Genomic DNA, 84,881 nt, shown 5'->3' on the forward strand with positions numbered 1-84,881 from the left:
ACCAACGCCCCAAACGGGACGCCGACCGACCACGACCACACACCCCCTTGACTCGACCTACAGCCAGCTAACCGCCGGGGTTGTGGATTATGACCAGAAAAGTGGCGTAGCTTTTAGGCATGGTTGACAACCCGGCGGGTCCCGTCCTGCCGCGCTCGACGTTGGACCTGCTCAGCGCCGTCCCGGACACCCTGCTGCGCCGGCTCAAGCACTACTCGGGCCGGCTGGCCACCGAAGCGGTGTCGATGATGGGCGACCGGCTGCCGTTCTTCGCCGACCTGGAGGCCTCCCAGCGCGCCAGTGTGGCACTGGTGGTGCAGACGGCGGTGGTCAACTTCGCCGAGTGGATGCACGACCCGCACGGCAACGTCAGCCACACCGCGCAGGCGTTCGAGTTGGTGCCCCAGGAGCTGACCCGCCACATCGCGCTGCGGCACACCGTGGACATGGTGCGGGTCACCATGGAGTTCTTCGAGGAGGTCGTGCCGCTGCTGGCCCGCTCCGAAGAGCAGGTGACCGCGCTGACGGTCGGCATCCTGAAATACAGCCGGGATCTGGCCTTCACCGCCGCCTCCGCCTACGCCGACGCCGCCGAGGCTCGTGGCACGTGGGACTCGCGGATGGAGGCCAGCGTGGTCGACGCCGTGGTCCGCGGCGACACCGGCCCGGAGCTGTTGAGCCGCGCAGCCGCGCTGAACTGGGACACCACCGCCCCGGCCACCGTGGTGGTGGGCACCGCACCACCGGGCCCGGACGCCTTCGCCGGACAGAAGGCCAGCCAGGACGTCCGGGACGTCGCCGAGCGCCACGGCCGGGCGGCCCTGACCGACGTGCACGGCACCTGGCTGGTGGCGATCGTCTCCGGTCCGCTGACGCCCACGCAGAAGTTCTTGGCCGAACTGCTCGGGGCGTTCTCCGACGGGCCGGTGGTGATCGGGCCGACGGCTCCCAGCCTTACCGCCGCCTATCACAGTGCCAGCGAGGCGATCTCGGGAATGAACGCCGTCGTGGGCTGGAGCGGGGCGCCGCGACCGGTGCTGGCACGCGAGCTGCTTCCCGAGCGAGCGCTGATCGGCGATGCGTCGGCGATCGCGGCCCTGCACACCGATGTGATGCGGCCGCTGGCCGAGGCCGGCCCCACGCTCACCGAGACCCTCGACGCCTATTTGGACTGTGGCGGAGCCGTCGAGGCCTGCGCCCGCAAGTTGTTCGTTCATCCAAACACCGTCCGATACCGGCTCAAGCGGATCGCCGACTTCACCGGGCGCGATCCGGCCGTGCCGCGCGACGCCTATGTGCTGCGGGTGGCCACCACCGTCGGGCGCCTGGCGAACCAAGCGCAGCATGCCAGTTTCAGCAGTGCCAACGCGCCCTATGCCGCCGCACCACTGCCCGCCGGGGATCCCGATGAACCTCAGGTCAGCCCGCAGCAATGAACACCTGGCCACACGCCGGGCATAGGCACCCGCCGATGCGCGCCGACGGCGGACACTTGTCGCGGTTCGGTATCGAACGCGTCGCATCAAACGGCAGGTTTGTAGGGTCTCCACAAAAACATAAGACAATGTTCATAATCTAGGACATCCTGCAAATCGCTCTTCACAATGTTCTCTTAAAGACGTGATTGCGTTGCTCGCTCCCGGACAGGGATCTCAGACCCCCGGCATGCTGTCGCCGTGGCTGGAGTCGCCCGGCGCCGATGCCGCGCGCGCGCAGTTGGCCGCCTGGTCGGACATCGCCGGCCTGGACCTGATCGCGCTGGGCACCACCGCGACCGCCGAGGAGATCACCGACACGGCGGTCACCCAGCCGCTGGTGGTGGCGGCGACCCTGCTGGCCTACGCCGAGCTGGTCAAGCGCCGCAACGGCCCGGTGAGCGGCGGCGATGTCATCGTGGCCGGCCACTCGGTCGGCGAGATCGCGGCCTATGCGATCGCCGGTGTCATCTCACCCGACGACGCCGTCATGCTGGCCGCCACCCGCGGCCGCGAGATGGCGAAGGCCTGCGCACTCGAGCCCACCGGCATGGCCGCGGTGCTCGGCGGTGACGAGGCCGAGGTGCTGGCCCGCCTCGAACAACTCGATCTGACCCCGGCCAACCGCAACGCCGTCGGCCAGATCGTGGCGGCCGGTCCGCTGCCCGCCCTGGACAAGCTCGCCGAAGACCCGCCGGCCAAGGCCCGGGTCCGCAAGCTGGCCACCGCCGGCGCGTTCCACACCCACTACATGGCACCGGCGCTGGAGGCCTACGCCGCCGCCGTCGAACAGGTCAAGGCTGCCGGAATCTCAGAGCCCACCGCCACCCTGCTGTCCAATCGCGACGGGCAGCCGGTGACCTCGGCGGCGCAGGCGCTGGAGCACCTGGTCGCGCAGCTGACCCGGCCGGTGCGCTGGGATCTGTGCACCGAGACGCTCCGCGCCCGCGAAGTCACGGCGATCGTGGAATTTCCGCCCGCCGGTACCCTGGCCGGAATCGCCAAACGCGAACTTCGGGGGACTCCGACGCACGCCGTCAAATCTCCCGCAGATCTGGACGGGCTTCCCGAGCTCTAACGCCCGCTTCCAAACCTGCACAACCAGAAACGCAGTAATCACCCCCGCACACCCCGTGCGGATCCAACCGAAGGGAAACACAGTGGCTGCCAGCCAGGAGGAAATCATCGCCGGTCTCGCCGAGATCATCGAAGAGGTGACCGGTATCGAGCCGAGCGAGGTCACCGTCGAGAAGTCCTTCGTCGACGACCTGGACATCGACTCGCTGTCGATGGTGGAGATTGCCGTTCAGACCGAAGACAAGTACGGCGTGAAGATCCCGGACGAGGACCTCGCCGGTCTGCGTACCGTCGGTGACGTGGTTGCTTACATCCAGAAGCTCGAGGCCGAGAACCCCGAGGCCGCCGCCGCGCTGCGCGAGAAGTTCGGTTCCGAGAGCTAATCGTGTCTTCGCAGCCTTCTACGGCCAACGGCGGTTACCCGAATGTCGTGGTAACCGCCGTTGAGGCCACCACTTCAATCAGCGGGGACATCGAGAGCACGTGGAAGGGCCTGCTCGCCGGTGAGAGCGGCATTCACGTGTTGGAGGACGACTTCGTCTCCAAGTGGGATCTGCCGGTCAAGATCGGCGGACACCTCAAGGACCCGGTCGACGACCACATGGGCCGGCTTGACCTGCGACGGATGTCCTACGTCCAGCGCATGGCCAAGCTGCTCGCCGGTCGGTTGTGGGAGAACGCCGGCTCCCCCGAGGTCGACCCTGACCGTTTCGCGGTCGTCGTCGGAACCGGACTGGGTGGCGGCGAGAAGATCGTCGAGACCTATGACCTGATGAACGAGGGCGGCCCCCGCAAGGTGTCGCCGCTGGCCGTTCAGATGATCATGCCGAACGGGGCCGCCGCGGTGGTGGGCCTGCAGCTCGGCGCCCGCGCCGGGGTCATCACCCCGGTGTCGGCCTGCTCCTCGGGATCCGAGGCCATCGCGCACGCGTGGCGGCAGATCGTGATGGGCGACGCGGACTTCGCGGTCTGCGGCGGTGTCGAAGGCGGCATCGAGGCCCTGCCGATCGCCACGTTCTCGATGATGCGGGCCATGTCGACTCGCAACGACGACCCCGAGGGTGCGTCGCGGCCGTTCGACAAGGACCGGGACGGCTTCGTGTTCGGTGAGGCCGGCGCGCTGATGATCATCGAGACCGAAGAGCACGCCCTGGCACGCGGCGCCAAGCCGCTGGCCCGGTTGATGGGCGCCGGAATAACCTCCGACGCCTTCCACATGGTGGCTCCCGGACCCGATGGCAAGCGGGCCGGACGTGCGATGACCCGGGCGCTGGAGTTGGCGGGCCTGTCCCCCAAGGACGTGGACCACGTCAACGCGCACGGAACGGCCACTCCGATCGGTGACACGGCCGAGGCGAACGCGATCCGGGAAGCCGGTTGCCAGCACGCCGCGGTCTACGCACCCAAGTCAGCGCTGGGCCACTCCATTGGAGCGGTCGGTGCGCTGGAGTCGGTGTTGACGGTGCTCACACTGCGTGACGGGGTCATCCCGCCGACGCTGAACTACGAGACGCCCGACCCCGAGATCGATCTCGACGTTGTGGCGGGCGAGCCCCGTTACGGCGACTACAAGTACGCCATCAACAATTCGTTCGGGTTTGGTGGGCACAACGTCGCGCTCGCCTTTGGACGGTACTGACACCGGATCAGAGAGGGAAGTTCGCAACAGCCATGTCATCGCTGGCAACGGGAAAGGGTCTCCCCAACGTCGTCGTCACCGGCTACGCCATGACGACGGCATTGGCCGCGGACGGGGAAGACACCTGGAAGAAGCTGCTGGACGGCCAGAGCGGCATTCGCAAGCTGACCGACTCGTTCGTCGACGAGTTCGACCTGCCGGTTCGCATCGGTGGGCACCTCGTCGAGACCCCGGAGTGCTTTGACGAGGGGCTGAGTCGGACTGAGCTGCGTCGGCTTTCCTATCTGCAGAAGATGGCTTTGGTGCTGGGCCGGCGTGCGTGGGAGCACGCCGGCTCACCCGAAGTCGACACTCGGCGCCTCATGGTGTCGATCGGTACCGGGATGGGCTCCAGCGAGGAGCTCGTCTGGGCCTATGACGGCATGCGGGAACGCGGCCTGAAAGCGGTCTCCCCGCTGGTCGTGCAGAAGTACATGCCCAACGGTGCGGCCGCAGCGGTCGGCCTGGACCGTAAGGCCAAGGCCGGGGTGATCACCCCGATCTCGGCCTGCGCCTCCGGCTCGGAGGGCATCGCCCACGCCTGGCAGCAGATCGTGCTCGGCGAAGCCGACATGGCGATCTGCGGTGGCGTGGAGACCCGGATCGAAGCGGTGCCGATCGCCGGGTTCGCCCAGATGCGGATCGTGTTGTCCACCACCAACGACGACCCCGAGGGGGCGTGTCGCCCGTTCGACCGTGACCGCAACGGGTTCGTGTTCGGTGAGGCCGCCGCGCTGATGGTGATCGAGACCGAGGAGCACGCCAAAGCGCGCGGGGCCAACATCATGGCGCGGATCATGGGTGCCTCGATCACCTCGGACGGCTACCACATCGTCGCGCCGGACCCCGACGGGCAGAGCGCGGGCCGGGCGATGACCCGGGCGATCCAGATCGCCGGCCTGACACCCGCCGACATCTCCCACGTCAACGCGCACGCCACCGGAACGTCGGTCGGCGACGTGGCCGAGGGCCACGCGATCAACCTCGCGCTGGGGCCGCACGGCGGCAACGCCGCGGTGTACGCACCCAAGGCGGCAATCGGCCACTCGGTCGGTGCGGTCGGCGCGGTGGAGTCCATCCTGACCGTGCTGGCACTGCGCGACCAGATCATCCCGCCGACGCGGAACCTGGAGAACCTCGACCCCGAGATCGACCTGGACGTGGTGGCAGGCGAAGCGCGCCCGGGCAACTACGAGTACGCGATCAACAATTCATTCGGGTTCGGCGGGCACAACGTCGCGCTCGTCTTCGGCCGGTACTGATAGCCGCCGCAGCGGGACCCGCGATCTAAAGATCAGACCTAGGAGAGGCGCGATGACGACAATGGCTCCCGAGACGGTGGGCGAATCGCTCGACCCGCGTGATCCCCTGCTGCGTCTGTCGACGTTCTTCGACGACGGCACCGTGGAACTGCTGCACGAGCGCGACCGCTCCGGCGTGCTGGCCGCGAGCGGCACCGTCAACGGAGTACGCACCATCGCGTTCTGCACCGACGGCACCGTGATGGGCGGTGCGATGGGCATCGAGGGCTGCGACCACATCGTCAACGCCTACGACACCGCGATCGCCGAGCAGAGCCCGATCGTGGGCCTGTGGCACTCGGGTGGTGCCCGGTTGGCCGAGGGTGTGCGGGCCCTGCACGCGGTCGGACGGGTCTTCGAGGCCATGATCCGGGCATCCGGATTCGTCCCGCAGATCTCGGTGGTGGTCGGTTTCGCGGCCGGTGGCGCCGCCTACGGGCCGGCTCTGACCGACGTCATCGTGATGGCACCGGAGGGCCGGGTGTTCGTCACCGGCCCCGACGTGGTGCGCAGCGTCACCGGTGAGGACGTCGACATGGCCGCGCTGGGCGGCCCCGACACCCACCACAAGAAGTCCGGCGTCTGCCACATCGTCGCCAACGACGAGCTCGACGCCTACGAGCGGGGCCGCCGTCTGGTCGGGTTGTTCTGCCAGCAGGGTCATTTCGACCGCACCAAGGCCGAAGCGGGCGAGATCGACCTGCATGCGCTGCTGCCGGAGTCGTCACGACGCGCCTACGACGTGCACCCGCTGGTGCACGGGCTGCTCGACACCACTGATGAGGGCGCCCCCTCCTTCGAGGAATTCCAGGCCAAGTGGGCGCCGTCGATGGTGGTCGGGCTGGGCCGGTTGTCGGGCCGCACCGTCGGCGTGCTGGCCAACAACCCGCTGCGGCTGGGTGGGTGCCTGAACTCCGAAAGCGCCGAGAAGGCAGCACGTTTCGTACGGCTGTGCGACGCGTTCGGGATTCCACTGATCGTGATCGTCGACGTGCCGGGCTACCTGCCGGGCGTCGGCCAGGAATGGGGCGGCGTGGTGCGTCGCGGCGCCAAGCTGCTGCACGCGTTCGGCGAGGCCACCGTCCCCCGGGTCACGCTGGTGACGCGCAAGACCTACGGCGGGGCCTACATCGCGATGAACTCGCGGTCGTTGGGCGCCACCAAGGTGTTTGCCTGGCCGGACGCCGAAGTCGCGGTGATGGGCGCCAAGGCCGCGGTCGGCATCCTGCACAAGAAGAAGCTGGCTGCCGCCGCCGAGCACGAGCGGGAGGCGCTGCACGAGGAGCTGGCCGCCGAGCACGAGCGGATCGCCGGCGGGGTGGACAGCGCCATCGACATCGGCGTTGTCGACGAGAAGATCGACCCGTCGCACACCCGCGGCAAGATCACCCAGGCGTTGGCCGAGGCGCCCGCCCGTCGCGGTCGCCACAAGAACATCCCGCTGTAAGCGTCGCGTCCGCGTCAGTCCTGCGCGCGATCACTCGTGCGTTGCGAACTCCCGAGCGACGTCGAGGACCCGGTCGCGGTCTTGGGCCACCAGTCCGATCCGGGTCCGGCGATCCACGATGTCGTCAGCGGTCAGTGCACCCTCGTGGCTGACGGCGTACTCGAACTCGGCACGGATCACGTCGATGCCCTGGGCCACCGGCTCCGCGGGCCGCTCGCAGGTGGCGGCTGCCAACACGTTGGCCGCCTCCTGTCCGTAGCGCAGCACCAGCGACGCGGGTAGGTCTGCCGTCAGCGCAACGTCCGATCCCGGGTTCTCGGGTGCACCGATCAAGGGCATGTTCCGGGTGCGGCACGGCGTGGCCGGCAGCGCCCGCAGTCGCACGGCCCGGTCCAGCACGTCTTCGGCCATATGCCGGTATTCGGTCAGTTTGCCCCCGATCACGCTGAGCACACCGGTCTCCGATTCCACGACGGCGTGATTGCGTGAGACGTCTGCGGTGCGGCCTTCTCCGGTGTCGATCAGCGGTCGCAGCCCGGCGTAGGCGCCGCGGACGTCGGCCGTGCTCAGCGCGGTGCCCAATGCGGTGTTGACGGTGTCCAACAGGAAGGAGATCTCCGCGGAGGTGGGTTGCGGCACATCGGGAATGGGACCGGGCGCCTCTTCGTCGGTGAGGCCCAGATACACCCGGCCCAGCTGTTCGGGCATGGCGAACACGAACCGGTTCAGCTCACCGGGGATCGGCACGGTCAGCGCGGCAGTCGGATTGCCGAAGGCGGCGGCGTCGAACACCAGATGCGTGCCGCGGCTCGGACGCAGTCGCAGTGCCGCGTCGATGTCCGCGGCCCAGACGCCGGTCGCGTTGATCACCGCGCGCGCGGTGACGTCGAACGACTCACCGGAGAACTGGTCGGTCAGCCGTACCGTGTCGCCGGTGGCCTGCGATGCCGCCACGTAGGTCAGGATCGTCGCGCCGTGCTGGGCCGCGGTTCGGGCGACCGCCGTGACCAGGCGGGCGTCGTCGATCAACTGCCCGTCGTAGGCCAACAGGCCGCCGTCGAGGCCGTCCCGGCGCACCGTCGGCGTCAGCTCCGCGGCGTGCGCGGCCGAGACCCGTCGCGAGCGCGGCAATACCGTCGGCGGTGTGCCGGCCAACCGGCGCAGCGCGTCACCGGCGAGAAACCCGGTGCGCACCAGAGCCCGTTCGCGCCGCCGCATCGACCCCAGCAGCGGGACCAGTTGCGGCATCGCCCGTACCAGGTGAGGTGCGTTGCGGGTCATCAGAATCCCGCGTTCGACGGCGCTGCGCCGCGCAATGCCCACATTGCCGGTCGCCAGGTAGCGCAGTCCGCCGTGGACCAGTTTGGAGCTCCACCGGCTGGTGCCGAAGGCCAGATCCTGCTTGTCCACGCACACCACCCGCAGGCCGCGAGTCGCCGCGTCCAGGGCGATGCCGGCACCGGTGATTCCGCCACCGATCACCAGGACGTCCACGGTCGCCCCGTCGGCAAGTGCTTCGAGGTCGGCGGTGCGGAGCGCGGCGTTGAGCGCAGCGTTGTCGGGCATCACGAGAGGTACCTGTTCAGGGTGTAGGCCAGTTCGGTGGAGAGCGCGTCCTCGTCGAGGATCGGCGCGACGACTTGGGCGGACTGGATCGCCGATTGGGTGATCAACAGACACATCGCGGCCAGTTCGCGAGGGTCGCCGGCCCGCACGGTGCCGGCGGCCTGAGCGGCGCCGAGTTCACCGGCCACCAGGTCGATCAGCCGCCGTTGGCTCGCCCCCATCCGCTGGGCGATGTAGACCATCGCCAGATCGGGCGCGTGGTGCAGCACCTGCATCACCACCTCGTCGTGGCGCAGCTGCGCCGCCACCGCGACGATCCGCATGACCAGTGCCTCACGTCCGGTTCCCGGTTGCTCGAGTTCGGCCCAGGTCGCGGTGATCCGCGAGGTCAGCAGTGCGGCGATCACCGAGCGGCTGTCCGGCCACCGCCGGTAGACCGTGGGGCGACTCACTCCGGCGCGCCGCGCGATGGCCGCCAGCGTGACCCGCTCCATGCCCAAGGCGAGCAGGCAGCTTGCCGCGGCGTCGAGGATGCGCTCCCCGACATCCAGCTGCTCGTCATTACTGGTTGACAGCATGTGTAATACTGTAACGCATGACGCAGGCCGACGCCGACGACGCCCTGACCCCTCCGATGAAGTGGAATGCCTGGGGAGATCCGGCAGCCGCCAAGCCTTTGAGCGACGGCATCCGCCAACTGCTCAAAGCCGCGCTGGGAGTGGACGTCGCCAGCACCCAGGAACGCGACCCCAGCCAGGTGTCGCTCACTCCGTCGGCCTTGACCGAGGAAGACCACGCCGCGTTGGCGGCGATCGTGGGCGACCGGCACTGCCGCACCGATCACGCCGCACGGCTACTGCACGCCGGGGGCAAGTCCACCCTGGATCTGTTGCGGCGCAATGATTCCGGAACCCAGGATGCCCCGGACGCGGTGCTGCTGCCCGGCGGCCCCGACGGCGAGGACCAGTTACAGGCGATCCTGCGCCACTGCAGCCAGCATGCGATCGCGGTGGTGCCCTTCGGCGGCGGCACCAGCGTCGTCGGTGGACTCGACCCGATCCGCGGTGACTTCTCCGCCGTGGTGTGCGTGGATCTGCGCCGGTTCGATCAACTGCTCAACCTCGACGAGGTCTCCGGCGAAGCGGAGTTCGGCGCCGGGGTGACCGGGCCGGACGCCGAGCGACTGCTCGGCGAGCACGGCTTTTCGCTGGGCCACTTTCCGCAGAGCTTCCAGTTCGCCACCCTCGGCGGCTTCGCCGCCACCCGATCCTCCGGTCAGGACTCGGCCGGCTACGGCCGCTTCGACGACATGGTCCGCGGCCTGCGGATGATCACCCCGGCCGGGGTACTGGACCTGGGCCGCGCCCCAGCCTCGGCGGCCGGGCCGGACCTGCGCCAACTGCTGCTGGGGTCGGAGGGCGTGTTCGGCATCATCACCCGGGTGCGGGTGCGGGTGCACCCGGTGCCGGCGACGACGCGCTACGAAGCCTGGTCGTTCCCGGATTTCGCCACCGGAGCAGCCGCGCTGCGCGCGGTCACGCAGACCGGCACCGGCCCCACCGTCATCCGGCTGTCCGACGAAGCGGAGACCGGGGTGAACCTGGCCACCGCCGAGCAGATCGGCGAGCAGCAGGTCACCGGTGGCTGCCTGGCGATCACGCTGTTCGAGGGGACTGCCGAGCACGCCGAAAGCCGGCACGCCGAGACCCGGGCGGTGCTGTCCGCGCACGGGGGTACCTCGCTGGGTGAAGAACCGGCGCGCGCCTGGGAGCACGGCCGATTCTCCGCGCCCTACCTGCGCGATTCACTGCTGGCCGCCGGGGCGCTGTGCGAAACGCTGGAGACCGCCACCGACTGGGCGCGCGTTCCCACACTCAAGACGGCGGTCACCGAGGCGCTGACCACCGCGCTGGCCGACAGCGGGACGCCCGCGCTGGTGATGTGCCACATCTCGCACGTCTACCCCACCGGCGCATCGCTCTACTTCACCGTGGTGGCAGGACAACGCGGCAATCCCATCGAACAGTGGCGGGCTGCGAAAGTCGCTGCGGGCGATGCGATCATGCGAGCCGGCGGAACCATCACCCACCACCACGCCGTCGGCGCCGATCACCGGCCGTGGATGAGCGAAGAGGTGGGCGAGCTGGGGGTGCAGGTGCTGCGCGCGGTCAAGGCCACACTGGACCCGGCCGGAATCCTCAACCCCGGCAAACTGATTCCATGACGTCGCGCCAGATCAGCCGGATCACGCTGCTGACCAACCCGGCGGCCGGGCACGGCAACGCTCGGCATGCCGCCGAGCGGGCGCTGGCACGGTTCCAGCAGCGCGGGGTCAACGTCAACCACATCGTCGGATCCACTGCTCAGCATGCGCGCCAGCTGCTCGAGGAGGCGCTGGCGGCCGGAACGGACGCGGTGGTGGTGGCCGGCGGCGACGGCGTCATCTCACTGGCGCTGCAGTCGCTGGCGCTCGGTGACGTGCCTCTGGGGATCATCCCGGCCGGTACCGGCAACGATCACGCCCGTGAATACGGGTTGCCCACCGGCGATCCCGAGGCGGCCGCCGACGTCGTCTCCGAAGGCCACACCGAGACGATCGACCTGGGCCGCATCGTCGAGGACGACGGCGCGGTGTCCTGGTTCGGCACCGTGATGGCGGCCGGCTTCGATTCCCTGGTGAGCGACCGGGTCAACCGGATGCGCTGGCCACACGGCCGGATGCGGTACAACGTCGCCATGGTGGCGGAGATTTCCCGGCTGCGCCTGCTGCCGTTCCGGCTGACCTTCGATGATGACGATCCGCTGGACATCGACCTGACGCTGGCGGCGTTCGGCAACACCCGCAGCTACGGCGGAGGCATGTTGATCTGCCCGGGCGCCGATCACGCCGACGGCCTGCTGGACGTCACCATGGTGCACTCGGACTCGCGGACCAAGCTGATTCGCCTGTTCCCCACCGTGTTCAAGGGCACTCATGTGCTTCTGGATGAGGTGAGCACCCGGCGGGCGAAGTCCATTCGGGTGGAGTGCCCCGGGATCAATGCCTACGCCGACGGCGACTACGTGGCCCCGCTGCCGGTGACGGTGTCAGCGGTGCCGGGCGCGCTCCAGATCCTGCGCCGCCGCTGACCCGCTGGCAGGCATCAGCCCACGCCGCGGCTGAGCCAGGACACCTCCGCGCCTTCGCCACCGTCGCGGTAGGGTTCCAACGCCTCGTCCCAGGCGGTGCCCAGCACCGTCTCCAGGTCTGCGGCCAGCGCGTCGGCACCCGCCGCCATCAGCGTGCGCAGGCGGTTCTCCCCGACCATCACGTCACCGTTGGCGCTCATCGTTCCGCTCCACAGGCCGAGCTGCGGGGTGTGGCTGAACCGCTGGCCGTCGACTCCGGCGCTGGGGTCTTCGGTGACTTCGAAGCGCAACACGGACCAGGAGCGCAGTGCGCTGGCCAGCTGAGCGCCGGTGCCCACCGGACCAACCCAGTTGACCACCGCTCGCAACTGTCCCGGCATGGCGGGCTGCGGCGTCCAGTTGAGCTTCAACTGGCCGTTTCGGGCACCCAAAGCCGAGGTCAGTGCCCACTCGACGTGCGGGCACACCGCCGCCGGCGAGGCATGGATGTACACCACGCCGCTGGTCACGTCGGCGAATTGATTCGTCGCGCGCATCAGTTGCTCCTTCGGATCCACGAGGGACGTCTTCCCCAACGACCTGGTGGGACCGAAATGAACGGTGATACGGCTGAGTATTCAGTGTTGTATGTGTCTATTGTGCCTTGTGTGACGCCTGTTGGCTAGTCCCGGCCGTACTCGGCTACCACAGCGTCGGACAGCGTGGGCCATCGGTCGGTCACCCAGTCGCCGAAGTCGCGATCGGTGAGCACCACCAGTGCGCGCTGAATCGACGGATCAGCCCAGATCAGGGTGCCTGACTGGCCGAAATGACCGAAGGTCCGCGCCGAATTGTCCGCACCGGTCCAGTGCGGTGTCTTCCCATCCCGAATCTCGAATCCCAGCCCCCAGTCATTCGGGCGCTGCGGCCCGTAGCCCGGCAACACACCGTCCAGGCCGGGAAACTGCACGCGAGTGGCCTCCGCGTGCAGCTGCGGCGACACCGTCACCGGCACCAGCAGGTCGCCGGCGAAGGCGGCCAGGTCAGCGACGGTCGAGGTGCCCCCGAAACCGGCCGCCGACGCTCCCCCGTCCAGCCGGCTGGCGGTCATGCCCAGCGGCTCGAACACCGCCTCGGTCAGGTAGCGGCCGAATTCGATGCCGGAGGCCTGCTGCACGGCCTGCGCCAGCACCGCGAAACCGTGGTTGGAGTACACCCGCCGCGTGCCGGGCTTGGCCAGCACCCGATCGGAGTCCGGCGAAAGCCCGGAGGCGTGCGCAAGCAGATGCCGGATCGTGGCACCGGGCGGCCCAGCCGGGGTGTCCAGGTCGACGGCGCCCTCTTCGACCGCGACCTGCACCGCCCGCGCCACCAGAGGCTTGGTCACCGACGCGAGATAGAACGGCCGCGCGATATCGCCGTGGGTGGCCAACACACCCGTGGGACCGATCACGGCAGCGGCGGCGTGATCGACTGGCCAGTCGTCGAGAGCGGCGAGAGTGGGCATCGCAGGCCAGCCTAGAGCGGCGACTGCGAGCGCGGCGAAGCCGGGCGACGCAGGTCGCCGCCATCAGCCCAGCGGCGACTGCGAGCGCGGCGAAGCCGGGCGACGCAGGTCGCCGCCATCAGCCCGGGGCCGGGAGATGTCCGCAAATGTCAAAGAAATGTCCGCCGATGTCGAGACGCCACCCGCCGTGCGCGACATGCTGGAACGGCAATCGGCGGAAAGGAACACCCGTGAGCTTTGACACCGTGATTCGTGGCGGCCGGTGGTTCGACGGCACCGGCGCACCGTCGGCGATCCGCAACATCGGTATCCGCGACGGACACGTGGCCGCGATCTCCGCCGAACCGCTCGACGAGTCGGGCTGCGGCCGGGTGATCGACGCGGCCGGCAAGTGGGTGCTGCCCGGGCTGCTCGACATCCACACGCACTACGACGTCGAGATACTCGTGGCGCCCGCACTGTCGGAGTCGGTGCGCCATGGCGTGACGACCGTGCTGGTGGGCTCGTGCTCGCTGTCCACCATCCATGTCGACGGCCCGGATGCCGGCGACCTGTTCGGCAGAGTGGAGGCCATCCCGCGGCAGTACGTGGTCGACACCATCGATGCGCACAAGACCTGGTCGAGTTGTGAGGACTACATCGCCAGCCTGGAAAAGCTGCCCCTCGGCCCCAACGTGACGGCGCTGATCGGGCACTCCGACATGCGTGCCGCGACCATGGGCTTGGACCGCGCCACCCGCTCCGGTGAAAGACCCACGGCGGCCGAGCAGGCCCGGATGGAACAGATGCTGGACGAAGCATTGCAGGCGGGATTCGTCGGGATGTCTTCCCAGCAGCTGCTTTTCGACAAGATGGACGGCGAAGTCTGCCGCTCCCGGACGCTTCCCTCGACGTACGCCAAGCCCAGAGAACTGCGCCGCCTCAAGGCGAAGCTGCGGCGCAGCGGACGGATTCTGCAGGCCGGGCCGGACCTCAAGAATCCGCTCGACGTGATGTCGCAGCTGGCCCAAGCCCTGGGAATATTCCGCCGGCCACTCAAGACCACACTGCTGGCTGCCGCCGACGTCAAGAGCAACCGGCTGGCGGTTCCGACCATCATCAAGACATCGCGCATGCTCAACAAGCTGGGCGCCGACTTCCGCTGGCAGCATCTGCCGGTGCCGTTCGAGGTCTATGCCGACGGCATCGATCTGGTGATCTTCGAAGAGTTCGGCTCGGGAGCCGAGGCGCTGCACCTGCGCGAGACCGTTGAGCGTGACGAATTGATGCGGGACGCGTCCTACCGGCGACGCTTCCGCAAGGACTACGAAAGCAAGTTCGGACCACGCGTCTGGCACCGCGATTTCTTCGACGCCGAGATCGTCGGCTGTCCGGACGCCTCGGTGGTCGGAAAGTCCTTCGGGCAGGTCGGGATCGAGCGCGGCGGAGTGCATCCCGTCGACGCCTTCCTCGATCTCGTCCTCGAACACGGGACCGCCCTGCGTTGGCGCACCACCATCTCCAACGACCGGCCCGAGGTGCTCAAGACACTCGCTGCCGAACCCGGCATCCAGATGGGATTCTCGGACGCTGGTGCTCACCTGCGCAATATGGCGTTCTACAACATGGGACTGCGGTTGCTGCGCCATGTCCGCGACGCCCAGCAGTCCGGGCAGGAGTTCATCTCGGTCGAGCAGGCGGTGCACCGACTGACCGGTGAACTGGCCGACTGGTACCGGGTCGACGCCGGCCACCTGCGCATCGGTGACCGAGCCGACGTGGTGGTCATCGACCCGGCCCATCTCGACGACGCTCTGGAGGCCTACGCCGAGGAGTCCTTCGAGCCCTACGGCGGGATGTCACGAATGGTCAACCGCAACGACCAAGCCGTCGCCGCGGTGTTCATCTCCGGCCAAGCGGTGGTCCTCGAGGGTCAGCCCACCAGCATCCTCGGGACGCAGCGCACCGGAAGTTTCCTGCGCGCCGACACCCGTACTCCGGCCCCGAGCGTGCCTGCCGCGCAAGCCAGCGCATCGCACACCACAGCGGCAACATAAGGTTGGCCCCATGAGTCAGACAGTGCGCGGTGTGATCTCCCGCGAGAAGGGCAAGCCGGTCGAGGTGACCGAGATCGTCATTCCCGAGCCCGGTGCCAATGACGTCGTCGTGGCCATCACCGCCTGCGGGGTGTGCCACACCGACTTGACCTACCGCGACGGCGGTATCAACGACAGCTACCCGTTCCTGCTGGGTCACGAGGCCTCCGGCACCGTCGAGTCGGTGGGCTCGGCGGTCACCGCGGTCGAGCCCGGCGACTTCGTGATCCTGAACTGGCGCGCGGTGTGCGGACAGTGCCGCGCCTGCAAGCGCTGCCGCCCGCACCTGTGCTTCGACACCTTCAACGCCTCGGTTCCGATGACCCTGACCGACGGCACCGAGCTCACCCCGGCGCTGGGCATCGGAGCGTTCGCGGACAAGACGCTGGTGCACGAAGGCCAGTGCACCAAGGTCGATCCGAGCGCTGACCCGGCGGTAGCCGGGCTGCTGGGATGCGGCGTGATGGCCGGTCTGGGTGCCGCGATCAACACCGGTGGCGTCACCCGCGATGACACCGTCGCGGTGATCGGGTGCGGCGGTGTGGGCGATGCCGCCATCGCCGGCGCGGCCCTGGTGGGCGCCCGGCGGATCATCGCCGTCGACACCGACGACACCAAACTCACCTGGGCCCGGGAGTTCGGTGCCACCGACACCATCAACGCCCGCACCCAGGACCCGGTCGAGGCCATCCAGGAGCTCACCGACGGTTTCGGTGCCGATGTGGTGATCGACGCCGTCGGCCGTCCAGAGACCTGGAAGCAGGCGTTCTACGCACGCGACCTGGCTGGAACCGTTGTGCTGGTAGGTGTTCCGACCCCGGACATGCAGCTGGAGATGCCGCTGATCGACTTCTTCTCCCGCGGCGGTTCGCTGAAGTCCTCCTGGTACGGCGACTGCCTGCCCGAGCGCGACTTCCCCACCCTGATCAGCCTGTATCTGCAGGGCCGGCTGCCGTTGGACAAATTCGTCTCCGAACGCATCGGACTGAACGATGTCGAGAAGGCATTCCATCGCATGCACGGCGGCGAAGTGCTGCGGTCGGTCGTGGTGCTATGACCTCCGCCGGTCCGATTCAGCGGGTCATCACCCACGGAACCTTCGAACTCGACGGCGGTAGTTGGGAAGTCGACAACAACATCTGGATCGTCGGTGACGATTCCGATGTGGTGGTCTTCGACGCCGCCCACGACGCCGCCCCGATCGTCGAGGCAGTCGGCGGGCGCAACGTGGTGGCGGTGGTCTGCACACACGGCCACAACGACCACATCACGGTGGCACCGGAACTGCGCCAGGCGCTCGACGCTCCGGTGCTGCTGCATCCCGGCGACGACATGCTGTGGCAGATGACGCACCCGGACAGCGACTTTCGGGCGGTGGCCGATGGCGACACCCTCACCGTCGGTGGTTTGGAACTGCGGGCGCTGCACACCCCTGGTCACTCGCCGGGCTCGGTGTGCTGGCATGTACCGGACCTGGGCGCGGTGTTCAGCGGCGACACGCTGTTCTGTGGCGGTCCGGGGGCGACCGGGCGCTCGTTCTCGGACTTCCCGACCATTCTGGCGTCGATCTCGGAGCGGCTCGGCAAACTGCCGGCCGACACGGTGGTCTACACCGGGCACGGCGACAGCACCCGTATCGGTGACGAGCTGGTGCATTACGACGAGTGGGTGGCGCGCGGCCACTGACGATGCGCCGAGAGCTCAGTGCCCCCGCAGGATCCGCCGCTTCTCTTCGGCGAACTCCTTCTCGGTCAGTGCTCCCGAATCACGCAGCGCCGTTATGGTTTTGAGCTGCTCGATCCGAATTTTCTCCCCCTCGGGAGCGAAGCGCTCCGGGCTGACGTCCGTTCGGATTTCCACTGGGCCCACCGACGGGCGGCGACGGCCGGCCGTCAGCAGCCGGCTGACGATCAGGTCCAGCAACCCGAGCGCGAAGATCACCGGAAACACCCACAGCAGGGTCGACTGGCCGGCGGGCTTGCCGAAAGCCAGCCGCGGAGCGATAAAGCCCCCGACCTGCCCATCGGTGACGATGCGGTAGTCGCCGGCCTCGGCCACGTACACCCGCCACAGCCGTCGCCTCGAGTCGTTGTTGACCGTGGTGGTCACCCCGACGCTCTCCTCGAACTCCGGTTCTGCCACGCCCTCCGGTGGCGTCACCGTGACGCTGATCGGTGGGACCGGCAGTCCGCCTCCACTGGGGCTGGAGATGACCCGCGCGTGCAGATTCACCGTCACCTCACCCGCCGGCAGATGCACGGTGCCCGTGCCCGGAATCGGCACCTCGCCGTATGCGTCGTAGCGGTCCAGCACAAAGACGTTGAGAATCAGCGCAACCACGAAGCCGATCGCACCAATGGTCATCAGGCCGACTGCAACCACGACCGGAATGCGCCCGACCGCCCGCTGTGCGCCCACTTACAGAAGTGTGCCACGGATCGCCGATACCGCTACCGTCAGTGGTGATATCGATGACGTGTCGCCCCGGTGGGAGGTGCCTATGCCAGAGTCGAGCATCGTGGTCCGTCCCGAGCCCGGCGGAGTTCCCTCGAGCCGATTGCAGGCGGCCGGACTGGCGCACGCCACCGGCGTGTTCGAAGAGCTCGCGGCGACGGTTCCGCTGCCCGCCGCGCCGCGGCCGATCGTGATAGCCGACTATGGCGCCGCCATCGGCTACAACTCACTGCTTCCGATCGGCGCCGCCATTGCGGCATTTCGCCGGCGAACCCGCACCGATCATGCCGTTTGGGTTGTCCATACCGACCTGCCGGACAACGACTTCACTGGGCTGTTCACCACGCTGGCAGAAGATCCCGACAGCTACGTCCGCAAGGACACCGCCAGCTTCCCCTCCGCGGTCGGCCGCTCGTTCTACAGCCAGATCCTGCCCTCACAGAGCGTCAACCTGGGCTGGACCTCCTGGGCGACCATGTGGCTGCGCCGGCCCGTCACTGAGCTTCCCGAGTTCGCCGACCACGTCCATGTGGAGCACAGCGACGACGACGCAGCGCGGCGCGCCTACGCCCGCCAGGCCGCGCAGGATTGGCATGACTTCGTGGCGTACCGCGGCCGTGAATTGTGCCCCGGCGGAAAGCTGCTGGTGTTGACTGCAGCCGTCGACGCCGCGGGCCGTTCGGGCTACCAGCCGCTGCTCGATGCGATCGTGGCGGTTCTCGCCGAGCAGGTGCGCGAGGGCGACCTGTCTCGGGAGGAGGTCGCCCGCATGTCGATCCCGGTGTTCGGCCGCAGCGAGAAGGAACTCCGCGCGCCGTTCGCCCCCGCGGGGCGGTTCGAGTCGCTGACGATCGAGCACCTGGAGGTCTTCGATGCCGAGGACCGATTCTGGGGTCGATACCTGCGCGACGGCGATGCTGCCGCGCTCGGCGCCCATTGGGCATCCTTCGTCAGCGCGGCGATCTTCCCGACGCTGGCCTCCGCGCTGGCCGGTGGTGCCGAGGATCCGCGCGCTACCGACTTCGTGCGTCGTCTGGAAGCCGGCGTGGCCGCCCGGCTTGCGAGCAACCCTCAGCAGGTGCAGATTCCGCTGGCGCTGATCGTTCTGACCAAGCAGCGCTAGGGGTTGTCCGGGCTCTCGGTGAATTCCGGAGCGGGGCTCTCGGTGAACTCCGGAGCCGGGCTCTCGGTGAACCCGGGCGGCTCCTGCGGAATCGGTTCGGGGCTGGGCGCGAATGCCGGAGGCGGTTCGAACGTCGGAGACGGTGCAGTCACGGTGGTCGTCGTCGATGAGACCGGGGTCAGCTCATCAAAGTCCGTGTCGTCGTCGGCGGCATTGCGCAGCACCAGCACGGCAACCGTACCCAGCAACATCGCGACCAGCCCGGCCAAGACCACCACCAGGATCGGTCGGCGATACCACTCGACCACGATGCCCTGACCGCCGATCAGCTCGGGTTCCGGTATGGGTGGGCGCGGCGCGGTGGGAGGGGGGTACAGCGGCGGGGGCGTCACCAACGGTTGTAGGTCCGCATCCGGGACACTTTCGACAGCCGGTGGCGGAGCGTGCTCCGGTGGCGAAACCGACTCCGGAAATGGCGGTGGCGCCACCGGAGGCCGTGCCTTGGGGACGGCGACCACATCGCCGGCGACACTCAGTGCGGCGCCGATGGCTGCCGTCAACTGGGGTCGCGGCGAGCTGATCACGGCGACCCCGAAACGTTGCGCCAGACCAGTGGTGACCGTCGGCATTTTCGCCCCACCGCCGACCGAGACGATCGCCGACAGCGCATCGGCGGCAATCCCGTTGTCATCCAAGGTGTTCTGTAAGACGGTAAAGAAGCCCTCCAGCGGCTGGCGCAGAGCCTCCTCAAGTTCGACGCGAGTCAGCCACACACCGCCGTGGAATCCCCCGATTTCGGCCACGGTCTCATACGACAGCTGTTCCTTGGCGTCACGGCATTGGCTGCGCAACCGGGTCAGCGATCCCACCGTCGGCGGGCCGTCGCCGTTGCCGTCGCCGTTGCCACCCAGATCTGCGACCACGTGATCCAGCAGTGCCTGGTCGATCCCGTCACCGGAAAAGACGGTGGTGCGGCGCGTTTCGCTGATCGGTTCGAATCCGCGCTCCGCGTCGACGAGGGTGATATTGGTTCCGCTGCCCCCGAAGTCGCACACGGCGATGATCCCGTGGTCTGGCAGGCCCGGGTTCGCCTTCAGCGCCGTCAACACGGCCGTTGTGTCCGAGATCAGCGTGACCGGATGCTGCGCCCATTCCGACACCCGACCCAGCGCGGTGCGAAGCGCGCCAACTGCGTCGCTGGACCAGTGCGCGGGATGGGTCACCGCCACTGCCGGGGGTAGCGGGCGGCCCTCGGTCACCGCATACGCCAAGGCATGCAACCCATCTGCCAGCAGTTGCTCAGCACGGTGGGTAGACCCATCGCTGGCCACCACCGGCTTGTCGCCGCCGACGCGATCCACGAAATCGGTCACGACAAGTCCACGGTCGTGCAACTCGGAACTCACTGCGGAATTCTCTGAGGGCATGCCGATTTGGGACGGCCGATCCCGGAACAGTGTCAGGACGGGCCGGCGGGTGATCGCGCGATCGGCGGTAACCGCCGCCAATGTGGTCGCCCCGACGGACATCCCCAACGCGGGGCCAGTCTCTTGCGCCATGCTGTCCCATCCACGGTGTTATCCGGCGGTCAGAGAGCACCGGTCGGCGCAATTTTATCGATGAATGTTCGTTATACCCGGTATTGCAGCGTTATTGGTGCGCCGAACAATTGCCGCGGCAGGTCCCCGGCATCTGCTGGTATGCCGGCGCCCACCGTGGGGCATTCCGCCGGGGATTGCACGCTCGGCGGTTTCAGCACGGTGTTTGGGCACCTCAGCCTTCCGGCCGATTCATCGATGAACATGCCCGCGTTCGTCACCGGCGTCTCAGGACGTTCGCCGCAGGTCTGGGCGTAGCGAGCCGGCGAAGTGGGGTCCGGTGCGCTTGTCAGCACGTCAACCGGCACGCTCATCGCATCGACCCCGGGAATTCAGCCGTCCACTCCCCGGATGCGGACGCCGTAAGAGTTTGCTGGACATGCAAGCGCCGATGGTCGACAAGAAGACACCCGATGGTCGCCTGCCCGTAACCGGGGGCCACTTTCGAAGCAATCTCAGTTGCCGCTCAGACCCCCGACATGAATTACTCAGCATATCTAACGACAGGCGGCCCGCCATGGCCGAATATGTTCACTGCCTGGGGTGTCGGCGCGCGAGAAAGCCGTTCGTATGCCAACATGTACCCGTGAACCCACGACGGATCCTTCGCTCCCTCGGTGTTGTTCTGGCACTGACCTGGCTGCTGCACAGCACCGTCGCCGCCCCGCCCTCCGCCTTCGCGGAGCCCTGTCCCGATGTCCAAGTATTGTTTGCTAGAGGCACCGGCGAGGAAGTCGGCCTCGGGCAGACTGGGCAAGCATTCGTCAACGCGCTACGGACCCGGCTACCCGATCGGTCGATAGACGTCTACGCCGTCGACTACCCGGCCACCAACGACTGGCCCACCGGCATTCAGGGCATCCGTGACGCCGCCTCCCACATCGAGGCCACTGCGGCGAACTGCCCGGACACCAAGATGGTCTTGAGCGGCTTCTCGCAGGGCGCCGCGGTGATGGGCTTCTCCACTGCCAACGCCATCCCAGACGGGGTGGACGCGATCGACGTACCACAGCCGATGCCCGCGGAGGTGGCAGACCACGTCGCTGCCGTGGTGCTGTTCGGAACTCCGAACGACCGGGCGATGAATTTCCTGGGCCAACCGCCGCTGTCCATCGGTCCGGCGTACGCGGCCAAGACCATCCAACTGTGCATGCCCGAAGACCCGGTCTGCTCCGAGGGGCTCAACTTCTCGGCGCACGCGCCCGGCGCCTACAACGACATCGCCGACGAAGGCGCTGCCTACGCGGCAAACCGGCTCTAACCTCCGTTTTCGCTCCGTGCGGTCGACTTTGCGGTTTGCTGATTCGCGACCCGCAGGCCGGCGGCACCAGCGGGACATGTCAGCATTCAAGGATGAATTTGCGTTCCACTGTTCGCACCTTCGCCGCCGCGGCGATGCTCACCGGGACCCTGGTGGCCGCGCCGACGGGTCTGCCCGCCGCAGTAGCCGAACCCTGCCCGGACGCCGAAGTGGTGTTCGCCCGCGGCTCCGGTCAGCCGGTCGGACTCGGGGACGTCGGTGAGGCTTTCGTCGGCTCCCTGCATGAGCAGCTGGCGGGTCTTAACGTCAACGTCTACCCGGTCGAGTACCCGGCGAGCACCGACTACCGCAACAGCGCGACACTCGGTGAGGGCGACGCCACCGCGCATATTCAGAACACCGTCGCCAACTGTCCCAACACCAAGCTCGTGCTCGGCGGCTACTCGCAGGGCGCCAGCGTCATCGCGATGTCCAGCAATGCGCTGCCGGCATCGGTTGCCAACCACGTGGTCGCGGTGGCACTGTTCGGCCCCCCGTCCAGCCCGTACTCCACTTCGCTGTGGGGCGGCCCGCTACCGGTGCTCGCGGCCTCCTACCGCCCGAAGACCATCGACTTCTGCCTGGCCGGCGACATCTACTGCGAAGACAGCGGAAGCGTGGTCCCGCACCTGATGTACGTGCAGGACGGCAAGGCCGTGGAGGCCGCGACGTTCGTGGCCGGCCGGGTCACGGCCGGCCCCAGCGTCAACTGACGCGGCCTGTCTCCAGCCCGCCGTCCAGGCGACCGCGCGGTCCGCGCCGCGCGTCCGGTCAGAACAGGGTCGGGATCCGCGCATCGATCAGATGCGGCCCCGGCTCCGCGACGGCGCGCCGGAACTGGTCGGCCAGTTCCTCGCAGGTGGTGGCCACCGTGGCCGGCACCCCGAATCCCTCGGCGATCTTCGCGAAATCCATGTTCGGCCGCGACAGGTCCAACAGGTCGTTCGCCTTCGGCCCGCCCCCTTCGGCGCCCACCCGGGCCAGTTCGAGGCGCAGGATCGCATACGCACTGTTGTTGATCAGCACCGTGGTGACGTTCAGGTTCTCGCGCGCCATGGTCCATAACGCGGAGATGGTGTAGGCCGCACTGCCATCGGCCTGCAGCGCGATCACCGGCCGGTCCGGTGCGGCCACGGCCGCACCCAGCGCGACCGGCAGACCCTGGCCGATCGCCCCGCCGGTGAGTGTCAGTACGTCATGGCGTGGGGCGCCGGCGGTGGCCGCGGGCAGCATCAGGCCCGAGGTGTTGGACTCATCGGAGATGATCGCGTTGTCGGGCAGCAGCGCTCCGATCACCTGCACCCAGTTCTGCGGGGTGAGCTGACCGGCCGGAAGCTCGGGGACGGCGGCGGGCGCGGGCCGCGGCTGCACACCGGCAGCCACCGCGTCGGCCAGCTGCTCCAAAGCGGCCACCACGTCCGTCTCGAGGCCGCCCAGGTTGTGCACGGTGCAGCCCTCGGGGACCAGGTCACTCGGCTTGCCGGGGTAGGCGAAGAACGACACCGGAGCCCGCGTGCCGGCCACCACCAAGTGCTTGATGCCGTCGAGCTGGAAGGCGGCCTGCTCGGCGAGGTAGCCGAGCCGATCAATCGCCGGGACCCCGGCACCGCGAACGAGCCGGGTCGGGAAGGTCTCGACCAGCGCACGGACCCCGGTTGCGGCGACAACCCGGTCGGTTGCCTCCAACGCGCGCACATCGGCGACAGCCGGCCCGCCGATCAGGATTGCCACCGGCTCGCCGCTGCCCAGCACGGCGGCCACGTCGGCAACCGTCTGTGCGTCGGGAGCGGCCGGGGGGACCGGGTCGACCGGTCCGGCCGCCTGGGCGCCGTCTCCCCAGGAGATGTCGGCGGGCAGGATCAGGTTGGCCACCTGCGCCGGACTGGCCATCGACTCCGCGACCGCTTCGGCGGCGTCGCGTCCGACGTCCGCACCGGAGGTGGTGCGGCGCACCCAGCCGTGAGTCCAGTCGGTCAGGGGTTCGATGTCGGACTCCAGCGGTGCGTCGTACTTCTTGTGGTAGGTGGCGTGATCCCCGATGACATTGACCACCGGCACATGCGCACGGCGGGCGTTGTGCAGGTTGGCCAGGCCATTGCCCAGGCCGGGCCCCAAGTGCAGCAGGGTGGCGGCCGGCTTTCCCGCCACCCGGGCATACCCGTCAGCGGCCCCGGTCACCACGCCTTCGAACAGGCACAGCACCCCGCGCATCTGCGGCACCGAGTCCAACGCAGCCACGAAATGCATCTCGGAAGTACCGGGGTTGGCGAAACAGACCTGCACCCCGCTGTCGACCAGGGTGGCGATCAGGGCCTGTGCTCCGTTGGTCATGTGGCTGCCTTTCTTGACGGGCACCGAAGTACGGGGAAGCGCACACTCCTGCTTATAGAAGCACGCCCGGATTGAGGATCCCGGCGGGGTCGAAGGCATCCTTGATCCGCCGCATCAGGGCGATTTTGACCGGATCCTCCAGTTCCAGGAAATGTTGGGTCTTGACCCGCCCCAATCCATGCTCACCGGAGATGGCGCCGCCCAGGGCCATCGCTGCCGCGAAGATGTCGTGCAGCAACCGGTGGCGGACCTCGTCGTCGGCGCAGAACACCGCCAGGTGGACGTTACCGTCGCCGGCATGTCCGCAGCCGACCACACCCCCACCGGCTGATTGGGCGAATCCTTGTGCCTTGGTGAGAAACTGGTGCATCTCGGCTCGCGGAACCACTACGTCGATGACGTCATGGGCCCCGGCGGCCTTGGCCGTCCAGAATGCCTTCTCCCGCGCCTCGATCAAGGCATGCGCTGAATTGCCTTCCAGCACATAGACATCGTTGGCGCCGAGCGAGGCGAGCAGTTCGCCCAACATGGCCACGTCGTCGTCAAGGCGCTCATGCTCACGGTTCTCCACCCCCACCACCAGGTAGGCCTCCGCGGTCTCACGCACCGCGTCCGGGATACCCAGGTTCAGGTTCTGCGAGTAGCTGATTGCAGCCAGAGTGAGCTTGTCGACGTATTCGAGGATTACCGGATCCACCCCGCTGCGCACCACCGCCGGCACCGCGCGCATCACGGCGGGCAGATCACCGAACGGGGCCAGCAACGTGGCGGAGTGCCCGAGCCGGGGGTAGAGCCGCACGGTGACCTCGGTGGCCAGCGCGCAGGTGCCCTCCGAACCGATGATCAGCTGAGTCAGGTCATAACCGGTGGACAGCTTGGTGATTCGGCCTCCGGTGCGGATCAGCTCGCCGGTCGGCAGGGCAGCCTGCAACCCGAGCACGTTGTTGCGAGTCACCCCGTACTTGACGGCGCGCATACCACCGGCGTTGGTGCCGACGTTGCCTCCGACGCTGGCGGACAGTTCGCCGGGGAAGACGGTGTACATCAGACCCGACTCGGCCGTGGCGCTGTCGAGGTCGGTCAACGTGACACCGGGCTGTACCACCGCAACCTGATTGTCGGTGTCGATCTCCAGGATCGCGTTCATCCGCTCGAACGAGATCAGCAGCCCGTCGGGGCACGGCCGCGCCCCCGCCGACAAGCCGGTCCCCGATCCGCGGGCGGTCACCGGAACCTTCGCCTCGGTCGCCGCGGCCAGCAGCGCCGCAACCTGCTCGGCGGTCTGCGGGCGGGCGACGTAGCTCGGTGTGACCGGCGCTCCGACCAGGGCCTCATCATGGCCGTAGTCGGGACCGATCTGCTCTCCGGTGAGCAGCCCACCCGCTCCGACGATGTCGGCGAACCTGCGCTCCACCTCAGGGGATGAGCTGTCTACCGTGGTCATCGGTCCCTACTTTCCGAATCCGGCGTCACGCAACGCCTGGGCCATCGACCCGCCGGCCGGTGCCGCGTCCCCTCGCCCGCCACCGTGGCCCGGACGCCGCCCCCGATTCTGCTTGGTGTTGTCTGCGCGCGCAGCCGGTTTGGCGCCTGGACCCCGGGTGGATCTGCCGGCCTTGTCCGCCGGCTTGTCGCCGAGCCGCAGTGTCAGGCCAATGCGCTGCCGTTCGACGTCGACGTCGATGACCTTCACCTTGACCACCTGGCCGGAACGCACCACTTCATGCGGGTCGGAGACAAAGCGATCCGCCATGGCCGAGACGTGCACCAGACCGTCCTGATGCACCCCGACATCGACGAAAGCGCCGAAGGCCGCGACGTTGGTCACGACGCCCTCCAGGACCATGCCCACCTTCAGGTCGGCCACCTTCTCCACACCCGCGGCGAACGTCGCCGTGGAGAACGCCGGCCGCGGGTCCCGTCCCGGCTTCTCCAGCTCGGCCAGGATGTCGGTCACGGTCGGGACACCGAACCGGTCATCGGCGAAGTCGCCGGGATTCAGCGACCGCAGCACTCGCTCATCACCGATGATCTCGGCCAGGGAAACTCCCGAGCGGTCCAAGATGCGCCGGACCACCGGGTAGGCCTCGGGATGCACCCCCGAGGAATCCAGTGGGTCATCACCGTCGCGGATGCGCAGGAACCCGGCGCACTGCTCGAATGCCTTGGGCCCCAACCGCGGCACGCCGAGCAGGGCGGCCCGACTGCGGAAGGGTCCGGTCTGGTCACGGTGCGCCACGATCGCTTCGGCCAGGGACTCCGACACCCCCGACACTTTGGCCAGCAGCGGGGCCGAGGCGGTGTTGAGGTCGACACCCACGGCGTTCACCGCGTCTTCGACCACCGCATCAAGGCTGCGGGCCAGGATTCCCGGGGTCACGTCGTGCTGGTACTGACCAACACCGATGGACTTCGGCTCGATCTTGACCAGTTCTGCCAACGGATCCTGCAGCCGCCGCGCGATCGAGACTGCCCCGCGCAGCGTGACATCCAGTTCGGGTAGCTCATGAGCGGCGTAGGCCGAGGCCGAGTACACCGACGCGCCGGCCTCGCTGACCATCGCCTTGACCGGTGCGGGGGCACCGGCGCTGGTGAGGTCGGCGATCAACTCGCCGGCCAGAGCGTCGGTCTCGCGCGAGGCGGTGCCGTTGCCGACCGCGATGAGCTCCACGCCGTGGCGAGCCACCAGGGCGGCCAGCACCGCCTTGGCCTGATCCCACTGCTTCTGCGGCTGGTGCGGGAAGATCGCGCAGGTCTCAAGGACCTTGCCGGTGCCGTCGACCACGGCGACCTTCACCCCGGTGCGAAAGCCCGGGTCGAGACCGAGCGTGGTGCGGTTTCCGGCCGGGGCCGCCAACAGCAGATCTTTGAGGTTCTTGGCGAACACCGCCACCGCGTCCTGCTCGGCGCGTTGCCGCAGCCGCATCCGGGCATCGACTGCCGCGGAGAACGCCAGCCGGGTGTCCCATGCCCACCGCACGGTGTCAGCCAGCCAGGGGGTGGCCGGTCCGGGAGCAGTCATGTCCACGCCCAGCGACTTGGCGACCATCGCGTGATAGGGCTCGTTGCCGCCGCCGTCGAAAGCCAGCGCCAGGGCATCTTCCTTCTCGCCGCGCAACACGGCCAGCACCCGGTGCGACGGCATGGTCTCCAGGGCCTCGCTGAACTCGAAGTAGTCCCGGAATTTCTGTGCTGCAGCGCTTTTCGCGGCATCTTCGGAGCGCGGCATGGTCCGCAGCGAGCCGGCCGACCAGAACTTCTCCCGCACGGCGCCCACCAGCTCGGCGTCCTCGGCGGCACGTTCGACCAGGATCGCGCGCGCGCCCTCCAACGCGGCGGCGGCGTCGGCGACCGCCTCGCCGATGTATTCCGAAGCCAGCTGCTGGGGGTCCAGGCCGGGATCGGCGAGCAGCCGGTCGGCCAGCGGCTCCAGCCCCGCCTCCCGCGCGATCTGCGCCTTGGTGCGGCGCTTGGGCTTGTAGGGCAGGTAGATGTCTTCGACACGGGCTTTGGTGTCCGCGGAGAGCAGCGCGGCCCTGAGCTCGTCGGTGAGCTTGCCCTGTTCCTCGATCGAGGACAGCACCGCGGCCCGGCGGTCGTCGAGCTCTCGCAGGTAGCGCAGCCGCTCTTCCAGGGTGCGCAGCTGCCCATCGTCGAGGCTGCCGGTGACCTCTTTGCGGTAGCGGGCGATGAAGGGAACCGTCGCCCCCTCGTCGAGCAGCGCGACGGCGGCCGCGACCTGTCGTTCGGCTACTTCCAGTTCGTCGGCAAGGCGGGCATTCACCGGTTTGAGGGTCACGTTCGCGGTCACGCCGACGGACCCTACCGAACGTCCCTGACAGCTCCTTGGTGCGGCACGGCGCGGCTTTTGACAACGCGCAGGATGTCTACGATGCCGTCCATGTCGGCCTCGCCGAACATCCCTTCCGGACCGCGCGGCGCGTGGTCGGTGTAGGGCGACTCATAGAGGCGGGCCGGCTCCATCACGCCGTTGTCGGTCAGCTCATCAACGACCAGGTTTACGAATCGGATCTGCTCGACGCTGAACTTCGTGCCATCCAGGTAGATACCAAAGGCCTCGGCCGCCGCCTGACGATCCAGCCCCACCAGCGACCGGACGAACAACCCCAACCCATGCGCTTGTTCGCCGGCGTGCGCGATGTCCTCGGCTCCGCCTGCCCCACTTTCCACGAGCATCTGCTCCAGCGCTTCCAGGTCGGAGGCGGTGAGCTGTTTGTTCCGCCGCAGGCGCTGGAGTGCGACGTGGTCCTGATGCGCTTTGAGGTAGGCCGCTGCCTTGGCGCGGAAGCGGTCCCAGTTTGTTCCAGGGGTGATACCGGGCAGCTCGATCACCGTCGACGCGGTCAGCGCATCCTCGAAGTCGGTGTAGACCCGCACCTTCGTTGTCTTCTCCAGGAACTTGAGCAAGCCGCGGAGCCGGCGTCGGGCAAGTTCGAGCATCGGCAACGTGACGTCAACCCACCACTGGTCGTCGGCGACCTCGGCGAGCAGCTCTTGCTGTGCTGCCACCGACGGGATCGCGGTCTGATTGAGCAGCCCTGATGCGATGCTCTGCACTTGTTCCCGTAGCCGTTCGGCAGCCAGGGTGTCGCTCTCCAGTTGCGCAAGCTGGCGGCGCAGGATGAGCAAGTCGAAACGCTTTGCGTCCTCGTCGGTCTCGGTGGCGCTCGACGGTAGCCCGGCCAGATGTTCGGCGACCTCTCCCGCGGTCTCTTGCGTCAGTGCAGTCCACGCCGCCCAGTCGCCGTAGCGCTCAACCCATTTGCGGTGCGGACGGACCAGGAAGTTCTCCAGGTTCATCCCGACGACGATCCGATGCAGCGACCAGGCGGCGTCGACCCGCAGGCCCCGTTCGGATTGAGTGCCAGCTCCCTCGGCAGGCTCGGTCCCGTCCGGCGGTACTGCCGCATCCAATGCGGTGATCAGGCCCAGCCGAGTCTCGAAGAGCCGCTGGTTCAATGACTTCTGAATTGACCCTTGCGATCCGGGCAGATCCTGGCTGAAGTATTCGAGGTTGCCACAGAAGTCGAAGACGTAGAAGTTTTGCTTGTCTTGTCCCGGACCGAACAAGTCGGGGCGCAGCCGGGTGCCGCGGCCGATCATCTGCCAGAACTTCGTTTTCGACCGCACCAGCTTGAAGAACACCAGGTTGATGACGTCGGGCACGTCGATGCCGGTGTCGAGCATGTCCACCGAGATCGCGATGTGCGGCGCCTTCTCTGGAACCGAGAAGTCATCGATCAGGGTTTGCGCATAGACCGTGCTGTGCGTGATGACGCGCGCGAAGTGACCGGCGTATTCCGGGTATTGGATATTGAACCGCTTCTCGATGAATTCAGCGTGATCCTGGTTCTTGGCGAAGATGATGGTCTTGCCCAACCGGTCTCCGCCGGCAACCTTGCCGCCCTTGTCCATCAGTTCGGCGAGCACCTTGTCGACGGTGTCCTCGTTGAACAAGAACTTGTTGAGCTCCTCCGACGTCACCGCGTCCGGGACAACGCCATCATCACCCCAGTCAAGGGCGTCCCACTCGTCCTTCTCTTCTTCACTCAGGTCGGCGTAGCGGATGCCCTGCTGCAGGAATCGGGTGCCTACCGACACCCCCACCGGCGGAACCAGGAAGCCTTCGGAAACAGCATCTTCGAGGCTGTAGGCGTCGGTAGGAACGCCGTCTTCGAGGTGAAAGAGCCGGTAGGTGTTGTGGTCAACCTCGTCCTTGGGTGTCGCGGTCAGACCTACCAGCAGGGAGTCGAACCAATCGAAGATCGCCCGGTACTTCTGATACACCGAACGGTGCGCCTCGTCGATGACCACCAGGTCAAAATATCCAGGACCGAAGGTTCGCAGCTCCCCCTCGGTATCGTTGATCAGGTTCATCATCGTCGGGTACGTCGAGACGTAAACCCTTCCATCGGTGATTTTTTCCGTGACCAGGTTGACAGTGGTCACCGCTGGAAGGTGCCTCTTGAATGCGTTGGCGGCCTGGGTGACCAGCGCCGTGCGGTCGGCCAAGAACAGCACTCGCTTGACCCAACCGGCCTTCATCAGCTGGTCGACCAAGGCGATGGCCGTGCGGGTCTTTCCCGAACCGGTCGCCATCACTAAGAGGGCCTCACGGCGCTTGTCAGCGAAGTCCTTATCCACCGCCCGGATTGCGCGATGCTGGTAATGGCGTTCGACGATCTCGGTGTCGATCGTCACGTCAGCCAGGGGCTGCCGGGCATGGCGGCGATGAATCGCCAGTTCCAGTTCGTCACGCGTGTAGAAGCCCTGGACTTGCCGGGGCGGGTAGCCGGCCGCGTCATCCCAGATCCAGTGTTCATAGCCGTTGGTGTAGAAGATGATTGGGCGACGTCCGGTCGCCTTCTCCAGACAGTCGGCGTATAGCTTCGCCTGTTGCTGCCCGATCTCGGGACTTTTGCTGGTGCGCTTGGCCTCGACCACGGCCAGCGGTAGCCCATCAGCGCCCCACAACACGTAGTCGGCGTAGCCGATGCCATGGTTGTTGGGCATACCGGTGACTTCGTACTCACGGTCTCGTGCGTCGGTCAGCGGCCAGCCGGCCTCCCACAGCAGCACATCGATGAACCGGTCGCGGGTTTCATCCTCGGCGTAATCGCGGTCATCGACTTGAGCGTTCGTGGCCTGGACTTGCTCGATCTGTGCACGCAGAGCGGCGATCTCGGCGTCCTTGGCTGCGGCCAACTCGTCTCTTTCGGCCAGCGCTCTGGCGTATGCGTCGTCCTGAGCTTTGAACTTGGCGGCGAGCCGGGCGACATCCTCACGGGTCAGCGGAGCTGATCTGGCCGCCAGCGCCGGGTCAAAGACCGCCTTGAGCGGCACCGCCTTCGGGTTGGTGGAGTAATGGAATGCCGCCCACACCATCACGTGATGCAGTTCCTTGAGCGCGTCCAGAGCGGCGCGCGGCGGAATCGGGCGCGGGTCGTGCACCGCGGTGTTGCCGAGCCTGCGAATCAAGTTGAGTTTCTGCGTGATCCCCTGGCCGGCCTTCGCGCGAAATGCGCTGTCATTGATCCGGGCCGAGAGGTCGTCCTTGTAGGGGACGGAAAGGTTCATGATGTCGTAAAGAAATTCGACCAGTTGTTCGGCGGTGCGTCGGGCGTAGAAGCACGCCGAACGCGGGTCGCTGGTCGCGTAGCTCTCCGCTTTGGTGCAGTCGGCATAGACCTCAGGCCAATCAACGACTTTCAGAAAGGCGAAGTTAGTCAACGGGCAGCCCTTCCGGTCAAAACGCCGAGGACGCGCGGCGCAAAGAACCGCCGCTTGTAGGCGTCTGCATCGAGAACGTTGAGAATACCGAGTTCCATCAGCTGACCGATGAGTTTGTTCGCCCGACCGTAGGAGATGCCCAGCACTGACTCGACGTTGCGGACGGTGAACGACGGATTCGCCACCGCGAAATCAACGAGGGACTGGGCGCTGTCGGCCCGCAACGGCGAGTTACGCACGACCTCTTTGAGTTCGTTTTGCACTGCAACCAGTTCGAGCATTTGGCGGCGAGTCGCATCTGCGGAGTCACGCAAGCCGATGCTGAAGAACCGGACAAACTCGTCCCACTTTCCGGCGGTGCTGACAGCCAGCAGGTAGTCGTAGTACTGGCTGCGGCGTCCTTCGAACCACGGCGACACCGTCAATGTCGGTTCGGTCAATACCCCCAAAGCATTCAGGTGCAGGACGATCAGCAGCCGGCCAAGTCGACCGTTGCCATCCCGGAACGGGTGCAACGTCTCCAGCTGATAGTGGGACATCGCAGCCGCGACAACGGGGTCGATCGTGCTGCTGTGGTCACGGCGCATCCAGTCGACCAGATCCTGCAACCCAGTACTCAGTTGGTCGCCAGGCGGCGGCGGAATGAACCGAGCAGCGTGCACGGGCAGCGTGCCGGGATCGGCGCCGTCGCGCACGCCGATGACGACTTGAGTGTCGCGGAGATGCCCCGAATCTGATTCGAGCGGTGTCCCGCGCATCAGGAGCCCCTGCAGGTCCTGCAGCAGGGTCGCCGATATCGGCCGCCCTTCGGCGACCCAGGCAAACCCCTGGTTTGCCATGTGGACGTAGTTGAGGATTTCCACGAGTTCGGCCGAGGTCGGTTCTTCCTCGTCAGCGGTCAGCACTTGATCCAGCGGGGCGTAGGTACCTTCCAGCGCAGCGGTGCTCTGGGCCTCCCGCCGCAACACTGGCAGCCGTAACAGCGTGGGGTCTGGAAGCTGGGCGGCGGTGCTGTCCAATGCCGCCAAAGCGGCGCGAGCAGCGGAAACAGCGAGGAATGTCGGCGGAGTGAACTCCGGCATCTGATCGGCGAGCGGGGCTGGGACGAACGCCTTGTGCCGCCACTCTCGCCCGGATGAGTCGACGCCCCCGATGTCGACGAGCGAGCCGGCATGTTCGTTTACGAACATTGTCAGGTCCACAATGTCACTCTAGTGGTACTTGTGTGACATTGTTGGTGAATCCATGTCACTTTTGAACATCGTGTCCCGGCCTACGTGTTCACGTAGGCGTATCGGCTCTGTACTGCGCAAACATCCGCTCAAACGCTTCCTCGCCGACCACCGGAATCCCGTAGGCGCGGGCCTTTGCCGCCTTGCTGCTCAGCGAGTCGGGGTCAGCGGCGACTACCAGACGAGTGGATTTGGTGACCCCGCCTGAGGTCAGGCCGGCAGCGACGATTGCCGCGATCCACTCGTCGCGGCTACGTGCCATATCGCCGGTGAACACCACCCGATCACCTGTCCGGAGAGCGAATCGGGACTCCTTCGCCTCGGCGGAATTGGCCACCGCCCATTCGAGAGCTTCGGCGACGTCATCGGCAGTGAGGCCGACAGCAGCCGCAACAGACGTGAGGTCGTCGCGCTCCGCCTCGGTGACGACCCCGTCGGCCAACGCCTCCCGCGCGACGCTGCGCAGGTAATCGCGGTGCAGCCGTTTCAGGGTGCCTCGACTGAGGCCCGCCGCTGCGGCGGTGTCGACGAGCTGTCGGGCCTCGGTGCGCGAGATCTCCCGGTCTAACAGGGCGCTTTCCAGGACCAGCAGGTAGGCGGCTTCGTCTTCCGGCAGACCGGGAATCCAGGAGGCTTCCAGAACCGTGCGCAACCATTCGTGCGGATCCGTATAGACCTGACCCCGCAGCACGGCGGCAACGTGCCGTGCCGGCGCCGACGGCGCCGGCCATGCGTAAGCGGCGCAGCGTTTGATGTCGTCGAGCCAGTCGAGGGTGTCGCAGCAGGAGGCCATCAGCCGAGCCATCAACTGCGCGGTCGCGCGCGCATCGCAGAGCGCCGAATGCGCATCGGGCAGCGCGATTCCGAATGCCTCGCAGCAGTGGGCGAGTTTGGCGGCGCCGAGGATGCGACCGGCCCACTTCATCGAGCACAGTGCTGCCGGGCGGTCGACGATGGCGTAGTTGGCCCGTTGCAGTTCGCACAGCAGAAAACGCATGTCGAAGGTGGCGTTGTGCGCAACGACCGTGCGACCGCTGAGCATGTCGAGGACGTGGCCGCTGATGTCACCGAACTCGGGCGCGTCCAGCAGATCGCCGGCGGTGATCCCGTGAATGTGCGAGGCGCCTACGTCGCGTCGCGGGTTGATCAGGGTTGTCCACTCGTCTTCGATCACTCCGCGGTCGTCGGTGAGCACAATCCCGACCTCAACGACGCGATCGGCCCGCTCCGGAACGAACCCTGTTGTCTCGAAATCGATTACCGCGAAGGCCATCAGAGTTCCCCTCGGAAAGCGCGGGATTGGAGGGAGGCGAAGAGTGCGTCGTGCGCAGAGAGAAGTGCGAGCTGCCGATCGCGTTCAGCGTCGATTCTCGACAGGACTAAGGCGAATCGGTCCTGCAGTGCGGTTGGTGGCAGCGCGATCGGTATCGACTGCATCTCGCTGGCATTGATATTGGCTTGGTTGACTGCCGCCTTCGCCATGCTCTTGCGCAGAGCCCTGCCGTACGAACTTGTCATGAATGCATTGACGAATTCGACTCGATGTTCACGGCTAAGCCGCACGCGGACAAGATAGCCAGCGAACGCAAGCGGTTCATCTGTGTGCACCACGCAGGTTTTGCCGACCTTCTCCTTGCTATTGGTGCGATTAAATAGCAGATCACCGCGTTGAAGAGTGAATTTCGGTACATCCTTGTCCGCCAAATCAATCCACTTGAGGTCACTGCGATCCAGGCGTCCCTCATCTGTCACGTTGCCCATGCGCACGATCGGCCATTCTCCGGTATCGCCGGCCTTTGCGGCAGTTCCGTATTGAACGTCCTCAGCCATGTCCCCGATCGTTCCCATGGGCCAACGCCTAGGCCAGTCCCCTGGAGGACCAAACATGTCAAGGAAAGCCGCCTGCTCGAGAAGCGCCAACCGGCCAACCACCTGGTGACGCTTGGCGCGTAGCGCGTCTGCGTGATCGAGTATCGTCGCGATCCGGCGCTGCTCGTCGGGTGGCGGATTCGGCACTCTTAAGTCCTTTAGAAACTTGAAGTGACGTGAATAGCCCGCGTTTGGTAGCCGCACCGACCGGAGGTAATGATATGCAAATTTTGGATCCCATCCCGCACGGACACTGAGCACCTTGACGCCGTCAGCACCCATAGCGAACGGGAAGTCAACATACTTCACTGCTCGAGTGTGATCGCCGAATATGATTACAGGCTGGCTTCCTTTGAAGCGGCGACTCACATCGTCAGTAAACCCGGCGACCAGCTCCTTCCCCTGGTCTACAACAGCAAACTGGCCAACCTCCGCATACTCGGACTGAGGAACCTTCGCATTGCCAGCCGACACATCCTCAAACGCGTCCAGGAAGGGCACCATCCTCACGACAGCATCGCCTTCAACTCCGCCAACCCCGCAGCGATCTCGCCCTCCAACTTCTCGATCTCCGCGATGATCTCCAGCGGCGGCCGGTGCTCGACTTCGTCGTGCACGATCTCCTTGTACCTGTTCAGCGACAGGTCATAGCCCTGGGCAACGATGTCGTCCTTGGGCACGCAGAAGGATTGCTCGGTGCGCGCTCGCTCGAGTTCGGAGCCATCACGCAAAGCCCAGCGCGAGACCACGTCCGGCAGGTCGTTTGCCTCAACCGGGTTGCGCTTGTCATCGAGCGAGAATCCGTCGGCCAGCACGTCGTAGAACCAAACGTTCTCGGTACCACCGGAGTCAGTCTTGGTGAACAGCAGGATCGCCGTCGAAACCCCCGCGTACGGCTTGAACACTCCCGACGGCAGCTTCACTACCCCGTCGAGCTTCTGCTCCTCCACGAGCGTCCTACGAAGTTCCTTGTGCGCCTTCGATGATCCGAACAGCACCCCGTCAGGCACGATCACCGCTGCGCGACCGCCCGGCTTCAGCAGCTTCAGAAACAGCGCCAAGAACAGCAGCTCGGTCTTCTTGGTCTTGACCATTCGCTGCAGATCTTTCGAGGTCGACTCGTAGTCCAGCGAGCCGGCAAACGGCGGGTTGGCGAGGATCAGCGTGTATTTCTCGGAATCCTCGCTGGCGCCCTCAGACAGTGAGTCGCGGTAACGGATATCCGGTGATTCCACTCCGTGCAGCAACATGTTCATGCTGCCGATGCGCAACATGGTGGCGTCGAAGTCGTAACCGTGGAACATGCTGGCGTGGAAGTGCTGCCGCTGCTCGGCGTTCGTCAGTACCCCAGGATGCTGGTCGCGGACGTACTCCGAGGCAGCTACCAGAAATCCGGCTGTGCCACAGGCCGGGTCGCAGATCTCGTCGCCCGGCCGCGGCGCCGTCATCGCGACCATCGCCTTGATGATGTGTCGCGGCGTACGGAACTGCCCATTGACGCCGGCAGCGGCGATCTTGGAAAGCAGATACTCATACAGATCACCGTTGGTGTCGCGGTCATCCATCGGGATGTCGTCGAGCAGGTCCACTACTCGCGACAGCAACTGCGGGGTGGGAATGGTGAACCGAGCGTCACGCATGTGCTCCGAGTATGTCGACCCGTCGCCACCGAGGCCGCGTAGGAACGGGAAGACCTCGTCGGCGACGATCTTGTGCATCAGCGTCGGGTCCTCGTGCTTGAGCTTGGACCAACGCAAATGCTGTTGGCTCGCTCCGAACAGGACGCCGTCGCTGGCGCCGGTGAGGCGCGCCTTCTTTTCGGCAAGCGTGTTCAAGTCGTCCAACCGGCGGATGAACAGCAGATAGGTGATCTGCTCGATGACCTCCAGTGGGTTGGAGATGCCACCGGACCAGAACGCATCCCAGACCCGGTCGATCTTGCCCTTGAGCTCGCCGGTTATCACTGCTGCACCTACCTGTCTGCGGCCGTCGAAGGTTGAACAGAACTGTATATAGGGCGATACCGACAGGAACGGAACCCGTGCCACGCACGCCGGCGGGCGTGCCGCAACCCCGGACGCCCTCATCCACAGTTGCCCGGTCCATCCACAGCTCGCCGTTCGACCCCTAATATTCGAACGATTGTTCGATACTCTGAGAATGTGTCCGATCCCGATCAGGTCCTTCCTCCCGCCGCGGCGGCCCGTGCGGCCATCCGCGCGGACCTGGCGCTGATCGACGACGCCCAAGCCCGGCTCCGCTGCGCTGACACCGACATCGTCGGCAACGCGTTTCGCGTCGAAGTCGCCGAACACCTCGAACTCCAGCACCGGGTCAACCGTGGCTTGTCCTACCGCATCTTCGGCGAGATCGCCGACCCCGCCGACGGTCCCGAGGACCCCCGACTGCCCGCCGACACCAAGATCACGGACCTGCTGTGGTCGCGCTTGCGTATCACCCGCGCGGAAGTCCGGCGCCGGTTCCGCATCGCAGCCCGCATCCGGCCGCGCCGCAACTTGACCGGGCCGCCGGCCCCGCCCGAGCTTCCCGAAGTCGCCGCCGCTGTCGAGGACGGCCGTATCGGTGACGACCACATCAAGGCGGTCACCAAGGCTCTCGACGAACTGCCCGCGAAGGTCGCACCGGCGGATCGCGCAGCCGCCGAACGCACCCTGGTGAGCCACGCGGCCGAACAGGACGCCGTCTTCGTAACCGCACTCGGTCACGCCATCGCCGATCACCTCAATCCCGACGGGAATTTCACCGATGAGGACCGGGCACGCCGCCGCAACCTGGTCCTGGGCCGCCAAGGCCCCGATGGGATGAGCCGACTGTCGGGATGCATCGACCCGGAAGCCCGCGCCTACCTCGAAGCAGTCATCGCTGCGGTTCGCCCTGGCCACCGCCAGCCCGAGGGCGCTCAAGAACGCGATTCCAGATCATCGGGGCAACGAGACCACGATGCACTCAAGCTGGCCCTGCGCCATGGCATCGAGTCCGGCGCCATGGGCACTCACCGCGGCATTCCGGTGACCGTCATCGTCACCACCAAACTCGACGACCTCGTCCAGGCGGCCCAAACCATGGCCGACCCGGAAGTCCCGATGCCGGCTGCGGCCCGCACCGGCGGGGGTAGCCGCCTACCGATGCGTGACCTGATCCGCATGGCAGCCAACTCGATTCACTACCTCACTGTCTTCGATAACCACTCCGATCGGCCGTTGTATCTGGGCCGCAGTAAACGGATCGCTACCTTGGATCACCGGATCATCTGCCATGCCCGCGATCGCGGGTGCACCCGACCCAACTGTCCAGAGCCGGGCTACCACTGCGAAGTTCACCATTCGACCGATTGGGCTCAGGACGGCCGCACCAACGCCGACGAGCTCTACTTCGCCTGCGGCGGAGATCACGGCGGCGCCACCCGTGGCGACCTCGAGACTCACGTAACCGACCAAGGCCGCCTAGCCTGGACTGACGGCACCGGCCCGCCGCGAATCAACCATCTCCACCATCCGGACGAACTCCTCGATTACGACGCAGATCCATAATCGCGGGCTCAGGTATCGCGGCGCGAACCGCGAGAGGATGCCACTGTGACGACCTACGCGCAGATCCGTAACAACGCGCCGCTGTGGCCGGGCGTGATGGACCGCGCGCTGCTCGGTAACCGGCAGGCACAGGCGGCGTTGTATCTGGCGGACATGGCCAAGCGCGGCAAGTGGAGCACGGTGATCCGGGAACTCGACCGCGGCGATCACGTGGTCGACATCAAGTCCTGGCGGCCCGGAGGCAAGACCTGGCTGACGGTCCTGCACCAGGCAGGTTGGCACGGCGCGTCCCCCGACGTCGCGTCCTGGTTGATAGAGCACGGCGCGCTGCGCTCCCATCGCGACGCCGCCGGTCGCACCGCCTATGACCTCGCCGTCGACCACCGGCGGTCCGATGCGCTGCTGGAAGTGCTCCGACCGCCCCCGGCCGCCCTGGACCGCGACCGGATAGCTGCGCTCAACACCCAGCTCACCGCCGTGATCGACGGCCTGATCCACCACCTGTTCCGTGATGGCGACCTGCGTCAGATGCTGCGCTATCCGCCGGTGGAGGTGCTGCACGAGCTGACCGGCAAACAGTTGTGGTTCCCGGTGCCCTACCTCTGGGGAGGATTTCGGGTAGGTCTGCACGACAACGACATCGAGCTGTTCGGCGGCTATCGAGAGCTCGACCCGATCGGCGATGTCCACATCGCGACGGTCGGTTATCTGATCACCCCCGAAGGACCATCACAGGTCTATGAGGGCTACGAATAGCCACCCATCTCACGCAACACCCCTTTGGCGATCTTGCCCCCGGATGAGCGTGGCAACTGGTCGGTGACCACAAGGCGTTCCGGCAACAGCTCTTTGGACACCCCGAGCGCCAGCAGGTGCTCGACGAGTTCGGCCAACTCAAGAGTGCCGGTGGCCGTCGGTGCGAGTTCGACGTAGACACAGACCTTCTCACCGAACACCTCGTCGCGCATCGGCACCGCCGCGGCCACCGCGATCGCGGGATGAGTCATCACCGCGTCTTCGACCTGGGCGGCGCTGATGTTCTTGCCGCCGCGCAGAATGAAATCCGAGGTCCGGCCGGTGACGCTCAGATATCCGTCGGCGTCGATCTCGCAGATATCCCCCATCCGCATCCACCCGTCGGCAGTGAACAGTTTGTCGTGGTCGATCCCGTCGAGGTAGCCGAGGCTGGTGGCCGGGCCGCGGCAGGCGGGCTGACCGCGGCCGGTGTCGGTCACGTCGGTGTCGCCGTCCTCCCCGCCGAAGAGCCGGACCGCCATCTCCGGCACGATTCGCCCACCGGTGCGCAGCCGCCGCTCCAAGGAGTCCGCCAGGGTGGTGGCGCTGAGCACTCCGGTCTCGTTGGAGCCGTAGAACTGCAGGATCTTCGCGCCGGTGAGCTCCTCGAACTGCGCGGCCGGCCGGTAGGGCAATGCCTCACCGCCGGTGAACACGACGCGCAGCGAGCTCAGATCGAACTCGCGGCTGGCCGGATCCGCCATCAGCATGGTCAATTGAGTACTGACACAGCACAACACGGTGACCCTGTGCCGGGCTATCGCGGCACAGGTCGCGGCTGCGCTGAAGCGCTCCAACAGGATCGCCGTGGTCCCGAGATGGATCGGGGTGGTGTGGCTGGTCCAGAGCCCGAAACCGAACGGCGTGGGAATGATCGGCAGGAAGACGTCGTCGGCGCTCAACTGCCCGTTGGCGGTGGCCAATCGGTGAAAGTAATGCCAGCGATTCTGGGTGTGCACCACACACTTGGGCAGGCCGGTGGTACCGGAGGTGGAGTTGATCAGGAAGACGTCATCCGCACCGAGTTGCGGCCCCGGCACCCCGGTTACGTTGGCCGCCTGCAGTGCATCGACGCTCAGCGTCGGGATGTCGAGTCCGGCCGCGACGGCGTGCCGCTGCTCATCGGTGATCAACAACTGGGCCTGCGAAGCGGCCAGAATCGCTGCCACCTCCCGGGTTCCGGCCCGTGCGCCGATACCGACCACAATCGCCCCGCAGCGCTCAATCGCCACGAACAGAACATGGATAGCCACGGCGTCGCGATGCCACACCGCGATCCGGCTTCCCGGACGCACTCCCGCACCTGCCAACCGCGCCGCCAATACGTCTGCGGCGATGTCGAATTCTCGCCAGGTCAAGGCTGCGCCGAGATAGTCCACATAGGCGTCCCGGTCGGCGAATCGCTGGGCGTTGTGGCGCACCGCATCTGACAGCGTGGTCAGGGACCACCAGCCGACGGCGTGATAACGCTCGGCCTCGTCGGGGGTGTACGCCGGCGATGACCAGGTGTCGGAAGACATCCCGCTCACCGCCTCTGATCGGTCGCCTTCACGTGGGCCTCAGTAGATGTAGTCTTCGCCGCTCGCTCGCACGGTGATGTCGCTGATACTGATGCCCCAGGGCTGGTCGATGACGTGGACCACCGCCTCGGCGAGGTCTTCGGGGGTGATCAGCCAGTACTTCACCGAGTCGATGTCGGTCTGCTCGGGTTCCAGGGTGCCCTGCGCATAAGCCCGGACCGACTGCCTGTAGCTCTCTCCGCGGGCTCCGACGATGCCCATGATCGCGGAGCCGTTGACCACGCCGTTGCCCAGGTTGGTGCCCATGACACCGGTCGGCTTGACGGTGGTCACCTTGATCTTTCCCTTCGCCTCGCTACGCAGCGAGTCCGACAAGACGGCGACCGCGGCCTTGGTCGCGCTGTAGACCCCAGCGCCGGCGATGCCGGCGTTGCCGTAGATCGACGAGATATTGACGACGTGACCACGGCCTTGGGCGATCATCTGGTCGTAGACGGCCGAGATGCCGTTCACCACGCCCTTGATGTTGATGTCGATCGCCCGGTGCCAGCGCTGCCACGCCTTCTCGTGATCGGCGAAGTAGGCCAGCGGCATCACACCGGCGTTGTTGACGATGACGTCCACCGCGCCGAACGTCTGCACCGCGTGCTGCACGGCGGCCTTCATCTGCTCGATGTCGGTCACGTCGGCGACCTGGTAGCTGCCGGACAGTCCCGCCTCACGGATCCCATCGAAGACCGCCGCCAGACTTTCGGCGCCGATGTCGATGCCGACCACGCGAGCTCCGGCGGCGGCGCACCGCTCGGCGATCAGTTTGCCGAAGCCGCCGCCGGCACCGGTGATGAGGACGACCTTGTCCTGCAGGTGCTGCGACATAGTCGGCCTCCCGGCAACACGAATGGGACTGACGGTTTCGGTGCAGTGTAAGTGGCCGCTGTCGGACGGGTTTCGGCTGGCCGATTTGCTCGGCGACAGACCGCGCGTCAGGACGCTGCGCAGCAGGTCTGAGCGCTATGGTCACTTCGTGAAGCGTCGAACGGCACTGGGGCTGCCCCTACTGCTGGCGGCGGGTCCCACCTTGGGCCGGCTCCCACGCGCCGGCGCGGACCCCGGCCGGTGGTCGATCGACCGGGCGAATCGCTGGTACCAGGCGCAGGGTTGGCCGGTCGGCTCCAACTACATCACCTCCACCGCCGTCAATCAGCTCGAGATGTTTCAGCCGGGCACCTTCGATCTGCGGCGCATCGACGCCGAGTTGGGCTGGGCTCGGTCTGCGGGCTTCAACACCGTGCGGGTGTTCCTGCACGACCAACTGTGGGCCGCCGATCGGCGCGGCTTCCAACAGCGGCTGGGCCAGTTCGTCGCAGTCGCCGCCCGCAATCGGATCAAGCCGATGTTCGTCCTGTTCGACTCGTGCTGGGACCCGCATCCCAAGGCCGGACCACAACCGGCCCCCCGAGTCGGCATCCACAATTCACGATGGGTGCAGAGCCCCGGCGCCGAGCGACTCGGGGACCGTAACTACTACCGCACCCTGTATGACTACGTCACCGGCGTGATGACCCAGTTCCGGTACGACGAACGGATCCTGGCCTGGGATCTGTGGAACGAGCCGGACAATATGGCCCGCGAGTACAGCGCTGTCGAACGATCGGACAAGCTGGATTACATCAGCGACCTGCTTCCCCAGGTCTTCAATTGGGCCCGATCGGTCGATGCCCGTCAGCCGCTGACCAGTGGGATATGGGAAGGCTCGCGGCAGGGCAGCACGATCGTCAACACCCAACTCAACAGCTCCGACATCATCACGTTCCACTCCTACGACAGGCCGGAGACATTCAGCCAGCGCATTGCCGAACTGGCGCCTCTGGGTCGGCCGATCCTGTGCACCGAATATCTGGCGCGTACCCGCGGCAACACCATCGACGGGATACTGCCGATCATGAAGCGGCACAATGTGGGTGCCTACAACTGGGGATTCGTCGCAGGTCGAACCCAGACCTACCTGCCGTGGGACTCCTGGGACCATCCCTACACCGGGGAGCCGCAGCTGTGGTTCCACGATCTGGTGCAACCCACCGGCCGCGCGTACCGGAACCTGGAGATCCTGACGATCAGCAACCTCACTGCCCGTTGACCTGCCGGGCCGGCCGCATGAACCGGACGAGGTAGCCGCGACCGGCTGATGGCGGCGCGGTCCAATGGTGGAATCATTGGCGGCAATGTCGTCGGGCACGAAGTTCGGTGACCGCGGTTCATGGCTTTCCGTGAGGAGTCGGTGATGAGTGAGACCGCGTCGAGTTCGCGGGCTGGGTCACGGGTGGGGCGTTACCTCCTCAGACGACTGCTGGGTCGCGGTACCACCGGCGAGGTCTACGAGGCGCTCGACACGCACAGAAACCGCGCCGCCGCGCTCAAGCTGCTGTCGCCGGCGTTCGGCGGGAATCCGGCATTTCGGGAGTGGCTGCAGCATGAGGCGCCGCTCATCGGGCGGGTGCAGGAGCCGCACGTGGTCCCGTTACGCGACTACGGCGAGGTCGACGGCCAGGTGTTCATCGACATGCCGCTGGTTCCCGGTGCCGACTTGGCCGCACTGTTGAAGCGCACGGGCGTACTGTCTCCGCCGCGCGCGGTGAACGTGGTGTGGCAGGCGGCATCGGCGCTGGACGCCGCACACAGCGTCGGGGTGATCCACCGCGGCGTCAAACCGCGCAACATCCTGGTGACCAGTGATGACTTCGTCTATCTGGTGGATTTCGGGCTTGCCGGTGCTCCGGGCGCCGAGGCAGCTGACGCCCAGAACGCCGGAGCGCGCTGGAAGTACGCCGCACCGGAGCTGTTCTCCGGAACCGACTTCGGGCCGGCAGTCGATGTGTACGCGCTGGCATGTGTGCTCTACCAGTGCTTGACGGGTTCGCCACCGTACCGGGCCGACAGCCCGAAGATGCTGGCCAACGCGCATCAGAACAAGCCGATCCCGCGGCCCAGCCATGCCGGAGCGACCATCCCGGCCGCCTTGGACGAGGTTGTCGCCAAAGGCATGGCCAAGGATCCGGCGGAGCGATATGCCAGCGCCGCGGAGCTGGCGACCGCGGCATATCAGGCGCTCAGCGCGCCCGATCAGCACCGGACGCTGCAGATCTATGAGACCAGCCAGCAGTCCACCGCGCCGCTGATCGATGAGCCGCAGCCGAGCACGCCACCGGGCGGGGCGGACCAGACGGCCGCGGCAGAGCCGCCGCCCGCTGCGGCAGCCGAGGTTTCCCCGGCACCGCTTCGTGAGGTGGCACCGGCCCAGCCCAGTCCGACTCCCGATGTCAGCGGCCAGTCGGGCCGGCCTCCGGTTTCGGTCGCCACCGACGACTGGTCGACGTCATCACGACGCGGGGGTCTGCGCCAAGACCCCGCCAAACGCAAGCTGCTGCTGCGGATCGGGGCGGCACTGGTCGTCGCGGTCGGGTTGATCGCCTGGCTGACAAGCCGATCGGGGTCTTCAGACCTGACTGCCGGCAGCGACACCTCGCAGTCCGCCGCGGAGGTCAGTCAACCCACGACGACGGTGTCGTCGGCCGAGGCGCAGGCCCGTCTGCGCAAGCTCCTGCCGTCGGGCTATCCCCAAGCCTCCTGTACGTCGTCCACGCCGTCGGGTGGGGCTGTCGCCGAGATGACGTGCGGTCGCAACATCGACGTCGACGGTCCGCCCGCCGCGACATACGCACTGTTCCCCGACGCCACAGCGCTGCGTCAGAGTTTCGATGACACGGTGCGGGCCACCACCGTGGTCACCTGTCCGGGCCGGATCCAGTCGCCGGGCCCCTGGCACCGCACCGCAACCCCGGACAAGACAGCCGGAACACTGCTGTGCGGCATGCGGCAGGGGTCGCCGGTACTGGTCTGGACCAACGACGCGAACCTGACGATCGGCTCGCTGCGGACCGAGCGGAACACGTCCACATTGGAGCAGTTCTACTCCTGGTGGAGTTCACACTCCTGACCGTCGATCCTGGTGAGGCGGCTGAACGCGGCCCTGTCGTCCCCGGCTCCGCTACCCGAGGCCGGGCCGGGTTCGCTCCTGGGTAGCCTGGCACCGAGCCCGTTACGATCGCATTAACCGCGTGTCGTCGGCATGCAGCCGATTTGAGGAGACCGTCTCATGAAGTCCATCTCGACCGCCTTGGCCGCGGCACTGGTCGCTGCGGGCGCCCTGGGCACCGGAATCGCCGGCGCCGACCCCGACCCGGCCCCCACGCAACCGATCGGCACCCAGGGCACGTTGCCCGAAGGCCCCGGAATCCACGGCTGGACGATCAGCGATCTGCGCCCCAGCTCAGACACCATCGCCTACCAGCCCCGCGGCACGCTGTGGGAAGCCACCGCCACCGACGAGGCGATCCAAGGCACCGTCTTCCCCATCGTCGCCAACCTCAACGCCCGTTCAGCCAGCGGCCAGAGCTACCAGGCCCTGTTCACTGTGCCCACCCCTCAGGGAATCGTTCCGACCGCGCTCACCCAGGGCCAGAAGACCAGCGGCAAGGTCTACTTCGACGTCACCGGCGACGCACCGAACAGCCTGGTCTACCAGACCGGCGGCGCGGAACTGCTCCGGTGGGTGGCGCCGCCGCCGCAGGCGCCCGCGCAGCCGGAGCCGACCGCAGCCGGGACGCAGCTCCCGGCGAACGGCGGCAGCAACCCAGCGCCGGCTGCACCACCTCGTAACCCAGCGCCGCGGCCCGCGAACCCCACGCCGGCTCCGCCGTCCGGCAGCTCCGGGACTCCGCTGCAGGGGGGCAGTTCCGGCACACCGCTGCCCTGATTCGTGCCTGCCGGGCTCTCAGATGCGGAAGCGTCCGGCGAATCCGCGCAATGGCAGATCGGCGCTGGTCAGCAGGCCGGGCGGCGCCGCCACCACCGACTTGATCGCGTTGAGAGCGGGTAGCCCGGTCACGGTCATGCCGATCGAGGCAAAGTTGTCCGGGTTAGACAGGTCCACTCCGGGCTTGGGAAAGATCATGTGCTTGTTGTAGACGCACGGATCACCGGTGACCCGGGTGATGTAGCAGCCCTTGATGTTCCAGTTCGGTTCGGTGAACGGCGTCATCTGCCATTCCAGGTGCGTCTCGACGCGCGGCACACCGTTGACCATCCCCTGGTATTTGATGTAGTTGCCGCCCAGGGAGCCTTTGGGCAGGGTGTACCAGCCCAGGTCGACGTCGCGGGTACACACCCCGAGCTCGTAGTCGAAGGTCACCTCGTCGAGAGTCAGATCGAAGCAGTCGGCCATCATCAGCACGCTGTCGGCGAAGACGCGAGTGAACTTCTCCAGTTTGGCCGGGATGTCCGGATCGTCGGCGGGCTGACCGTAGCCCACCTCGATCCAGGTGTCCCTGGAATGGTGACATGACACGTCCACCGACTCGATGGTGGTGATGTTCTCGATCTCGGCGACGTCAGCCGAACACACCACGCCAAGAATCTGATTCAGCCCCGGGTTCATCCCGGTGCCGTAGAAGGTGGCGCCGCCCTTTTCGCAGGCCTCGGCCAACAGCTGGCTGACCGGCTTGCCCGACGGGTGCGGATGGTTGTGGTCACGGTGCCAGCCGGTGATCCAGTCCGCGGTGGTCACGATGTTGATGCCTGCTTCCAGGATCGTGACGTAGAGGTCCTCGTCGGGGAACACGCCGTGAAAGGTCAGCACGTCGGGCTTGGCGGCGATGATCTCCTCGACGCTGCCCGTCGCGATGACCCCGTTGGGTGCGATCCCGGCCAGCTCGCCGGCATCTTTGCCGATCTTGTCCGGCGAATAACAGTGCACGCCAACCAGTTCGAGGTCATCGCGGGCGGCGAATCGCCGGATCATCTCGGTTCCGACGTTGCCGGTGGCGACCTGGAAGACACGAATGGGTGCGTTCATGCGGTGAAACCCTTCTGCGCTCTGCGTTCAGCGACCTCGGCGGCACTGCCGCCGATGCCGTCGGGATAGAACTGTTTGGCCCACTGGCGGATTGCGGTGAATCCCTCATACTCGGCGGTCGCCAGGGCCGGTGGATCCGAATAGCGCTGATGCGACCAGATGTGGATGTCCTGCTCGAACTGGCGGATGACTTCGCGCCCGAAATCAGCTGCCCGGGCCGCGGCGCGTTCTGAATCGCCGGACGGCGACCGGCCGATGTAGACCATGAAGCGGACGTCTGACGTGCGGTCGTCGACGGGCGTGATGGCCGAGATGGTCCGGTTGTCGATCATCCCCCAGCTTTTGGTCACCGCGATCCCCAAGCCGCCGTTGATCGCTTCCACGCCGCTGTTGACGTCCTCGATCTTCTGGCCGTCATCACCTTCGAAGGTGATGGTGAAGTCCACGTAGGACACCGGTTCGGCGAAATCGTGGCGGGTGAAGACCGGCACGATCGGAGTGCCGTGCACGAACTTGAAGTGGGCAAAGTCCACCCCGTTCTCCAGGACGTACTGCGGGTGCAGTTCCAGACCCGTGCGGAACAGCCGCTGTTGCGGGTAGTAGTCGGCGGCGGTGCGGTCGTCGAAGCCGGCGAACACATCCGGCGTGTCGAAGAACGGCGCCCGCCCCTGCGCATCGTTCCAGATGTACACCGACTCGTTGCGCTCAATGACCGGATAGGTGGTGATGCGCCGGCCGCGGTTGGGCTTGTCCTGGTACGGGATACACACGTTGCGCCCCTGCGCGTTCCACTGCCAGCCATGGAACGGACATTGCAGCACCTCGCCACAGACGGTGCCGCCGAAGCCCAGATGCGCACCGAGGTGTTCGCAGTAGGCGTTCATCACGGTCAGCTGCCCCGACTCAGCCCGCCAGGCCACCATTTCCCGGCCGAAGTACTTCATGGTGTGCACATCACCGATGCCGATCTCGTCGGACCAGGCGACTTGAAACCAGCCTGTCGGGTTCATCGACAACGGCGGTTTGGCCATGCCAACGCGTCCTCTCTGTGGTCTCCGAGCGGGCCGACTGTCGCAGCATAATGCGCGTCGCGGCAGAATCATAGGGGGCGCTATGTAAATGTTGTTACGATTCGACCGATGGCTCCATCACCGGCGCGACGCAGCAACAAGCGGGGGCAGGCCACCCGCGAGGCGATGCTGGACGCCGCGGTGCGCTCGCTGGCCACCGGCGACCCCGGCGCGGTGTCGGCCAGCCGGATCGCCAAGGAGATCGGCGCCACCTGGGGCGCGGTGCAGTATCAGTTCGGTGACGTCGACGGGTTCTGGGCAGCGGTGCTACACCGCACCGCCGAGCGCCGCGATGCCGCGATCTCGGCGTTCGGCAGCGTGAAATCCGATGCGCCGCTGCGGGAACGGGTCGCTGCCATCATCGACACACTCTATGACGGCCTGGCATCGCCGGACTCACGCGCGATCGAGAACCTGCGGGCCGCACTCCCCCGCGACCACCGCGAACTGGAGAGGCTGTATCCGCGGACCGCAGCCGAGTTGTATTCGTGGGGCAAGAGCTGGCTCACGACGTGCCATGCGGCCTTCGCCGACCTCGGAGTCGATCCCCAACGGGTACGAGAGGTGGCCGCTCTCATCCCCGGCGCCATGCGCGGGCTGGTCTCCGAGCGCCAGCTGGGCTCCTATGCGGACCTCGACGAGGCCCGCCGCGGCCTGACCAACGCTCTGGCGACGTACCTGGAGCAGTCCCGGCCCGGCTGAAATCGGGGGCTGCGTAAACCCGGCGGCCACGCAAGGATGTGAGGGGTGTTCGGCCTCGTCGTAGTTGTCACCCTTGTCGCCACCGTGGTCGGCGGCACGCTGCTGGGCAAGCGGTATCGCGTCGGCCCGCCGGTGTTGCTCATCCTGCTGGGCGGCATGCTGGGTTTGATTCCCCGCTTCGGCGAAACCCAGCTCGACGGGGAAATCGTTCTGCTGCTGTTCCTGCCGGCGATCCTGTACTGGGAGAGCATGAACACCAGCTTCCGGGAGATCCGGGCGAACCTGCGGGTGATCGTGCTCATCAGCGTCGGCCTGGTGATCGCCACCGCACTGGCCGTGTCCTGGACCGCGCGATCGCTGGGCATGGAACCTCATGCGGCGTCGGTTCTGGGCGCGGTGCTGTCGCCCACCGATGCCGCCGCGGTGGCGGGGCTGGCCAAGAAACTGCCCCGCCGCCAGCTGACCGTGCTGCGGGCCGAAAGCATCATCAACGACGGCACCGCGCTGGTGATGTTCGCGGTGACGGTCGCGGTCGCGACGGGAAGCCCGTCGATCGGCCCCGTCGACCTGGTGGGCCGCTTCGTCGGCTCGTACCTCGGCGGCATCGCGGCCGGACTGCTGGTGGGTGCCGCAGTCACGCTGCTGCGCCGCCGCATTGACGCGCCGCTGGAGGAAGGTGCCCTGAGTGTGTTGACGCCGTTCGCGGCGTTCCTGCTCGCCCAGAGCTTCCACTGCAGCGGTGTTGTCGCGGTGCTGGTGTCGGCACTGGTGCTGACCTACGTCGGCCCGCGGGTGATCGGGGCTCGTTCGAGGCTGCAGGCCTTCGCATTCTGGGACCTGGCGACATTCCTGATCAACGGCTCACTGTGGGTCTTCGTCGGCGTACAGATTCCCGGCGCGGTGCACGGGATCGTCAATGTCGGTGAGGGCCTTCGCCATGCCACGGTGCTGGCCCTAGCTGTCACCGGCGTGGTCGTCGTGACCCGGATCGCGTGGTCGGAGATCACCACCGTGCTCCTGCGCACCCTGGACCGGCGCGACGTGCAGCGGGCCCGCCGAGTGAACTGGCGCCAGCGCGCGGTGGCGAGTTGGGCGGGCTTCCGCGGCGCGGTCTCCCTGGCCGCGGCATTGGCTGTCCCGTTGACCACCCATGCGGGCGCCCCATTTCCGGATCGCAACCTGATCATCTACGTGGTCACCTTCGTGATCCTGGTGACGGTGCTGGTCCAGGGAAGCACCCTGCCCGCAGTCGTGCGGTGGGCGCGAATGCCCGAGGACGCGGCGCAGGCCGAGGAGTTGCATCTGGCACGTACCCGCGCCGCCGAAGCCGCCCTTCAGGCCCTGCCGCGGGTTGCCGACGAACTCGGCGCCGACCCGGATCTGGTGAGTCGGCTGCTCAAGGAATACCAGGATCAGGCCGAGCTGGTGGCGGCCGCCGATCGACCCAACGCGGCCACCGAACGCAACGACGTGGTGCGCCGAGTACACCTGGGCGTCCTGGAGCACAAACGCCGTGCCGTCACCGAGCTGCGCGACCGAAATCAGATCGACGACATCGTGTTACGTGCGGTGCAGGCCGAGATGGACCTCGAGGAAGTGCGATTGCTGGGGCCCGCCGACGCCGAATAGCCGCCGCAAACCCCGATTTGGCCCCCACGCGTGGGTCCGGTCACTGTCGGTGGCGACGAAGCGTCGCAGACCATTACTATCCACTTCGTGAGCGATTCCCCGGCCCAGCGATTGCGACTCGCAGGTTCAGCCACTGCGCTGGCGGCAGCCTTGCTGACCGCCCCTGTCGTGCTGCCCGCCGGAACCCCCGGCGCGGTGGCACCGGCAAGCGCGGCCTGCCCCGACGTCGAAGTGGTGTTCGCCCGTGGGCGCCTGGAATCGCCTGGGGCAGGCGCGATCGGCAACGCCTTCGTCAGCGCTCTGCGCTCCAAGACGTCCAAGTACGTCAGCCTTTATGCGGTGAATTACCCGGCCGACAACGAGATCGACAAGGGCGCCAACGACATGAGCGCCCACATCCAGAACACGATCAACGGCTGCCCCAACACCCGAATCGTGCCGGGGGGATATTCGCTGGGCGCGGCGGTCACCGACGTGGTGCTGGCGGTCCCCTTCTCCGCGTTGGGCTTCACCAATCCCCTGCCGCCGGGAGCCGACGAGCACATCGCGGCGGTTGCGCTGTTCGGCAACGGCAGTCAATGGATCGGACCCATCACCAACTTCAGTCCGGTCTACAACGATCGGACCATCGAGCTGTGCCATGGCGCCGACCCCATCTGCAATCCCGCCGACCCGAACACCTGGGAGGCGAACTGGCCGCAACACATGGCCAGTGAATATATCTCGTCCGGGATGGTAAACCAGGCAGCCGATTTCGTCGCCGGAAAGCTGTAGCCGGGCTCAGTGGGCCGGGGATGACGTCCACCGCGCGCCGGATGGCCATGGACTCAACAGTCCGGGTCGCTAGCCGTAACCACGCTTGATCAGATGTCGTGCTCCGGCCTCCATGACGGCTGGGCCGGCCACCGCGAAGTCGAACGCGTTGGCCAACCGGTCGGTGATGTTGAAGACCAGACCGACCGCCAACGCATCCTTGACCTGCGCGGGAGTGACACCAGCCGCCAGGACTGCACGCACATCGTCGGCGTCGACGCGATGCCGGCCCGTCAGCTTGCCGAGCAGGCGAAGTGTGGCCCGTAGCTCTTCGGTGATCGGGGCGGTGTCCAGGTCGGTGAGGGTGGCGGCTGCGGTCGCGTCGTCGTAGCAGAGGGTGGAGGTGGCGGTGTGCGCGGCGACGCAGAACGGGCAGTCGTTGACCTTCGAGACGTAGGCGGCCATCAGTTCTCGCTCCCCGATGGTCCACGCCGAGGGCCCGCGCATCGCCTCGTTGGTCAGCGGACCACCGCCGTAGAACTCCGGGCGATAAAACGCGAGTTTGACGGCATCGACGACCGGCTGCCGTGACACCAGCCGAATGATTCCCAGCACGGCCTTGGTGCGCAGCCGGTGGCCGTGATCCAGGATGCCCAGTCTCATCGGGTTCCCCGGTCCTCGGCGGCGGCGAGCGCCTCCAGGGCGCCGGCGTACTGCCGGGACGCCTGGCCGACCGCGGCGCACACCACGATCTCGAAGATCTGGTCTTCGCTCAGCCCTGCGGCTCTGACGGCGGCGACATCCTCGTCGGCCACGCTGTGCGAGCGCAGGGCCACCTTGTCGATCAGGGTGCTGATCGGTTCCCGCAGTCCGGTGTTGCCGTATGCCGCCCGGCGCAATTCCGGTGACGCCGTCCCGCCCCGCCCCAGAACACGGCCCAGCAATTCTTGATGTAGTTCGCTGATGTCGGACACGGCTTTTCGTGACCTCCTCATCCCCCACAGGGTCACATCGGATGGTCGCTACCCGTCCATAGTGCAACCGTAGGACCCGTGCAGTCCAGGCCTGGGCGGTTCAGCACGGCAGGTCGGCCGGCGGGGTATCCATAAGGTTGGGATCGGGCGACCCCGACATGCGCAGCAGACCCCGCACGACCCGGACGACCAACGGCCAAGATCGCGGATCGCGCAGTTTGATGCCGCCGATCAGTTGTCTGACCATGGACAGCGTGTCGAAGTAGATGCGCTCGATCGCCAGGTTCTCGTGCTCGTCGAAGACGAAGTAGGCACTCATGCGGGTGCGGTGACGTGACCCGGTGGCAGGAACAGCGCCCAGCGGCCCTAAATGCGTTCCGGTCAGCCAAAATTCAACTATCACCGCGTCGGCGCTGTGGCGCACCGCGATGATCTCGTGGTTCTGGTCGGGGAACGCCACTCGGGTGTCGTGATAGTAGCCGCGCACTGCTGCGTCGCCGTCGTGCACGGTCAGGGTCGGGATGATCTCGTAGTGAGGGTGCGGGAATGTGGCCAGCACGTCGTCCCAGTTCTGACGCACTTCGTCCCGGAAATGATCGAGCACCAGTTTTTCGCGGGCACGCAGGACTTCGACGGGTGGGATGGCGTAGCGGTCGGTCACGGCATCTCTCCCTCAGCTCTCCCTCAGCGGCCGTGGCTTCGCCGCTTGAATTGTCGGTGTTCCCGGAAATGATGCCCCGCTGCGCGAGGCGGCGAGGCACTCGACGCGCGTAGAACCTGAGTAAACCCCAATCGCAATTCATGTTGCGTTAAGCAATCTTGGGCGCTACGTTCGGAAAAACGGACGAAACGTCCGTTAGCTTCGCCAGGAGGTGCCTAGTGGAAAACGTTCGTCGCGCAAGCTGCACGGCAGCCGTCATGCTCGCGAGCGCTGGTCTTATCGCCGCCGGACCCGCCCCCATGGCCCCATCGGTGCAGCAAGCCGCCGTGGCGCTGACGTCCGACTACACCATCCTCCCCTACCCCTACCCCCTTCCGGGACCCGGCGCGGCGGATCTCTGGACTGCCCTAGAGACCAACCTGGCTCTCGCCGAAAGCGAACTGCAACAGGGCGTGTCGGACCTTCTTGGGCTTGACCTGATCGGCGCAGCCGGGAACTTCAGCTCCGCGGTGGGCAACATTTTCCCCGCCATCCCGGAGAACATCGTGCTGGCCACGGTGGGCGGTCTGCTGGGGCAGGACATCGCCAGCTACCTGGCATACGCCGGCGATTTCGACCTCCCCTCGGGCTTGGACTGGTCCACGCTCATTCCCAGCGTGACCGAACTGGCCCAAGCAGGCCTCTACGAGCTGATCGCAAGCGGGCAGCAATTCTTCGCAGGCGAGATCGTCGACGGTCTCTATCACGCCTTCGCGGGCCTGGACACCCTGTTCTTCCAGCTGCCGGCGGTCGTCTTCGTCGGCGTGCCCGCGCTGGCGGCCGACAGCCTGCTGGACCTCATCGGCCTGTAAGCACCGCAGTCTCCGGGCGTCAGGACACCGTGACGGGCCCCAACAGCTCGGGCACCTCCAGCGGGTATGCCGGCAGGCCCGGCGTGGCCGGCCGGAGTTGGGTGGCCGACGGTGCCGGCGGGGGCGTCGATCCCATGTTCCAATTGCCGTCGCTGCCGGCGGTGTAGGCCAGCCAGACCCGGTCGACGCCGGCCTGGGCTTTGGCCGCCTGGAGCAGTTCGTTCTGATATCCGGTGCGGGGCACGGCGAAGGTCCCCTGCCCCACGCACGCCAAGGCACCACCGGCGAATTGGCCGGCGCCCGAGCTGATGTGCCAGCCGTCGGGGCCCTGACAGGCGTAGGGCAAGAACTGGCCGCAGGCCTCGGCCTGGAAGCGGCCGTCGCCGTTGTGCACGGCGCACTGCTGGGTGGGGCTGGTCACCGGTTGACCGTAGGACCAGCTCCAGGCGAAGCCCGCCAGCTGATCAGCTTGTGGGTCCACGAAGTTCGGGCCGGGCGCGTTGGCACCGCACTTCATCATCTGGAGAATGTCGGCGGACGTCATCGGCTGCGCATTGCCGCCGCCGGCGAGCACGTCGACCAGCGTGCTGGAGTCGAAGAACCGCGTGTAGGAGTTCTGGTACTGGGCCCTGCTGAAGTAGCAGTCGGGGTACTGGACGGTGACCGGTCTGCCCTTCTCTGCCACATTGCTGTCGTTGAAGCCGAGGGCGTCCCACGCCGCGTTCTTGCCACAACCGCTGTTGGTATACAGCAGCACCTGTTTGCCGCTCGCCAGGATCTGGGCCATGCTCACGCCCAGGGGGATCGGCTGGTTGTCGCAGGATGAGCCGGGCTGCACCTGTGTGGGACGGAACAGCAGGTCACGCCCAGAGGTGTTGCCCAATGTGCTTTCGATGACCGCGGCCCCGGCCGGCAGCGACTTGGTGATGTCGTCGACCGGGTCGTCGAGCCGATTCTCGACGTAGAGGACGATCACCTGGTCGGGGTGGGCGTCCAGCCAGCGCCGGATCTCCTGCAAGCCGGTGACCGCGGGCTTTTCGAAGGTGCAGCCCAGGTGGTTGTCGAACCCGTGACACAAGATCGGTGCGTACCCGCCGGGGGCGCCCAGGCTGGGATACCAGTGCAGGTCGAGCTCGAGGAAGCGCATGTCCAAGTCAAGTTGGTTGACCAACGAATACAGCTGGTCGGGATCCATGCCCGACAACGTCGGCGGAACATTGGCATTGGTGTAGTTGAACGAGTTGTGGGTGGCAGGTATCTGCGCCTCCCCCAGCGGCAGAGTCATGCTCAGCCGGTACTGCTGCTCCAGCGCCCTGTGCACCGGACCTGCCAGGTAAGTCTGCACGGACCGATCGCCGATGGGGCTGCCGTTACGCAGGGCGCAGTAGTCGATCGGACCATTGATCACCCGGCACTGGCTGGCCACCAGCTGGGCCGCCGCGTCGAGAGTCTTACAGGCTGCTGCCAGTTGGCCGGTGGCGACATCGAAGCAGGCACTGATCAGCCCGTGCTTGTTGCCGCCGAACCAGCTGCACGCCTCGACGGAGCCGACTGTGCTGCAGGCGTTCACCAGGGGGTCGGTGATGTCACCGATCGCCGTGCACACCGGGTTGAAGGCCGGGCCCAGATCGGTGCAGGCAGTCGCCAGTGAGGGCGGCTTCGACGCGGGAGACATCACCTGGATGCCGATGGTGGCCGGTGTGGAGGCGCCCGCACCGTCGGTCGTGGCGTAGCTGAAGGCATCGGTGCCCACAAAGCCGTTTGCGGGGGTGTAGGTGAACGTGGCGCCGGTGATGGTCGCCGTGCCGTGCGCCGGCGGGGTGACGATGACGAACTGGGTGGCCGGGCTGGGTGGTACGGCGATCAACCCGGCGCTGACCGGGGTGGCGGTGGTGGTCACGGCCACCACGTTCTGCGCCTCAGCGGCGGCTGCTGACGCCACCCCGGGCAACCCCACTGCAGCCGCGGCGCCTCCGAAAAGCACTGCCAGCACGGCGATTACCGCGGTCCAACGCACCCGGCGGGTGGTGACGCGGGTCGTAGCGGTCCGGTGCCGACAACGCTTAACCCCATCCACCACGGACCAGACTCCTTATTCGGTTACGACACCGACTCGCTCGCGGAACGCTCAGGCAACTTCCGTAACAATGGGCATCAGAAATCACGCCGGTAACACGACACGATCACAGATCGAACTCAATGAATTCTTCGGATTAACTTGGTTTCTGGTCGCGGCAGCGGCGCGCGCGCCCTTGGGTACGGCGCGGGTGCCGGATAATTCAGAAGTCCGGCAGCAGAGCGCTCGGCTCGAGCGGGTCCAGGTCGAAGGCGCCCAGGTCCGGCGGCAGCGCACCATCGATCGGCGAGTAGGGCGCACCGATCGACTCGGCGACCGCGCGAGGCAGAAAGTTGATCAGAGCATCGACAAAGCCCGATTGGTTCAGGTCCTCGAACGGGGCCAGAAGACCGGCCAGGCCCGGGGCATCGCTGTTGAGGTAGGCGTTGAGCAGATCGGCCGGCGCTCCGATCAGCCCGACCAGCGCGCCGGTGATATCGCCGGCCGCCAGGTCATCGATGAAATCGCGGGCGAGGGTGTCGAACTCGGCGATGACGGCATGCACGGAGCTCAGCGCGGCAAGGCCGACCGGTACCTGTATGGCGTGCAGGGTGGTCATCGCTGCGTTCACCACGTTGCCGACGATGTCGATGGGGATCGCCACCAGGCGATCCACCAGCCCCAAGACCGGGAAGGCGCTGATCACGATGATGATCGCCTCCCCCAGCGCCGCGGTGATATCGCTCGAGGCGATGGCACTGAACAACGTGTCGAGCTGGTCGGGCAGGTTGATCAGCCCGTCCACGAAGGACTGGGCGGTATCCCCGAACGCCTCGAACGTTCGCTGCGCGTAGTCGAACCAGTTGGTGGCCAACTGGACCACCGTGGGCAGCGGGTCTTCCAGCCAGTGGGCGCCGATGGTGCCCAGGTTGTCGATGGTGTTGGTGATCAGGTCCACGTAGGGGTCGAAGGGACTGGCCGTCAGCTCGGCTGCCCGCACGACGACGTCAGCCGGCGTCGCCACCACTGGTGTCGCGGCCAGTGTGCCCGCGACCAGTGCTGCGATGCCGACGGTGATCCGAAGGTGACTGACTGATCCCACAACACTCATTTCATTACTGGAGCCACTACGGTAACTCTGGGCACGTTGGTCAACCCAAGAATGGGTGATTTTCGGGGTTGTGGGCGCGTCGGCCTCTCTTCTGAGGGCCCGCGGTGTGTGCCGAGCCCCGAAACCGGGGCCAACTTGTCCGCCGGTGGCATTGCAGCAAGCGGATCGTGGTGACGGCAACCCCTCCAGAGCGAGTCCTCAATTCTGGACCTAAGTCTTCTTATTCCAACCTGCAGCATCCTTTATAAGATCAATTTGCCAGATATTTGTCGGCGCCATTCAGCGATGCTGTGAAAACTGAAGGCTTAATTTGACGTAACCTGAATTACTTTTTACCTTTGACTTCCGACATCGGAAGGTGTCGGCCAATGAAACCGCCTGCCCAGCACGGTCGCTGGGCAGGCAATCGCTACCTGTTCGCGTGCAAGGGGAAGTCATGAAGAAATTGATCATCGGCGCGGCGCTGTGCGGCGCCGCATTCGCGTTCGCCGGTGCGGCCAATGCCGCGAACGGCAACAACAACCAATACGACTTCCTTTATGGCTCGACCGACGCCTTTGTTCTGGGTCCGACGGGCATCGCGACGCCATCGGCCGGCTACATCAGCAACGGATTTGACCTGTACCTCGATCCGCTGGGTTACAGCGGCAGTCTCGCTACTGTCGAGGCGTTGACCCTCCCCAACAGCTGGGACTTCCTTCGGAGCGTTCCGCAGGGCCAAGAAATCCTCGTCGATTCGATCCTCGAGGACTTCCTCGCCGGCGAGATGGGCTGCGACACGTCGGGTATCTGCACCGACCCGCTGACCATCTTCACCTACTCCCAGAGCAGCCTCATTGCCTCCTACGCCCAGGAGGAACTCATCGAGGCCGGCGTCCCGACCGACGCGTTGCGTTTCGTGATGCTCGGCGCGAACCCCGCCGCCGTCCCCACCAACCTCTACCCCACCGAAGTGTTCAACATCGAAGGCGACATCTTCGCCGAACACATCGGAAAAACCTGGTGGGACCTGCTGCTGGGCAACACCAGTTGGCAGGACATGCTCTACGGTTTGGCGCTGCACCAGGTCTACCTCGGACTGACGCCAGACCAAATCGACTCTGCCACATCGGTTGTCGACGGGATGACCACGTTCAATGAGATTCCCATGCTCGACACCGGTGAACTGATGCAAGCGCTGTTCAACACGTTCTTCGGGGTGTGACAGCTGAGGAGTTGAGCCGGGCGACGCTCGGCTCAACTCCTCACCCGGGAGGCGTCCGCATCACCCGCGGCATATATCGAGAACGTGGTAGGGCGGGCGGGGCTCGAACCCGCGACCAATGGATTATGAGTCCACGGCTCTAACCAACTGAGCTACCGCCCCCTGGCACTGACTGGCGACCATGACACTAGCGCCTGCCGCCGGACTCGCCGATGAAGAGTCAGCGGTTACGCCCCGGGCGGGTCGGGCAGCTCCATGCCGGCCAGGCGGACTGGGTCCGAGATCGACACGATGCCCACCAGTCGTCCGCTTCGTACCGTGCACGCCATCAGGGCCAGCGGCCGGCCCGTCGGACCCCAGCCCAAGATCCCGGGTTCGCCATTGACCAGGACACGACGCACGGTGATGCGCGCCCCCTGACCTCGACGAACCGCCTCGAGCACCGCGCTGGATCCGGTCGTCACGGTCACCCCGCGCACCGTGTGCTGACGCCAGGAGACCTCGGGGTCCAGCACCCGCAGCAGAGCGTCGAAATCCCCATCCCGCGCGGCGGCCAGAAAGGCATCGACGACCTCGCGCTGCGCACGCCGATCCCCCGCCGGCGTCGGTACGTCCTGGACTTTGCGGCGTGCCCGGCTGGCCAGCATCTTGGCGGCTTCTGCCGACCTCCCCACGATCGGTCCGATCTCAGCGAAGGGCACCGCGAACATGTCGTGCAGCACGAACGCCAGCCGTTCATCGGGGCGCAGCGACCCCAGCACGACCAGTAGCGCCAGCCCAACCGAATCCGACAGAACTGCGGTCTCTTCCGGTGTGTCGCGGTCGTCGGTCACCACGAGATCGGGAAAGTCCTGATCGATCGAGACCTCGGGCCGCGCGGCACGCGAACGCAGGGTGTCGATGCAGATCCGGCTGATCACCGTCGTCAACCATCCCTGCAGGTTGTCGATCGCATCGATGTCCTGCCGCGACAGTCGCAGCCACGCCTCCTGGACCGCGTCTTCGGCATCCGACCAGGAGGCCAGCACCCGATATGCCAACGCCAGTAGGCGATGACGCTCCTGCTCGAAGGCTTGCGCCCATTGCGACTCGGTGGTCATCGGTTACCTCTCGTGGTGTCGACCCGTCATAGGTAATGACGAGCCCCACCTGAGTGAGGTAACCACGAACACGAAGGAGCACGCCATGAACACCGCGTTGTGGATCATCGCCGGCGTCATCGCGGCCGGATTTGCCATCGGCGGCACCACCTTGCTGCTGCTGCCACGGACGAAGTACCGGGCGCTGGGGGCCAGCCAGCACTGGGTCGACGACTTCGGCGACAGCCACCTCAAGGTTGTCGGCACCATTAAATTGCTCGGCGCGACCGGCCTGGTCCTGCCGGCGGCTGTCGGTGTGGCGCCACTGCTGGTACCGATCGCCGCCACCGGACTGATGCTGTTCATGGCCGGCGCCGCCACCACTCGGTTCCGGCGCAGCGAGTGGCTCTATCTGGTCGGCGACACCGTCTTCATCGCGATGTTCGCGTTCCTGGCCTGGGGCCGATTCGCCCTGCAGCCGTTCGCCTGACCGGCCAACTGATCGGCCATTACCAAGGTCGGCTTACTATCCCAGGATGACCGCGGAAACCTTCGTCACCCACGCCCCCGGTGATCTCCGGATCATCGCCGACCGCCACGGTGACCCCGACGCGCGCGCAGTGGTGTTCCTGCACGGTGGTGGGCAGACCCGCCGATCATGGGGCCGGGCCGCCGCAGCGGTTGCCGAGCGTGGCTGGCAGGCGGTCACCGTGGACCTGCGCGGCCACGGCGAGTCGGATTGGGCGAGCGAGGGCGACTACCGGTTGGTCAGCTTCGCCGCCGACGTCCACGAGGTGCTGCGCACCCTGCCGCCTGACCCGGTGCTGGTAGGCGCCTCACTGGGCGGGTGCACGGCGATGCTGCTCAGCGGCGAACTCGCCCCCGGGGTGGCCAGCGCGGTGGTGCTGGTCGACATCGTGCCCAACATGGATCCCTCCGGCGCGCAGCGCGTGCAGGATTTCATGGCCGAAAAGATGGAGACCGGCTTCGCCTCCCTCGATGAGGTGGCCGACGCGATCGCCGCCTACAACCCGCACCGGCCCCGTCCCGCCGATCTCAACGGGCTCACCACCAACCTGCGCCGCCGCGGCGACCGCTGGTACTGGCACTGGGACCCTCAGTTCATCCGCGGTCCCGAGCATCAGGGTCCGATGGAGATTCACGATGTCGAGCGACTCAACGCCGCGGTGCAGACCATTCTCGACGGCGGTGTGCCGATGTTGCTGGTACGCGGCCAGCTCAGCGACCTGGTGGGCGCTACCAACGCCGAGGAGTTCCTGGCCCGGTTCCCGCAGGTGGAGTTCGTCGACGTCGCCGGGGCCGGTCACATGGTCGCCGGTGACCGCAACGACATCTTCGCCGACGCCATCCTGCAATTTCTGGCGCGGCACTCCGCCTGAGTTCAGCCGTACACGGTCTGGCCGTCGGCGTTCAGCAGATAGCGCTCGGTCCCCTCGGCGACCCGCGGTGCGTCGGCGGCCAAGGACACCGCAATCTTGTTGCCGGCGTTGCGCATCACATCCAACGTCAGCTCGATGGTCTGCGCGTCGGTGAAGTGCCGGCGCACTCCGGCTGCCACCTCGGTGCCGATGTTCGCCGGGGTCCAGATCAGCGCGTCGACGTAGCGCAGCGCCGCCTTCTGCGCCTCGCTGAGCAGTCGGGACTCCTCGAAGCGCTCGATGTCGTCATAGAGCGATTCAGATCCGCCGGCGTCCAGTGCAGTCGTCTCACGCAGCGACTTGCACAGCCGGCAGTTGTGCTGGGCGGCTCCACGCAACCGCACCACCTCGGATGTCACCGGATCCAGGGACCGCAGCCGGGCGACGGCGGGCATGAACCCGTTGAACAAGGCGTCGGCGGGGTGGCTGGTGCGATCCCAGGCGATGGTGTCCGGCCACGACACCGCGACACCCACCGCCTCGAGCCCGGCGCGCACCCGCGGAACCAAGTCGCCGATATACATCTGTACGACGGCGTCGAAGGCCTTGTCCCCCAGCGCCTCTTGAAGCCGGACACGTTGGGTGTCGGTGATCGCCGAGACGTCCACACAGAACTGTTCGGCGAATTCGATCACCGCCGGATCGGCATCGGATGTCTCGGCGCTGCTCTCGGCCGGCAGCGGCGTCAAGCCCAGCGTCTGTCCGCACACCTGGCGGACCAGGGCGCCCAGCGCGCCGTCCGAACACGCCACCAACCGGTTCAGCTCACCGAGTACGTCCATCTGATCGAGCTTAGGCTTTCAGCTTCGCTAAACCCTCGATTACCAGCACCGCAGCAATAGGCTGAAGTTCATGCGCGTCGTCGTCATCACCAAGACCGGTCCCCCATCAGTGCTGCAGGTACAGAACCGGCCCGCCCCTCCGCCGCCCGCCGCCGGGCAGGTGCGGATCGGGGTGCGGGCGGCGGGGGTGAATTTCGCCGACCACCTGGCCCGGGTCGGGCTGTATCCCGATGCGCCGAAACTGCCGGCGGTGGTCGGCTACGAGGTGGCGGGGACCGTCGACGCCGTCGGGGACGGTGTCGACCCGGCCCGCGTCGGCGAGCGGGTGCTGGCCGGCACCCGGTTCGGCGGCTACGCCGAGATCGTCAATGCCAGCGCCACCGACACCGTCACGCTGCCGCCGTCGATGAGTTTCGAGGAGGGTGCGGCCGTACCGGTGAACTATGCGACCGCCTGGGCGGCGCTGCACGGCTACGGGTCGCTGCAGTCCGGAGAGCGGGTGCTGGTGCACGCCGCGGCCGGCGGCGTCGGCATCGCAGCGATTCAGCTGGCCAAGGCCGCCGGTGCCGTGGTGCACGGCACGGCGTCACCGGGCAAACACACCCAGCTCGACGCGTTGGGCATCGACCGCGCCATCGACTACCGCCGCAAAGGCTGGTGGGACGGCCTGCCGCCCTACGACATCGTGCTCGACGGCCTGGGCGGCACCTCGCTGCGACGCTCGCTGAAGTTATTACGTCCCGGCGGACGCCTTGTCGCCTACGGACTTTCGTCACTGCAGCAGGGCGAGAAACGATCCCTGTTGCGGGCGGCGCCGCAGGCACTGGCGATGCTGCGCGGCTTCAGCCTGATCACACAGATGGAGCAGTCCAAGACGGTCATCGGCCTGAACATGCTGCGGTTGTGGGACGACCGCGGCACACTCGGACCCTGGATCACCCCACTGTCAGAGGCGCTGGCCAACGGGACCGCCGCACCGGTGGTGCATGCGGCGGTACCGTTCGCGAATGCCCCGGAGGCGCACCGCATTCTGGCCGCGCGGGAAAACGTCGGCAAAGTGGTGCTGGCGCCCTGAGGGCACCAGATCACACGGTGCGCGCCAGCCGTTGCGCCAGCAGCTCGGCGAAACGGGCCGGATCCTCCAGCGCCCCACCCTCTGCCAACAGCGCTGTGCCGTAGAGCAACTCCGCGGTCTCGGCCAGCTCGGTGTTCTCGCCGCCTCGCTCGCTGTGTGCCTGGCGCAGACCGGTGACCAGCGGATGGCCCGGGTTGAGCTCGAGGATGCGCTTGCCGACCGGCACCTCCTGGCCGTTGGCGCGGTAGATGCGAGCCAGCGCCGGGGTCATCTCGAAGGTGTCGGTGATCAGGCAGGCCGGTGACTCGGTCAGTCGAGTCGACAGCCGCACCTCTTTGACGTGCTCGGCCAGGGTCTGCTGCAGCCAGGAGATCAGGTCGGCGAAATCCTTCTCCTGTTCCTTGCGCTCGGCTTCGTGCGCGGCCTTGTCCTCCTCGGAGTCCAGGTCCACCTCGCCCTTGGCCGTCGACTGCAGCGGCTTGCCGTCGAACTCGGTGACGGTGTTCACCCACAGCTCGTCGACGGGGTCGGTCAGCAGCAGCACCTCGTAGCCCTTGGCTTTGAACGCCTCCAGGTGCGGCGATTTCAGCAGCTGCTGGCGGGACTCGCCGGTGGCGTAGAAGATCTGCTCTTGGCCGTCTTTCATGCGTTCGACGTACTCGGCCAGCGTGGTCGGTTCGGTGTCGCTGTGCGTCGAGGCGAACGAGCTGATCGCCAGCAGCGTCTCCTGGTTGTCGAAGTCGGAGAGCAACCCCTCCTTGACGACGCGACCGAACTCGGTCCAGAAGGTGCGGTAGTCCTCCGGCCGCTGCGCCTGCAGCTCCTTGATGGTCGACAACACCTTCTTGGTCAGCCGCCGGCGAATCGCGTTGATCTGGCGGTCCTGCTGCAGAATCTCCCGCGAGACGTTGAGCGACATGTCCGCCGCGTCGACCACGCCCTTGACGAAGCGCAGATACTCCGGCATCAGCTGGTCGCAGTCGCCCATGATGAACACGCGCTTGACGTAGAGCTGCACGCCCACCTGGGCGTCCCGGTTGAACAGGTCGAACGGAGCGTGCGACGGGATGAACAGCAGCGCCTGGTATTCGAAGGTGCCTTCGGCCTTCATCGCGATGACCTCGAGCGGGTCGTCCCAGGCGTGCGAGATGTGCTTGTAGAACTCGTTGTATTCCTCTTGCGAGACTTCTTCTTTGGGGCGCGCCCACAGCGCCTGCATCGAGTTCAGGGTCTGGGTTTCGACGGTGACCGTCTCTTCGCCGCCCTCTTCCGACGGTGGTGTACGGCGCTCGACCTGCATCCGGATCGGCCAGGCGATGAAGTCGGAGTACTTCTTGATCAGGCCCCGGATCGTCCACTCCGAGGTGTAGTCGTGCAGCGCATCCTCAGCGTCTTCGGGCTTGAGGTGCAAGGTGATCGAGGTGCCCTGCGGCGCGTCATCGACGGATTCGATGGTGTAGGTGCCATCACCACTGGACTCCCACCGGATGGCTTCGCTCTGACCGGCTTTGTGGGTGAGCATCTCGACCCTGTCGGCGACCATGAACACCGAGTAGAAGCCGATCCCGAACTGGCCGATCAGCTCGTCGGATGCTTCGGCGTTCTGAGCTTTCCGCAGTTGCTGGCGCAGCTCGGCGGTGCCGGAGCGGGCCAGGGTGCCGATCAGGTCCACCACCTCATCGCGCGACATACCGATGCCGTTGTCGCGGACCGTCAGGGTGCGGGCCTCTTTGTCCACCTCGATCTCGATATGCAGGTCAGAGGTGTCGACCTCGAGGTCCTTGTTGCGGAACGCCTCGAGCCGCAGCTTGTCCAACGCATCGGAGGCATTGGAGACCAGCTCCCGCAGGAATGCGTCCTTGTTGGAGTAGACCGAGTGAACCATCAGATCCAGCAGCTGGCGAGCTTCAGCCTGAAACTCCAGCTGTTCCACACGTGCGCTCATAAGCGCCGAATTTTACCGACCGGGCCGTCGGGTTTCTCGGGGGGCCAAACCGCCCGCGAATGTATGTCAAACCGCGCCGGACCGGGCCTTTACCAAATCTTGACCGGCTGTTGAATCGCCCCACCGACGATTGCCACGTGACTACCATTCAAGCCGTGGAGCTGGGGGTTTTGGGACCTCTTCAGGCCCGGCGAGACGGCGCCTCGGTCACCATCCCGGGCGCCAAACCCCGTGCCATCCTCACGATGCTCGGTCTGCACGGCGGTTCCGTCGTCTCGGCCGACACACTGATCGATCTGCTCTGGGGCGATGAGCCGCCGCGCACCGCCGCCAAGGCGCTGCAGACACACATCTCCTCGCTGCGCAGAGCGCTGGGCGACGGCTTCGTTCTCACCGAGGGAACCGGCTGGATCCTCAACACCGCGGAAGTGGACGCCCCGCGCTACAAGCGGGCCACCAAAGCCGGACGCGATGCCGCGACGACCGGCGACAGCAGTCAAGCGGTGGCCCGCTTCGAGGATGCGCTGAGCCTCTGGCGGGGCACACCCGAGCTGCCCGATTCCCGCCGGGGAATTTCGGAGAAGACGCGCTGGATCGAGGGGCACGCCGCGCTGGTCGAGGACCGCGCCGATGCGCTGCTCGCGACGGGGCGGGTCGCAGAGATCATCGGCGAACTGGAGGCCGCCGTGGCCGACGCCCCGCTGCGGGAACGGCGATGGGCCCAGCTGATGCTGGCGCTCTACCGGGCCGGCCGCCAAGGTGACGCCCTGGGCGCTTATCAACGAGCCCGGTCGCTGCTGGCCGACGAGCTCGGCGTCGACCCCGGGCCCGAGCTTCGACGGCTCGCGGGCGCGATCGTGGCCCAGGACTCCGCCTTGGATCACCCGGTGATCCAGCATGTTCCGTCGGTGACCCGCGCGGTGACCTTTCTGCTCACTGATATCGAAGGGTCGACGGCCGCGTGGGAGGCCCAGGCCGACGCCATGGCGATAGCGCTGGCCCGCCATGACGAACTCGTCGAGCAGGTGGTCACCTCCCGCGGCGGGCGGCTGATCAAGACCCGCGGCGAAGGCGATGCCACCTTCTCGGTCTTCGACCGGCCCTCGGCAGCGGCCGCCGCGGCCATCGAGCTGCAAGACGCGATCTTGCACGAGCCGTGGGCTTTGCACGACCCCATGCGCATCAGGATCGCCCTGCACACCGGCGAGGTGGAGTTGCGCGACGGTGACTACTTTGGCCGCGCGGTCAATCGCGCCGCCCGCCTGCGTTCGCTGGCCGCCGGGGGCCAGATTCTGTGCTCAGGTGCGACAGCCGAGCTCGTCGTCGACACCCTGCCCGATGATGTCGCCCTTGCCGACCTCGGGATGCGTGCCCTGCGCAACCTGCCACGCCCGGAGCATGTGTTCGAGCTCCGGCTACAAAGCGCCGAGCAGGTCGCAGAGCCCGTCGACGAACCCCTGGAACGCCCTGATCTCCCCGCGGTACTGACCGTCCCCGGAAGGTTCGTGGGACGCGGCCTGGAACTGGACCGACTGGCCAGTGCGTGGCAGACCACACTCGCCGGTGGTATTCACGCGATGCTGATTGCCGGTGAACCCGGTGTGGGCAAGACTCGGCTGGCCGGCGAATGGTCGCGACAAGCGTTCGACCAAGGTGCCGTCGTGTTGTACGGCCGATCCGACGAAGACCTCGGGGCGCCCTATCAGCCCTTCGCCGAAGCACTGCGAACGCTCGTCCCCTGCGTCAACAGCCACCGACTGCGGGGATTACGGGGCGTGGAAGCACTACTGCCCCTGATTCCCGTTCTGACCGAGGTACTCCCGGATCTGTCCGCGCCGCCGCGCGCCGACCCCGACACCGAACGCTATGCACTCTTCGACGCCGTGGTCGCGCTGCTGGAACTCGCCTCTGCCAGCGCTCCCGTGATGCTGATACTCGACGATCTGCACTGGGCGGCCAAACCGACGCTGCTGCTGTTGCGGCATCTGCTGCGCTTCGGCGACCACACCCGGGTGCAAATCGTCGCCACGTACCGCAGCACGGATCTCGACCGATCCCATCCCCTGGCGGCAATGCTCGCCGATCTTCACCGCGACGGCACCGCGGACCGCCTTGCGCTGAGCGGCCTCGACGCCGACGACGTGACCGCCTATGTCGCCGAGGCCGGATACGACGACGAACAGCTCGCCCGGGCGCTGGCATCGGTCACCGGCGGCAACCCGTTCTTCTTGATCCAGGCACTACGCCATGTTGACGAAAGCGGCGGTGTCTGGGATCCCAACACATTGCCGCAGGGTGTTCGTGAAGCGGTGAGCCGCAGGCTGTCACGGCTTCCGGCGGAGACCAATAAGGCGCTGGCCGCGGCTGCCGTGGTCGGCAGCAGCTTCGCGGTAGACCTCGTGGAGCGGGTGGTCGAGCACGACCTCGTCGACGCCTTCGACGAAGCGTGTAAGGCCGGCATCGTCATCGAAGAGGCCGGCGGCCGATACCGGTTCAACCACGCGATCGTCCGGCAGGCGCTGATCGCCGAGCTGGCGTCGGTGCGCCGCATGCGACTGCACCAACGTATCGCCACCACACTGGAAGCCACGCCCGGCGCGGACGAAGAACTGCTGGGGGAACTGGCCTACCACTACTTCGAATGCGCGTGGGCGGGCAACGCGACCAAGGCCGTCGAATATTGCCGGCGAGCCGCGGACCAGGCGATGACCCGCCTGGCCTACGAAGGTGCCGCCGATCTCTACGATCAGGCACTGCACGCGCTGGAGGAGATCGACGACGAGTTGCCCGACCGCGCAGACCAGACCGCCGATCTGTTGGTGGCACGCTGCGAGGCACTGCTTGCCGCGGGCGATATGGCATCGGCCACCCACGCGGTCTCGCAATTGCAGGCGGCGACAGTCGATTCAGCTCGTATGTCCGCGTGGGCCACCTGTTTCGATGGCCAGCTGTCGATGCTGGTGCATCCGGAACGCTTGGACGAGATCGAAGCTGCCCTGGGCGCGGCTGCCGTCAGGCTGGCCGGGTTGGGCGACACCGAAGGAGAAGCCAAGGCGCACACCGTACGAGCCGGAAGCCTTGCGCGTCTGGGGCGAATCGGCGACTGCGAGACCGCCTTGGACAGCGCGCTGACCGCAGCGCGGCACGCCCGTGAGCACCGCCGGGTCAACGCGGTCCTGGCGGGGGCACCGCTGGCGGCGGTGTGGGGCCCGAACCCGGTTCCGCGGGCCGGCGGGCGCTGTCTTGACGTGGTGAGGCTGTTGCGCATCACGACGGATTCCCCTGCGGTGGAGGCGATATCGACGCGATGCCAGGCCGTGTTGGAGGCCTTCCGTGGCCGCCCCGCCACCGCCCGACGAATGATCGACTCGGCGCGGCGCACCGTGACCGAGATCGGTCTGCGCCATGCCCTGCTCGAGGTTGAGCAGTTCGCCGGAATCATCGAGCTGGTGGGCGATGACCCCGGCAGCGCGGAGCCACATCTGCGTCAGGCCTACCAGGGCTTTCGCCGGATGGGACTGGACGCCGACACCGCCGAGACCGCCGCCCTGCTGGGCCGTACCTGCCTGGCACTCGACAGAGACGACGAGGCCGAGGAGTTGTGCACCGAGAGTGAGCGACTCTCTGGACACGCCCTGAAGGCATCGATCGCCTGGCGCACACTTCGGGCGCTGTTGTTGACGCGGCACGGCGATCATCCCGGTGCCCGGGCGATGGCCGAGTCCGCGGTCGCGCTGGCTGAACGCACCGACGCCTTGGTCGATCATGGCGATGCCTGTCTGGCATTGGCGACGGTGTTGCATGCCGCCGGCGATACGGTAGGAGCACGGGCCGCTGCGGAGCGCGCGTCGGGACTCTATGAGCGCAAAGGCGCGGAGGTCCTTGCCGCCAAAGCGCAGGCGATGCTGGGTGAGCGGGCCGCACCTGCGTCCGCGGCGTCGGCCGAATCGTCGGTGGTCGAGGTGGACAACGCGTGCGTTCGAGCCGGTGAGCACGTCGAAGACAGGGACGCCGCGATCGCCGAACCCGATTCGCTGGACACCCGATTCGAGGCAGTGCGTCGCGTGCAGAACAAGGCAATGTTGGTGATCCAGCGGTTCTACCCGAATTTTGCGGCCCGTGACTGGAAGGCCATCGCCGAAGCAGCGGCCGACAACTACTACATCGATGATCGCCGACGAACTGTCAACACCGGTATCAGGTATGGCCGAGATGCCGGAATCCAGGAGTTGCAGGCGACCGCTGAGGTGGGCTTCTCGATCATCATGTCGGACGCCCTGGCGACCCGCGGCGAGCGCCTCGTCCTCACCCGTGTTCAGGCCTCCGGCCCCGACCCCGAGGCGGTTCACAACGATGCCCTCAACGTCATCGAGATCGACTCAGACGAGAAGGTCGTGGCAGCAGTGGTGTTCGATGTCGACGGCTTCGACGCCGCCATCGCTGAGCTCGACGCGCGATACCAGGCCGGCGAAGCCGCCGACTGCGCGGAGACGTGGTCAGCGATCACAACGGCTTTCGTCGCGATGGGCAGGGGTGACATGCCGGCGGCGCTTCGCGGCTTCACCGACATCGACCACCGCGGGCTTGCGATCTACGTCGAAGCGGTACATCGGTTGACCGACCGCGGCGCAGTGATCACGCATGTGGCCAAAGGGACATCGCAAGATGGTTCAGACGTCGAGTGGCGCATGGTCGACACCCTCTTGGTCGACGGCGGTCTGATCAGCCACTGCGAGATGTTCGACGAAACAGACCTCGACGCCGCCCTGGAGCGGTTCGAGGAGCTGCAGTCGTGCAAGCCGCGGCGATTGCACAATATGGCCAGCCAGGTATCCCAGCGCTTCATAGCCCTGTTTGCCGCCCATGACTGGGATGCCATGGCCGACATATGGGTGGACGACTACTACCAAGACGATCACCGCAGCATCGTGAATGCCGGGATGCGACACGGCCGCGAGGCGGCGCTGGCCAATATGCGGGCTGTCGCCGACCTGAATATCACCGACGTCGATGTGAGCGATATCGCGACGCGCGGGGAGCACCTCATCCTCACTCGGAGCGTTTTCTCGTTCCGGGACCAAGACCCTGAGGCATTCGTCGCCGAGCAACTCGACGTCGGGGAGTTCAATGCGGAGCGGCGGTTGGCGGCGAGTGTCTCGTTCGACCCCGACGACTTCGAGGCCGCCCTCGCCGAGCTTGACGCCCGCTACCTGGCCGGCGAAGCGGCACCCTACGCACGCACGTGGTCGGCGCTCACCCAGACCTATGCCGCAGCGGACAGGCAGCAACTCAGGCTGACCCCGGACTGCGTGAACATCGATCACCGCCGGATCCCGACAAAGGCCGGCGGCCTGGCCCGATACCTCCGCGCGTCATGGGATGAAGCGCAGAGCTTTCGCGTGTACGTCGAGGCGGTGCATCGACTGGGCGCCCACGGAGCGGTCTTCACTCAAGCGGCACGGGGGTTATCGGATCAGGGCTTCGAGGCCGAATGGCGAGAAGTCATCCTGGCCACGGTGGAAGGTGACCTGGTCAACCGTTGCGAAGTATTCGATGAAGCAGACCTGGACGCCGCGCTCGCCAGGTTCGACGAGTTGGGCCGATCGATGCCCGCGCTGGAGAACGCAGCCACCCGGAACTGCGTCCTGGTAGCCGAAGCATTCAACCGCCGCGACGGGGACGCCATCTTCGCGCTTGCCAACGACGATGGCCGCCACGATGACCGGCGCAAAGGTCTGCGCTCGGTCCTCGACGGCCCCGAACGACGGAAGGTCATCGACGCCACCTTGACGACGGTCCCGAGCACTTGGCGGTTGGAGGTCCAGCCCATCGCCGTCCGGGGATCTCGACTGTCGCTGACCCTGGACCGCTATCGCGACGTCGGCGACCCTGATCACACTGTGGTCGTGGAGTTGTTGCATCTCATGGACGTCGACACCGCCGGCCTGATGCAATACACCGTCACCTTCGACGTCGACGACATCGACGCTGCCTTTGGCGAACTCGAAGCTCGCTACCTCGCGGGCGAAGCCTCCGCCTACGCGTCGATGTGGTCGGTCGTCACCGACGCCTATGCCGGTTTCAACCGGCGGGAGGTTTCTCCGACGACGCCGGACTGGATCAGCATTGACCACCGGCGGGGGGCGGGTTTCGACTCCGGTGACATGATCCGCTACGTGGAGGCCGCCTGGGCCGATTCACCGGACACCAGGATCTACATCGCCGCCGTGCATCGACTGAGCCAAACTGGCGCCGTCGTCACCCATGTGGCGCAAGGTATTTCACAGGACGGCTTCGAGGCCGAGTGGCGCGATATCAGCGTCATGACCATCGACGGCGACCTGATCAATCGTTGGGAACTGTTCGACGGGGACGACCTCGACGCCGCGCTCGCCCGGTTCGACGAGCTCAGCTGATCGCAGCCGCCGTCATTGCGCCTGACTCACCGACGACATGTGGAAGTCGGGAATCCGCAGTGACGGCATCACCGCCCGGGTCGCCCAGTCGCCCCATTCCCGGGGCAGCGTCGGCTCAGCGATACCGGCCTGGGTGGCCCGGCGCAGCAGGTCCAAGGGGCTCTCATTGAACCGGAAGTTGTTCACCGCCGCGGTCACCGTCCCGTCCTCCACCAGATAGACGCCGTCGCGGGTCAGTCCGGTCAGCAGCAGCGTGGTCGGATCCACCTCGCGGATGTACCACAGTGTGGTCAGCAGCAGCCCACGCTCGGTCGAGGCGATCATCTCGTCCATGCTGGCCGAACCGCCCGTCATCAACAGGTTGTCGGCGGCCAGGGCAACCGGGACGCCGAACTCGGCGGCGGCCGCCCGCGGGTAGGCCAGCGCATTGATCACCCCACCGCGGATCCAGTCCACGCAGCCGATGTCCAAGCCGTTGTCGAACACCGACACGGTCTCCGCCGAGGTGCCGGTCGCCACGAACGGCGCGCACTCGAGCCCGAAGGCGTGTGGATCCGAATACAGGGTCAGGGGCAGTTCGGACAGCCGCTCCCCCACCCGGGTGCCGCCGCCCGGCGCCGACAGCGCGGTTCGGCCTTCCTGCGCGCCGCGGCCGCCCATGGTCCAACCGAGATAGATCATCATGTCGGCGACAGTGGAAGGCGGCATCAATGTCTCGTAGCGTCCGGCCGGCAGTTCGACGCTGCGCGCGGCCCAACCCAATCGCGTCGAGAGCTGTTCCAGCAGGGAATCCGTCGGCACGTCAACGAAATCCGGGGTGCTGATGCCGGCCCAGGCGCTGGCGCCAGCGCGTTTGGCGTTGATCTCCACCGTTCCGGTGGGCTGAGTGAACCGCCTCCGCAACCCCGTCGAGGACGCCAGAAACGTTGTCTCCACCTCGTGGCGGGCGAAACCATACAGCTGATCTGCGCCCCGAAAGCCACGGCTCAAGGAGCCGGCCAGCTCGGCGAAGACCTCTGCGCCGGTCTGCGGGACCGGGGCGTCCCAGTCGACCGGGACCGTGGTGCCGCCCAACAGTTCTGCGGCGTCGCGGGCCTCGGGTGCGCCCGCAGCCGCCTCCGCCGAGGCCGCGACCAGCTCGGGTATCAGCGCCGGATCCACCTCAGCCGAGCTCAGCGAGCCGACCCGGGACCCCTCGTCGTCGGAGACGATCGAGACGACCGTGGTGGTTCGGCTGCTCGACACCCCGTTGGTGGTCATCGAGTTGCCGGCCCAGCGCAGCGACGCCTCGGTCCGGTCGCGGACCAGCACGATGGTCTCGGTGTTGGCGCTCTTGGCCGCCGCCAGCGCGGTGTCGATAACGTCTTGCGGCCCGATCATTCCCGGCCCCCCTCGCTGCGTGTGTTGAGCACGTTGATCCCCCGGAACAGCGCCGACGGACAGCCGTGGCTGACCGCGGCCACCTGACCGGGCTGCGCTTTGCCGCAGTTGAACGCCCCGCCCAGCCGCCACGTCGAGGCACCGCCGACAGCCTCCATCGCATTCCAGAAATCGGTGGTGGTCGCCTGATAGGCCACGTCGCGCACCTGCCCGTCGAGGCGGCCGTCACGGATTCGGAAGAACCGCTGTCCGGTGAACTGGAAGTTGTAGCGCTGCATGTCAATCGACCACGAGCGGTCCCCGACGATGTAGATGCCGTCATCCACCCGGCTGATCAGATCTGCGGTGGACAGGTCCTCGGTCCCGGGCTGAAGGGACACGTTGGCCATCCGCTGGATCGGGACATGGTGCGGCGAGTCGGCGTAGGAGCACCCGTTGGACCGTGACTGACCCAGCCGGGGCGCGAACACCCGATCCAGCTGATAGCCCACGAAACGCCCGTCGCGCACCAGGTCCCAGCTCTGGGCTGCCACGCCTTCGTCGTCGTAGCCGATGCTGGCCAATCCGTAGGCCACCGTGCGGTCGGCGGTCACGTTCATCACCGGCGATCCGTACTGCAACGTGCCGAGCTTGTCCGGGGTGGCGAACGACGTACCCGCGTACGCCGCCTCGTAACCGATGGCCCGGTCGTATTCGGTCGCGTGCCCGATGGATTCGTGGATCGTCAGCCACAGGTTGGTGGGGTCGATCACCAGGTCGGTCGGTCCGGCGGTCACGCTGGGCGACTTGACCTTCTCGGCGAGCAGCACTGGAAGTTCGCTCAGCTCGCTCGACCAGTCCCAGATCTCATCGCCGGCGACCGCTTCCCAACCGCGCGCGGTCGGTGGCGCCAGCGTTCGCATCGAGTCAAAGCCGTCCGGGCCGACGGTGACCGCGTCGCAGACCGGCATGAGCCGCACCCGCTGCTGAGTGATCGAGGATCCGAACACATCGGCGTAGAAGGTCTGCTCCTTGACCGCGGTCAGCGCGGCCGTGACGTGGTGCACCCCGTCGGCGGCGAGCAACCGGCCCGAATAGTCCTCCAGCACGTCGATCTTGTCCGCGGTGGGTACGTCGAACGGATCGATCAGATAGTCCGACACCCAGGTCGCGTCGCGGTACACCGGCTCAGCCGCCAGTTCGACACGTTCGGCGTTGAGCACCGCCAGCGTCTTGGCGACCTGCACCGCACGCCGAGCGGTGTCCGCCGCGACGCCCGGCGCCAGCTCGGCATGCGAGGCGAAACCCCAGGTGCCGTCGACCACCACCCGCACGGCGAAGCCGAGCTCACGATTGACGACGGAGGTCTCCAACTCGCCGTCGCGAAGCCGGATCACCTCGGTGGCGATCCGGTGGATACGCAGGTCAGCATGCTCGGCCCCGGCCGCTGTGGCCGCCGACAACGCAGCGTCGGCCAGCTCGTGGCGGGGCAGGGCCAGAAAGTCGGCGTCGATCCCCCGGTTCGCTGTCACCCGTCCACCGTAACGACGTAGCGGTGGTTGACCACGGGATAGGTGTCGATAAAGATCACGGCGTGACAGCACCCCGGCGACTGGTGGAAGACGGTGTTCGACACTACGGCCGCTTTCCGGGCCGAGTCGGCGAGACCAACTCCGTCGATGCACACCGCGGCCTCTCGCGCCTCTGGCGTGAATTTCGGCTCAAGGAATGGATCGGTTTCGCCCTGATCCACCCCGAATTGTCGGGCGCCATGATCATGCAGGACGTGAAGTACCTGGCGTCATCGGAGTTGTTCGTCCGTGATCGGGAAACCGGTGTCCTGGTGGAGAAAAGCACCCGATTCCGGGGCGCCACCTTGGACCTGCCCGACGACCTGCTGCACGGTGGCCGCTGCCGGGTCGCGACGCGCCGCTACCGGCTCTGCTACGACTTCGACATCGACAGCGGCACGATCACCGTGCGGATCGACTGCGCAGCAGATCGGCACGGGCCCGCGATCTCCGGTGCGTTGACGCTGTATGTCGAGGGCGCCGCACCCCCGCTCAGTCTCAGCGCCAGACTCACCCCGGCGATCGACTACTACACGTTCAAGCAGCCCTTTCCGGTCGACGGAAGGCTCACCGTCGGTGACCGAACCTATGTCTTCGAGCGGGCCCGCGATTTCGCCATCCTCGACGAGCATCGTTCGCAGTTCCCGTACTCGACGTCGTGGACCTGGGGCACCTTTGCCGTCGCGATGGCCGGCGGGGTGGTGGGCTCCAACTTCGTCGACCGGCAGGAGCTCAGCGACGACGATGACGAGTCGGCGAACTGGGTTCCCGGCGCCGTGGAACCACTCGCGGGCGTCCAGTTCGACTTCACCTCCGACGATCGCGTGCACATCGGCGACCGCGACGGCCGGCTCGACGTGACCTTCACCCCCGAGGGACGCAAAGCGGTCAAGGCCAACCTGGTCGTGGCCGCCGTCGACTACTGGCAGCTCGCCGGGACCTACCGGGGCACCGTCACCTCGTCGGCCGGCGATTCCTACTCCTTCGACGACGTACCCGGGGTGCTCGAGCGGATGAAGACCCGTTTTTGAGTCGACCCAACCGCTTTAATACACCTATGAGCCGCCGCGCCTCTCGCTCTGCGGCGCTGGGTTACGCGCTGCTCGCCCCCAGCCTCTTCGGCGTGGTGGCGTTCCTGCTGCTGCCGATGCTGGTGGTGGTGTGGCTGAGCCTGCACCGCTGGGATCTACTGGGGCCGATCAGTTATGTCGGCGCGGAGAACTGGCGATCAGTGCTGACCGATCCGGCGTTCGGCAATTCCCTTGTGGTCACGGTGCTTTTCGTCGCCTTCGTGGTCCCCCTGCAAACCGCGCTGGGGCTGGCGGTCGCTCTCCTGCTGGCGCGCGGGTTGCCCGGCAGCGCCCTGTTTCGCACCATCTACGTGCTGCCATGGATCTGCGCACCGTTGGCGATCGCGGTGCTGTGGCGGTGGATTCTGAGCCCCACCGACGGCGCGGTGAGCACCGTGCTCGGGCATCGGATCGAATGGCTGACCGATCCCGGACTGGCGCTGCCGGTGACCTCGGCGGTGGTGGTGTGGACCAACGTCGGCTACGTCGCGCTGTTCTTCCTGGCGGGCATCCTGGCCATCCCCACCCAGGTGCTGTCGGCGGCACGCATCGACGGGGCCAACGGCTGGCAACGGTTTTGGCGGGTCACCTTGCCGATGCTGCGCCCCACCATGTTCTTCGTTCTCGTCACCGGCGTGGTCAGCGCAGCGCAGGTGTTCGACACCGTCTACGCGCTCACCGGGGGCGGCCCGAGCGGCCGCACCGACCTGATCGCTCACCGCATCTATGACGAGGCATTCGGGGCGGCGGCGATCGGCCGGGCCGCGGTCATGGCACTGGTGCTGTTCGCCGTCCTGGTCTGCGTGACGGTCGTTCAGCAGCTTTCGTTGGGCCGGCGGGTCAGCTACGACCTCACCTAGCTACAGGTCACTTCGATTTCGAACGGCTTGTTCACCGGCTGCATCGGGTTGGCCATGTCGATCCCGGTCGCGGTGCCGCTGATCTTGTAGGCGTTGCCTTCTTTGCTCGCCGAGGCCTCGCCCTGGCCGGTACCCGCGGTGTATGCCAGCGTCACGCCGTTGACGTTGCCCAGACCGACCGACTTCACCTCGGGAGGGTTGGCGTCGGTGAGCACCGCGGCGATGCCGGTGGCCGCTCCACCGATCGCGATGTTGACGTCGCCGTTCAGCGCCGTGCACACGGTGGTGCCGCTGACGTCCTGGTCTTGGCCGTCAATGGTGACTTTGGTGTTTGCCGCAGCACCGTCGACGCTGACCGACACACTGGTCTCACTCGAAGAGCTCACCGAGCTCGACACGCTCGAAGAGGAGGAAGCGGCGGGTTCCGACTTCTTGTCGCTGGAGCACCCAGACAGTCCTACTACCGCGATTGCTGCCGCTGCTGCGGCAACCGTTACTGAACGCTTCACCGGTACTCCTTAGTTGTGGGTGGTCACGCGCCTGGTTTCGTGCAATTTGCTGGGCGCGGCAGGGGTCCGGCGGGCTAGGCTTTACCCCGCATCCTGATCAGATGGCGGTGTGCTGACGCCCGTGGCAGACCGCCCGCCACGCTCCTTGGGAGTGTGGCGGGCGGCCCAACCTCGGCGCATCAGGTAATTACCTGATATTTGCTCCAGAGTGCGTGGTCCCGGACCCGACGCGGGAGGGGTTTGGCTGTGGTGAGCCGGCTGCTCGAACGCGACACGACGCTGGCCACGCTTCAACACTGCTATCGAGCCGCCACCCGCGGGCACGGCCGATTGGTGCTACTGCGTGGCGAGGCGGGGGCAGGCAAGACCGCGGTGATCGCCCACTTTCTGACCACGCTCGATCCGGACACCCGGGTGCTGCGGGGCTGGTGCGACGGCCTGGCCAACCCGCGGCCGTTGGGCCCGTTCATCGACATGCTCGCCGGCCTTCCCGCCAGCCAGGCGAGCCCGATACGCGCCGCCGTCGACGCCGGGGACACCGAGACGATCTATGCCCGCCTCGTCGACGCCGTCCGCGCAGATCCCTCGGTGTTTGTGATCGAGGACCTGCACTGGTCTGACGACGCCGCCCTGGATCTGCTGCGTCATGTGGCCCGGCGGATCGACACGCTTCCGGTGCTGTTGCTGGCGTCCTACCGCGACGACCAGATCGGCCCAGCCCATCCGCTGGCTATGCTGTTGGGCGATTTGGCGACCTGGGCGACCGTCACACGCACGGAGCTGAACCCGCTCAGCGCCGCGGCGGTGGCCGAATTGGCCGCCGGCAGCGGCTGCAACGCCCAAGCGCTCTACGGGCTTACCGGCGGGAACCCGTTTTTCGTCACGGAGATGTTGGCCGCGGGGCCTGATGCCCTCGGTGAGGGTGCCCTGCCGTGCAGTGTCTCCGAGGCGGTGCGGGGCCGGCTCGCGCGGTTGACGGCCGCGGGACGCGAAACCGCGCAGGCGGCGGCAGTCTGCGGGCCGCGCGTGCACCCGGCCCTGCTCGAAGCGGTATCGCCGGGTGCGGCAGGCACGCTGAGTGAGTGCCTGGCCGCCGGGGTGCTGGTGGCCGACGCCGACGCGGTGGGATTCCGTCATGAGCTGACTCGCCGTGCCACCCTCGAACAGATCCCCGACTATCAGCGCCGAGTGCTGCACAAGCGGGCACTGACCGCACTGGCCGAACCCCCGATCCGTCCGGACACGCTGGCAGCGTTGACGTTTCACGCCGAACAGACCGGTGACACCGACACAGTCATCGGTCACGGCCCGGCAGCCGCCGAGCGCGCCGCAGGATTTGGCGCGCACAGGCAAGCCGCAGACCTGTACGCGTTGGTGCTGCGCCACGCCGGCACCGCCCCTGATACGCACAAGGTGGTCTGGCTCGAAAAGCACGCGTACAGCAGCTATCTGACCGGCCGGACCGGACCCGCGGAGCTGTCCTGGCACGAGGCCATCGCATTGCGACGCCGGTTGGGGAACACCCACCAGGAGGCGCAGGATCTGCGCCGGCTGTCGCAAGTACTGCAGCTGCAGGGGCGCACGTCCGAAGCCTCGGCGGCGGCGCACGCGTCATTGCGGTTGCTCGAAGGCCTCGGCCCGTCCCCGCAGCTGGCCTGGTCGCTGATCAACATGGCGCACCTCTCCGCCCTAGCCGTAGACCCCGCCTGCGCCCGCTATGCGACCCGCGCGAAAGCTCTCGGCTCCCAGTTCCAGGACGCCGCCGTAGTGATCCATGCCCGCGGATATGCGGCACTCACCACGGTGTTCTGCAGCGACACCGGCTGGGACGACGTCGAGGAACTATGGCGAGAATCAACCGCGGCCACCGGGTTCGAGGAACACAGCGGCAGTCTGGGCATCCTCCTCGGCACGCTCGCCGTCATGCGCGGCGAATACGGCCGCGCGCAGCGTCAACTCGCCGACGTCGAGGCCTACCTCGGCGACCGCGCGCTTGGCATGTTCGGAGCCCTGGTGGCGGGGGTTCAGGCGCTGACGTCTCTGGCCGCCGGCGACTGGTCGTCTGCCGCCCTGACGGCCGAGCAGATCCTGGCCCAGCCCGAACTGCCGGCCCACCACCGGATCGCACCGTTGATCACCCTCGCCCTGATCCGGGCCCGCCGTGGCGAGGAGGCGGTGTGGCCGCTGCTCGACGACGCCCGTGCTTGTGCGACGGGCAGCCTGCTGCGCCTGGCCGTGTACGCCGCCCGTGCCGAAGCCGCCTGGCTGGTCGACGACGATGAGTCGGCCCGCCACTGCGCGGCCGAGGCTCGTACGGACTCCGGCACGGCGTGGCTCGGGGGATCCGTGCGGCGCTGGGCTCATCTGGCCGGTGACCAAGCCGGTAGTGACGTGCTGGCTGCCACACCCTACGAATGGGAGATCAGTGGCGATTGGTGCGCGGCCGCGCGGGAGTGGACCCTTCGCGGCTGCCCCTACGATGCCGCCATCGCTCAACTCGGCGGCGACATCGATGCCGTTGAAGCCGCGCTGGGCACCTTTCGTCAGCTTGGCGCCCGCGCCGCGGCCCGCCGGGCCCAGCAGCGCCTCGCTCATCTGCGCGGTCGCGATCCCGATCGCCGCCGCAAAGACACCAGCGCTGACCCACGTGGCCTCACCAAGCGCCAACGCGACGTCCTCGAACTTCTTGCCGCCGGGCGCAGCGACGCCGAAATCGCTGCGGCCCTCTACATCAGCACCAAGACCGCCAACACCCACGTCTGTGCCATCATGGCCAAACTCGGCGTGCACAACCGCACCCAGGCCGCCGCCTACGCCTACCAACACCCCAGTGAGCTGTCCGCCCCATGCTGATCAGGACTTCCCCGCATAAGCGCCTTCGGGCCCTTTCGGTCTACGCGCTGCTCACGGTCGGCGCACTGATCACCCTGGCGCCCTTCGGCCTCGGGCTGTTGACGTCGTTCACTCCGGCACACCAATTTGCCACCGGCTCCCCGCTGTCGTGGCCCCACCCGCCGACGCTGGACAACTACGGCGATCTCGGTGGCGCCGGATTCGGCCGGGCGGCGGCGGTCACGACGCTGATGACGGCGGTGATCGTGGTGGGCCAGTTGAGTTTCTCGGTGCTGGCCGCCTACGCGTTCGCGCGGTTGGAGTTTCCGGGTCGCGACAAACTGTTCTGGGTGTACGTGGCGACCCTGATGGTGCCGGCCACTGTGACGGTGGTGCCGCTGTATCTGATGATGGCGCAGCTGGGGCTGCGGAACACGTTCTGGGCGTTGGTATTGCCGTTTGTGTTCGGGTCGCCGTATGCGATCTTTTTGCTGCGTCAACACTTCCGCACCGTCCCCAATGACCTGATCAACGCCGCGCGCCTTGACGGCGCGAACACCCTGGACGTGATCGTGCACGTCATGATGCCGGCCAGCAGACCGATCCTGGTCACGCTCGGGCTGATCACCGTGGTCTCACAGTGGAACAACTTCATGTGGCCCCTGGTGATCACCAGCGGCGACAAATGGCGAGTGCTCACGGTGGCGACCGCCGCCCTGCAGTCCCGCTACAACGCGCAGTGGACCCTGGTGATGGCGGCAACCACCGTCGCGATGATTCCACTGATCGTGCTGTTCACGATTTTCCAGCGTCGGATCGTGCAGTCGATCGTCGTCACGGGAATCAAGTGAGCCGGCCGCGATTCTCCACCGTGTTCGCCGCGGCGGTGGTGCTGCTGGCCGCCCTGCTCTGCGTCGCGGCGGTCCTGCTCGACGGAGCCTCGAACCGGTCATCGGCCGGCACGACGGTGGTGACGGTGCGCCTGTGGGACGAACAGGTCGCGAAGGCCTATCGCGAGTCTTTCGCCGCATTTCACCGCGTCCACCCCGAGATCGAGGTGCGCGTCAACGTCGTCGCCTACGGCACCTACTTCGACACGTTGCGCACCGATGTCGCCGGGGGCGGCGCCGACGACATCTTCTGGCTGTCCAACGCGTACCTGGCCGGCTACACCGACAGCGGCCGGCTGGTGAACATCGATGCGGCGGGCGCGGACTGGGACCCGTCAGTGGTCGCTCAATTCACCCGCGACGGGACGCTGTGGGGAGTCCCGCAGCTGACCGACGCAGGGATCGCGGTCTACTACAACGCGGATCTCCTGGCCGCCGCGGGGATCACACCCGCTGCGCTGGAGGACCTGCGCTGGGATCCCCAGGGCACGCACGACACGCTGCGGCCGCTGCTGGCCCGGCTCACCCGCGACAGCGCCGGACGCACCGCCGACTCCCCCGGCTTCGACCCACGGCGCGTCAGGCAGTGGGGCTACAACGCCGCCAACGACCCGCAGGGTATCTACCTGAACTACATCGGATCGGCGGGCGGGGAGTTCCAACGCGGCGACGAGTTCGCCTTCGACAATCCGGCAGCGGTCAGCGCCTTCGGCTACCTGGTGCGGCTGATCAACGACGACCACGTGGCACCGCCGGCCTCGGAGACCAATACCAACGGCGACTTCTCCCGCAATCAGTTCCTGGCCGGGAAGATGGCGCTATTCCAATCCGGCACATACAACTTGGCGGCCGTTGCCGATCAGGCGCCGTTCTCCTGGGGGGTGGCCATGCTGCCCGCCGGGCCGGTCGGCCGCGTCAGTGTCACCAACGGGGTCGCCGCCGTCGGCAACGCCGCATCCCCGCACCCCGCGGCCGTACGGCAGGTGCTGGCCTGGCTGGGCAGCCGCAAGGGCAACGCCTTCCTGGGGCGCCACGGGGCGGCGATACCGGCGGTGCTCAGCGCACAACAGGTTTACTTCGACTACTGGGCGAAGCGCGGTGTCGACGTCACTCCCTTCTTCGCGGTGCTCGATGGGCCCCGCATCCCCGCCCCGGGCGGTGGTCCGGGATTTGCCGCCGGCAACCAGGCCATCAAGCCCTACTTCGACGAGATGTTCCTCGGCCGCTCCGACGTCGGCACTGCCCTGCGCCAGGCGCAGACCGCCGCCAACGCCGCCGCCCGCCGCTGACCACTCCGCGAAATCGCGCTCACGCAGGGAAACTGCGAGTGGCTACCTGCGTGAGCGGGATCTCGCGGGGTATACCGGCCGTCCCCGCCATCCCCGTGACCACAATGCGTTCGCGACCCGGTCGATGACGCCGGTGACGGTGTCCTCTTTGATCACCCGGTTGTTCAGCCAGCCGAGCTGAGGCAACGTGCGTTCCCGGTAGTGGTCCCTGACGTAGGAGTTGCGATCGGTGCGGTGTACCTCGCCGTCGTACTCGGCGGAGACCTTGAACTCCTCCCAACCCATATCCAGGACCGCGAACAGGCGCCCATGGGCGTACACCGGAATCTGTGTCTTGGGCACGGGGAACCCGGCGTCGATGAGAAGGAGCCGGAGCCAGGATTCCTTCGGCGATTCCGCGCCTGCGTCCACCAGGGGTATGAGCTTTCGAAGTTGCTTCAGCCCCCGTGCACCGGGGTAGCGCCGGGCGATGCCCAGCACATCGTTGGCCCCGAATGGCGTCGCCCGCGCCAAGGCATCGAGACGTGCCAAGGCTTGTCCCCGCGGCAGATGGCGGGCCAGATCGAACGCGGTGCGGGCGGCGGTGGTGACGGTGAGGCCCTTGATGACGGTGGCCTCGTCAGCACTGAGCCGTTCATTGCGCACGATGACCCCGGGTGGCGACGGGTTCTTTCGCCCCAGCAGCTCAACGGGGACTTCGGCGTTCACCCACTCCGCGCCGTGTAGCGCTGATGCGGCGACGCCGGCGATCACGGCGCGGCGGCCAGACCAGAGCCACGCTCCGACGATCCTGTCGTGCAGGGTCGCCTGCTGGAACTTCGGGAAATACACGTCAGGATGGAGGCGGCGGAACCAGCGCGTCAGCCCGTGACGAGTCACGGCGCCGATCGCGAGGGCCTCGCTGCCGATGAAGACGCCCTTCATACCCGCGAGGATGAGTGCCGGATCGGCTATCCGCACTTCACCCCGCCGCGAGATCGAGCTCACGCAGGAAAAGTGCGAGTGGCTACCTGCGTGAGCGGGATCTCGCGGGCAAGGCGCGCGGCGCGGGCAGGGCGAGCGGCGCGGGCAGGGCGAGCGGCGCGGGCAGGGCGAGCGGCGCGCGGCGAGCGCGTCAGCGCGGCAGGGGCGTGCCGAAGACGGCCAGTTCTACCGCCACCGCCGCACCGCACACGATGAGCACCGTCAGCACTGCCACCAGGTCGACCAACCCGGGCCGCGCCGGGGACGCCGAAATCTGGCCGATACCTCCGCGAGCGGTGATCGCATCCCCCATCTCGTCGGCCCGGCGAAGTGTCACGGTGATGGCCGCGGTCATCAGATCGACCGCCTCACGTGCCCAGCGACGGCGCCGTTGTCGCCGGGTGCGCGGCTGCGACCGCGGCCGTAGGCGCCGCGCGGCGTAGAGCACCCGAAACTCGTCGACCAGCATCGGAAAAGCACGCAACGCCAACGCCAGCGCCACCGCCCACTCGTCGACGGGAATGCGCAACAGCCGCAGCGGCCGGCCCAGCGTGGCCACCGCGGGAGCGATCTCGGCGACATTGGTGGTCCACGACACCATCGCGCCCAGCCCCAGCAGCACGATCGACAGCGCAGTGATCCGCAGGAAGTACAACAGCCCACCCAGGCCGGCCGGATCGCCGCCGGACATGGCCGCAGTCCCGCCGCCGATCAACAGCAGCAACCACAGCCAGCGGGGCACTGAGGGCAGCGCGCCCCGCGGGATGCGAGCGATCCTGGCCGCACCGAATACCAGCAGGGCCACCGCGCCGATCGTCGGCCAGCCGGGATAGAAGGTCAGCAGCACCGAGATGCCGAACACCACGATCAACTTCGTTCCGGCCCACAGTCGGTGGATGGCGGAGTCGCCGGGAACCGGCCGCAGCAGCACCACCGGCCGCGGCGTGCTGCGCGCCTCCCCCGTCATGCCGCACCTGCCGGCGTCGGCACCAGTACACCGTTGTGCAAGTGCAGAGTTCGCGGACACAGCTCGCCGAGACCGTCGAAATCGTGTGAGATGACCACCACCGTCAGACCACTCTCCCGACGCAGGTCCTCCAGCAGTCGCAGCAAGCCGTCCCGACTGGCGGCGTCGAGACCGGCCAGCGGCTCGTCGAGAATCAACGCCCGTGGCGACCGGGCGAGGAGGCCCGCCAGGACCAGTCGGCGCATCTGGCCGCCGCTGAGCTGGTCGATGCGCCGTCCGGCCAGCGCCGCGTCCAAGCCGACGGCGGCCAGGGCGGCGCTGACCTTGGCGTGATCACGCGCGGAAAAGCCCGCAGCAGAAGCCACTTCCTGGCCGACGTAGCTGCGCATCAGCTGCAGCCGAGCCGCCTGGAACGACAAGGCGACAGCTCCCACCTGCTGATCGGCGGGCCGGCCGTCGAGCAGGCAACTGCCGGTGGTCGGGGTGGTCAGGCCGGCCATGATCCAGGCCAGGGTGGACTTGCCCGAGCCGTTGCCGCCGTGGATCAGCAGGCCGTCGCCCTCGTTGACCGTGAAGCTGATATCCCTCAGTGCGGTCTTGGCCCACGGTGTGCCGCTGGCGTATTCGTGTCCCACGCCCGACAACTCGAGAACCGGCGCTCCCCTAGGTCTTTCACCGCCGGAAGCAGTGGGAACCTCGGCGGTCTCCACCATGGCGGTGTTGTCGCGAGACCCCGACAGGTCGATGGTTCGGTCGGCGCTGCCGGCCTCGTCGTTGTAGTGGGTGATGTGCACCAGGGAGGTGCACCGCCGATCAGAGCACCCGGCCAGCTCCGACAGCACCCCCAACAACACCTCGCGTCCTTGCGGGTCGACCATGCTGGTGACCTCGTCGGCGATCAACAGTGCGGGTTCACGGGCCAGCGCGGCCGCTACGGCCAGCCGCTGCAGCTCCCCGCCGGACAGGCTGCCGGTGTCACGTTCGGCGAAGCCCGCCAGGCCGACCTCGCCGAGCAGCCGTTCGACGTCGGGGTGGGTTCCCGGCGGCAGGCCCCACACCACGTCATCGGCGACCCGAGTGCCCAGCACCTGGCTCTCCGGGTGCTGCATGACCACCGCGGTGCCTCCGGGCGCACCGAGGCCCACCGCGCCGGGGCGTTCGATGGTGCCCGCAGTGGGGGCCCGCCCGGCCAGCAGCAGCATCAGGGTGGTCTTGCCGGAGCCGTTCGCGCCGGTGATCGCGACGTGCTCGCCGGCACCGACTTCCAGGCTCACCGGCCCCAGGGCGTCGTGGTCGGACTGCGGATAGCGGAATCGCACCTGGTCCAGCCGGACCGGGACCGGCGCCACCGGGCCGGTCTCGACCGGCACATCGAGTTTGTGCACGTCTGGCACCCCGCGAAGTCGATGTAGAACCCGAGACAACGCCCACCACCCGAGCAGCGAGACGATCATGACGCTGACGGTCATCTGGGCCAGGATGAGCCACTGCCAGTAATGCAGCAGCACACTGAGAAATCCGTTCAAGTCCTCGCTGGCCCGCTGAAACTCCGGCAACGGGACACGCGCTACGGCGGCCGCGACGCCGTGCACATTGGCGGTGATCGTCTCGAAGATCAGGTGGCGCAGGCGGGACAACACGGTCAGCGCCAGCACCATGACGGTGCCGAAAATGCCGCCGGCCACTGCCGAGGCCACGATCACGGTGGGCAGGCCACGGCGATGGCGCTTGATGACGCCGGTCAAACCGCCGATATAGGCGCTGTTGACCACGGTCATGAAGCCGCCCATGCCCGCGATCAGAAACGCGATGGTCGCGGCGGCGACGGTGGCGGCGATCAGCACCCGAATCCGGTAGCGGAAGGCCAGAAGCCCCATCGGCACGGTGCCGAGCAGCGCCAAGCCTGCGGCGAAGGGCACCACGACCGCGATGATCGCCGTCGCCGCGCACAGCGCCGCCATCACGGCGGCCTGCGCGATCTCGAAGGGCTGCATCGACCGCGCCCGGACTCGGTGGGGGCGCTGGCCGGTCTTCGTCACCCGTCGATTCTGCCAGCCGCGCGGACCGACTTTCGCGGAGCGGACCGAGATGGTCCACTTTCGTTCACGCATGTGAAATACTTGCCCGATGGCAGCCCCCGCCCAAGTCAGCCTCGGAGCTGAATTGCTCAGCGTTGTATCCCGGCTCAACCGGCTCGCTACCCAACGTGTAGCGCTGCCGATCCCGGGGGCTCAGGCGCGACTACTTTCCACTATCGAGGACCTGGATGTAGCCCGGATTTCCGACCTGGCGGCGGTGGATCACTGCTCCCAGCCGACGATGACCACCCAGGTGCGCCGGCTCGAGGACGCTGGTCTGACCACCCGCACCCCGGACCCGCTCGACGCGCGTGCCGTGTTGATCAGGATCACCGACAAGGGCATCGAGACCATGGCGCGGGTCCGCCAGGACCGGGCAGCGGCCCTCGACCCCGAACTGGACCGGCTTTCCCCCGAGGACCGCCAGACACTCGCCGACGCGGTGGAGGTGCTGCGCCGATTCCTGGCCGAGGCCGTTCCGGCCCCACCGGCGCGCTAACTGTGATGTCCAGGGACGTTGTAACGGATTGAGTTGATTTTGGCCTGTCGTTGAGACAGGTGAAGGCCTCCGGTTGTG

66 protein-coding genes and 1 tRNA gene are annotated in these 84,881 nt (G+C 66.9%); 34 read left to right on the plus strand and 33 right to left on the minus strand.

Features of this window, described 5'->3' with window-relative positions:
* Positions 1-119: 119 nt before the first annotated feature.
* From AWC18_RS00585 to AWC18_RS00610, 6 genes are all read left to right on the plus strand, one after another.
* The gene (locus tag AWC18_RS00585) at positions 120-1,436 is read left to right on the plus strand and encodes a PucR family transcriptional regulator (protein WP_085136984.1); all 1,317 of its coding nucleotides are present in this window, start codon (positions 120-122) and stop codon (positions 1,434-1,436) included.
* A gap of 184 nt (positions 1,437-1,620) precedes the next feature.
* The gene (locus AWC18_RS00590) at positions 1,621-2,553 is read left to right on the plus strand and encodes an ACP S-malonyltransferase (RefSeq protein ID WP_085136986.1); all 933 of its coding nucleotides are present in this window, start codon (positions 1,621-1,623) and stop codon (positions 2,551-2,553) included.
* Positions 2,554-2,635: 82 nt separating this feature from the next.
* The gene (gene acpM / locus AWC18_RS00595) at positions 2,636-2,935 is read left to right on the plus strand and encodes a meromycolate extension acyl carrier protein AcpM (protein WP_046320207.1); all 300 of its coding nucleotides are present in this window, start codon (positions 2,636-2,638) and stop codon (positions 2,933-2,935) included.
* A gap of 2 nt (positions 2,936-2,937) precedes the next feature.
* Positions 2,938-4,191 carry a 3-oxoacyl-ACP synthase KasA gene (gene kasA / locus AWC18_RS00600; protein WP_085136988.1) on the plus strand — a complete coding sequence of 418 codons (1,254 nt, stop codon included), beginning with the start codon at positions 2,938-2,940 and terminating at the stop codon, positions 4,189-4,191.
* A gap of 32 nt (positions 4,192-4,223) precedes the next feature.
* Entirely contained in the window at positions 4,224-5,492 is a 1,269-nt protein-coding gene (gene kasB, locus AWC18_RS00605) for a 3-oxoacyl-ACP synthase KasB (RefSeq protein ID WP_064999648.1), read from the plus strand.
* Between the two features lie 52 nt (positions 5,493-5,544).
* Positions 5,545-6,978 carry an acyl-CoA carboxylase subunit beta gene (locus AWC18_RS00610; RefSeq protein WP_064999647.1) on the plus strand — a complete coding sequence of 478 codons (1,434 nt, stop codon included), beginning with the start codon at positions 5,545-5,547 and terminating at the stop codon, positions 6,976-6,978.
* A gap of 30 nt (positions 6,979-7,008) precedes the next feature.
* Here the strand turns inward: AWC18_RS00610 and AWC18_RS00615 are convergent, their stop codons facing one another.
* Entirely contained in the window at positions 7,009-8,547 is a 1,539-nt protein-coding gene (locus tag AWC18_RS00615) for a glycerol-3-phosphate dehydrogenase/oxidase (RefSeq protein WP_085136990.1), read from the minus strand.
* Complete coding sequence (locus tag AWC18_RS00620; RefSeq protein WP_085136993.1) at positions 8,544-9,122, minus strand: TetR/AcrR family transcriptional regulator; 579 nt, start codon at positions 9,120-9,122, stop codon at positions 8,544-8,546. Before AWC18_RS00620 ends, AWC18_RS00615 begins: the two co-directional genes overlap by 4 nt.
* Positions 9,123-9,178: 56 nt before the next feature.
* On the opposite strand from AWC18_RS00620, the gene AWC18_RS00625 reads away from it, so the two are divergent.
* Both AWC18_RS00625 and AWC18_RS00630 read left to right on the plus strand, forming a co-directional pair.
* Complete coding sequence (locus tag AWC18_RS00625; RefSeq protein WP_109559962.1) at positions 9,179-10,768, plus strand: FAD-linked oxidase C-terminal domain-containing protein; 1,590 nt, start codon at positions 9,179-9,181, stop codon at positions 10,766-10,768.
* Complete coding sequence (locus AWC18_RS00630) at positions 10,765-11,673, plus strand: diacylglycerol kinase (RefSeq protein ID WP_085136997.1); 909 nt, start codon at positions 10,765-10,767, stop codon at positions 11,671-11,673. The genes AWC18_RS00625 and AWC18_RS00630 overlap by 4 nt, the downstream gene beginning before the upstream one ends.
* A gap of 14 nt (positions 11,674-11,687) precedes the next feature.
* Here AWC18_RS00630 and AWC18_RS00635 read toward each other — a convergent pair whose 3' ends face one another.
* Together AWC18_RS00635 and AWC18_RS00640 are read right to left on the minus strand one after the other, a co-directional pair.
* Positions 11,688-12,209, minus strand: coding sequence for a DUF3145 domain-containing protein (locus AWC18_RS00635; RefSeq protein WP_064999656.1), 522 nt, complete (start codon positions 12,207-12,209; stop codon positions 11,688-11,690).
* A gap of 125 nt (positions 12,210-12,334) precedes the next feature.
* A complete protein-coding gene (locus AWC18_RS00640; protein ID WP_085136999.1) occupies positions 12,335-13,159 on the minus strand; it encodes a serine hydrolase domain-containing protein in 825 nt (274 codons plus the stop codon).
* A 230-nt stretch (positions 13,160-13,389) separates the two neighbouring features.
* Here AWC18_RS00640 and AWC18_RS00645 point away from each other — a divergent pair, with 230 nt between their 5' ends.
* Genes AWC18_RS00645 through AWC18_RS00655 form a run of 3 tightly spaced genes read left to right on the plus strand, consistent with a single transcriptional unit; the run spans position 13,390 to position 16,920 of the window.
* Positions 13,390-15,195, plus strand: a complete 1,806-nt coding sequence (locus tag AWC18_RS00645; RefSeq protein WP_109559960.1) for an N-acyl-D-amino-acid deacylase family protein — start codon at positions 13,390-13,392, stop codon at positions 15,193-15,195.
* Positions 15,196-15,205: 10 nt separating this feature from the next.
* Positions 15,206-16,291, plus strand: a complete 1,086-nt coding sequence (locus tag AWC18_RS00650) for an S-(hydroxymethyl)mycothiol dehydrogenase (protein WP_085137004.1) — start codon at positions 15,206-15,208, stop codon at positions 16,289-16,291.
* Positions 16,288-16,920 carry an MBL fold metallo-hydrolase gene (locus AWC18_RS00655; protein ID WP_085137006.1) on the plus strand — a complete coding sequence of 211 codons (633 nt, stop codon included), beginning with the start codon at positions 16,288-16,290 and terminating at the stop codon, positions 16,918-16,920. Before AWC18_RS00650 ends, AWC18_RS00655 begins: the two co-directional genes overlap by 4 nt.
* A gap of 15 nt (positions 16,921-16,935) precedes the next feature.
* On the opposite strand, the gene AWC18_RS00660 is transcribed toward AWC18_RS00655, so the two are convergent.
* A complete protein-coding gene (locus AWC18_RS00660; protein ID WP_085137009.1) occupies positions 16,936-17,652 on the minus strand; it encodes an SHOCT domain-containing protein in 717 nt (238 codons plus the stop codon).
* A gap of 82 nt (positions 17,653-17,734) precedes the next feature.
* On the opposite strand from AWC18_RS00660, the gene AWC18_RS00665 reads away from it, so the two are divergent.
* Complete coding sequence (locus tag AWC18_RS00665; RefSeq protein ID WP_085137011.1) at positions 17,735-18,811, plus strand: class I SAM-dependent methyltransferase; 1,077 nt, start codon at positions 17,735-17,737, stop codon at positions 18,809-18,811.
* On the opposite strand, the gene AWC18_RS00670 is transcribed toward AWC18_RS00665, so the two are convergent.
* Entirely contained in the window at positions 18,808-20,217 is a 1,410-nt protein-coding gene (locus AWC18_RS00670; protein WP_165757958.1) for an Hsp70 family protein, read from the minus strand. The two genes, AWC18_RS00665 and AWC18_RS00670, sit on opposite strands and share 4 nt — an antisense overlap.
* 778 nt (positions 20,218-20,995) lie before the next feature.
* Here AWC18_RS00670 and AWC18_RS00675 point away from each other — a divergent pair.
* Positions 20,996-21,670 carry a cutinase family protein gene (locus tag AWC18_RS00675; RefSeq protein ID WP_420093291.1) on the plus strand — a complete coding sequence of 225 codons (675 nt, stop codon included), beginning with the start codon at positions 20,996-20,998 and terminating at the stop codon, positions 21,668-21,670.
* Between the two features lie 92 nt (positions 21,671-21,762).
* Positions 21,763-22,422: a cutinase family protein gene (locus AWC18_RS00680; RefSeq protein WP_085137018.1), complete on the plus strand. Its 660-nt coding sequence runs from the start codon at positions 21,763-21,765 to the stop codon at positions 22,420-22,422.
* A 58-nt stretch (positions 22,423-22,480) separates the two neighbouring features.
* On the opposite strand, the gene AWC18_RS00685 is transcribed toward AWC18_RS00680, so the two are convergent.
* From AWC18_RS00685 to AWC18_RS00720, 8 genes are all read right to left on the minus strand, one after another.
* The gene (locus AWC18_RS00685; RefSeq protein ID WP_085137020.1) at positions 22,481-24,040 is read right to left on the minus strand and encodes an acetolactate synthase large subunit; all 1,560 of its coding nucleotides are present in this window, start codon (positions 24,038-24,040) and stop codon (positions 22,481-22,483) included.
* Positions 24,041-24,092: 52 nt separating this feature from the next.
* Positions 24,093-25,484: an FAD-binding oxidoreductase gene (locus AWC18_RS00690; protein ID WP_085137022.1), complete on the minus strand. Its 1,392-nt coding sequence runs from the start codon at positions 25,482-25,484 to the stop codon at positions 24,093-24,095.
* 6 nt (positions 25,485-25,490) lie between these two features.
* The gene (locus AWC18_RS00695; RefSeq protein ID WP_085137025.1) at positions 25,491-27,851 is read right to left on the minus strand and encodes a Tex family protein; all 2,361 of its coding nucleotides are present in this window, start codon (positions 27,849-27,851) and stop codon (positions 25,491-25,493) included.
* A gap of 11 nt (positions 27,852-27,862) precedes the next feature.
* Positions 27,863-31,291, minus strand: a complete 3,429-nt coding sequence (locus tag AWC18_RS00700) for a DEAD/DEAH box helicase family protein (protein ID WP_085137027.1) — start codon at positions 31,289-31,291, stop codon at positions 27,863-27,865.
* Positions 31,288-32,493 carry a Fic family protein gene (locus AWC18_RS00705; protein ID WP_208858301.1) on the minus strand — a complete coding sequence of 402 codons (1,206 nt, stop codon included), beginning with the start codon at positions 32,491-32,493 and terminating at the stop codon, positions 31,288-31,290. The genes AWC18_RS00700 and AWC18_RS00705 overlap by 4 nt, the downstream gene beginning before the upstream one ends.
* Positions 32,494-32,572: 79 nt before the next feature.
* Positions 32,573-33,796, minus strand: a complete 1,224-nt coding sequence (locus tag AWC18_RS00710) for an exonuclease domain-containing protein (RefSeq protein ID WP_085137031.1) — start codon at positions 33,794-33,796, stop codon at positions 32,573-32,575.
* The gene (locus tag AWC18_RS00715; RefSeq protein WP_234806390.1) at positions 33,796-34,896 is read right to left on the minus strand and encodes a restriction endonuclease subunit S; all 1,101 of its coding nucleotides are present in this window, start codon (positions 34,894-34,896) and stop codon (positions 33,796-33,798) included. The genes AWC18_RS00710 and AWC18_RS00715 overlap by 1 nt, the downstream gene beginning before the upstream one ends.
* A 2-nt stretch (positions 34,897-34,898) precedes the next feature.
* Entirely contained in the window at positions 34,899-36,356 is a 1,458-nt protein-coding gene (locus tag AWC18_RS00720; protein ID WP_085137033.1) for a type I restriction-modification system subunit M, read from the minus strand.
* A gap of 198 nt (positions 36,357-36,554) precedes the next feature.
* On the opposite strand from AWC18_RS00720, the gene AWC18_RS00725 reads away from it, so the two are divergent.
* The gene (locus AWC18_RS00725; RefSeq protein WP_085137035.1) at positions 36,555-37,943 is read left to right on the plus strand and encodes an HNH endonuclease signature motif containing protein; all 1,389 of its coding nucleotides are present in this window, start codon (positions 36,555-36,557) and stop codon (positions 37,941-37,943) included.
* Positions 37,944-37,988: 45 nt separating this feature from the next.
* Positions 37,989-38,699 (plus strand): ankyrin repeat domain-containing protein, encoded by a 711-nt coding sequence (locus AWC18_RS00730; RefSeq protein ID WP_085137037.1) that lies wholly within the window; start codon positions 37,989-37,991, stop codon positions 38,697-38,699.
* On the opposite strand, the gene AWC18_RS00735 is transcribed toward AWC18_RS00730, so the two are convergent.
* On the minus strand, positions 38,690-40,258 hold the full coding sequence (locus AWC18_RS00735) for a class I adenylate-forming enzyme family protein (RefSeq protein ID WP_085137039.1): 1,569 nt from the start codon (positions 40,256-40,258) through the stop codon (positions 38,690-38,692). The genes AWC18_RS00730 and AWC18_RS00735 overlap by 10 nt on opposite strands.
* A gap of 39 nt (positions 40,259-40,297) precedes the next feature.
* Positions 40,298-41,134, minus strand: a complete 837-nt coding sequence (locus tag AWC18_RS00740; protein ID WP_085137041.1) for an SDR family oxidoreductase — start codon at positions 41,132-41,134, stop codon at positions 40,298-40,300.
* 148 nt (positions 41,135-41,282) lie between these two features.
* Here AWC18_RS00740 and AWC18_RS00745 point away from each other — a divergent pair, with 148 nt between their 5' ends.
* The 3 genes from AWC18_RS00745 (at position 41,283) to AWC18_RS00755 (ending at position 45,071) form a co-directional block, all read left to right on the plus strand.
* The gene (locus AWC18_RS00745; RefSeq protein ID WP_085137091.1) at positions 41,283-42,395 is read left to right on the plus strand and encodes a cellulase family glycosylhydrolase; all 1,113 of its coding nucleotides are present in this window, start codon (positions 41,283-41,285) and stop codon (positions 42,393-42,395) included.
* Positions 42,396-42,539: 144 nt separating this feature from the next.
* On the plus strand, positions 42,540-44,252 hold the full coding sequence (locus tag AWC18_RS00750; RefSeq protein ID WP_165757959.1) for a serine/threonine-protein kinase: 1,713 nt from the start codon (positions 42,540-42,542) through the stop codon (positions 44,250-44,252).
* 159 nt (positions 44,253-44,411) lie between these two features.
* A complete protein-coding gene (locus tag AWC18_RS00755) occupies positions 44,412-45,071 on the plus strand; it encodes an MPT63 family protein (RefSeq protein ID WP_085137045.1) in 660 nt (219 codons plus the stop codon).
* Positions 45,072-45,089: 18 nt separating this feature from the next.
* Here the strand turns inward: AWC18_RS00755 and AWC18_RS00760 are convergent, their stop codons facing one another.
* Complete coding sequence (locus AWC18_RS00760) at positions 45,090-46,169, minus strand: NAD(P)H-dependent amine dehydrogenase family protein (protein ID WP_085137047.1); 1,080 nt, start codon at positions 46,167-46,169, stop codon at positions 45,090-45,092.
* Entirely contained in the window at positions 46,166-47,200 is a 1,035-nt protein-coding gene (locus AWC18_RS00765; protein ID WP_085137049.1) for a Rieske 2Fe-2S domain-containing protein, read from the minus strand. Before AWC18_RS00765 ends, AWC18_RS00760 begins: the two co-directional genes overlap by 4 nt.
* Before the next feature lie 108 nt (positions 47,201-47,308).
* Here AWC18_RS00765 and AWC18_RS00770 point away from each other — a divergent pair, with 108 nt between their 5' ends.
* The 3 genes from AWC18_RS00770 (at position 47,309) to AWC18_RS00780 (ending at position 50,344) form a co-directional block, all read left to right on the plus strand.
* Complete coding sequence (locus AWC18_RS00770; protein WP_064999620.1) at positions 47,309-47,941, plus strand: TetR/AcrR family transcriptional regulator; 633 nt, start codon at positions 47,309-47,311, stop codon at positions 47,939-47,941.
* 45 nt (positions 47,942-47,986) lie between these two features.
* On the plus strand, positions 47,987-49,570 hold the full coding sequence (locus tag AWC18_RS00775) for a Na+/H+ antiporter (protein WP_085137051.1): 1,584 nt from the start codon (positions 47,987-47,989) through the stop codon (positions 49,568-49,570).
* Between the two features lie 87 nt (positions 49,571-49,657).
* Positions 49,658-50,344 (plus strand): cutinase family protein, encoded by a 687-nt coding sequence (locus AWC18_RS00780; RefSeq protein ID WP_085137093.1) that lies wholly within the window; start codon positions 49,658-49,660, stop codon positions 50,342-50,344.
* A gap of 69 nt (positions 50,345-50,413) precedes the next feature.
* On the opposite strand, the gene AWC18_RS00785 is transcribed toward AWC18_RS00780, so the two are convergent.
* The 3 genes from AWC18_RS00785 to AWC18_RS00795 form a co-directional block, all read right to left on the minus strand.
* Positions 50,414-50,986 carry a carboxymuconolactone decarboxylase family protein gene (locus tag AWC18_RS00785; protein ID WP_085137053.1) on the minus strand — a complete coding sequence of 191 codons (573 nt, stop codon included), beginning with the start codon at positions 50,984-50,986 and terminating at the stop codon, positions 50,414-50,416.
* Positions 50,983-51,297 carry a carboxymuconolactone decarboxylase family protein gene (locus AWC18_RS00790; protein ID WP_085137055.1) on the minus strand — a complete coding sequence of 105 codons (315 nt, stop codon included), beginning with the start codon at positions 51,295-51,297 and terminating at the stop codon, positions 50,983-50,985. Before AWC18_RS00790 ends, AWC18_RS00785 begins: the two co-directional genes overlap by 4 nt.
* Positions 51,298-51,397: 100 nt before the next feature.
* Positions 51,398-51,958 carry an ester cyclase gene (locus tag AWC18_RS00795; protein ID WP_085137057.1) on the minus strand — a complete coding sequence of 187 codons (561 nt, stop codon included), beginning with the start codon at positions 51,956-51,958 and terminating at the stop codon, positions 51,398-51,400.
* A 311-nt stretch (positions 51,959-52,269) separates the two neighbouring features.
* On the opposite strand from AWC18_RS00795, the gene AWC18_RS00800 reads away from it, so the two are divergent.
* The gene (locus AWC18_RS00800; protein ID WP_131825939.1) at positions 52,270-52,809 is read left to right on the plus strand and encodes a hypothetical protein; all 540 of its coding nucleotides are present in this window, start codon (positions 52,270-52,272) and stop codon (positions 52,807-52,809) included.
* 19 nt (positions 52,810-52,828) lie between these two features.
* Here AWC18_RS00800 and AWC18_RS00805 read toward each other — a convergent pair whose 3' ends face one another.
* Together AWC18_RS00805 and AWC18_RS00810 are read right to left on the minus strand one after the other, a co-directional pair.
* Positions 52,829-54,889 (minus strand): phosphoinositide-specific phospholipase C-related protein, encoded by a 2,061-nt coding sequence (locus AWC18_RS00805; protein WP_131825940.1) that lies wholly within the window; start codon positions 54,887-54,889, stop codon positions 52,829-52,831.
* 199 nt (positions 54,890-55,088) lie between these two features.
* The gene (locus AWC18_RS00810) at positions 55,089-55,967 is read right to left on the minus strand and encodes a hypothetical protein (protein WP_076047464.1); all 879 of its coding nucleotides are present in this window, start codon (positions 55,965-55,967) and stop codon (positions 55,089-55,091) included.
* A 367-nt stretch (positions 55,968-56,334) separates the two neighbouring features.
* Between AWC18_RS00810 and AWC18_RS00815 the strand changes: the two genes are divergently transcribed.
* A complete protein-coding gene (locus AWC18_RS00815) occupies positions 56,335-57,180 on the plus strand; it encodes a PE-PPE domain-containing protein (protein ID WP_234801215.1) in 846 nt (281 codons plus the stop codon).
* 85 nt (positions 57,181-57,265) lie between these two features.
* Here AWC18_RS00815 and AWC18_RS00820 read toward each other — a convergent pair.
* Positions 57,266-57,342: transfer RNA gene (locus AWC18_RS00820), tRNA-Ile, on the minus strand.
* A 65-nt stretch (positions 57,343-57,407) separates the two neighbouring features.
* Positions 57,408-58,280 (minus strand): sigma-70 family RNA polymerase sigma factor, encoded by an 873-nt coding sequence (locus AWC18_RS00825; RefSeq protein WP_085137059.1) that lies wholly within the window; start codon positions 58,278-58,280, stop codon positions 57,408-57,410.
* 85 nt (positions 58,281-58,365) lie between these two features.
* On the opposite strand from AWC18_RS00825, the gene AWC18_RS00830 reads away from it, so the two are divergent.
* Both AWC18_RS00830 and AWC18_RS00835 read left to right on the plus strand, forming a co-directional pair.
* Entirely contained in the window at positions 58,366-58,749 is a 384-nt protein-coding gene (locus AWC18_RS00830; protein ID WP_085137061.1) for a DoxX family protein, read from the plus strand.
* Between the two features lie 46 nt (positions 58,750-58,795).
* The gene (locus AWC18_RS00835; RefSeq protein WP_085137063.1) at positions 58,796-59,659 is read left to right on the plus strand and encodes an alpha/beta fold hydrolase; all 864 of its coding nucleotides are present in this window, start codon (positions 58,796-58,798) and stop codon (positions 59,657-59,659) included.
* Positions 59,660-59,661: 2 nt separating this feature from the next.
* Here the strand turns inward: AWC18_RS00835 and AWC18_RS00840 are convergent, their stop codons facing one another.
* Positions 59,662-60,480 carry a carboxymuconolactone decarboxylase family protein gene (locus AWC18_RS00840; RefSeq protein ID WP_085137065.1) on the minus strand — a complete coding sequence of 273 codons (819 nt, stop codon included), beginning with the start codon at positions 60,478-60,480 and terminating at the stop codon, positions 59,662-59,664.
* Positions 60,481-60,550: 70 nt separating this feature from the next.
* Between AWC18_RS00840 and AWC18_RS00845 the strand changes: the two genes are divergently transcribed.
* Positions 60,551-61,555 (plus strand): zinc-binding dehydrogenase, encoded by a 1,005-nt coding sequence (locus AWC18_RS00845; protein ID WP_085137067.1) that lies wholly within the window; start codon positions 60,551-60,553, stop codon positions 61,553-61,555.
* Positions 61,556-61,565: 10 nt separating this feature from the next.
* Here the strand turns inward: AWC18_RS00845 and htpG are convergent, their stop codons facing one another.
* Positions 61,566-63,500: a molecular chaperone HtpG gene (gene htpG, locus AWC18_RS00850; RefSeq protein WP_085137069.1), complete on the minus strand. Its 1,935-nt coding sequence runs from the start codon at positions 63,498-63,500 to the stop codon at positions 61,566-61,568.
* 155 nt (positions 63,501-63,655) lie between these two features.
* Between htpG and AWC18_RS00855 the strand changes: the two genes are divergently transcribed.
* On the plus strand, positions 63,656-69,916 hold the full coding sequence (locus tag AWC18_RS00855; RefSeq protein WP_208858302.1) for a BTAD domain-containing putative transcriptional regulator: 6,261 nt from the start codon (positions 63,656-63,658) through the stop codon (positions 69,914-69,916).
* Between the two features lie 12 nt (positions 69,917-69,928).
* Here the strand turns inward: AWC18_RS00855 and AWC18_RS00860 are convergent, their stop codons facing one another.
* Both AWC18_RS00860 and AWC18_RS00865 read right to left on the minus strand, forming a co-directional pair.
* The gene (locus AWC18_RS00860; protein WP_085137073.1) at positions 69,929-71,296 is read right to left on the minus strand and encodes a metallopeptidase TldD-related protein; all 1,368 of its coding nucleotides are present in this window, start codon (positions 71,294-71,296) and stop codon (positions 69,929-69,931) included.
* Positions 71,293-72,807, minus strand: a complete 1,515-nt coding sequence (locus AWC18_RS00865; protein WP_085137075.1) for a TldD/PmbA family protein — start codon at positions 72,805-72,807, stop codon at positions 71,293-71,295. The genes AWC18_RS00860 and AWC18_RS00865 overlap by 4 nt, the downstream gene beginning before the upstream one ends.
* A 62-nt stretch (positions 72,808-72,869) precedes the next feature.
* Between AWC18_RS00865 and AWC18_RS00870 the strand changes: the two genes are divergently transcribed.
* Positions 72,870-73,877 (plus strand): DUF2804 family protein, encoded by a 1,008-nt coding sequence (locus AWC18_RS00870; RefSeq protein ID WP_165757960.1) that lies wholly within the window; start codon positions 72,870-72,872, stop codon positions 73,875-73,877.
* A gap of 26 nt (positions 73,878-73,903) precedes the next feature.
* Positions 73,904-74,776, plus strand: coding sequence for a carbohydrate ABC transporter permease (locus tag AWC18_RS00875; RefSeq protein WP_064997585.1), 873 nt, complete (start codon positions 73,904-73,906; stop codon positions 74,774-74,776).
* Here the strand turns inward: AWC18_RS00875 and AWC18_RS00880 are convergent.
* On the minus strand, positions 74,773-75,285 hold the full coding sequence (locus AWC18_RS00880) for a lipoprotein LpqH (RefSeq protein WP_064997584.1): 513 nt from the start codon (positions 75,283-75,285) through the stop codon (positions 74,773-74,775). The genes AWC18_RS00875 and AWC18_RS00880 overlap by 4 nt on opposite strands.
* Positions 75,286-75,534: 249 nt before the next feature.
* Between AWC18_RS00880 and AWC18_RS00885 the strand changes: the two genes are divergently transcribed.
* The 3 genes from AWC18_RS00885 to AWC18_RS00895 are packed head-to-tail and all read left to right on the plus strand — an operon-like array spanning position 75,535 to position 80,296.
* Positions 75,535-78,138, plus strand: coding sequence for a helix-turn-helix transcriptional regulator (locus AWC18_RS00885; RefSeq protein ID WP_085137095.1), 2,604 nt, complete (start codon positions 75,535-75,537; stop codon positions 78,136-78,138).
* Positions 78,132-78,968, plus strand: a complete 837-nt coding sequence (locus AWC18_RS00890; protein WP_085137079.1) for a carbohydrate ABC transporter permease — start codon at positions 78,132-78,134, stop codon at positions 78,966-78,968. The genes AWC18_RS00885 and AWC18_RS00890 overlap by 7 nt, the downstream gene beginning before the upstream one ends.
* Positions 78,965-80,296 (plus strand): ABC transporter substrate-binding protein, encoded by a 1,332-nt coding sequence (locus tag AWC18_RS00895; protein ID WP_085137081.1) that lies wholly within the window; start codon positions 78,965-78,967, stop codon positions 80,294-80,296. Before AWC18_RS00890 ends, AWC18_RS00895 begins: the two co-directional genes overlap by 4 nt.
* Positions 80,297-80,338: 42 nt before the next feature.
* On the opposite strand, the gene AWC18_RS00900 is transcribed toward AWC18_RS00895, so the two are convergent.
* The 3 genes from AWC18_RS00900 to AWC18_RS00910 form a co-directional block, all read right to left on the minus strand.
* Positions 80,339-81,220, minus strand: coding sequence for a type IV toxin-antitoxin system AbiEi family antitoxin (locus tag AWC18_RS00900; RefSeq protein ID WP_085137083.1), 882 nt, complete (start codon positions 81,218-81,220; stop codon positions 80,339-80,341).
* Positions 81,221-81,410: 190 nt separating this feature from the next.
* Positions 81,411-82,226 (minus strand): CbiQ family ECF transporter T component, encoded by an 816-nt coding sequence (locus AWC18_RS00905; protein WP_085137085.1) that lies wholly within the window; start codon positions 82,224-82,226, stop codon positions 81,411-81,413.
* Positions 82,223-84,220, minus strand: coding sequence for an ATP-binding cassette domain-containing protein (locus AWC18_RS00910; protein WP_076047665.1), 1,998 nt, complete (start codon positions 84,218-84,220; stop codon positions 82,223-82,225). The genes AWC18_RS00905 and AWC18_RS00910 overlap by 4 nt, the downstream gene beginning before the upstream one ends.
* A 133-nt stretch (positions 84,221-84,353) precedes the next feature.
* Here AWC18_RS00910 and AWC18_RS00915 point away from each other — a divergent pair, with 133 nt between their 5' ends.
* On the plus strand, positions 84,354-84,803 hold the full coding sequence (locus AWC18_RS00915; RefSeq protein WP_064997579.1) for a MarR family winged helix-turn-helix transcriptional regulator: 450 nt from the start codon (positions 84,354-84,356) through the stop codon (positions 84,801-84,803).
* Positions 84,804-84,881: the final 78 nt, after the last annotated feature.

This window comes from Mycolicibacter nonchromogenicus (genome assembly GCF_002101775.1).
In the GTDB taxonomy this organism is placed as follows: Bacteria; Actinomycetota; Actinomycetes; order Mycobacteriales; family Mycobacteriaceae; genus Mycobacterium; species Mycobacterium nonchromogenicum.

Bases quoted from the DNA above. Each gene is read 5' to 3' on its own strand.
- AWC18_RS00750 (WP_165757959.1), top strand. From the start codon at position 42,540: ATGAGTGAGACCGCGTCGAGTTCGCGGGCTGGGTCACGGGTGGGGCGT.
- AWC18_RS00630 (WP_085136997.1), top strand. From the start codon at position 10,765: ATGACGTCGCGCCAGATCAGCCGGATCACGCTGCTGACCAACCCGGCG.
- AWC18_RS00875 (WP_064997585.1), top strand. From the start codon at position 73,904: ATGAGCCGCCGCGCCTCTCGCTCTGCGGCGCTGGGTTACGCGCTGCTC.
- AWC18_RS00650 (WP_085137004.1), top strand. From the start codon at position 15,206: ATGAGTCAGACAGTGCGCGGTGTGATCTCCCGCGAGAAGGGCAAGCCG.
- AWC18_RS00685 (WP_085137020.1), bottom strand. From the start codon at position 24,040: ATGACCAACGGAGCACAGGCCCTGATCGCCACCCTGGTCGACAGCGGG.
- AWC18_RS00710 (WP_085137031.1), bottom strand. From the start codon at position 33,796: ATGGCCTTCGCGGTAATCGATTTCGAGACAACAGGGTTCGTTCCGGAG.
- AWC18_RS00625 (WP_109559962.1), top strand. From the start codon at position 9,179: ATGAAGTGGAATGCCTGGGGAGATCCGGCAGCCGCCAAGCCTTTGAGC.
- AWC18_RS00655 (WP_085137006.1), top strand. From the start codon at position 16,288: ATGACCTCCGCCGGTCCGATTCAGCGGGTCATCACCCACGGAACCTTC.
- AWC18_RS00910 (WP_076047665.1), bottom strand. From the start codon at position 84,220: ATGCAGCCCTTCGAGATCGCGCAGGCCGCCGTGATGGCGGCGCTGTGC.
- AWC18_RS00740 (WP_085137041.1), bottom strand. From the start codon at position 41,134: ATGTCGCAGCACCTGCAGGACAAGGTCGTCCTCATCACCGGTGCCGGC.
- AWC18_RS00785 (WP_085137053.1), bottom strand. From the start codon at position 50,986: ATGAGACTGGGCATCCTGGATCACGGCCACCGGCTGCGCACCAAGGCC.
- htpG (WP_085137069.1), bottom strand. From the start codon at position 63,500: ATGAGCGCACGTGTGGAACAGCTGGAGTTTCAGGCTGAAGCTCGCCAG.
- AWC18_RS00835 (WP_085137063.1), top strand. From the start codon at position 58,796: ATGACCGCGGAAACCTTCGTCACCCACGCCCCCGGTGATCTCCGGATC.
- AWC18_RS00840 (WP_085137065.1), bottom strand. From the start codon at position 60,480: ATGGACGTACTCGGTGAGCTGAACCGGTTGGTGGCGTGTTCGGACGGC.
- AWC18_RS00665 (WP_085137011.1), top strand. From the start codon at position 17,735: ATGCCAGAGTCGAGCATCGTGGTCCGTCCCGAGCCCGGCGGAGTTCCC.
- AWC18_RS00765 (WP_085137049.1), bottom strand. From the start codon at position 47,200: ATGGCCAAACCGCCGTTGTCGATGAACCCGACAGGCTGGTTTCAAGTC.
- AWC18_RS00620 (WP_085136993.1), bottom strand. From the start codon at position 9,122: ATGCTGTCAACCAGTAATGACGAGCAGCTGGATGTCGGGGAGCGCATC.
- AWC18_RS00900 (WP_085137083.1), bottom strand. From the start codon at position 81,220: ATGAAGGGCGTCTTCATCGGCAGCGAGGCCCTCGCGATCGGCGCCGTG.
- AWC18_RS00680 (WP_085137018.1), top strand. From the start codon at position 21,763: ATGAATTTGCGTTCCACTGTTCGCACCTTCGCCGCCGCGGCGATGCTC.
- AWC18_RS00640 (WP_085136999.1), bottom strand. From the start codon at position 13,159: ATGCCCACTCTCGCCGCTCTCGACGACTGGCCAGTCGATCACGCCGCC.
- AWC18_RS00860 (WP_085137073.1), bottom strand. From the start codon at position 71,296: ATGATCGGGCCGCAAGACGTTATCGACACCGCGCTGGCGGCGGCCAAG.
- AWC18_RS00690 (WP_085137022.1), bottom strand. From the start codon at position 25,484: ATGACCACGGTAGACAGCTCATCCCCTGAGGTGGAGCGCAGGTTCGCC.
- AWC18_RS00825 (WP_085137059.1), bottom strand. From the start codon at position 58,280: ATGACCACCGAGTCGCAATGGGCGCAAGCCTTCGAGCAGGAGCGTCAT.
- AWC18_RS00905 (WP_085137085.1), bottom strand. From the start codon at position 82,226: ATGACGGGGGAGGCGCGCAGCACGCCGCGGCCGGTGGTGCTGCTGCGG.
- AWC18_RS00915 (WP_064997579.1), top strand. From the start codon at position 84,354: ATGGCAGCCCCCGCCCAAGTCAGCCTCGGAGCTGAATTGCTCAGCGTT.
- AWC18_RS00715 (WP_234806390.1), bottom strand. From the start codon at position 34,896: ATGGTGCCCTTCCTGGACGCGTTTGAGGATGTGTCGGCTGGCAATGCG.
- AWC18_RS00845 (WP_085137067.1), top strand. From the start codon at position 60,551: ATGCGCGTCGTCGTCATCACCAAGACCGGTCCCCCATCAGTGCTGCAG.
- AWC18_RS00830 (WP_085137061.1), top strand. From the start codon at position 58,366: ATGAACACCGCGTTGTGGATCATCGCCGGCGTCATCGCGGCCGGATTT.
- AWC18_RS00755 (WP_085137045.1), top strand. From the start codon at position 44,412: ATGAAGTCCATCTCGACCGCCTTGGCCGCGGCACTGGTCGCTGCGGGC.
- kasB (WP_064999648.1), top strand. From the start codon at position 4,224: ATGTCATCGCTGGCAACGGGAAAGGGTCTCCCCAACGTCGTCGTCACC.
- AWC18_RS00760 (WP_085137047.1), bottom strand. From the start codon at position 46,169: ATGAACGCACCCATTCGTGTCTTCCAGGTCGCCACCGGCAACGTCGGA.
- AWC18_RS00635 (WP_064999656.1), bottom strand. From the start codon at position 12,209: ATGCGCGCGACGAATCAATTCGCCGACGTGACCAGCGGCGTGGTGTAC.
- AWC18_RS00890 (WP_085137079.1), top strand. From the start codon at position 78,132: ATGCTGATCAGGACTTCCCCGCATAAGCGCCTTCGGGCCCTTTCGGTC.
- AWC18_RS00770 (WP_064999620.1), top strand. From the start codon at position 47,309: ATGGCTCCATCACCGGCGCGACGCAGCAACAAGCGGGGGCAGGCCACC.
- AWC18_RS00610 (WP_064999647.1), top strand. From the start codon at position 5,545: ATGACGACAATGGCTCCCGAGACGGTGGGCGAATCGCTCGACCCGCGT.
- AWC18_RS00735 (WP_085137039.1), bottom strand. From the start codon at position 40,258: ATGTCTTCCGACACCTGGTCATCGCCGGCGTACACCCCCGACGAGGCC.
- AWC18_RS00585 (WP_085136984.1), top strand. From the start codon at position 120: ATGGTTGACAACCCGGCGGGTCCCGTCCTGCCGCGCTCGACGTTGGAC.